The organism is Blautia glucerasea (assembly GCF_013304385.1).
Lineage (GTDB): Bacteria > Bacillota > Clostridia > Lachnospirales > Lachnospiraceae > Blautia_A > Blautia_A ammoniilytica.
In genome coordinates, this window is the sequence record NZ_JAAITU010000002.1 from 1 (window position 1) to 115,343 (window position 115,343).

100 protein-coding genes, 1 tRNA gene, 1 riboswitch and 2 other annotated features (1 of these 104 running past the window's edge) are annotated in these 115,343 nt (G+C 44.0%); of the genes, 11 read left to right on the forward strand and 90 right to left on the reverse strand.

From position 1 onward, the window contains the following. Positions 1 to 170: 170 nt before the first annotated feature. From G5B11_RS19380 to G5B11_RS01220, 22 genes are all read right to left on the reverse strand, one after another. The gene (locus tag G5B11_RS19380) at positions 171 to 3,290 is read right to left on the reverse strand and encodes an Ig-like domain-containing protein (RefSeq protein WP_173726573.1); all 3,120 of its coding nucleotides are present in this window, start codon (positions 3,288 to 3,290) and stop codon (positions 171 to 173) included. Between the two features lie 6 nt (positions 3,291 to 3,296). Next, on the reverse strand, positions 3,297 to 4,706 hold the full coding sequence (locus G5B11_RS01120; protein ID WP_173726574.1) for a hypothetical protein: 1,410 nt from the start codon (positions 4,704 to 4,706) through the stop codon (positions 3,297 to 3,299). Positions 4,707 to 5,025: 319 nt separating this feature from the next. Next, on the reverse strand, positions 5,026 to 8,880 hold the full coding sequence (locus G5B11_RS01125; RefSeq protein ID WP_173726575.1) for an Ig-like domain-containing protein: 3,855 nt from the start codon (positions 8,878 to 8,880) through the stop codon (positions 5,026 to 5,028). Between the two features lie 23 nt (positions 8,881 to 8,903). After that, complete coding sequence (locus G5B11_RS01130) at positions 8,904 to 10,523, reverse strand: hypothetical protein (RefSeq protein ID WP_173726576.1); 1,620 nt, start codon at positions 10,521 to 10,523, stop codon at positions 8,904 to 8,906. After that, positions 10,523 to 11,875, reverse strand: a complete 1,353-nt coding sequence (locus tag G5B11_RS01135) for a DUF4430 domain-containing protein (protein ID WP_173726577.1) — start codon at positions 11,873 to 11,875, stop codon at positions 10,523 to 10,525. Before G5B11_RS01135 ends, G5B11_RS01130 begins: the two co-directional genes overlap by 1 nt. An 8-nt stretch (positions 11,876 to 11,883) precedes the next feature. After that, positions 11,884 to 14,187, reverse strand: coding sequence for a DUF3488 and transglutaminase-like domain-containing protein (locus G5B11_RS01140; protein WP_173726578.1), 2,304 nt, complete (start codon positions 14,185 to 14,187; stop codon positions 11,884 to 11,886). After that, a complete protein-coding gene (locus G5B11_RS01145; RefSeq protein WP_173726579.1) occupies positions 14,100 to 15,287 on the reverse strand; it encodes a DUF58 domain-containing protein in 1,188 nt (395 codons plus the stop codon). Before G5B11_RS01145 ends, G5B11_RS01140 begins: the two co-directional genes overlap by 88 nt. Next, positions 15,284 to 16,219, reverse strand: coding sequence for an AAA family ATPase (locus G5B11_RS01150; RefSeq protein ID WP_173726580.1), 936 nt, complete (start codon positions 16,217 to 16,219; stop codon positions 15,284 to 15,286). Before G5B11_RS01150 ends, G5B11_RS01145 begins: the two co-directional genes overlap by 4 nt. A gap of 15 nt (positions 16,220 to 16,234) precedes the next feature. Further along, complete coding sequence (locus tag G5B11_RS01155; protein WP_158422774.1) at positions 16,235 to 17,197, reverse strand: prenyltransferase/squalene oxidase repeat-containing protein; 963 nt, start codon at positions 17,195 to 17,197, stop codon at positions 16,235 to 16,237. Next, positions 17,197 to 17,955 (reverse strand): sugar phosphate isomerase/epimerase family protein, encoded by a 759-nt coding sequence (locus G5B11_RS01160; protein ID WP_158422775.1) that lies wholly within the window; start codon positions 17,953 to 17,955, stop codon positions 17,197 to 17,199. Before G5B11_RS01160 ends, G5B11_RS01155 begins: the two co-directional genes overlap by 1 nt. A 19-nt stretch (positions 17,956 to 17,974) precedes the next feature. Beyond that, a complete protein-coding gene (locus G5B11_RS01165) occupies positions 17,975 to 18,838 on the reverse strand; it encodes an ECF transporter S component (protein WP_173726581.1) in 864 nt (287 codons plus the stop codon). Beyond that, complete coding sequence (locus G5B11_RS01170) at positions 18,817 to 20,511, reverse strand: ABC transporter ATP-binding protein (RefSeq protein WP_173726582.1); 1,695 nt, start codon at positions 20,509 to 20,511, stop codon at positions 18,817 to 18,819. The genes G5B11_RS01165 and G5B11_RS01170 overlap by 22 nt, the downstream gene beginning before the upstream one ends. A gap of 5 nt (positions 20,512 to 20,516) precedes the next feature. Continuing rightward, positions 20,517 to 21,542, reverse strand: a complete 1,026-nt coding sequence (locus G5B11_RS01175; protein WP_330603023.1) for an energy-coupling factor transporter transmembrane component T — start codon at positions 21,540 to 21,542, stop codon at positions 20,517 to 20,519. Continuing rightward, a complete protein-coding gene (locus G5B11_RS01180; protein ID WP_173726583.1) occupies positions 21,517 to 22,392 on the reverse strand; it encodes a leucine-rich repeat domain-containing protein in 876 nt (291 codons plus the stop codon). The genes G5B11_RS01175 and G5B11_RS01180 overlap by 26 nt, the downstream gene beginning before the upstream one ends. Before the next feature lie 150 nt (positions 22,393 to 22,542). Beyond that, a riboswitch (cobalamin riboswitch) is annotated at positions 22,543 to 22,678 on the reverse strand. Positions 22,679 to 22,709: 31 nt separating this feature from the next. After that, positions 22,710 to 23,234 (reverse strand): EutP/PduV family microcompartment system protein, encoded by a 525-nt coding sequence (locus G5B11_RS01185; RefSeq protein WP_173726584.1) that lies wholly within the window; start codon positions 23,232 to 23,234, stop codon positions 22,710 to 22,712. Positions 23,235 to 23,243: 9 nt separating this feature from the next. Next, the gene (locus G5B11_RS01190) at positions 23,244 to 23,672 is read right to left on the reverse strand and encodes a BMC domain-containing protein (RefSeq protein ID WP_173726585.1); all 429 of its coding nucleotides are present in this window, start codon (positions 23,670 to 23,672) and stop codon (positions 23,244 to 23,246) included. 11 nt (positions 23,673 to 23,683) lie between these two features. After that, positions 23,684 to 24,049 carry a BMC domain-containing protein gene (locus tag G5B11_RS01195; protein WP_173726586.1) on the reverse strand — a complete coding sequence of 122 codons (366 nt, stop codon included), beginning with the start codon at positions 24,047 to 24,049 and terminating at the stop codon, positions 23,684 to 23,686. A gap of 183 nt (positions 24,050 to 24,232) precedes the next feature. Continuing rightward, positions 24,233 to 24,985 (reverse strand): tRNA threonylcarbamoyladenosine dehydratase, encoded by a 753-nt coding sequence (locus G5B11_RS01200; RefSeq protein WP_173726587.1) that lies wholly within the window; start codon positions 24,983 to 24,985, stop codon positions 24,233 to 24,235. A 163-nt stretch (positions 24,986 to 25,148) separates the two neighbouring features. After that, a complete protein-coding gene (locus G5B11_RS01205) occupies positions 25,149 to 25,643 on the reverse strand; it encodes a DUF6465 family protein (protein WP_158420368.1) in 495 nt (164 codons plus the stop codon). Between the two features lie 367 nt (positions 25,644 to 26,010). Next, positions 26,011 to 28,065 carry an ATP-dependent DNA helicase RecG gene (gene recG, locus G5B11_RS01210; RefSeq protein WP_158420367.1) on the reverse strand — a complete coding sequence of 685 codons (2,055 nt, stop codon included), beginning with the start codon at positions 28,063 to 28,065 and terminating at the stop codon, positions 26,011 to 26,013. Positions 28,066 to 28,089: 24 nt separating this feature from the next. Beyond that, positions 28,090 to 29,763, reverse strand: a complete 1,674-nt coding sequence (locus tag G5B11_RS01215) for a DAK2 domain-containing protein (protein ID WP_173726588.1) — start codon at positions 29,761 to 29,763, stop codon at positions 28,090 to 28,092. Positions 29,764 to 29,784: 21 nt separating this feature from the next. Continuing rightward, the gene (locus G5B11_RS01220) at positions 29,785 to 30,144 is read right to left on the reverse strand and encodes an Asp23/Gls24 family envelope stress response protein (RefSeq protein ID WP_158420365.1); all 360 of its coding nucleotides are present in this window, start codon (positions 30,142 to 30,144) and stop codon (positions 29,785 to 29,787) included. A 268-nt stretch (positions 30,145 to 30,412) separates the two neighbouring features. Here G5B11_RS01220 and rpmB point away from each other — a divergent pair, with 268 nt between their 5' ends. Further along, positions 30,413 to 30,598: a 50S ribosomal protein L28 gene (gene rpmB, locus G5B11_RS01225; protein ID WP_158420364.1), complete on the forward strand. Its 186-nt coding sequence runs from the start codon at positions 30,413 to 30,415 to the stop codon at positions 30,596 to 30,598. A 108-nt stretch (positions 30,599 to 30,706) separates the two neighbouring features. On the opposite strand, the gene G5B11_RS01230 is transcribed toward rpmB, so the two are convergent. The 18 genes from G5B11_RS01230 to G5B11_RS01315 form a co-directional block, all read right to left on the reverse strand. After that, the gene (locus G5B11_RS01230; protein ID WP_173726589.1) at positions 30,707 to 30,844 is read right to left on the reverse strand and encodes a hypothetical protein; all 138 of its coding nucleotides are present in this window, start codon (positions 30,842 to 30,844) and stop codon (positions 30,707 to 30,709) included. 95 nt (positions 30,845 to 30,939) lie between these two features. Continuing rightward, entirely contained in the window at positions 30,940 to 31,308 is a 369-nt protein-coding gene (locus tag G5B11_RS01235) for a GerW family sporulation protein (protein WP_158420363.1), read from the reverse strand. Then, positions 31,298 to 32,293 carry a DUF2953 domain-containing protein gene (locus G5B11_RS01240; protein ID WP_173726590.1) on the reverse strand — a complete coding sequence of 332 codons (996 nt, stop codon included), beginning with the start codon at positions 32,291 to 32,293 and terminating at the stop codon, positions 31,298 to 31,300. The genes G5B11_RS01235 and G5B11_RS01240 overlap by 11 nt, the downstream gene beginning before the upstream one ends. A 4-nt stretch (positions 32,294 to 32,297) precedes the next feature. Beyond that, positions 32,298 to 32,609, reverse strand: coding sequence for a hypothetical protein (locus G5B11_RS01245; RefSeq protein ID WP_158420361.1), 312 nt, complete (start codon positions 32,607 to 32,609; stop codon positions 32,298 to 32,300). Between the two features lie 103 nt (positions 32,610 to 32,712). Further along, positions 32,713 to 33,168 (reverse strand): NUDIX hydrolase, encoded by a 456-nt coding sequence (locus G5B11_RS01250; RefSeq protein WP_158420360.1) that lies wholly within the window; start codon positions 33,166 to 33,168, stop codon positions 32,713 to 32,715. A gap of 80 nt (positions 33,169 to 33,248) precedes the next feature. Next, positions 33,249 to 34,736, reverse strand: a complete 1,488-nt coding sequence (locus tag G5B11_RS01255; protein WP_173726591.1) for a peptidoglycan D,D-transpeptidase FtsI family protein — start codon at positions 34,734 to 34,736, stop codon at positions 33,249 to 33,251. Then, positions 34,654 to 36,024 (reverse strand): FtsW/RodA/SpoVE family cell cycle protein, encoded by a 1,371-nt coding sequence (locus G5B11_RS01260; RefSeq protein ID WP_173726592.1) that lies wholly within the window; start codon positions 36,022 to 36,024, stop codon positions 34,654 to 34,656. The genes G5B11_RS01255 and G5B11_RS01260 overlap by 83 nt, the downstream gene beginning before the upstream one ends. Before the next feature lie 6 nt (positions 36,025 to 36,030). Beyond that, positions 36,031 to 38,232, reverse strand: coding sequence for a peptidase U32 family protein (locus G5B11_RS01265; RefSeq protein WP_173726593.1), 2,202 nt, complete (start codon positions 38,230 to 38,232; stop codon positions 36,031 to 36,033). A gap of 52 nt (positions 38,233 to 38,284) precedes the next feature. Further along, positions 38,285 to 38,692 (reverse strand): cell division protein ZapA, encoded by a 408-nt coding sequence (gene zapA / locus G5B11_RS01270; RefSeq protein ID WP_158420356.1) that lies wholly within the window; start codon positions 38,690 to 38,692, stop codon positions 38,285 to 38,287. A gap of 120 nt (positions 38,693 to 38,812) precedes the next feature. Further along, positions 38,813 to 39,817: a Holliday junction branch migration DNA helicase RuvB gene (gene ruvB / locus G5B11_RS01275; RefSeq protein WP_158420355.1), complete on the reverse strand. Its 1,005-nt coding sequence runs from the start codon at positions 39,815 to 39,817 to the stop codon at positions 38,813 to 38,815. A gap of 24 nt (positions 39,818 to 39,841) precedes the next feature. Further along, complete coding sequence (ruvA, locus tag G5B11_RS01280; protein WP_158420354.1) at positions 39,842 to 40,450, reverse strand: Holliday junction branch migration protein RuvA; 609 nt, start codon at positions 40,448 to 40,450, stop codon at positions 39,842 to 39,844. Positions 40,451 to 40,633: 183 nt separating this feature from the next. Continuing rightward, on the reverse strand, positions 40,634 to 41,425 hold the full coding sequence (locus tag G5B11_RS01285; RefSeq protein WP_173726594.1) for an RnfABCDGE type electron transport complex subunit B: 792 nt from the start codon (positions 41,423 to 41,425) through the stop codon (positions 40,634 to 40,636). 12 nt (positions 41,426 to 41,437) lie between these two features. After that, positions 41,438 to 42,013 carry an electron transport complex subunit RsxA gene (rsxA, locus tag G5B11_RS01290; protein WP_158420352.1) on the reverse strand — a complete coding sequence of 192 codons (576 nt, stop codon included), beginning with the start codon at positions 42,011 to 42,013 and terminating at the stop codon, positions 41,438 to 41,440. After that, positions 42,010 to 42,732: an electron transport complex subunit RsxE gene (gene rsxE / locus G5B11_RS01295; protein ID WP_158420351.1), complete on the reverse strand. Its 723-nt coding sequence runs from the start codon at positions 42,730 to 42,732 to the stop codon at positions 42,010 to 42,012. Before rsxE ends, rsxA begins: the two co-directional genes overlap by 4 nt. Beyond that, positions 42,732 to 43,358, reverse strand: a complete 627-nt coding sequence (locus G5B11_RS01300; RefSeq protein WP_173726595.1) for an RnfABCDGE type electron transport complex subunit G — start codon at positions 43,356 to 43,358, stop codon at positions 42,732 to 42,734. Before G5B11_RS01300 ends, rsxE begins: the two co-directional genes overlap by 1 nt. Then, positions 43,351 to 44,331 carry an RnfABCDGE type electron transport complex subunit D gene (locus G5B11_RS01305; RefSeq protein ID WP_158420349.1) on the reverse strand — a complete coding sequence of 327 codons (981 nt, stop codon included), beginning with the start codon at positions 44,329 to 44,331 and terminating at the stop codon, positions 43,351 to 43,353. The genes G5B11_RS01300 and G5B11_RS01305 overlap by 8 nt, the downstream gene beginning before the upstream one ends. Positions 44,332 to 44,345: 14 nt before the next feature. Next, entirely contained in the window at positions 44,346 to 45,662 is a 1,317-nt protein-coding gene (gene rsxC, locus G5B11_RS01310; protein WP_173726596.1) for an electron transport complex subunit RsxC, read from the reverse strand. Between the two features lie 27 nt (positions 45,663 to 45,689). After that, positions 45,690 to 46,562 (reverse strand): putative ABC transporter permease, encoded by an 873-nt coding sequence (locus G5B11_RS01315; RefSeq protein WP_330603024.1) that lies wholly within the window; start codon positions 46,560 to 46,562, stop codon positions 45,690 to 45,692. Between the two features lie 121 nt (positions 46,563 to 46,683). Here G5B11_RS01315 and G5B11_RS01320 point away from each other — a divergent pair, with 121 nt between their 5' ends. After that, positions 46,684 to 47,703 (forward strand): ribonuclease H-like domain-containing protein, encoded by a 1,020-nt coding sequence (locus tag G5B11_RS01320; protein WP_158420346.1) that lies wholly within the window; start codon positions 46,684 to 46,686, stop codon positions 47,701 to 47,703. A 202-nt stretch (positions 47,704 to 47,905) separates the two neighbouring features. Here G5B11_RS01320 and rpsA read toward each other — a convergent pair whose 3' ends face one another. The 25 genes from rpsA to G5B11_RS01440 all read right to left on the reverse strand — a co-directional run bounded on the left by rpsA (position 47,906) and on the right by G5B11_RS01440 (position 81,790). Further along, positions 47,906 to 48,994: a 30S ribosomal protein S1 gene (gene rpsA / locus G5B11_RS01325; RefSeq protein ID WP_158420345.1), complete on the reverse strand. Its 1,089-nt coding sequence runs from the start codon at positions 48,992 to 48,994 to the stop codon at positions 47,906 to 47,908. Next, positions 48,975 to 49,841, reverse strand: coding sequence for a 4-hydroxy-3-methylbut-2-enyl diphosphate reductase (ispH, locus tag G5B11_RS01330; RefSeq protein WP_173726598.1), 867 nt, complete (start codon positions 49,839 to 49,841; stop codon positions 48,975 to 48,977). The genes rpsA and ispH overlap by 20 nt, the downstream gene beginning before the upstream one ends. Then, the gene (gene cmk, locus G5B11_RS01335; RefSeq protein ID WP_158420343.1) at positions 49,841 to 50,512 is read right to left on the reverse strand and encodes a (d)CMP kinase; all 672 of its coding nucleotides are present in this window, start codon (positions 50,510 to 50,512) and stop codon (positions 49,841 to 49,843) included. Before cmk ends, ispH begins: the two co-directional genes overlap by 1 nt. A gap of 40 nt (positions 50,513 to 50,552) precedes the next feature. Beyond that, complete coding sequence (locus G5B11_RS01340; RefSeq protein WP_173726599.1) at positions 50,553 to 51,785, reverse strand: NAD(P)/FAD-dependent oxidoreductase; 1,233 nt, start codon at positions 51,783 to 51,785, stop codon at positions 50,553 to 50,555. A gap of 184 nt (positions 51,786 to 51,969) precedes the next feature. Next, entirely contained in the window at positions 51,970 to 53,382 is a 1,413-nt protein-coding gene (locus G5B11_RS01345) for an oxaloacetate decarboxylase subunit alpha (RefSeq protein ID WP_158420341.1), read from the reverse strand. Positions 53,383 to 53,411: 29 nt separating this feature from the next. Beyond that, a complete protein-coding gene (locus G5B11_RS01350; protein WP_158420340.1) occupies positions 53,412 to 54,560 on the reverse strand; it encodes a sodium ion-translocating decarboxylase subunit beta in 1,149 nt (382 codons plus the stop codon). Between the two features lie 16 nt (positions 54,561 to 54,576). Continuing rightward, positions 54,577 to 54,957: a biotin/lipoyl-binding carrier protein gene (locus tag G5B11_RS01355; RefSeq protein ID WP_173726600.1), complete on the reverse strand. Its 381-nt coding sequence runs from the start codon at positions 54,955 to 54,957 to the stop codon at positions 54,577 to 54,579. Between the two features lie 19 nt (positions 54,958 to 54,976). Continuing rightward, positions 54,977 to 55,711, reverse strand: a complete 735-nt coding sequence (locus G5B11_RS01360; RefSeq protein ID WP_173726601.1) for an OadG family protein — start codon at positions 55,709 to 55,711, stop codon at positions 54,977 to 54,979. A gap of 14 nt (positions 55,712 to 55,725) precedes the next feature. Next, a complete protein-coding gene (locus tag G5B11_RS01365) occupies positions 55,726 to 57,162 on the reverse strand; it encodes an acyl-CoA carboxylase subunit beta (RefSeq protein ID WP_173726602.1) in 1,437 nt (478 codons plus the stop codon). A gap of 196 nt (positions 57,163 to 57,358) precedes the next feature. After that, the gene (locus G5B11_RS01370) at positions 57,359 to 58,681 is read right to left on the reverse strand and encodes a D-alanyl-D-alanine carboxypeptidase family protein (protein ID WP_244092880.1); all 1,323 of its coding nucleotides are present in this window, start codon (positions 58,679 to 58,681) and stop codon (positions 57,359 to 57,361) included. 24 nt (positions 58,682 to 58,705) lie between these two features. After that, complete coding sequence (locus G5B11_RS01375; protein WP_173726603.1) at positions 58,706 to 59,503, reverse strand: zinc dependent phospholipase C family protein; 798 nt, start codon at positions 59,501 to 59,503, stop codon at positions 58,706 to 58,708. A gap of 14 nt (positions 59,504 to 59,517) precedes the next feature. Further along, complete coding sequence (scpB, locus tag G5B11_RS01380) at positions 59,518 to 60,087, reverse strand: SMC-Scp complex subunit ScpB (RefSeq protein WP_158420335.1); 570 nt, start codon at positions 60,085 to 60,087, stop codon at positions 59,518 to 59,520. 39 nt (positions 60,088 to 60,126) lie between these two features. Beyond that, positions 60,127 to 60,915 carry a segregation and condensation protein A gene (locus G5B11_RS01385; RefSeq protein WP_173726604.1) on the reverse strand — a complete coding sequence of 263 codons (789 nt, stop codon included), beginning with the start codon at positions 60,913 to 60,915 and terminating at the stop codon, positions 60,127 to 60,129. A gap of 78 nt (positions 60,916 to 60,993) precedes the next feature. Then, complete coding sequence (locus G5B11_RS01390) at positions 60,994 to 61,794, reverse strand: metallophosphoesterase (RefSeq protein ID WP_173726605.1); 801 nt, start codon at positions 61,792 to 61,794, stop codon at positions 60,994 to 60,996. Continuing rightward, entirely contained in the window at positions 61,791 to 62,819 is a 1,029-nt protein-coding gene (locus G5B11_RS01395; protein WP_173726606.1) for a molybdopterin-binding protein, read from the reverse strand. Before G5B11_RS01395 ends, G5B11_RS01390 begins: the two co-directional genes overlap by 4 nt. 14 nt (positions 62,820 to 62,833) lie before the next feature. Next, positions 62,834 to 64,582 (reverse strand): ABC transporter ATP-binding protein, encoded by a 1,749-nt coding sequence (locus tag G5B11_RS01400; RefSeq protein ID WP_173726607.1) that lies wholly within the window; start codon positions 64,580 to 64,582, stop codon positions 62,834 to 62,836. Between the two features lie 146 nt (positions 64,583 to 64,728). Then, positions 64,729 to 65,883 carry a D-alanyl-D-alanine carboxypeptidase family protein gene (locus G5B11_RS01405; RefSeq protein WP_173726670.1) on the reverse strand — a complete coding sequence of 385 codons (1,155 nt, stop codon included), beginning with the start codon at positions 65,881 to 65,883 and terminating at the stop codon, positions 64,729 to 64,731. Positions 65,884 to 65,990: 107 nt separating this feature from the next. Further along, on the reverse strand, positions 65,991 to 66,113 hold the full coding sequence (locus G5B11_RS19275) for a hypothetical protein (protein WP_274603224.1): 123 nt from the start codon (positions 66,111 to 66,113) through the stop codon (positions 65,991 to 65,993). A gap of 103 nt (positions 66,114 to 66,216) precedes the next feature. Next, the gene (locus G5B11_RS01410; protein WP_173726608.1) at positions 66,217 to 72,030 is read right to left on the reverse strand and encodes a DUF7601 domain-containing protein; all 5,814 of its coding nucleotides are present in this window, start codon (positions 72,028 to 72,030) and stop codon (positions 66,217 to 66,219) included. A 220-nt stretch (positions 72,031 to 72,250) separates the two neighbouring features. Continuing rightward, on the reverse strand, positions 72,251 to 73,852 hold the full coding sequence (gene cls / locus G5B11_RS01415; RefSeq protein ID WP_330603025.1) for a cardiolipin synthase: 1,602 nt from the start codon (positions 73,850 to 73,852) through the stop codon (positions 72,251 to 72,253). A gap of 94 nt (positions 73,853 to 73,946) precedes the next feature. Beyond that, on the reverse strand, positions 73,947 to 74,123 hold the full coding sequence (gene rpsU / locus G5B11_RS01420) for a 30S ribosomal protein S21 (RefSeq protein WP_004222305.1): 177 nt from the start codon (positions 74,121 to 74,123) through the stop codon (positions 73,947 to 73,949). Between the two features lie 180 nt (positions 74,124 to 74,303). After that, positions 74,304 to 76,943: an alanine--tRNA ligase gene (alaS, locus tag G5B11_RS01425; protein WP_173726609.1), complete on the reverse strand. Its 2,640-nt coding sequence runs from the start codon at positions 76,941 to 76,943 to the stop codon at positions 74,304 to 74,306. A gap of 86 nt (positions 76,944 to 77,029) precedes the next feature. Beyond that, positions 77,030 to 78,259 (reverse strand): tyrosine--tRNA ligase, encoded by a 1,230-nt coding sequence (gene tyrS / locus G5B11_RS01430; protein ID WP_173726610.1) that lies wholly within the window; start codon positions 78,257 to 78,259, stop codon positions 77,030 to 77,032. 43 nt (positions 78,260 to 78,302) lie between these two features. Beyond that, positions 78,303 to 78,565, reverse strand: a binding site (T-box leader). Between the two features lie 127 nt (positions 78,566 to 78,692). Beyond that, positions 78,693 to 80,396, reverse strand: coding sequence for a MutS-related protein (locus G5B11_RS01435; RefSeq protein WP_173726611.1), 1,704 nt, complete (start codon positions 80,394 to 80,396; stop codon positions 78,693 to 78,695). A gap of 11 nt (positions 80,397 to 80,407) precedes the next feature. Next, complete coding sequence (locus G5B11_RS01440; RefSeq protein WP_244092882.1) at positions 80,408 to 81,790, reverse strand: N-acetylmuramoyl-L-alanine amidase family protein; 1,383 nt, start codon at positions 81,788 to 81,790, stop codon at positions 80,408 to 80,410. A 199-nt stretch (positions 81,791 to 81,989) separates the two neighbouring features. Here G5B11_RS01440 and G5B11_RS01445 point away from each other — a divergent pair, with 199 nt between their 5' ends. Further along, complete coding sequence (locus G5B11_RS01445) at positions 81,990 to 82,316, forward strand: hypothetical protein (RefSeq protein ID WP_173726612.1); 327 nt, start codon at positions 81,990 to 81,992, stop codon at positions 82,314 to 82,316. A gap of 21 nt (positions 82,317 to 82,337) precedes the next feature. On the opposite strand, the gene G5B11_RS01450 is transcribed toward G5B11_RS01445, so the two are convergent. Next, positions 82,338 to 82,484: a hypothetical protein gene (locus G5B11_RS01450; protein ID WP_173726613.1), complete on the reverse strand. Its 147-nt coding sequence runs from the start codon at positions 82,482 to 82,484 to the stop codon at positions 82,338 to 82,340. Positions 82,485 to 82,613: 129 nt separating this feature from the next. Here G5B11_RS01450 and G5B11_RS01455 point away from each other — a divergent pair, with 129 nt between their 5' ends. Next, positions 82,614 to 82,886 carry a hypothetical protein gene (locus G5B11_RS01455; protein WP_173726614.1) on the forward strand — a complete coding sequence of 91 codons (273 nt, stop codon included), beginning with the start codon at positions 82,614 to 82,616 and terminating at the stop codon, positions 82,884 to 82,886. A gap of 49 nt (positions 82,887 to 82,935) precedes the next feature. On the opposite strand, the gene G5B11_RS01460 is transcribed toward G5B11_RS01455, so the two are convergent. The 7 genes from G5B11_RS01460 to G5B11_RS01490 all read right to left on the reverse strand — a co-directional run bounded on the left by G5B11_RS01460 (position 82,936) and on the right by G5B11_RS01490 (position 88,351). Beyond that, entirely contained in the window at positions 82,936 to 84,204 is a 1,269-nt protein-coding gene (locus tag G5B11_RS01460) for a competence/damage-inducible protein A (RefSeq protein ID WP_173726615.1), read from the reverse strand. Positions 84,205 to 84,224: 20 nt separating this feature from the next. Continuing rightward, positions 84,225 to 84,764, reverse strand: a complete 540-nt coding sequence (pgsA, locus tag G5B11_RS01465; RefSeq protein WP_158420322.1) for a CDP-diacylglycerol--glycerol-3-phosphate 3-phosphatidyltransferase — start codon at positions 84,762 to 84,764, stop codon at positions 84,225 to 84,227. Continuing rightward, on the reverse strand, positions 84,748 to 86,085 hold the full coding sequence (rimO, locus tag G5B11_RS01470; RefSeq protein WP_173726616.1) for a 30S ribosomal protein S12 methylthiotransferase RimO: 1,338 nt from the start codon (positions 86,083 to 86,085) through the stop codon (positions 84,748 to 84,750). Before rimO ends, pgsA begins: the two co-directional genes overlap by 17 nt. A gap of 4 nt (positions 86,086 to 86,089) precedes the next feature. After that, positions 86,090 to 86,428: a DNA-directed RNA polymerase subunit omega gene (rpoZ, locus tag G5B11_RS01475; RefSeq protein WP_158420320.1), complete on the reverse strand. Its 339-nt coding sequence runs from the start codon at positions 86,426 to 86,428 to the stop codon at positions 86,090 to 86,092. A gap of 138 nt (positions 86,429 to 86,566) precedes the next feature. Then, positions 86,567 to 87,187, reverse strand: a complete 621-nt coding sequence (gmk, locus tag G5B11_RS01480) for a guanylate kinase (RefSeq protein WP_173726617.1) — start codon at positions 87,185 to 87,187, stop codon at positions 86,567 to 86,569. Further along, positions 87,180 to 87,452, reverse strand: a complete 273-nt coding sequence (locus tag G5B11_RS01485) for a DUF370 domain-containing protein (RefSeq protein WP_158420318.1) — start codon at positions 87,450 to 87,452, stop codon at positions 87,180 to 87,182. The genes gmk and G5B11_RS01485 overlap by 8 nt, the downstream gene beginning before the upstream one ends. 20 nt (positions 87,453 to 87,472) lie before the next feature. Beyond that, positions 87,473 to 88,351 carry a YicC/YloC family endoribonuclease gene (locus G5B11_RS01490; protein WP_173726618.1) on the reverse strand — a complete coding sequence of 293 codons (879 nt, stop codon included), beginning with the start codon at positions 88,349 to 88,351 and terminating at the stop codon, positions 87,473 to 87,475. 251 nt (positions 88,352 to 88,602) lie between these two features. Here G5B11_RS01490 and G5B11_RS01495 point away from each other — a divergent pair, with 251 nt between their 5' ends. Both G5B11_RS01495 and G5B11_RS01500 read left to right on the forward strand, forming a co-directional pair. Beyond that, positions 88,603 to 90,348 (forward strand): Rqc2 family fibronectin-binding protein, encoded by a 1,746-nt coding sequence (locus tag G5B11_RS01495; protein WP_173726619.1) that lies wholly within the window; start codon positions 88,603 to 88,605, stop codon positions 90,346 to 90,348. Between the two features lie 48 nt (positions 90,349 to 90,396). Further along, on the forward strand, positions 90,397 to 91,953 hold the full coding sequence (locus G5B11_RS01500; RefSeq protein WP_158420315.1) for an ABC-F family ATP-binding cassette domain-containing protein: 1,557 nt from the start codon (positions 90,397 to 90,399) through the stop codon (positions 91,951 to 91,953). A 94-nt stretch (positions 91,954 to 92,047) separates the two neighbouring features. Here the strand turns inward: G5B11_RS01500 and G5B11_RS01505 are convergent, their stop codons facing one another. From G5B11_RS01505 to G5B11_RS01545, 9 genes are all read right to left on the reverse strand, one after another. Beyond that, a complete protein-coding gene (locus G5B11_RS01505; RefSeq protein ID WP_158420314.1) occupies positions 92,048 to 92,764 on the reverse strand; it encodes an ABC transporter ATP-binding protein in 717 nt (238 codons plus the stop codon). After that, a complete protein-coding gene (locus tag G5B11_RS01510; protein WP_158420313.1) occupies positions 92,757 to 93,599 on the reverse strand; it encodes an ABC transporter ATP-binding protein in 843 nt (280 codons plus the stop codon). Before G5B11_RS01510 ends, G5B11_RS01505 begins: the two co-directional genes overlap by 8 nt. Further along, a complete protein-coding gene (locus tag G5B11_RS01515) occupies positions 93,596 to 94,669 on the reverse strand; it encodes a branched-chain amino acid ABC transporter permease (protein WP_173726620.1) in 1,074 nt (357 codons plus the stop codon). Before G5B11_RS01515 ends, G5B11_RS01510 begins: the two co-directional genes overlap by 4 nt. Positions 94,670 to 94,684: 15 nt before the next feature. Continuing rightward, positions 94,685 to 95,569: a branched-chain amino acid ABC transporter permease gene (locus tag G5B11_RS01520; RefSeq protein WP_158420311.1), complete on the reverse strand. Its 885-nt coding sequence runs from the start codon at positions 95,567 to 95,569 to the stop codon at positions 94,685 to 94,687. Between the two features lie 106 nt (positions 95,570 to 95,675). Continuing rightward, positions 95,676 to 96,851 carry an ABC transporter substrate-binding protein gene (locus G5B11_RS01525; RefSeq protein WP_173726621.1) on the reverse strand — a complete coding sequence of 392 codons (1,176 nt, stop codon included), beginning with the start codon at positions 96,849 to 96,851 and terminating at the stop codon, positions 95,676 to 95,678. A 323-nt stretch (positions 96,852 to 97,174) separates the two neighbouring features. Beyond that, positions 97,175 to 99,592, reverse strand: a complete 2,418-nt coding sequence (gene leuS / locus G5B11_RS01530; protein ID WP_158420309.1) for a leucine--tRNA ligase — start codon at positions 99,590 to 99,592, stop codon at positions 97,175 to 97,177. A 131-nt stretch (positions 99,593 to 99,723) separates the two neighbouring features. Beyond that, on the reverse strand, positions 99,724 to 101,379 hold the full coding sequence (locus G5B11_RS01535; protein ID WP_173726622.1) for a 2-isopropylmalate synthase: 1,656 nt from the start codon (positions 101,377 to 101,379) through the stop codon (positions 99,724 to 99,726). A 76-nt stretch (positions 101,380 to 101,455) separates the two neighbouring features. Beyond that, positions 101,456 to 101,743: a binding site (T-box leader), on the reverse strand. Positions 101,744 to 101,912: 169 nt separating this feature from the next. Beyond that, positions 101,913 to 103,088, reverse strand: coding sequence for a sensor histidine kinase (locus G5B11_RS01540; protein WP_173726623.1), 1,176 nt, complete (start codon positions 103,086 to 103,088; stop codon positions 101,913 to 101,915). Further along, positions 103,085 to 103,822, reverse strand: coding sequence for a response regulator transcription factor (locus G5B11_RS01545; protein WP_173726624.1), 738 nt, complete (start codon positions 103,820 to 103,822; stop codon positions 103,085 to 103,087). Before G5B11_RS01545 ends, G5B11_RS01540 begins: the two co-directional genes overlap by 4 nt. Positions 103,823 to 103,960: 138 nt before the next feature. On the opposite strand from G5B11_RS01545, the gene G5B11_RS19000 reads away from it, so the two are divergent. The 3 genes from G5B11_RS19000 to G5B11_RS01555 all read left to right on the forward strand — a co-directional run bounded on the left by G5B11_RS19000 (position 103,961) and on the right by G5B11_RS01555 (position 106,099). Continuing rightward, positions 103,961 to 104,086, forward strand: a complete 126-nt coding sequence (locus tag G5B11_RS19000; protein WP_244092886.1) for a CD1871A family CXXC motif-containing protein — start codon at positions 103,961 to 103,963, stop codon at positions 104,084 to 104,086. After that, positions 104,079 to 104,978 carry a 4Fe-4S binding protein gene (locus G5B11_RS01550; protein ID WP_173726625.1) on the forward strand — a complete coding sequence of 300 codons (900 nt, stop codon included), beginning with the start codon at positions 104,079 to 104,081 and terminating at the stop codon, positions 104,976 to 104,978. The genes G5B11_RS19000 and G5B11_RS01550 overlap by 8 nt, the downstream gene beginning before the upstream one ends. A gap of 77 nt (positions 104,979 to 105,055) precedes the next feature. After that, positions 105,056 to 106,099 (forward strand): redoxin domain-containing protein, encoded by a 1,044-nt coding sequence (locus G5B11_RS01555; RefSeq protein WP_244092883.1) that lies wholly within the window; start codon positions 105,056 to 105,058, stop codon positions 106,097 to 106,099. Positions 106,100 to 106,306: 207 nt separating this feature from the next. On the opposite strand, the gene G5B11_RS01560 is transcribed toward G5B11_RS01555, so the two are convergent. From G5B11_RS01560 to leuC, 3 genes are all read right to left on the reverse strand, one after another. Beyond that, positions 106,307 to 106,380, reverse strand: a tRNA-Pro gene (locus G5B11_RS01560). A 294-nt stretch (positions 106,381 to 106,674) separates the two neighbouring features. Continuing rightward, on the reverse strand, positions 106,675 to 107,166 hold the full coding sequence (gene leuD / locus G5B11_RS01565; RefSeq protein WP_158420306.1) for a 3-isopropylmalate dehydratase small subunit: 492 nt from the start codon (positions 107,164 to 107,166) through the stop codon (positions 106,675 to 106,677). 13 nt (positions 107,167 to 107,179) lie between these two features. Next, positions 107,180 to 108,448 (reverse strand): 3-isopropylmalate dehydratase large subunit, encoded by a 1,269-nt coding sequence (leuC, locus tag G5B11_RS01570; RefSeq protein ID WP_158420305.1) that lies wholly within the window; start codon positions 108,446 to 108,448, stop codon positions 107,180 to 107,182. Between the two features lie 154 nt (positions 108,449 to 108,602). Between leuC and G5B11_RS01575 the strand changes: the two genes are divergently transcribed. After that, complete coding sequence (locus tag G5B11_RS01575; RefSeq protein WP_173726626.1) at positions 108,603 to 109,475, forward strand: LysR family transcriptional regulator; 873 nt, start codon at positions 108,603 to 108,605, stop codon at positions 109,473 to 109,475. Between the two features lie 41 nt (positions 109,476 to 109,516). On the opposite strand, the gene ilvC is transcribed toward G5B11_RS01575, so the two are convergent. From ilvC to G5B11_RS01590, 3 genes are all read right to left on the reverse strand, one after another. After that, entirely contained in the window at positions 109,517 to 110,536 is a 1,020-nt protein-coding gene (gene ilvC, locus G5B11_RS01580; protein WP_158420303.1) for a ketol-acid reductoisomerase, read from the reverse strand. Between the two features lie 102 nt (positions 110,537 to 110,638). Then, on the reverse strand, positions 110,639 to 111,136 hold the full coding sequence (gene ilvN, locus G5B11_RS01585) for an acetolactate synthase small subunit (RefSeq protein WP_158420302.1): 498 nt from the start codon (positions 111,134 to 111,136) through the stop codon (positions 110,639 to 110,641). Between the two features lie 131 nt (positions 111,137 to 111,267). Next, positions 111,268 to 112,326, reverse strand: a complete 1,059-nt coding sequence (locus tag G5B11_RS01590; RefSeq protein ID WP_173726627.1) for a tyrosine-protein phosphatase — start codon at positions 112,324 to 112,326, stop codon at positions 111,268 to 111,270. Between the two features lie 128 nt (positions 112,327 to 112,454). Here G5B11_RS01590 and G5B11_RS01595 point away from each other — a divergent pair, with 128 nt between their 5' ends. Next, positions 112,455 to 113,399 carry an AEC family transporter gene (locus G5B11_RS01595; RefSeq protein ID WP_158420300.1) on the forward strand — a complete coding sequence of 315 codons (945 nt, stop codon included), beginning with the start codon at positions 112,455 to 112,457 and terminating at the stop codon, positions 113,397 to 113,399. 18 nt (positions 113,400 to 113,417) lie between these two features. On the opposite strand, the gene G5B11_RS01600 is transcribed toward G5B11_RS01595, so the two are convergent. Together G5B11_RS01600 and G5B11_RS01605 are read right to left on the reverse strand one after the other, a co-directional pair. Then, on the reverse strand, positions 113,418 to 114,584 hold the full coding sequence (locus G5B11_RS01600; RefSeq protein ID WP_173726628.1) for a M20 metallopeptidase family protein: 1,167 nt from the start codon (positions 114,582 to 114,584) through the stop codon (positions 113,418 to 113,420). Next, positions 114,581 to 115,343, reverse strand: the 3' portion of a protein-coding gene (locus tag G5B11_RS01605; RefSeq protein ID WP_173726629.1) for a M18 family aminopeptidase. It continues 506 nt past the right edge of the window; 763 of the gene's 1,269 nt are visible here — the last part of the coding sequence; its start codon lies beyond the right edge, outside the window — the gene reads right to left on this strand; the stop codon is at positions 114,581 to 114,583. The genes G5B11_RS01600 and G5B11_RS01605 overlap by 4 nt, the downstream gene beginning before the upstream one ends.

Consider the following 115,343-nt stretch of genomic DNA (forward strand, 5'->3'; position numbering starts at 1 on the left):
TTTGGAGAAAATAAAAAGAAAAAAAGTTTTAAAAGAAAAATGGTGCTGGGCATAACACCCAACACCAAGTTTGTCTACAGTCTGACGCCACTTCCTTCCCGGGAAGTGACGTTTTTGTTTTTATAACGCTACAGCTTCTGGCATGGTTCTGATACTTTTATCAGAATAGCTTATTTTACTGTAACTTTTACTTTCTTATAAAGTCCGTTCTGTGCATAACAGTAAACGTAGCATTTACCTTTTGCTTTCGCTTTGATCACACCCTTTTTGCTTACTGTTGCAATAGAAGTGTTGGTAGAAACATAGCGAATATTGCTGGTATACTTTTTGAATGTACCCTTGGAAGCAATGGCTTTTGCCTTGATAGTGGCTGTTTTGCCTTTCTTTAATGTAAAGGCCTTCTTGTTTACAGTCACTTTCTTAATGTCTGCTTTCTTTCCGCCGGTTGTGTTTGTATAGATCACTGCTGACTTGGTGATTCTTCCATAGCTGCCAAAAGCTGCCACATAATACTTATAAGTTGTTCCTTTTTTCAGCTTCTTCTGTGTCCAGGATCTGGTTGTTCCGGATACAGCTTTCAGAAGTTTTACTTTACCGTTATTCTTTGCGCCATAAATCTTGTAATTCTCAGCGCCATTTACCTTCGTCCAGCTAAGTGCCACAGATGTTTTGGCTGCTTTTGCTCTGGCAACAAGTACCTGTCCACGTTTCGCAGGTGCCTTTGTAGGCTGAGGTGCCACTGTTGGATTCGGTGCAGGTGTTACCGTTGGCTTAGGTGCCTCTGTGGGTGTTGCAGGTACTTCTGCTGCTTTTACCTCAATGTCTTTCATAGCCACTGCATAATAGGTATATGGTGCATTGGATACGTATAATCTGTAGGAACCGGCCTTCTCTGCTTTAATTACTGCAGATCCGTTTTCATCTGTTACAGCCTGTGTCTTTTCACCGGTTGCTTTGTTTTCCAGAGTAAGTGTACTTCCTGCCACTAACAGTTCCACAGTATTCCAGTTGGAATCATATCCGTAGGTCTTCAGTGTTACAGCAAATTCTTTTCCAGCCTCAACAGAAGATGGAACATCCTGGAAGAAAAGGTATTTATCGGTCCATCCGGTTGTATCCGCATATACAAAGAGGCTGAACTGATCGCCGGTGTTTACCACACTGTTATGTGCAGCAGTCATATTTCCACTTGCATCCATAGGATACTTATCATTGATCAGGTAAGAAACATTTGGATTCTGAGCCTTGAAGATGGTATTGATCTTACCTGTATTGTCTACAGCCAGATATCTTCCCGGATCGTTCTCAAAATCTGTTCCATATAATTCTTTATGGATTGCATAAAGGACATCCACAACAGCCACTTTATTCTTCATTTCCTCCGGCTTTTCATAACCATAGGATTTGGCTGTATCTGCAGCTACTGTCATGGAAAGAAGCTGTCCCGGCTGGTTTGCTATCTGATTAAGTCTTACAGTGATTGCTGCTGTCACCACATTCTGAGCATCCTGTGCCTCTGCTGCAGCGGCTTTCAATTCACGGATTGCCTGACGGAGTTCTTCCTCTGTTACATTTTCCTTTACCTGAGCTGCTTTTGCAGCATCCAGAACCTGCTGAAGCTTTGCCTTTGTTCCAGCCGGATACTGTCCAGGCTCCTGCCCTTCTATCATAGCGTCCAGCATTTCCTGCGTGCTCTGGATCAGATCAGCCAGACCTTCTGCTGCTGATTTGGTACCTACAACAGTAACGGTAACTGAAACAGGCTGTCTGTAAAGCTTCTGCAATGCCTCATTATCCGGATGTTTCTTTGCAAATACACCATACCTCTCACTGCTGAGCAGAGAAGAAATGGTGATCTCTGTATCTGTCTCTCCTGGATAAACATTCAATGTATCGTGATTGATATATCTCTGGTTGGATGATTTAAATCGATTATAGCCTGCCCCTTCCATGATCCAAGAATCATCAAAGAAATCATCTGCAATAATGCCTTTTCCTGTTCTATCAGTAAAACTGTAGATCCATTTTGGATTTCCATTTTCATCCAGAACCATTTCCTGGAACGGATGCAGATTTCCAGTAATAGAATCCTTATCCGCATACCGGCCGTCATTAATACCGTCAAAGTAATGCAGCTTTGCCTGCTCCATCATTGCAAGCTCATCAGCAAGAACGCTTGCATCAAGAGGCTTCACAGTCATCGGGAATCTCTTTACTGCGGTTACATTTTCCCTGGTAAATGTAACTACAAGATCTCCTGTAATATCCTTGGTATAGAAACCGTCTACATATGTGCGATAACCATTAACTGTAACTGCTTCATTTTCGGAGGTTACAGTGATTTCACCATTGTTAAATACTGAATGATCGTTTTCATCCTTGATTCTGGTGTACCTTGGCAAACTAAAATCAGCCTGGCAATTGTTAAGATCTACAACTTCGTTTTTATTTACAAAATCTGTAAACTGATCTGCTGTATAGTACTTATCAAGGATTGCCAGAAGCTCTTCCTCTGTAGGAGGTGCAATGTTTGTCCCTTTTACGGTAACGGTAAAATCCTTGGTGCAGCTTGTAAAAGCATTTACTGTTTCTCCACAATAAGAATTAAGAATCGTATCATTTGCATTAAAAGTAGCTGTAAGTGTAACCTCCGTATCCTTTGCAGGAGCATGGATCACACCTTTTACTGGCTCTGTTACTTTAATGCTGGTTGCATCTTCCACACTGATCACGGTAGGATCAGAAGATGTCCAGGTAATTTGTGACCATGCATAAAATGCACCATCTGTCATGATCTGCGGAAGAGAAAGATCAGATTCAACTTCTGTCTGAGAAGTATTATTGCCCTTGATCATATCCCAGGTAAGGCTGTCTTTTTCCTCTGCCATCTTACGGCTGAAGTGATCTCTGTCCCATCCAACAGTTACCCTTGTAGAATCAGTATCTGCCTGTGCTCCATTCAATTCAAATGTAAACACAACATCCAGACTCACACTATTAATATTATTAGATGCCGGTTTCTGAGATGCAATATAATGAATCACACCATCCACTCCAATGACATCTGTATTATCTGATGATTTTACAGCAACCTTGATGCCAGCTGTATCAATGGTGTAAGAAGCAAGCTTGGCTTCTACAAAAGCATTAATATTTTTGTATTTATCGTAGCCAGGTCTTAAAGCGCCAAGTTCTTTATTAAACTGGGCAACTGTTGCGTCAACCTTAGCCTGATCTGCAGGATCAATAACCACATCCTTCTGCATTGCAACCGGATATGCGATCTCCACCTGATTTCAGGAAGGTGTATATGTACCTGTTGCATCCTTATAGCCATCTGCCTTAACAGTATAGGTATACTCAACACCCTTCCTCAGACTATAGACGCCATTAGCAGGCTTGTCTTCTACAGTATAAGTTTCATACTCATCGTAATCATCTTCTTCCTCATGTGTCACCTTAACTGTGGCATTGTCAACTGCCTGTCCCAGATAGGTTGGCTTAAAGGTAACTTTATATGTAGAAATCTCCTTAGTCAGCTGAATAAGGATCTCTTCATCCTTTGTTACAGTAAATTCGTCAGAAGCATTCTTATAGTTTTCTACACCACTTACACTCCAGGTATATTTATACCCCTCAACAAGGCTGTAGCTTCCGTTCTTTCCATTTATAGGCTGCCAGTCGCCTGATTTCTTAACCGTTACTTCTACGTCTGGAATTACATCTCCGGTATCTTTATCTGTTACCTTAAATGTAATGGCATGTATAACCGTTTTTGATAAGGTAACGGTTTTCTCAAGCTTCTCCGGATTACCTGAAAAAGTAAACTTTTCCGCATAAGAATTGTATCCATCACGTGTTACAGTCAGCTTATACTGCATATCCTTTATCATCTTGTAAGTTCCATCAGACTCATGTGAAACAGTGTCAAAAGGATAAGACATCTCTTCCAGTTTTACATCAGCATCGGTAATCTCTTTCTGATCAGAATCCTGCACCTTTAAAGTCAGACGATAATCATATACTTTTTCAGCTGCCACTAATGTGATCGTAAAATCCTGTGAAGCCAAAGCCGCTGCTTCTGCCCGTGTCGCATCATCGATCACATCTGTACTGGTATCTGCTGCAAATAAACGAAGAGTCGCTGTAAAACTCTGGTTTCCTTCTTCTGCGGTTGGACGAGTAATACCTAGACTCCTTGGCGCTGAAGGCTTTTTACTTCCCCAATTAACATATTTACTGTTAATATACCAGCCACTTCTATATGAGCTGGTACTTCCTTCAGTTTTTAATCGCAGAGATGAAATACTCGATCCAGAGGGAGTTGTCAGTCCAACAGTATAGCTTAATCCATCATCACTTTTTACTACATTTGCACCACCTGTGCTAGTGATTTTATTTGTACCATCAATATAATTAGTTTTCAAATACGCTGCCGCTGCTGTTTTGGCATCCTCTGCCTCATCATAAGCAGCATCCGGCTGGGCCAGCTGGAAATCATCTGAATCTTCCAGGATTTCCTCCGGTTCATCCGCAATTACATCTCCGTCAGAAAATGCATCTTCTGCAGATACTTCTTCCCAAGTCTTTTGACCATCTGAAAAAGCGCTGTCAGATGCAAATGCATAGGACGGCATCATTGTGAGTGTCATCATTGCAGCCATGGATATAGCTGTCAACCTTTTAAACAGTTCTTTTTTTCTCACGTTTCCTTCTCCTTTTCTTTTTCAAGGTTTATTGTTTGAACAGCCAGAAATACACCCATTGTCCCTCTCTCATAAGCATAAATGGCAACAAAAAACAGAGCCCCATTGTCCACATGAGTCTCTGTCCTATACAACGTGTTGGAGGCTGACTTAAGGTACCCGCCATACCTTACACAGCATTGGTTCCGGATTCTCACCGGATTTCGTCAAATCAGCCAAAAGGCTGAACCACGCCTGGTTATTCATTGTTTAAAAAGTATAACATTTTGCCCAATAACTGTCAACCTCCAGAACACATTATCAAGATTGCAAAATTCATTTACCGAACCGTCACCCGTACCACCTTCCTCTTCTTTCCTGACTTAACCGTTATCCTTGCGCTCCCCTTTTTCTTCCCGGTAATCACCCCTCTCTTATTCACGGCCACTATCTTTAAATTGGATGACATATAACTAACCTTTTCCTGGGAAGTAATGGGTGAAAGCACAGGCTTCAACGCCAGCTTTCCTTTTCTTTTCAAAGTCAGCTTTCCTTTCAGCCCGGTAATACTTTTGGTTTTCACAGTCTTAGCTTGCACAGTTACAGTAAGACTTAATTTCTTTCCGCTTGCCAGAACAGCTGTTACAGTGGCTTTTCCCTTACGTAAGCCCTTGATCACACCTTTTTTCGATACAGACACAATTTTCCTGTTAGAACTGGTCCAGGTTTTCACCAAGTCCCCGTTAGCCAGGCCTGACACTGACACCTTAGATGTAGTCTGCCGGATCTTAAGGGGAATGCGCTTTACATTCAGCTTCCCTGTAGGAGACAGCTTCTCACCCACTGTACGGGTCTGTACAGTACCCTTGCTGCCTGTCCGCTGCTGTACCTCCGGTTCAAACACCGTAGCAGGTGAAAGAGTTGACCAGGTGCCAAAAACCTCTGGTTCATCCGGTACCGGCGTAGGTGTTGGCGTAACAATGATCTCTTTTCTTTGGATCGTCAATATATAATCACCTGTTTTTCCGGTACGGGTACGTACTGTGATCCGTACCTTTGCCTCCTGGATCTCAGGACTTTTATCCAGATAAATGGCGATCCTGCTGGCATTACCGCTTCCTGTGGTTTTGCCAAAAATACTTACCTTCAAGGTTCCCTGGATCCCTGCTGCCGTTACTTCTGCATCTGATTCTTCTGTTTCTGCAAAAATATTGATAAAATCACGGTTTCCGGTATAAAGCACCCGGTATTCCGCTGTATTTCTGTCAAATGCCGGAGAGATCGCCAACCGTGCCGGAACATTACTGTAAGTATTGCTGGTGCTTACTGTCAGATTCTCAAGCGACGGAACAGACTGATCCCTTGTAATATAAAATACGTATTTTCTGCTTTTTCCAAGACACTGCGCCAGCACCTGCACCTCTGCCTGTCCTGAAGATACATCAACCGTATAAGCGCTGGTAATATTTTGTCCATTCACGGACAAGGTACAGCCATCCAAAGCCTTAAACTGCAAAGTTACAGTTTTTGTTTCCTCCCCGATCAGCAGAGTATGCTCTGTTTTACTTTTCCGGAACATATCCTTCCACTTGATCGTACCTGCATCTGATTGTGCGGTTACACTGTCAATATATGCTCCGTTACATTCCACTGCCATCAGATAATTGGAATCATTCTTGAAATAAAGAGTTCCATCACGGTCAGCACAGATGGTACTGATACAGTATTCTGCCTGATCTTTCTCAGGTCTGAAAATCTCTGCAGCTGTGCCGGAGGTCTGTCCTGGTGCATCTGTCAGCATATAAATACCGCCAGGCTTTGCATTATAAGTAAAATACAGATACACCCGGCCGTCCGGAAGCCCGTCTCCGTTATAATCCCGGTTCTCGTAAGCGGTAGACATCAAGGGGGCAGCCTGAGGGTATCCTGGAATGGAAACATTATAAGCAAGGGACAGACCGGAAGATGTTTCTGTAAGGACCGCAAAATGGTGTCCTCCATCCGGATTAAACTGGCCGCCTGTACCGCATACACCCACATAAATCCTGCCCTTGTATACTACAGGAGATGCAGTTGCCATCCCCCCAAGACTGATGCTGTCCGTCTGACCGAAGGTTCCGTTCTGATTCATGGCGATCCTGTAAAGATAACCGCCTTTGGTGGTAAAATACACATACCCATTCTGGTAAACAATGGTAGACCGGATATCTCCTTTCAGCCCTGTTTTCTGATCTATCAAAAGCCCTGTATGGGTATTGACAGAATACAGAATTGCTGTATTGGTGTAGTCGTTTTCGGCCCCGTCATCTGACCCAAACACAAGATAATCCTTGGATGCATAGGCTCCTGCCCAGTAAAAACCACCTTTATGATTATATTTCCAGGTACAGTATTTCACCTCATCTCCCCTTGTGGGGTCCTCATCTGTAACAGACAGGCAGAAATAAGTTCCTGCTGTTGTTTCATTATCCCAGGTACCTGTATAAATATATCCGTCTTTATATGTAACAGGTGAAATCGTCTGTCCACCTATAGATTCACTGATCCACAGGGACTTAAGGGTAGTGGCACTGATTGCCTGGATTTTTCCGCCTCCAATCTGTGCAAACAGCATCCCCTCTGCATAAGTCAGTGGAATCATAGCATAGACCATGCTTCCTGATAGCGGGTCACTGGTTTCCTGGATCTCCCCTGTGTTCCTGTCCAGTCTGTAAATATATTTTCCGGAAGCTACATACAGCTGGCCTCCAAGGATCAGCGGCGGAGTTACAGAAGCTTCCCAGCTGCCTCCCAGTTTTTTGGACCATTTTTCCAGTGCAGTTGAAGAGTTTTCCGGAGTTTCCCAGTTCACAACACCATTATTCGTATCACTGTTTCTGAAATTAACCCAGTCATTGTCTTGGATCTCTGTATGGCGTGCAGCAGCTTCCTGAAGGTCTGCCTGGATCAGGGCTGTTTCCCCTCCTGTAAATGTGCCATGGGCACCTACATAACCATAGCAGGAGACTGTCCATGTATAAGCTTCTCCATTTAATATATTATGAAATAAATGCAGATTATCCGAATCTGGTATCTGTCGGCTTCCTGCTGCATCATATACACTGACTACAGCCTGGGAAGGCGTGATCTGAAAGGCAAGATCTGTGCCTGCTTTTCTGGACACTGTCACACAATAATTTCCCTGTGATGTATATGTACTGCCCTGGTAAGCCGGATCCTCATAAGTATCCTGCACTTCCATGGAAAGCTGGATCCTTGTTTCCTCAGTGCCAAGGGGAACATCTACTGGATCGGATGTGGATACCGTGATTCCATTCACCTTCAGCTGGTACCAGTTCTCACCATATGCATTTGCCAGAAGCTTTACGCTTGTATCAACGGCAGGAACAATTGCCTCATATTCTCTGGTTTTTCCTGTAGTATCAAAATTCCGGACCAAATTTTCTGTAAGATCTGTATCAGAAGATCTGTAGCATCTGATATTCTTAAGATCCAGGCGGCGAAGCACCAGGATTTTATATACCTGGCTGTCTCCTTCAGTTCCTGCTGTAATGGTATAAACTGCCCTTTTTCCACCCTGTATACCGGATGTAAAGATCCTGCTGCCAAGACTATAGCGAAGTCCTTTTGAAGAAGCTGCAGCATCCATTTCTATTGTTTCCTGGGTATGATCCAGGGTCCATGCTGACAATCTTGCTTTAGCTCCTTCCGGTGCAGCAGCTGACAGATCTCCGGTCACATAAAAGGAACCTGAATCATAATTGGAGCTGTATTCTACTGTATAAACCTTTCCCTGAAGTTCCTCATCCAGATCCTCCCTGCGGTTCATTTCCAAAGGTGTTTTTACAGAATCGCTGACATATACATTCAGATCTGTCAGGTATTCCTCTGACTGGGCATTGGTATCCTGTACATCTTCAAACAAGAATTCCTCTTCTGTTACATCATAAACCTCTTCCGGCTCTGTCGCTTCATCTGCAAACTCTGAAGAATCTTTCCCGAAAGCTTCGCTTTCATCTGAAGTAAAATCTTCGGTAGAAAATACATCCTCCGGCTCTATTGTATCCTGCCGGGATTCCTCTTGTATATCCTCTGCCACATCAACAAACTGTTCTTCCCCATACACCTGTACACTTCCGGTTATAAGTGTTAATGCCAGCAAAGCAGCCATCCATTTTCTCATTTTTCTAGCCATACACCCTCCTTGCTCCTTTTTGGTCATGCCCTTATCCTTCTATCCGTTCTTTTGTACATCCTTTTGTAATGCCTTTTAGCAGCGGTAAAAAGCAGGATATATGCCAGGCCTGCCACTGCGCCTGCCAGCATCAGCTTTGTGGAAAGCCGCAGCCCCTTAAAAGCAGAAAAAATACTTTTTTTACCGGATGAACTGTTTTTCTGCAGATCTTTCGTATCAGGTGCCTGACTTTTGTCACCGGTATCCTGGGAAAAAGAAGATTTTATATTTTCCGCTTTGTCTTTTTCACTGCTTTTGGTTTGTTCCTTTGCAGTTTCTTTCTTCTTATCCTTGTTTTTCTTCTTAGCTGTTTCTTTATCTTTAATCTGACTTTTCTTTTTTCCAATAGCCAACTGAGCAGATCCCATTGCCCCGGCACTGCCTGCTGCCCCGGATGGATTTTTCAGAGATCCTGCAGTTCCCTGTACGTTTTTCAGCTTGTCAATAGATCCATCCCCGCCAGAACCAGGCTTTGTGGCCTGGGATTTATTCCCTCCGTATCCTGGTCTTGATGCCAGGCTGCCTGATGTGGCAGCTTTTATATCCGGGATCCGGATCACAAGCTGTTCACTGATATTGCCTGCCAGATCCTTCACTGCTATGACCAGATCCTTTTCCCCTGCAGTCAGGCCGGTAAGGGCGATGGTATCTGTTCCTTCACCTACCTGGGTTCCTTTTTGGGAAGTATCCAGCTTTGGCAGGGCTGCACCAGCCTGTGTCACCTGATAATACCGGTAACCTTTTTCACTGGTCTTATATACCACAGAAGCCGTATCCGTAGAAATTCGGCTTGCACTTATTTTCTTTAATACAGGAGGGGTTGTATCCATTGTAGACAGAGTCAGGTAGTAATCCTTTTTCATACCGTCAGAAGCTGTTACCTGGATCCTCACCTCCAGTTTTCTTTCGTTATCTGCAAACACAAGCTTCCAGTATCTATGCCCCATTCTATCATCATGATCTTTGATAGATTCATCCTTTTCCACAGTAGAAGCTTTCACACCGCTTAATGCATATACATGGATCTCACATTCTCCTGCTGCCTCAGGCCACAGATTCAGGCTCTTTCGTTCCCCCTCATAAACTGCTTTATACTTATTGTGCTCTACAGACAGCTGCGGATCCAGCTTCAGGATCCCTTTACCGTAAGTATCAGAACTGGACACGTATAAAGCCTGAAGTACAGGTGTTTCTGTTGGCTGTGGTTCTTCTGTTGGTAATGGTATTTCCGTTGGCAGCGGTGCTTCTGTTGGCAATGGTGCTTCCGTTGGCAATGGTATTTCTGTTGGCAGTGGCGCTTCCGTTGGCAATGGTATTTCTGTTGGCAGTGGTGCTTCCGTTGGAAGTGGCACTTCTGTTGGTACCGGCGCTTCCGTTGGTAATGGCACTTCTGTGGGCAGAGGTACTTTTGTTGGCACTGGTGCTTCTGTTGGTACCGGCACTTCTGTTGGCAATGGCACTTCTGTTGGTGCCGGAATCTCTGTAAGCACAGGTCCTGCTGTAGGCAATGGATTTTCGGTTGGTATCGTTTCTCCTCCTGTTTCGGTTTGCAATGACCCAAGAAGAAGAACGACAAGAAGCATTCCTGTTAATAATCGTTTCATTACCAGTCCCCCCATGTTTCTCCTGTTTGACCGGCCCCTACATCAGCACCGGAATACAAGGAAAAGCGAAGCCGTATCTCATCTCCGTCTGCCGGAAAATAAGCAGACATTCCCACATTCATATATTCTCCGTTTACAAAGTACAGCCATCCGGATTCCATTGTAAAATCAAATTCCCCGATCCAGTTGGCATCATGCTCTGACAGCTGGCAGTTGGCAGCGATCAGATGATCCATCAGATCCTGCGGAATAGCAGCGCTGGCAGCAATCCCGCCTCTCCCAATGGCTTTCAGGTAAAAGCCTCCGGAAACATCGCCATCATTTCTCCAATCAAAGCCCTGGGTCTGCAAAAATCTTAAAAGTACGGAAGACAGCTGTTCTCCTTGATAAAACCCTATGGAGGTAGATGGAAGAATAGTTCCAAGACCAATGGTACCAGCTTCAATACTGATGGTCACAGATCCTGCAGGCTGCTGCTCCTCCTCTGAGCCTTTATAAATGGTAAACACAGGAAGAGTGGTACATCTGCCTTCCTCATCTGTGGCACGGATCTCTATGGTATTGGCTCCTTCTGCCAGATCCAGCCGGTAGGCAAAGATTCCATCAGAAGGCTCTCCTCTGGAAGAAAGCCGCTGTCCATTTCCTGTGATCTGAAGTGCCGAAGCCGAAAGGCTGTTGCCATACCAGTCCTTTGCCTGTACGTAGAAAGTTCGGTAAGAAGCATTGACAGTTTCTCCATCTGTCAGATCTGTGGCAACCGTAGGATACTGATTTACCGGTTCCTCAGGCACCGGTGAAGGAGTAGGTGCTTCTGTAGGAGCAGGCGTTACCGGTACCTGTGCGCCATCTTGATTACGGTCGTCATTCTGATCAGGAGCACTTTCCTCATGCTCCGTGTTGTTTTCTTCACCTGAAGGTTCATATACAATGGTATTGGTCTGGGAATCCGGATCCGGCACTGTGGGTGCGTCTGTCACCTGAACAGGGGTTGGATCCGTCTTATCCTGTATTTCTTCTGGATCTGCAGGCGTTACAACAGGCACAGGGGAAGGTGTTATTTTTTCTTCTTGGGGTGTTACCGTAGGTTCAGGCAAAGTCTGAGCCTGCTGGATAAAATCCTGTTCTCCCTGACTGTTTCCTTTGTCCTGTCCGCCATATGCATATCCCTTGCCAAGATACCCCTTTAAGGAACTTTGGGCATTGATCCCCTGAATAGGATCTGTCTGGATCTCCTGCTTTTCCTGACGAAATCCGCTGTACAACACAGCCAAAAAAAACATCAGAAATGCCAGTAGAAGAACACTTGTCCATATTTTGTTTTTCCTGTTTTTTCCCTTGCTCCTTTTTTTCATTGCTTTCTTTAATATAGCCTTTCAATATATTTCATAACCCAGTTGTCAAACCAGCTTTTCTGTTTCTTTAATTCCTTTTTCAGGATCCGGATACATTCCCTGCAGGTATCCTTTTCCTGAAGCTGTATTTTGTGCGGGCTGAAAGCCGCCTTCTGCCCAGCCTGATAAACCTGCTGATACAGCTCCTCTGCCCTTTTTGAATACCCATTCTCTCCTCTGCTATAAAGATCCTCTGCGTATCCGGCCATTGCGCAAAGGGCTTTCTTATCATCTCTGCTTAAAAACCGCTTCCTGCGCCTGTATGAAGCACGTATCCGAAGCATAACCACAGTAAAAATAAAAAGCACACAGAAGCCATCAAAAACAGCCAGGAAAAGAAGGAAAAACTTTTCTATGCCAAACAAGGCAAGCTTCAGACTCCAGTGAGTCTGTATATTTTCCTCTTCCTGCATAGTCTGTGTTTCTTCTGGCACTGCCTTTGCCTGTCTGCCCTTTGCCTCCAGGCCTGTTTTCAGGTCAGCCTCTTCCATAACCCCATAATATTCGGGAGTCATTTCCACGGGTATCCATCCAAGTCCATCAATATAGATTTCTGTCCAGGCATGGCCGTTTTTACCCGGGATATTAATAGTATCTTCTGATGTCTTATCCTGAATGTCAGAAGGAGTGACCAGATATCCTTCCACATACCTGGAAGGAATGCCATAATATCGGAACATTAAGGCAGCTGCTGTTGCAAAATGTACACTATGACCAATCTTCTTATCTTCCAGAAATTCACGGACAAAATCACCACTTTTGCTGTAAGGATCTGCAGCACTGCTGTATGTCATATGCTTTTCCAGATAAGCTCGGATCCTGGTAATGGCTGTATAGTAATCCGTATGTCCCTGATTTCTGTCTCCTGCCTCTCCCAGTTCCTGCTTAAATAAACTTTCAAGAGCTGCTGGCAGCTGCAGGTCATTGGCGTAAACAAAAGCATTATAATAGCTTTCCGCCTGTCTGTATCCCGGATCTTTCCCTGTAGCAAGAAGCTGGTATATCTGCGCCCCCAGGTCTGTAAACTGGCTGGTAAGAGGCTGAACAGTGGTAAAAGAATAGTTACGCTGGCCCCAAAATCCTTTTGCGCCAACTGTACTGTCTGCCAATCCATCCTCTCCCTGACACCCTTCCGGAAGCTGCTGCATTTCATATGATGTATAAAGATATCGGCTGTCCGCAGCCAGATTTTTTACGCTGATCTTCTGGCTGCTGATGCTGGTATCTGTAAGCCTGGCGCCACTGGCAAGCTGTGTTTCCCCATAAAAGCCTTTCTGATGCAGCCAGTAAAAAAGATTACGTTCCTGATAAGCACTGGAAGGATCTATGCTTTTCCAGCTGCTGCCATCATACCTGGAGCCCACGAAGCCACGCAGGTACATGGGCTGAGGCTTTTCCATGGAGATCCTGAGAGCCGTTTCATCAGAACCCGTCCAATTTCCTGTATTTTTCAGATTTCCCCCGGTAAGACCATTTAACTTACCCTTTTTAAAACGAAGATCATACAAGGCTTCTCCTGCTTTTTCCTTTGCATCAGACACAACTTGCAGATCCTGATATTCTTCCTGGGGAAGCATTCTTGCAAGAATCAGGCCTGCAGCCAGAATCACAGCTGTCAAAAAAAGTATCCCTTCCCCAAAAGCCAGATCCTGTGCAAAGGCATCCTTGCCTGTGAGCATCCGGATCAAGCCAAGCACCAGGGAAAAATAAAAAATAACAAAAAGATCAGGATCCGGGAAACTGCCGGTAAGCACCATAAGCACCACAGGCACCACACCATACAAAACCAGTATCAAACTGATCCGCCAGCGAAAAAAAAGATACCCTGCTGCTCCGGCAGCTATCCCAAGGCAGACCAGAAAAACCGTTGCTGCCAATTCCGTATCCACATCTGTGACAGTCTGATACCGTACAAGATAGATCCCGGCACTGCTCCCAAGCAGGTCTGCCCCTTTATTCCAGAATACCACAGCTCCTGCCAGTAAAAGCCTGCGAAAGAAAAAAATAATGATTCCTGTAATCAGAACAATCAGGGTTCCTGTAATCTGTCTGCCTTTTTTCATAGTTTCGGTAAATAAACAGAACAGTGCCGTAAAAAACACACTGCTTAAAAAAGGCAGTCTGTCTTCGGCCCCTGTAAGCATTTCAAGAAGCAAGAATATCCCTGCCCCGCAAATCCCCAGGATCAGTCCAGCTTCCAGCAAAATACCGGGCAGCTGCTGTCTGTATTTTGTTTTTTGTTTTTGTCCTGGCATTGTAAGCCAAACTTCCATGTAATCTGAACTCCTTCGCTGTCTGAGCCTTTGCCTCCGCACTTCAGGACAGTAACCTGTCCCCTGTTTTTCAGAAACTGTGCAGAGATATCCTCCGGTTCCCCTGTAAGATAAATATACTCTGCAAATCTTACTGTACCTGGATTTTCCAGATATTTCCGTACAACTACAGGTTCATCTTTAGTTCCTGTGCTTTGCAGGAAAAGATAAAGAACTCTTTCCAGATCTTCCCTGGTACCGATCTTCTGTATATGTATCCTTCCTGCAGACCTGTCATAAACCCCGACCTGGCAGGAGATCTTACGTTCCATAAAGTCTTCCAGAATTACAGCAAATACTTCAGCTGCTGCTTCTGCTCTTAATGGTTTTCTATCCTTCTGGAAGCTTTCTGCCAGAAGCAATACTGTGTCATCTACAGGATAGCTTTTTTCCCGGATCATCACGTCATCCAACTTGCCTGTAAGCTTCCAGTGAATCTGACGGATATTGTCCCCTGGCCTGTATGACCGGATATCATATGTTTCTCCAGGATCATCCCCAGGGCGCACCCCTGAATAGCGGAAGCTTTCCATGTCAAAGCTCTCTCCCAAAAGAAAAGAAAAGCTTTTTTTCTGCCTGTCAGGCATGATTACCACTTCCCTGCTTTCTTTTGTCTGCCTTTTTCCTGAAAAAATATGGAAAAGATCCTGGCAGTACCATTTTCCAAAAGTAAAGGCAACACATCCGCACCATCTGCTTTCCCCCTGAAACTCAATGATCTGTTTGCCTTTACTTTGTAAGGAAAAGCTTATGGGAAGCCATCCTTTTTCTCCAGTCAGTGTATTTTCCCACCACAGCTTTCCTTTTCCTGCAAAAACAGGAATGGCCGAAAGATTCCGAACCTGCAGCTCCCCTGTAAATTCCCTGCCTCTTTCTGCTGCTCTTGGCAGTTTGATTTGAACCTGCAGCTTACGTCCTGTACAGATCAGAAGAATTCCGGACATTACAAACGCCACACAGGAAATCAGAAGCAAAGCCATATACAGATATTCCCCTGTAAATACTGATGCAGCCGCCATGCCCGCCAGCCACAGAAGCCAGATCAGCCTGCTTTTCATCATCCGTCTACCCTTGGCACAGGCACCTGTAAAAGGATCTGCTCCAGGATCTGTCTTGGACCTTTGTCCTCATACCTGGCTTTGGTATCCAGCACCATCCTGTGACCTGCCACATCTGCGAATACTGCCTGTACATCCTTTGGCACCACATAATCCCGTTTCTCCATAAAGGCATGAGCCTTGGCCATACGCATCAAAGCCAAAGTACCTCTGGGGCTTAAGCCTAAGGTGATCAACTCATCCGCCCTGGTAGCCTCTGCAAGAGAAACGGCATAGTCCAGCACTGCATCGGATACATATACCTTTTGTACCTGCTCCTGAAGGGAAAGCAGTTCTTCTCTTGTGAGCACAGGTGCTGTATGTTCCAGCGGGTTTTCTTTTTGTCTGTCACGGAGCAGTTCCACCAGGCTGTCATGATCCGGGTACCCCATACTCAGGCTGACCATAAAGCGGTCCAGCTGGGATTCCGGCAGAAGCTGTGTACCAAGGGAGCCTACCGGGTTTTCGGTAGCGATCACCACAAAGGGCTGCGGTACAGGATGGGCTTCCTGATCAACTGTTACCCTTCCTTCTTCCATAACCTCCAGAAGCGCAGACTGGGTCTTGCTGGAGGTACGGTTGATCTCATCTGCAAGAAGCATATTGCACATCACTGCCCCAGGTCTGTAAAGGAACTGGCCAGAGGCTTTGTCATACATTGTAAATCCGGTTACATCTGACGGCACCACATCCGGTGTAAACTGGATCCTGTTAAAATCCATACCCATCAGCCTGCTTAAAGCCAGAGCTGTGGTAGTCTTTCCTACACCAGGTACATCCTCCAGCAGGATATGTCCTTTTGCCAGCACTGCCATCAGCATTTTATCTGTGATCTGTTTTTTACCTTTTATGATTTTCCCAAGCTGTTCCTGCAGCAGGGTAATCTTATCAACCAATATCCTTTCCTCCCTCTATTTGTTATCGGTCATATTATATAAGCTGTTTTGCTTTTCCTGTAATCTGTGATAGGCTGCCAGTGCACAGAAAGCCTGGTCAGTTGCCAAAGGATCCGCCTCTCCCTTGGGAATATGGGCAAAGCCTCCATCACCCGTTGAAAATTCCATCAGTCTGTCGTAAAGACCCTTCCCGTCTTTTTTAAACCGGCTGTCTTCATTACAGTCCACCCCGTAAGTAGAAAGGGCGATCACTGTCTGGGAAATGGATTCTGAGCTTTTTGTACCATATGCAGTGTATCCTCCATCTTTATCCTGGGCATCCGCCAGGAAGGTGATCCCTTTTTCTATGGTTTCTTTTACATCCTTATCCTGCTGATAAGGCTCCAGGCAGGTCAGTGCCATTGCTGTGATATCCACATCTGCTGTATCTGCCTGATCACTCAAAGAAAAACCGCCTTCCGGTTTTTCTTTTTCAAGGATAAAATCCAGATATTGTTTCTCAAGTGGCCCATCCACATCCAAGCGGTCTGCATTCAAGGCAAGAAGTGCAAAAACAGCGCCGTTCAGTCCTTGGGAAACCACGGTGTCATAATCCTCCAAAGCCTTTGTCAGATCATAGCCTGCAACATCTTTCGAATCATCCCCGATGGCTGTCAGGGCAAGGATCGCCCTGGAATATTCCGTATAACGGTTATCGCTTAATACGCCTTCCTGTTCCTTTACTCTTTTTTCCAGGTTGGCTCTGTATTTTTCATAATAATTATCCTCCACCTTAGCACCTGATCTGGCAAGTGCCAGCACCGTCCACTCTCCTCCAAGAGTATTAGATTCAGGAGAAGTAACCGTTTCCATTTCATAAGCAGCTGTTTTCTTAATAGCATCCTGTGGTGTTTTGCTGCTGTTCCCACATCCTGTAAGCATTACTGCCCACAGCCCGCCTAGCAGAAGCCATTTTCTTATTTTATATTCTCTCACCATTATAAGGCTCCTCCTTCCAGTGCTCTGATCTTTTCCCAGCATAGCTGTGCATCCTCTTTTTTCATACATTCAATAGTCCATGTCCGTTCTTCTGTAAGGGGAAGGTTTTCCAGAACCTGCTGATAAGGCAGATTTCCCCGTCCAAGACCTGTATGGGCATCTCTGTCCCCAAGGTTGTCATGTACATGCACATGGGTCACATAAGGTGCAAGGGCTTTCGCCCACTCCCGCACATCCACAGACGAATAGCAGTGTGCATGTCCAATGTCCAGGCAAAGCTTAAAATTAGGGTGATCTACTTTCTTGTATACATCTAACAGTAATTCCCAGTCATCATCAAAAACATTCTCAAGCACAATTTCCAGTTCCTGCCTGCCGTCCATAAATTCACTGAAAAACCGTGACACCTGATCTGCCCAGCCCTGTTTATAATATACATAAGGATTCATTCCGGAATGAAAAACGATCTTTCTGGCTCCAAGAAGCAAACCTGCCTGATAGCACTGGTCAAACCGCTTCATAGTTACTTCCCGTACCAGTCTGTCATAGGCCGCCGGATTCACATCCAGGAAAGGACCATGGAGAATCAGTTCCCTGGTTCCCATCTTTTTTAATTTTTCCCTGTATACATCTATGGATTCAGAAAAATGATCCAGGTTATCTGCAATTGAAAAGTCAATGCTTTCTACTCCCATCCCGGACTGACGGATCAACTCCTCCATCTGGTCATCCGGAAATAAATGGCTGATATATATCATATATTAGTTTTACCTCATTTCACCGCTGTATAAGCCCGTATTTTGCCTTGATCCTTTCCAGCTTTGTAAGCAGGGGCCGGCTCATGATACACAAAAAGACCACTGTAGATGCTGCATGTACCAGATCTACCGGAAGCCCCGAAATATAAAAAGCCAGCAGGCTTTCCTTTGTAATATGCCCATAGGCCATAAGGATGCTGGCCGGATTCATGATCCCGCCATAGATCAGCACTACGCTTAGAAAACCATAAATACAAAGATCTGCCTTTCTGGCCTTCAGGATTCCTTTTTTATACAGGATCCCTGCAAAAAATCCAATGATTCCAAAGGAAAACATCTGCCATGGTGTCCATGGTCCCTGTCCCATAAACATATTGGAGATCAGCATGATCAGACAGCCTACCAGAAAACCTGCCTCGCCTCCAAAAGAAATCCCGGTAAGGATCACAAAGGCAGCCACAGGCTTAAAGCTTGGCACCATGAAAAAAGCAGCCCTGCCTGCAACTCCAAGTGCAGCCAGTACAGCGATCACCATGATTTCCCTTGCCTTTGGCTTCCTGCCTTCAAACACCATAAAAAAGGGCAGCATAGCCGCAAATACAACGATCAGGCTGCTGATCATATATTTCTTCCCATGGAAGATCCTCACGGACAGATATAACAAAGCAGGCACGATCAACAGCATCAGCACAAGGGCAAACCAGGTGCGGCGCCCTACCTTACCATCTTTTTCTATCTGTCTGATGATCAGTCCGTCTGTTGGCAGCTGATATTCCTCCAAGTTCTCTTCGGCTTCACTGCTAATCTCTCTTGAAGCCGGTTCTTCCCCAGGTATTGCAAGAAAGCTGTCCAGGAAATGGTCTAATTCCCGTTCTGTAAGCATGCAACCACATCCTTTCCAGTTATTGCATATGGAAAATATTGTCTTGCCATCCGGTTAGCTGCTGTTGTATAGAAATTGTTCCCTGCAAAAAAGCTATTTACATCATTCTCAGTTACAATATTTCCTTCAAAAAATAATCCTACACGATCTGCATACTCTGCCACAAATTCTATATCATGTGAAATCATAAATATAGTCATTCCATGAGATTGAAGCTTTTTCAATATTTTTCCCAGTTCTTCCTTATATTCTCCGTCCATTCCCTTTGTTGGCTCATCCATCAGAAGTATCTTTGGCCGCAGAAGAAGCACCTTGGCAAGGGCAAGTCTTTGCTGTTCTCCGCCGCTTAAATCATAGGGATGACGTTCCAGAAGACCTTCCAGCTTTGTCAGGCTTACCATCCCTTCAATTGCTTTTTCTTTTTTCATTTGGGACTGGTATTCCAGAGACATACGCTCCTTCTTTCCTCCAATCACAGAATACAGATCCTCCAGTACCGTCTTCTTCAGGAATATACTTTGAGGATTCTGGGGAAGCACTCCCAGACAGCCAAAGTACAGTTCTTTATCCTTATAAGAACGAAGATCTCTGCCATAAAGGCGAATCCTTCCTCTGTATGGCTGATTCACCCTTGACAGCAACGATAAAGTGGTACTTTTCCCTGTACCATTTCCTCCTACAAGTGCATAGAATTCCCCTTTATTGATCTGCAAGGAAAGATCCCTGACCACATCCTGGCTATCCTTTTCATACCGGAACCACAGATCTTTTGCCTGGATGGCAGGTTCTGTCAAACCTGAAGCTGCCTTCGTTTTCTTTATATCTGTAGGGATCTGGGGATGATCTTTTACATACTCACCCAGCCATTTTCTTCCCTGGCTTACGGTAAGAGGGCATTCTCCTGTTCCTTCCACTGCACTGAAGATCTGTACAGGCACAGGCATGGAAAGAAACATTCCCTTATCAGCATCATGAAGACCAGCTCCAACCTCTCCTGGTGTTCCCTGCATCTGGATCCGCCCATCCGCCATTACATACACCTGATCTGCATATGGAAGGATCTCCTGCAGCCTGTGCTCCGTCAATATCACAGTAGTGCCGATATCCCGGTTGATTTTTTTTACTGTTTCCAGAAAGTCAGAGGCTGCAATCGGATCCAGCTGGGAGGTTGGCTCATCCAGGATCAAAAGAGAAGGATGCATTGCCATAACAGCAGCCAGATTCAGAAGCTGCTTCTGTCCCCCTGACAATTCTGATACATTTTTATAGAACCACTGGTGGATGCCAAAATAGCTGGCCATCTCTGCCACACGAAGCCGGATGGTTTCGCTGTCATAGCCAAGACTTTCCAGACCAAAGGCCAGCTCATGCCATACTTTATCGGTAACGATCTGATTATCCGGATCCTGCATCACAAACCCGATCTCCTGGCTTTGTGTCCTGTGATCTGTTTCAGCCAGACTTTTCCCCTTATAGAGGATCTCCCCTTGGGTTTTCCCATAAGGAGCAAGTGCTGATTTCAGGTGACGTAAAAGGGTACTTTTCCCACATCCGCTTCTGCCGCAGATAATGTTTAAAGTGCCCTCTTTGATCTTCAGCTTTGTATGATCCAGTACCCTTTTGGAACTGTCAGGATAGGCAAAGCAAAAGTCACATATCTCCACAATATTCATAAATCTTATCCTTCCTGTTCCAGTTCTTCATAGATCCGCCGGTAGGTCATACCAATATCCGCACCTGCATGCTTTCGGCTGTTTTTCAGATGTATCTGTTCTGTAAGCTCCAGGATCACAGGTAAAAAACAAAAAAGTCCATAACACAAATAGGTGGCAGCAGTTAACAAGCTGCCCGCCGATACCGGAGACGTCCTGCCCTGGATCGTAAATCCAGCCAGCAGGATCCGTGGGTTATATGAGGCATAAGCTGCCCCTTTAGCAATGCCCACAGTAAAAATCATGGACAAAAAGGCCATGACTGTCCCAAGGATCTTATCTCTGTTTGTAAACCTGTATATGGAAAAAGCAGTCCGTTCTGGAAGGCCATACCCTCGGCTTTTCATGGAATCTGAGGTTTCAATGGCATTCTCCAATGCCCAGGTGATCAAAATAGACAAAATATTCAGCCCATACCGGATACGCCGGAATAAATTGCCTTCAGATACATCTCTGCCCATCCCTTTCTGTCCATTACGGATCACCTTTAGCTGGTGCAAAAACTCCGGCACAAAGCGAAGAGCCATGGATAACACCAAGGACAGAGCAGGAATGATCCTGCCAAACAAATAAACAAACTTGTCGCTGGTCATTACCTGATTGTAACAGGAAAACCATTGTATCACCACAAACATCACCGTTCCAAGTACCACTCCATATATCAATGCTTCAAGAGTCACCCAATTCCCGCTGCTCTCTATATAATAAAGCATGGTAACGCCATAATGATTAAACATAGGATTCAAAAGGGCAACGATCAAAAGGGCAGGTAATGTAAAAAAACAGCTTTGCCTCAAGGTCTTTCCTGCTCCATTCAGCAGTATCCCATAGCTTACAGCCCCGGCATAGGAAACTGCAAGAATCAGCGGATGCTGGCTGAACATGGTAAATATGAGCACAACAGCAAAATAAAAGAAATTCAGCATCGGATGACACCTGGAAAAGGTATCCGATGCCTCAAAGGTTTCAGCTTTCCTTTCGGTCTTCTTCACAGATATACTCCCTTTTTAATTCGTATTCATCGCAATAAGCGTCTATTTTACTGCCCTTTCTGCATCGGATGGTACAGCTTTTATTCACGATCCAGGGACCAATATACTCAGGATCATGGAAAATATCCAGATATTCCAGCCTGCTGCTGCCATGAAATACCCAGCGTCCCAGCGTTCGCACACTTTGGGGGATCCTTACATGACGCAAGTTCTTGCATCTAAAAAATGCGCTATCCCCAATCTCAACCAGTCCTGGCGGCAGAACCAATTCTTCAAGCCCACAAAAATAAAATGCCTGCTCTCCAATAAAACGCAAAGAGGAAGGAAGCTGAATCTTTTTAAGCTCCTTACATCTGTAAAAAGCCATCTTATCAATCACACGCACACTTTTAGGCAAAATAATTTCATTCAGCCGTACACAGGAATCAAAAGCACCCTCTGGTATAGCTGTACATCTGGAAGACGGTGAAAAAACAACTTTCTTCAGATTATTACATTCTCTGTATGCCTGTGCTCCAAGAATTTCCAAGGATGAAGGAAATACTGTCTGCCGCAGATTATGGTTCTCTGCAAAAGCACGCTTTTTGATCTCTTTTAATGTATTCGGGAATTGTACGGATTTGCGGAACTGGCATCCTTCAAATGCCTGCCTTCCAATGATCCTGCATTTAGGCGGAAGTATTACCTCTTTGATCTTTCCATTACCCATAAAACACTTGTCATCAACAAAGACATATTCAGGCGGGATCACCCCACACTGTTCTTTTTCCTTTTTGGTATCCTGAAATGTATAGGTACGGGAGTCGAATCTTAATGTATTCCATCCCGGTTCATTCTGATCTATGTACATATATAAGCTGGTTTCTCCTGGAATTTTATCGTTACTTTGCACTCTGTTAAAATGTATTCCCAGTACCTCCAGTGACGGCAACTGGGATATTACCTGTGAATAGTACAAATAAGTAACAAAAACAGAGCCCCACGATCTGCTGTGAGCCTCTGTCCTCTTAACAACGTGTTGGATATGCTGACTTAAAATGTCTCTGTGGCATTTCACACAGCGAAACGGTTCCGGAATCTCACCGGATTTCCTTTAACAGATCACGCCTGACCTGACCACGCCTGGTAATTTATAATTTTATATTATATCATTTCGTATTTTTAGTGTCAATAATCAGACTGCTTCTCTTCCATTGGAATGGGATCCCACTCATTAAGTCCCAGACTTTGTCTGTACCTGGCCTCTTCCATGGTAAGCTTCGGTGTATCCTGAGAAAGATAATCAAGGAGCTCATCTATTCCTTCCCGGGTCACATTGTTCACAAGAAAAACCCGTTCACAGCCGGCATTCTCCAGCCACTGACGTACCATAGGGATATTGGCATAAGGAGAATCGATCTTCGTGATGATCCCAATAAGAGGGCGCAGAATAAAGGACTGGCATCCCTCCCCGAAAAGATTAAATGGCTCGTCTGCGGCCTGTACGATCCCTACTACATCTGCTTCAAAGGAAAAGCATGCCAGACCTACGCTAAATCTCTTGGACTCCGCATATTCTCCCGGGGAGTCAATGGTATCCTCATCTGACTTTGTATACTGGGTCTTTTTGTAATGAAGCTCTTCCCCTTTCAATGCCTGGGTAAGGGAAGTTTTCCCGGCTTCACTTCTGCCCATCAAAAATAATTTTCTCATACTGTCTCCCTAGCTTCTGTGAATGGAACAGGTTTTAAAATCCAGAACTTCATCAAAAAATTTAACTACTGATTCTACAGCTGTCTGCACCTGGCTTAACCCTCCGGTAATGATCAGAGAGCCACAGAACCTGTCCATAAAACTGATCTGTATATCTGCACTTTTCACTGCCACATCAGCAGCTACCACAACTGCCTCCCAAGGGGTAAAACGGATCATGCCAATGGATTCCCCTGTATGATCTTCCCCTTCATGAACGCCGATATGAAGCCCCAGATTCTGATAAATACTGGTCTGGGAAGAGCTGATAATGTGTGCCAGACATACTTCCTTGCCCGGTACCCTTACCCGTGTCATACGCAGCTTTTTCCCTTTCAGGCTTTTGTAGTCTTCATGGAAGATCCGCTCCAAAAGCTCTTCTTTCGTCATTGAACACATGGAACCACTTCCTATCTTTTTGTAATATTGCAGACAACATATCCCAGGGAATCCCTGAAATAATCCACGATCTCTGTCAATGCGGAGATCACATCTGAGATCTCTCCTGTAATGATCAGCGTACCTGTAAAACGATCTGCAAAGCCCAGGTATACATTACCGCTTTTCACTGCAATGTCAGATGCGATCACTGCTGACTCCGGCGGTGTCATATTCATAATCCCAATAGCAGAAGACCGGTAGTCCAGCTGAGGATTCAATCCCAGCTTCTGGTAGATCACAGGTGCCGGGCCGCCCATTACATGGGCAAAGGTAATCTCCTTACCTGCCACAGTCTCCTGTACAATTCTGATCTGCTCTTCATGTTCTTTTCCCATTTGTATAAACCCTCTCTTTCAATGCATGTACTGCCTGCCGATCTGTGCTGACAGCATCTCTTATACAAATCGTACTATCCCCTATATCTTATGTCAAGTCGATTTTTTACGATAAAATGTAACTTGATTATTGATTATTTACGGTTGCTGCTCACAGTTCACCCCATTTATGATAATCTTTACTTATTTCACCAGATCCTTAATAACCTCTCCTGCAATGATCAGTCCTGCCACAGAAGGCACAAATGCCACAGATCCGGGGATATCTCTCCGCTCTGTACATTTATGTGCCGCCCCTGGCGGACAGATACAGTGGCTCTTGCAGCTGATGGACATATCTTCCAAAGGACGGGTTGGCTTTTCCTGTGAATAAACCACTTTTAATTTTTTAATGCCACGTTTTTTTAATTCCCTGCGCATTACCTTTGCCAGAGGACACACAGATGTTTTATAAATATCTGCCACCTGAAAAGCGGCTGGGTCCAGCTTGTTCCCTGCTCCCATACTGCTGATGATAGGGACTCCTGCTTCTTTTGCATCCATAACCAGCTGGATCTTGGCTGTTACTGTATCCACTGCATCAACCACATAGGAATACTGTGAAAAATCAAATTCATCTTTGTTCTCCGGAAGATAAAAGCACTTATGAACATTTACCACTGCCTTTGGATTAATATCCAGGATCCTGTCTTTCATCACATCTACTTTATATTTCCCAACCGTACTTCTGGTGGCTATGATCTGACGGTTCAGATTGGTAAGACATACCTTGTCATCATCGATCAGGTCAATGGCTCCCACGCCGCTTCGTACCAGTGCCTCCACTGTATAACCTCCAACGCCGCCGATCCCGAATACGGCTACTCTGGACTGTTGTAATTTATCCATAGCTGTTTTTCCCAAAAGAAGCTGGGTTCTGGAAAATTGATTCAGCATAATATTGTCTCTCCCTTTATTCTGTCTTACTTTCTATCATAAACCCTGATTAAAATTCTCTTAAGGCTTTCCGTAAAATATTAACATACTTTCTCATTTTTAGCAAAAAAAATCCCGGAAAATCATAAGATTTCCCGGGGATATGTGTGTAAAACAAACAGGATCAAAGATCGATGTAATTACCGTCAGCCTCTCCATTAACAACATAGTAAGCTTTGTTCTCTTCAGGCTTAACATAAACCTGCAGCTCTTTGATGTCTTCTTCTTTTTTTCCTGTCATGCCTGCCCATGCTTTCTTAACATTGGCAACGATTTCTTTTGTCAGTAGTTCCCTTCCCATAAACTGAACATAAACATCTGCAGAAACTTCCTTCTTGGCAACCACTTTCTTTGCCGGAGCTTTCCTTGCAGTGGTTTTCTTTGCAGCAGGTTTCTCAGTCTCTTTTGCTGCAGTAGTCACCTTGGCAGCCTCTTTTACAACCGGTTCTTTTGCAGGCTCTGCTTTTACTGTCTCAGCTTTTGTCTCTGCAGCTTTTACAGTTACCTCTTTTGCTGCTTCCTTAACAACAGGTTTTACAGCAGCCTCTTTTACGGTAGCCTTTGCAGCAGCCTTGGCAGCCATTGTCTCTGCTTTCTTTACGGTTCTTTTTGTAGCCATATAATAGCCTCCTTAAAAGGTGAAGATTAATTTTTACTAATCTAGGATACTACTGTTTTTTTCTTTTTTCAAGTTAGAGTTTTTTCATGTAAAAGCTGATTATCTGTTCCAAATTCAGTAATTTTGTATTTAATTTATGGATTTTCCGGTCATTATCTATAGAAATAACCATTACTTTCCAATAAATATGTGGGTGGGTTGCACATTTTTTTCTGTTTTTCAATAATTTTTCATTTATTTTGTACAGACAGTTTTTCACTTTTTGTGAATACAGAGCCTTAGAATCCGTAAAATTCAAGAATGCCGAGGCATTCTTGCTGCGAGGTGCGCGTCATGCAATTGCATGACATACTTCTCCTGCGCACCTCTACAATCCCAGATTCTCCAGATGGTCTTTCAGGTAGCTGCTCATATGCTTTTTCAGACCTGCATGCTGTGGCAGATCCAGCTCCGGATCCAGTTCCAGGATCTGCCCTCCTGCCTCACTGGCCATCTTCAGTACATCTGCATCATTATAAATATCGCCGATCTTAAATTCCATTAAGCCACTTTGACGGATCCCGAAAAGATCCCCTGGGCCACGAAGTTTTAAATCTTCTCCGGCAATAAAAAATCCATCATTGGATTTGTTCAAGATATCAAGACGCTTAGAGGTTTCTTTTTCCTCATTGCCTTGGATGAAGATGCAGTAAGACTGATACTCACCTCTTCCTACCCGACCGCGAAGCTGATGCAGCTGAGCAAGCCCGAAGCGTTCTGCATTTTCCACCATCATCACGGTAGCATTAGGCACATTCACCCCCACCTCCACTACAGTGGTAGATACAAGTACCTGGATCTGCCCTGCTGCAAAAGCCTCCATAACAGCATTCTTTTCTTTAGGCTTCATCTTGCCGTGAAGGGCAGCTACTGTAATGTGAGAAGGCAGGATTGCTTTCAGAGATGCAGTATAGTCCGTAACATTTGCTCCATCCATCCCTTCACTTTCTTCCACCATAGGACAGATGATATACGCCTGTCTGCCTTCCTGTATCTGCCGCTCAATAAAAGAATAGGCTTTTGGCCGATATGAGGTGTCCACCACACAGTTCTTAATAGGACGACGTGCTGCAGGCAGTTCATCGATCACGGAAATATCCAAATCTCCATACAAAATAATCGCCAATGTCCTTGGAATCGGTGTGGCACTCATAACCAGTACATGAGGCGACTCACCTCTTGTTGTCAGCGCCTCTCTTTGTTTAACCCCGAATCGGTGCTGCTCATCTGTAATCACAAGCCCCAGATTCTGATAGGTTACTTTTTCCTGGATCAGGGCATGGGTGCCAATGATCACATTGGCCTCCCCTGAATCTATGGCCTGATAGATCTTGCGCTTGGATGCAGCAGTTACAGATCCAGTAAGAAGAACCGGTCTGCAAGAAATGATCTGCTGCTGGTCAAGCAGCTTCTGAAATGCTTCAAAATGCTGATTGGCAAGTACCTCCGTGGGTACCATCAGTGCTGCCTGATATCCATTTTCCACTGTAAGGATCATTGCCAGAAAAGCAAGGATCGTCTTGCCGCTTCCCACATCTCCCTGAATCAGCCTGGACATCAGGGAATGGCTGCACAGATCTCTTTCCACTTCATGCCATACATTCATCTGAGCCCTGGTAAGAGAATAGGGCAGATTATCAATAATATTCTCCGTGGTCCACACAGGCTTCATAGGAAAGGCATTCCTGGCTGTTTCTGTCTTTTCTTTCAGCTGCTGTACAGCCAGGATAAACATAAGGAACTCATCAAATACCAGCCTCTTTCTGGCAGTAAGAAGCTCTGTCATGTTCTTTGGAAAATGAATGGTCTGCAAGGCATAATTACGATCTGCCAGATGAAGCCTTTCCCTCAGGTCTTCAGGAAGAAATTCTTCTTGCAGACTTTCTTCATTCAAAGCCTGATGTACCAGCTTTATAATTGTTTTGTTGGAAAGCCCTGCAGTCAGTCCGTAGATTGGCTGAAGGCTGTGCAGGATCTCTTCATAAGCGCCATGGGTAAAAATCTCCGGGTGCTCCATCAAAAGCCTGCCCTGCTTCCAGACTGCACGACCACGAAATACAAAGCTGCTGCCTCTTTTTAAGGTAGAGCGAAGATAGGGCGTATTAAACCAGGTCACAGGAAGCTTTCCTGTGGCATCTGCAATGGTAACTGTCACTATCTGCAGATTTCGCACTTTATTTACATATACGCTGGAAATAACCGTACCAGAAACAGCGGCAGTCTCTCCCTTGGAAAGACTGCCGATGGTAACAGGTTCTTCATATGCATCATAATTTCTCGGAAAATATTCCAGAAGATCCTCAGTTGTGATCACACCGATCTTCTGAAAAAGCTTTTCTGTTTTATCCCCGACTCCCTTCAGACTGCGGAGTGGTTTCATCATTGTCCTGTCCTCCTGTCTGCCGGATCACTCTACAGAAATAATGTAATAGTAAATAGGCTGTCCACCCATATTTACTTCTACTTCACAGTCCGGATATGCCGCTTCCAGCTCTTCTCCAAGCTTCTCGGCTTCTTCTTCAGGCACATCCTCGCCAAAGTAAATACTGATCACTTCTGCATCCTCTGTATCCATTGCAGCAACCGTATCTTTTGCTACATTGGTACGTCCTTTGCCTACTGCCAGGATACCATGATCTCCAATACCCATTATATCCCCTTCATGGATCTCTTTCTCATCCAGTCTGGTATCACGCACTGCATAAGTGATCTGGCCTGTCTGTACCATAGAGATCGCTTCTGTCATTGCTTCCAGATTCTCTTCCTGGCTCTTCTCAGGCACAAAGCTGATCAAAGCTGAAATACCCTGTGGAATAGTCTTTGTAGGCACAACAATAATGGTCTTGTCCTCTGTCAGATCCCTTGCCTGATTGGCAGCCAGAACAATATTCTTGTTATTAGGTAAAATATAAATGGTTTTTGCATTTACCTGATCAATGGCATTCAGCATATCTTCTGTGCTTGGATTCATGGTCTGTCCGCCTTCGATCAGATAGTCAACTCCAAGATCCTTGAAGATAGCAGAAAGTCCGCTTCCTACGGATACGGAAATAAATCCTACTTCCTTGGCCGGCTTTGTTTCTTTTGCTGCTTCTGCTTCTTCCTGCTCCCTGGCAAGCTTCTCTGCATCCTTGATCAGCTTCTCCTGATGCTCTTCGCGCATGTTATCGATCTTCATACGGGAAAGCGCACCATAGGTAAGTGCACGCTCAAATGCCTGACCCGGATGATTGGTGTGTACATGCACCTTTACGATCTCATCATCTGCTACCAATACAATGGAATCACCAATGGAATTCAGGAATTTCTTGAAGCTGTGAAGTTCCACATCTGGAAGCGGCTTATCCAGAAGAATGATAAACTCTGTACAGTAGCCAAACTTAATGTCCGCTTCTGCCTGGGGAGAAATCTTTGTAACAGCCGAACCTGCAGATGTTCCTGCAAACTCTGTATAATCAATCTCTTTTCCAAGGAATCCGTCAATAGCACCTCTGAACACCTCAAGAAGTCCCTGTCCGCCGGAATCCACAACGCCTGCCTCTTTCAGCACAGGCAGCATATCCGGTGTCCTGGCAAGAGTCTTCTCTGCATGATCAAAGATCTCAAGGAAAAACGGCTCCAGATCCTCTGCTGACTCTGCAATCTCAGCTGCCTTGATGGCTGCTTCCTTTGCCACTGTCAGGATGGTGCCCTCCTTAGGCTTCATAACTGCCTTGTATGCTGTCTCAACGCCCTTCTCCATGGCTGCGGCGATCGCTACTGCGTCCAGCTCCTCCAGCATACGTACACCTCTTGTAAAACCACGAAGCAGCTGAGAAAGGATCACACCGGAATTACCTCTTGCGCCTCTTAAGGAACCGGAAGAAATGGCCTTTGCCAGTACCTCCATATTCATCTGGGAAATATTTCCTACTTCAGATGCAGCAGACATGATCGTCAGTGTCATATTGGTACCGGTATCTCCGTCAGGCACAGGAAATACGTTTAATTCGTTGATCCATTCTTTCTTCGCTTCCAGGTTCTTGGCACCAGCCAGAAACATCCTGGAAAGTACATTGGCATCTATGGTCTGTTTACTCACCACAAGTTCCTCCTCTTAATCCTAATCTATGGCACGCACGCCTTCTACGAAAATGTTGATCTTCTCAATCTCAAGTCCAGTGAAAGCTTCTACTTTATATTTTACATTGCTGACAAGATTATCTGCAATCGTACTGATATTCACACCGTATGCCACGATAACATGGAAATCCAGGCGAATCTTATTGTCCTCAGTAATCCGTACATTAATTCCATGCTTCAGGGAATCCCTGCGAAGCAGCTTAACAAGACCATCCTTCATGCTTACTGCTGCCATACCAATAATACCGAAGCACTCCACTGCTACACTTCCGGCATATGTGGCTATTACATCTGTATCAATGACAATCTGACCCAATCCGGAATCTATGCGTCCATTCATATGGTTTACCTCCATAAAATTCATATTCGTGTATCTGTATTATACCCTTTTTCATATCATTTCGCAATGATAGAGTTTTAACTCGTACCATCATATATCAAAAAACTTTTATTTTCAAGGCATTTTAGCGGAGAAATAGATCTATCTTTTAGCGGATAAATAAATTTGTCAAGAAATTATTTTATATTTTTCCTTTTTTCACTTGCAAAAGACCATTTCATCTGTTAAAATAAAACCTGTTGAAAAAAAGCGTCAAGGAGGTGCTATCATGGCTAAATGCGCTATTTGTGAAAAAAGTGCTCATTTCGGAAACAATGTGAGTCATTCCCATAGAAGATCCAATAAGATGTGGAAATCTAACGTGAAATCCGTCAGAGTTAAAACAGAAGGCGGCTCAAAGAAGATGTACGTATGTACTTCCTGCTTAAGATCCGGAAATGTAGAGAGAGCCTAATTGACACCTTACCCTCGCAGAGATGCGAGGGTATTTTTTTGCCATTTTATGTGAAAGGACCGCACTCCCCTTTTAAGATATGCGGTCCTGATATACAACGTATGAAGCTTAATGACAAAACATATGATAACCGCAAAGCATACAGGCGGCTGCCACCATAAAAACTAACAGGCTTTCTGTTACAAGAATCCCAATGACCATCCCGATCCCTATAAAGAACAGGATGAGTCCTAACAGTCTGTTCATCTCTATCCTTTCTTTCTGTGGGATTATTATATCTTATGCAGTTCCTTTGATTTTAGTATCTATTACCCCTGTTCTTCCTTTGGTTTTAGTATCTATTACTCCTGTTCTTCCTGATCTTTGGAAGCAGCTGTATCCGGTGCAAAGCGGTTTACAAAATCCGGAACCATATCAAGCACCTTGGTCAGTCCGTCCTGATTCTTAACATTTACAAGCTTGGTAGTACCATTCTGGATCACCAGTACTGCGCATGGACTCATCTTGCCAGCCAGACCGCCGCCGCCATTATTCTTCTTATCTCCTGCAAATGCTCCGGCACCTACGCCAAAGGAAACATCTACCAGTGGAAGGATAATGGTATCCCCAACATGGATCGCATCACCTACAACGGTTTTAGCTGCTACAAAGCCATCCATTCCTTTAAACAGGGAATTGACAGTTTCTTTAAAATTGTTTTCATTTTCCATAATTCAGATCCTCCTTATGTTTCCACTGGTTAATGATATGCTTTATATTTTTGTTAAAATAAATACGGATTCCTGTTCGCAGCAGGACAAATCCGTAGATCCGTCCTTTCATATTTATTTCCCCTTCCAGAAAACTCTCTTCATTTTCAAAAGCAGGAGAAACCTGGATACAGTTCTTATGAAGGGGAATGCTCATGCCAAGCACTGCAAGAATCATTCCTGTTACTGCCGGATCTTCGCACCCAAATGCTGCGTTTCCACTAATCTTGGTGGGAAAAATGTGTTTCAGAAGGCCTGTACACTGTTCCTTAATAAGGCCAAATGCTTCTTTCATTTCTTCTGACCTTAAAAAGCCCATCCACCATTTTGCCTTTTTCATGATGTGTGCAAATGTTTGCCTGATATTTTTAAGCTTTTTAAAAAATGTCCTAATCCTTTGAAGCACTGTTTTTAGTTTTGCCCTGATTCCAAGGAAAAATCCTTTTCTTTGTGAAGATTGAGATTTCTCAGGCTTTGGAGCAGGTGATTCTTTGACCTTTCTGTTACCTGATGCTGTATCTGTCTGTTCTGAGTCTGTATGCATTGATACTGTCAGCTTTTCTTCTGTTTGCGTTGGCATGGATGGCATTTCATCTGTCTGCTTAGAAACAGGCTTCTTTGAGGCGGTTACTGATTGTACCTGATCAGTTTCAGGCTTCTTTTTTCTTCTTTTTTTCTTTTTTCCAAACAGCGAGATACCAGCAAGCTTCAGACTGTGTTTTTCTTTTCCATCCTGATAACAGATCCGCAAGGATACCAGTCCTAAAAGCCAGCTGACCCTGGCTGTGCACCTAGCATGTTCCCAGTTTCCCCGATCTTTGCTGCCCCACATCCGATAACGTACCGGACAGAACAGTATAAGAAGTATGACTGCCAAGGCAAGTCCGATCAACACGCCTGCCAGAATCAGTATGAACTTTATGATCGCCCATAATATATGTAACATACGCTCACCTGTTCTTAAAATAATCTTTTACCTGAAAATGACCGGTTGTCTCATAAATCTCTTTTATGATCCCTGCTGCCATATCAATAGCCGCATCCTTGCCTTTCTCCATCCCTACAATCGTAGGGCAGATCCTGGCATATGACTTCTGCACCAGCATAGATGCAGGGATGATCTCCAGAAGATTGCCTGGATTCTCTGACAAAGTGATCAGGTATACATCTACTGTAAGGTGCCCTGCATCAATCTTCTTACGGGTCTTCTTGGGATGCTTGATCCCTGCTCCTATATAATAGTCTGTGATCCATTTTGGCATAAGCCTGTCACCCCTTTATCTGTAATCTGAGCATACCCATATTATCCATGATCTAAACAGGGACTGCTGCACGGATCTGATCACGGATGCAGCAGTCCCTCCTTTAAAAATATTTCTGTCCTCTTGCCCACAGACCTGCACTTCGCATCTCCAGATACTCCTGGTATGCCTTTTCTACGATCTGCTTCTCATTGGAAAAACGCAGCAAATGGTAAATCTCATGAAACTTGTAATAGCCGGAATCCACGAAGAACTCTTCTCTTTGAGGCTTGCTATGATAATTATCAGCCGTCATAAGATACCAGTGTACTTCTTTACTTACCATATCTTCCGGAACTGTAAAATTATACTGGCTTTTCCCGATATATTTTACAATGGAAGCCTTAACATCTGCTTCTTCTTTTACTTCCCGCAGAGCAGTCTGCTCATGGCTTTCTCCCAGCTCCACTGTTCCCTTTGGTAATACCCATCCTTCATAACGGTTTTTGTAGGATTTGTAAAGTGCCAGAATCTTACCTCGATGAATTACCACACCGCCACAGCTCGTTGCTTCTATCATCTTGCAATCCCTCCTGTAATGCGTGTGTTTTACTGCTGTATAGTATACCTCTTTTTTAGAATACTGGCAACCATAAGTTATCAGGAAGCATAATATGCATCGAAAACCTGTCCCGCGATAGGCACTGCAGCTTCACTTCCTGCTCCGCCATTCTCAACGATCACCGCGATCACAAGTTCCGGATTATCTACATTCGTATAACCAACAAACCAGGAATGGCTGTCTCCCTGCTCATTAAACTCTGCAGACCCTGTCTTGCCGGCAACAGTATAGGACCTGCCATTCAACGCAGAAGCTGTACCTGAAGTCACTACCTGGCGCATCATTTTCCCAAGAAGATTGGCCTCATTGGAAGACATCAGCCTTTTGTAGGTACTGCTCTGTGTTCTTTTCACCAGATCACCGGAATCATTCTCGATCCGGTCGATCAGATAAGGCTTCATCAGCACACCATTATTAGCCACTGCAGCTGTGATCAGTGCCATATGCATAGGGGAAACCAGTGTTTCGCCCTGGCCGATGGCGGTCTGCATCACTGTAGAAGTGCCAGACTTTCCATCCAGGGTAAAGCTGCTCTTCCTGTAGGAATTAAGAGGAAGTGCCTTATTAAACAAAAGATCCTCGGCAGTATTTCTGATGGATGAACCTCCCAGACTGATCCCTATATCTGCAAAAGCACAATTACAGGAATTTGCAAATGCACTGTAAAAATCTTCCTGTCCATGTACATGGCCATGATAACACTGAATGGTATGGTCTCCTACTGTAATACTTCCCTGACACAGATAAGAATATCCTTCAAAGGTGCCTTTTGAGCGGAAATAATCAAGAGCAGTTACAATCTTGAAGGTTGACCCTGGAGGATAGGCTCCATTGGTAGCCCTGTTCAAAAGACTGCTGTCATTCTCATCATTTACAAGTATATCCCAGTTCTGTGACAATGTGTTGGGATCGAAATCAGGTCTGCTTACCTCTGCCAGGATCTTACCTGTAGAAGCCTCCAAAACGACCACTGCCCCTCTCCTGTCACCAAGGGCATTGTAGGCAGTCTGCTGTAATCTGGAATCTAACGTGGATACTACAGTATCTCCCATATTCTTCTGGTTCAGGAACTGATTCTTCATCTGATCCAGAAAAAAGGCATGGGAACTTAAAAGCGAGAAATTAGCCTCAGACTCCAGCCCGCTCTTGCCATTGGTATCATACCCGATCACATGGGCAAACATATTGGAAAAAGGATAATACCGTTCTTCTGTACCGTCCTCAGCCACATTGGTCTGTGCAAGTACCTGTCCGTCTGCGGACAAGATCTTTCCTCTTACCACACGGTCTGAAAAAGTGTCCTGTCTGGTATTGTACGGACTATTAATAAAATCGTCACTTTTCACAGAATTAAAATAGATCAGATATGCGATCATACTGAAAAAAACAGCTGCAAAGAAATAAGAAACAAAGGCATATTCCCGATTTCTTTTCTTCTTTTTCTTAGTAATCTCCTTCTCTTTGCGCCTGTATTCTTTCTCTAGCTCTCTTTGCCGCTTCTTTTCGGAATCTCTCAATTTCTTCATCCTCGTCTTCTCTGTAAATATATATTCCCTGGATAATGGCAATCATAAGGAGGGTACTTACTACAGAACTTCCTCCATAAGCCACCAAAGGCAGGGTAACTCCGGTCATAGGGATAAATTTGGTAACACCGCCAATGGTCAGGAATACCTGGCAGGCATATTCCGTACCAAGTCCAAGTGCGATCAGCTTATAAAAAGGATTTTTGATCTGCAGTGCAATATTCAGGATCATCAGGAAAAAGCTCATGCATACAAGAATCAGGCAGATTGCAAATATACCGCCCAGTTCCTCACATATGGCGCTGAAAATAAAGTCATTCTTTACTACCGGAATCTTTTCAGGGGAACCCTGGCACAGCCCCATCCCAAACCATCCGCCTGTCCCAATGGCAAACAAAGACTGAACGATTTGGTATCCTTCATTCTTGTAAACAGCCATAGGATCCTTCCATGCGCTCACTCTCTGGCGCACATGGCCGAACAGGAAATAAGCAACCACTGCCGCCCCGCTTCCTCCTGCAACTCCGATTCCCAGAAGTGCCGGGCTTTTGGTAGCTACATAGATCATCACCAGATAGGCAGTAAAGAAGATCATTGCACTTCCAAGGTCCTTGGACAGTACAAGGATCCCTACGTGAAGGCCTGCGATCACAGTGGCCTGGATCACCTTTTTCAGGTTCACATCCCTCCATAAAAGAGATGCCATGAAAAATACAAAAGAAAGCTTAATGGCCTCTGAGGGCTGGATCCCCATCAGGGATAGCTTGGCCCCGTAGCTGGTCTTTGCCAGAAGAAAAACAGCTGCCAGAAGCACAACACCAATCCCTGCATATACCCAGGTCAGATTCTTAAGAAATTTCATCTTGCGGATCATAACCGGTATCAGAAGAGATACCACACTGCCTGCTGCTACGATCAGCAGCTGCTTATTGGCAGACTTGATATCCAGCCGGCAAAGCATAACAAATCCAATGCTTAACAGCATACACATATTATTCAGTAGAAGCAGCGACGCATTCTTGTAGATGATCCGGTACAGAATCTGGATCAGTGCAAAATAAACCATCATCTCCACATAAAACAGGATCACGCTGAAATCAAAGGTCTTCAGATAGATCACAAGAAATGCTGTAAAATCAATAAAGAAAATAAGCATCAGCTGCCTGGTAAGCATCTCCCGCCGCTCTTCCTGATCCTGTCTTCTTACCATATAAAAGCAATGAAAGGTATATACGATCATCAAAGTCAGGATCACATATTTTGACAGTTCAACAATAATATTAATCATAGGCCTTTACTGGGCTCCTCTTTTAAAATGTCCTTTTGTAAACTTCCGGTCCGGCACATCCTGTCCATCCCTGTAAGCAGCTGTAAAATCCTTCAGAATATGGACAGCTTCACCAGGAGACTCCATGGTAAAGGAAAGCCGCACTGAATCTATCCCCAGATTCTTTACCTGCCTGCTTTCTTTCAGAAGTCCAAAAGGAAGTGTATTGTAAATGATATTATAACAGGGCAGAATTTTTTCTGTATTTCCTGTTTTCCAGGGATCACATTCACATACAACAGGAAACAGATTCTCATATCGATCCTTCAGATATACATCTGCCCTGTCTTTCTTTATTTTCTGCTGTGTACAGTCAGTTTTCTTACAGCTATATACATTCCTGCGGACACACTGTGCAGAATACATCAGTGGCAGATATCCATAAACCAGCATCTCACTGCCTTGATTATCCCTGTGTCCCAATTCTCCCTGATTTAATTCCAAGGGGACCGTATTGCCAAGCACCTTCTGCGCTCTCCAGAAATCCACAGCCTGATTGTTCCAGGTATAAAGAGTATGGTCGATCCTGCATTTTTCTCCATATCCCATTTCGGAAAGCATGGCATAGGATTCCAGATTACGTACCAGGAATCCTTTCATCCCCTTTGCAAGCCAGCCTGGTATCTTCTCCTGCACTATATCTGGCATCTGGCCTCTGGTAATATAAGGCAGGGCAAGATACATGGAAATCCCTGCTCTGACTCCTTTATCAAGGAAAAGTTCCATCAGATCAAAAGGCAGGTACATGCCTTGAAAACCACCAGTCTTCAAAAGTGCCTGTGCAGTATCCCTGTCTTCACAAGATACACTGATCCCCGGAGAGCGAAGTATGCTCTTCTGACTGTCTGTCAAAGCAGAGGGAAGCTTTCCTGTAAGGCTGCGGCGGTAGGGCTTAAGCAATTCTTCCTGAAGCTTGGTAAGCGCATCCCTGCGAATCTGGTTCAATGCACTCATAGGCACAAAAATACTGTCCTCCATCTGGATCTTAAGATCTCCCCAGACAAACGGTGTATTTCCCAGCTTCTCCATCTGCTGCCGGATCCGCTCCTGTGCCATAGGATTATTTCTCGCATACTGAACCTCTCCGCCTAAGACTGTTACCTTCTTACCCTGGCAGGTTATTTCCAGTATAACAGGACTTCCGGGAAAAAGTATTAAATTCCCATAAATTTTTTCTTTACTTTTTCTTAGATTCAGGGAAACCTCCCCTGTTTTCTTCTCATTGGAAAAGGCCATCATGGAAGGTCCGCCCTGCATTTTATAATAGCCTGTACAAGATCCGCCCCTATTAAACAGATCCAGCAGATATTTCCTGTCTTTTTCTTCCACATGATAGGATTCTTTTCCATTCTTTTCCAGAAGATCCAGATATTTCCTGTATACAGCCGTCACTCCGGCTGTATACTCCGGCTGTTTCATCCGTCCTTCTATCTTAAGAGAAGTCACTCCTGCTTCCAGGATCTCCGGTAATATCTCAATGGTACAGATATCTTTCAGGCTTAACGGGCACATCTGGCCTTTACCTTTATAATTCTTTCTTCCGTCCAGGGAGGTATCATAAGGAAGGCGGCAGGGCTGTGCACACCTGCCTCTGTTACCGCTTCTGCCGCCAAGAATACTGCTCATCAGACACTGGCCGGAATAGCTGTAGCACAAAGCCCCATGTACAAATGCTTCGATCTCCAGGCTGCTTTCCTGATGCATTCTTTCCAGTTCTTTAAGGGTCAGCTCCCTGGCTGCCACCACTCTGACCGCTCCCTGCTGTTCAAGAAATCTCATCCCCTTAGGTCCTGTTACTGCCATCTGGGTGCTGGCATGAAGATGAAGCAGGGGAAAAGCTTCTTTTAGTGCTGTAAAAACTCCAAAATCCTGTATGATTACTCCGTCCAGCCCAGCCTGGTAAAAAGGCTGAAGATACGGGATCAATTCCTCATAAAGTTCTTTATTCTTTAAAAGGGTATTCACTGTAAGATACAGCTTTTTCCCATAAATATGTGCTGTATCAATTGCCTGAAGCAGTTCTTCATCTGAAAAATTTCTGGCATAGGCTCTGGCTCCAAACCTGGTGCCTCCCACATATACTGCATCTGCACCTGCGCCCAAAGCCGCTTCAAAGCCCTGATACGAGCCTGCCGGTGCCAGCAGTTCTATCTTTCTGTCCTGACCCAATATGCTCCCTCCTATAAAAAAGAGGATTACCTGTAAGCAATCCCCCTCGTTCTTATTTCAGCATTTCATCCAGTTCTTTTTCCAGTTCCTTTACTTTGCCTTCCAGACGGTTCTTCTGGTCAATCGCATCCTGCTCTGTCTTTCTGGCTTCCTCCATCTGCATTTTCAGCGAAATCAGTTCATGCTTCAGATCATACATCTCCTGATCCTTCTGCTGCAGATCCTGTTCATAAGTCTCTACCTGCTTTCTTGCCTTAAAATAATCATCTGTAATATTCAGGCTGAGAAGGGTATGCTTCGTCTCCATGGGCTGTCTGCTATAACCTGGCATCTCGCTAAGCTCTGACAGCTTTCTGTTCATATAATTCGCAACCTGCTGAAAATACTCAGAAGATTCGTAACCTCCCAATGTAATGATTTTCCCGCCGATAATAACCTGCGCCGTATTTTTGACCGCCATCCGTACAAGCCTCCTGCTTTTCTTCTATCTGTAATCATTTAACCAATATAAATGGAATAATTTCTCTTTTTGGCACTTCTGCCGTTCTATTATAATCGAAATGTGTAAAAATGTATAGCATTATTTTTCGGATGGTATGGGATACCCCAGATGTTCATAAGCTGCGGCAGTTGCAATACGCCCTCTTGGGGTTCTTCCAAGAAATCCATTCTGCAGAAGATAAGGCTCATATACATCCTCCAGTGTACCTGCATCTTCTCCTATGGCTGCTGCCAGTGTTTCCAGACCCACAGGACCTCCCTGAAAATTACGGATCATAGTCTGAAGGATCCGTCGATCCAGCTTATCCAGTCCATAGGAATCCACTTCTAACAAGTCCAGTGCAAAATTCGCCACTTCCAGTGTGATCCTTCCGTCATATTTTACCTGAGCAAAATCCCTGACCCTTTTCAAAAGGCGGTTAGCAAGACGGGGAGTACCTCTGGATCGCTTGGCAATCTCAGCAGCTCCCTTTGGATCAATTTCTACTCCAAGTACCTGTGCAGAACGAATTACAATAGTTGTCAGCTCCTGCTGGCTGTAAAACTCCAGATGATGCACCACCCCAAAACGATCCCGTAAAGGTGCCGATAAAAGGCCTGCCCTTGTGGTGGCTCCTACCAGTGTAAACCTGGGAAGATCCAGACGGATGGATCTGGCCGACGCCCCCTTACCGATCATAATATCAATGGCAAAGTCCTCCATAGCAGGATAAAGAACCTCCTCCACCTGCCGGTTCAGCCTGTGGATTTCATCTACAAACAATACATCCCCTTCCTGAAGATTATTCAGTATAGCCGCCATCTCACCCGGCTTCTCAATAGCCGGCCCTGACGTCACCTTCAGGTGGGTGCCCATTTCATTGGCAATAATACCGGAAAGTGTAGTCTTTCCAAGTCCCGGAGGACCGTAAAACAATACGTGATCCAAAGCATCATGTCTTTGCTTTGCTGCTTCTATGTATATCCGCAGGGTATTTTTGGTTTTTTCCTGTCCGATGTACTCCTCCAGGGTCCTTGGACGAAGGCTTCCTTCTAGCGTATAATCTTCTTCTGTTACATCTGTGGTAATGATCCTGTTCTCCATTTCTTATATTCCCCTTATCTGACGTCAGAAATTCTTAAGAGCTGCTTTCAGAATCTCTTCCACATTCTCCAGATCCACCCCTGCAACAGATCGCACTGCCGCATAAGCCTCTGTGCTGCTGTATCCCAAGGCTGTCAATGCTTCTACCGCTTCTCTTTTGGCATCCGTCATGCCGTCTGAGGATACCACTATCCCTGCGGTCTCATGGGACAGCTTCTGTTCAAAGGCTTCTTCAAGGCTTAACTTATCACGAAGTTCCAGGATCAGTTTCTGGGCAGTCTTTTTCCCGATGCCAGGAGCCTTAGAAACAGTCTTGGCATCATCTGCCAGAATGGCGAATCTTAGTTCATCTGCAGACAGGCCGGACAGAACTCCCAAAGCTCCCTTGGGGCCAATGCCATTCACCCCAAGCAAAAGCCTGAACATAGAAAGATCATCTTTCTGAAGAAATCCAAAAAGAACCATAGCATCTTCCCTCACCTGGAAATACGTATGTATTTTATATTCTTCACCCATATGGATCCTGGAAAGGTCATTTCCTGTCATAAAGATCTCATAGCCAATGCCATGATTCTCAAGGATCACAGATGTTTCTGTCATATCTGCTGCTTTTCCCTTAACAAATGAAATCATGAAGTACTCCTTAAATCCATAAATTTGTTTTATCATACCACAGGTCAGGAAAAAGTGCAAACATCCATTCGATAAAACAAAGCAGACAAATCTGCCTCAAGTTCCTCAATCCCTGAATTCATATGAAAGACCGCCCCACAGCTTAGCAGGACGGTCTTTCATGTTACAGCTATTTTGTTAGGATTACCGGATGATCCCTCTTGGACAGACTTCTTTACATTGACCGCATCCCGTACATTTGTCAGGATCGATCTGTGCGCAGAAATCTGTTACAGTGATAGCTCCATTCGGGCAGGTCTTCTCGCATTTCTTACAGCCAATACAGCCTACATCACAAGCAGAAGTTACTGCTTTACCCTTTGCATGGGAACTGCATCCCACAAAGATCTGCTGTTCGTATGGAATCAGCTGGATCAGATGTCTTGGACACTTTGCCACACACTTCCCACAGGCTTTACAGGCTTCCCGATCCACCACTGCCACACCATCGATCACATGGATAGCATCAAAAGGACAGACCTTTACGCAGCTTCCAAAGCCAAGGCAGCCATAAGTGCACATCTTAGCGCCACCATTTGGCACAAAAGCCATCATCTCGCAGTCTTCCACGCCGGTATACTGATAATAATCCTTTGTTTTATCACAGGTACCTTTGCACTTTACATATGCAGTCTGGCGGATACTTTCTCCCGCTTCCTGTCCCATAATACCGGCAATGATCTTGCCTACCGGTTCGCCGCCTACCGGACAACGGTTCACTGGTGCCTCTCCTTTTGCAATGGCAGCTGCAAGACCGTCACAGCCCGGATATCCGCATCCACCACAGTTATTCCCAGGAAGGGCCTCCCGGATCGCAACTTCTTTTTCATCTACTTCCACAGCAAACTTCTTCCCTGCAGCCCCAAGGAAAATACCAATAAAAAGGCCAACAAGGGCAACGAGTACAGTTGCTGTTACAATCGCCCCAATATTCATCTTACACCCTCCTTAAATCAGTCCGGAAAATCCAAAGAATGCAATGGCCATAAGACCGGCTGTGATCAGCACGATAGGAAAGCCCTGGAATGACTTTGGAATGTTGTTATATGCAATTTTCTCACGGATACCGGCCATAAGTACAATGGAGATCGTAAATCCCACTGCAGTGGCAAATCCGTTTACAGTTCCCTGAAGGATCCCGTAATCCTTCTGTACATTGATCAGGGCCACACCAAGAACTGCACAGTTGGTAGTAATCAGCGGAAGATACACACCTAGTGCCTTATAGAGGGCCGTCATGTTTTTTTTCAGAAACATCTCCACAAACTGTACCAGTGCTGCAATGATCAGGATAAATACGATGGTCTGCAGATAGGTCAGATCCAGCGGTACAAGAATGAACTTGTAGATCAGGCTTGTAACAAAGGAAGACAATGTGATAACAAAAATAACAGCGCCGCCCATTCCTGCAGCTGTATTTGTAGTCTTGGACACACCAAGGAATGCACAAAGCCCAAGGAATTGGCTAAGTACCACATTATTAACAAGCGCTGCACTTACAATGATCAAAAGCATTTCTTTCATGATTCTTTGCCTCCCTTCCCACTGCACATGGTATTGCCGCAGGCAGCACATCCGCCGCCGCATCCAGAACCGGAATTACTTGGATCGATTCCCCGCTTTGCAGCACCAATCTTAAATTTATTCTGGATGGCCGAAAGGGCTGCAAGTACAAAAAATGCACCTGGTGCAAGAACAAAGATGGTAACCGGCTGATAGCCGCCTTTACCTGCCGCATCTGCCAGTGGGATGATCTGATGTCCGAAAAGAGCACCTGCGCCGATCAGCTCCCTCACTGCGCCGATGCAGGTAATACTTACCGTGAAACCAAGTCCCATACCAATGCCGTCAAAAAGGGATGCAACCGGCGGATTCTTGGACGCATAGGCCTCTGCCCTTCCAAGGATGATACAGTTTACCACGATCAGCGGAATGTAAATACCAAGGGAAGAATAAAGGGTTGGTATAAAGCCCTGGAGAAGCATCTGAACAATTGTAACAAAAGAAGCAACTACAACAATATATGCGGGCATCCTGACTCTGTCTGGAATGAAATTACGCAGAAGGGAGATCATCAGATTGGAGGCCGCCAGGATCACTGTGGTGGTAAGCCCCATACCAATACCATTTACAGCTGAGGTGGTGATTGCCAGTGTTGGACACATGCCCAGCAGCAGCACAAATGTAGGGTTTTCTTTTATGATTCCGTTATAAAGCCGTTCTGAAGGCGAATTCTGTTTCATCACTGATTGTCCCCCTCTCCTGCCAGCTGCATCTCATAACGATAAGCACACAGTCCGGCATTTACGCCGTTTGTCATGGCATTTGTAGTAATAGTAGCACCGCTTAATGCATCGATCTGATCAGACCCGGCTGCTCCGGTCTTGGTATATGTGATCTTCTCTGTCTTTCTGTCCTTGAACTGGTCTTTAAAGTTGTCCGTATCTGCACGCATACCCATGCCGGCAGTCTCGCTGATAGAAAGGAAGGAAATACCAGTCATAGTACCATCGTCCTTTACTCCCATAGCAAATTTAATATCTCCGCCATATCCTTCAGATGTGGTAATGGTAAACGCATAACCAAGGACATTACCTGAATCATCCTTTGCAAGCATCACTTCGTTGATGCTTTCACCTGGATATCCCTGATCATCCAGATAAGCTTCCAGATCCGGATTCTCTGTATCGGTTAAAGTTTCAAAAGAAGCTGCATCTGCAAAAACAGCTTTATAGGCCTCTGACTTTTCTTTGGCTTCCTGCTTTGCAATAGGATCCGCAGTAATATCATGAACCAATCCCAGGAGAAGACCTGAGATCAGTGTGATCACAGTCAGGGCAATGGCATCTTTTACGATTCTGTTACTCATGTTTTTTCCCTCCTTTTCCAAAGGCGGTAGGACAGGTAAAACGTTCGATCTGCGGCACAAGAAGATTGCAGAAAATGATCGCATAGGAAACACCCTCTGCTGAAGCGCCAAACAGGCGGAACACACCAGTAACAATACCCAGACAGATACCGTATACATACTGCCCCTTTTGCGTGATCGGTGATGTTACATAATCAGTTGCCATGAACCATGCACCTAGCATCAAACCGCCGGAAAACAGTTCACTAAGCAGATAATTCATATCAAAGCCCTTTCCTGAAAAGCAAAGGTACAGGACTACAAAAACAGAAAATGTACCCAGATATGTAAGCGGGATCTTCAGATCGATCACCTTAAAGGTAAGAAGGATCACTGCGCCCAAAAGGATCGCCAGTGCAGAAGTCTCGCCAATGGTTCCCTGGATATTTCCCACAAAAAGATTCCTGATAGGAACAGACCCAGAAACAAACCCATGATCCTTTAATGCTGCCAGTGGTGTAGCACCTGTCACAGTATCTACCACTCCCTTAAAACTGTCTGAAACAGAAAAGTCTGTCATCCTTGCAGAAAAAGAAATCAACAGGAAACATCTGGCAGCCAGAGCAGGATTCATAAAGTTCTGTCCTAATCCTCCAAACAGCTGCTTTACAACAATAATTGCAAAAACACTTCCAAGCACCGGTATCCATAAAGGAATGGAAACCGGCATATTCATGCCAAGCAAAAGTCCTGTAACAGCTGCACTCCAATCCTTTACTGTGTTAGGTTTATGCATGAAATGATCGTAAACCCACTCTGAACAGACTGCTGATAAAACAGACACACACAGCACAAGGAGAGCCCTAAGTCCAAAATTCCATACACCTACTGCAGCTGCCGGAAGCAGTGCCACAAATACCATCTGCATTATTTTTGCTGTTGTCATCCTGTCTCTTACATGAGGATTGGATGACACATGTAACATTTCTCCCATAATGTATGCCCCCTCTATTTCTTTCTACGGTTTGCAAGAACAATCTTACGCATGGACTTAATGCTTTGGGTCAGCGGACGTTTTGCAGGACAAATGTAACTGCAGCATCCACATTCACAGCATTCCATACCATCCATCTTCTGGAAGCCTTCCAGATCCCCATGTTCTGCAAGTGTTGCCAGCCTTGAAGGCATTACATGCCCGGGACAGACTTTTACGCAGCGTCCGCAGTTAATACATGCAGTAGCTTCTGATTCGAAAGCAGGATCCTCTGCCATACAAAGAAGTGCGGAGCTTGTCTTTGTACAGGGTACATGCAAATCAAACATGGCAAATCCCATCATTGGACCACCACTGATCACTTTTTTAACATTGTCTTTTAAACCTCCGGCTGCCTGCACCAGCTCCTCCACATTGGTACCGGTAAGCACTTCATAATGTGCAGGATGGCTGATACCGTCACCGGTAATGGTAATGATCCTGCTCATAACCGGGCGTCCCAGCAGTACAGCATTAGAGATAGCTACCATGGTCTCTACGTTATCAACCACACACCCCACATCTGCCGGGAGCATGGAAGAATTGATCTCTCTGCCAGTCACTGCATAGATCAAAGTACGCTCACCGCCCTGAGGATATTTTGTCATCAGCTCTTTTACTTCGATCCGGGGAATATCCTGTACCAACTCCTTCATCTTCCGGATGCAGTCTGGCTTATTATCCTCAATACAGATGCAGCCCTTGGCATGTTCAAAAAGGGTAAGCACGATCCTCAGCCCGTCCACCACCTTCTGCGGCTCGTCCATCATCCTGCGGTAATCGCTGGTAATGTAAGGCTCACATTCTGCCCCGTTCACCAGGATATATTCGATCTTATCAGGATCCTTAGGAGACAGCTTGACCTGGGTGGGAAAGCCTGCACCGCCCATACCCACAACACCGCCTTCACGGATCCTGTCCAGGATCTCTTCTCTGGACAGATCTTCCAGTCTGGCTGGCACGAATTCTGCTTCTTTATATTCTCCGTCATTCTCAATGATAATGGAACTGACCATAGAACCAGTCGAGGTCAACCGTGGCTCAATCCCCTTTACTGTACCGGATACGGATGCATGCACAGGGGCAGATACAAAACCGCCTGCTTCAGCAATGACCTGACCTGCCAGCACATGATCTCCCTTAGTTACCAGCGGCTTGGCCGGTGCACCGATATGCTGGGAAACCGGATATACCAGTTCTCCTTTAGGCAGATACTTTTCTGTAGGACATTCTTTTGACATGTCTTTTCCGTCAAAAGGATGCACGCCGCCTTTAAAGGTTAAAAATCCCATACTCTTTATTGCCTCCTCCAGTTTATTTTATTTAGCTTCGTGTTCCTGCCGTTCTTTTCTGTGCAGCTTGTAACCTCTGTTCAGATTCGGATATGACTTCACGAAACGTTTTATATTATGACCAAATTTACCGGCCATACTTTCTTTGTATTTCCGAAGCTCTTTGTTGACGTCAGCCATGATGGCAGCCCTTTTCTTCTCAAGCTCCACAAGTACTGCCGGATAATCCGGCTTTAAGGATATTTTCTCTTTCAGTGCCTGTCTTGTAACCCCCATAGACTCTTCCAAGGCATCCATCTTCTGCCTGCCTTTCAGCAAAAGTTCTCCCTGCATCTGCTCCAGAGCCTGCTCCCATGCCGGAATGCGATCTCGCAAATGGAAGGCTGCTGCTGCAGAAAAGCAAAAATCCACTGCGTATACAACTACGATCACATAAATCACAATCTCTCCCACCCTCTGAGGATAAAGAGCAACGATCTTCTCTACTGCCGGATGAAGGATCTTAAATAACCCCACTGTAAAAAATCCCCACCCGACGGAAGCTCCCAAGCAGATCCGACCCTGGAAATTAAACTTCTTATCGCTATAATCCCACCAAGAAGTATGGAAAATGTTCTCCATCAGCACAGCAGTTACATACTCCAGGGCAGTAGCCACGATAACGCCTCCAAAGTACAGAATCAGCAGATTCTCCTGAAACGGATACAGCACCAGATAAACAGCCAGGGCACCACATCCGTAAATCGTACAAAAAGGGCCATTAATAAAACCACGGTTCACCCATTCCCCTTCCTTTGCAGACACATAGCAGGTCTCCCAAAGCCAGCCCAAAAAGCTGTATATAAAAAACCAGCTGACAAGATGATACATGTCTATGCCTCTAATTGTCAAACTCCACATATGCTCCCCTTTCACAACTTTATCTTTTTATTACTATAACTCATTTTATGAAAAAATTCACTACCATTTTCAAAAAAATTTGTATATAATAAATAAAAATACATAAAAAGGAACGAGATCAATGATTGTTAAAAAAATGCCGATTTTACAAGGTTTTCCAGACTTTGAGTGTGTCAGAAAATTATCAATTTCAACCAGTCAAACCTCTGATTTCAACCCTGTTTTTTATGATATCGAAACCACCGGACTATCACGAAATTCCACTTTTTTATATTTGATCGGAGTTATCTATTATACTGGTGAAACCTGGCAGATGTGTCAGTGGATGGGCGAATCTCCACAGCAGGAAGAAGAAATTCTCACTGCTTTTTCATCCTTCCTTAAGCCTTTTACCTGCTCCATCCAGTATAATGGGGATCAATTTGACCAGCCTTATCTTGAAGCACGGCTGGCAGCCCATCAGATGGAAAATCCTTTTACAGAACTTTCTTCTGTTGATCTATATAAGAAATTAAAGCCTGTGAAAGCCCTTCTGAAGCTTCCTGGCATGAAGCAGGAGCAGATGGAAAATTTCCTTGGTATTTCCGCCAGACAGTACTGTAACGGAGGAGAATGTATCCATTTATACAAAGATTACATCAAAAACCAGGATCCGGCACTTCTTTCCTCTTTGCTTGGACACAACCAGGAAGACCTTCTCGGACTTGGCCGCGTCTATGAAATGATGGCCTATCTCTGTCTTCTTGATGGCAGATACACATGCACGGATCTTACCTGTACATCGGACAATCTTATCCTTTCGCTTGAGCTTCCTTATCCCCTTCCTGTTGCCTTTTCCAACAGGATTCAGGATTTTTATATAACAGGAGAAGGGAAAAAAGTTCGTATCCTGATAAATACTTATCAGGGCAAAGCCAGACAATATTATATGAATTACAAGGAATATGATTATATTCCAGGAGAAGATACCATAATGCCTAAAAGCCTGACCCGCTTTATGGACAAAAGCTTGCGAAAGCCAGCCACCAAAAACAACTGTTATACCTGGTTTGACTGCACAGGCGCTTTTCTTACAGATCCGGCCATTCAGAAAAAATACCTGGAGCACACTTTGCCCTGGATCATTCAAACCATTCATTAATGCAGAATAACGCTTACAAATTCTCTTTGATCATGCAAAAAGCCATACAAAAACCGCAGTCAAACCAGATGAACACTCAATTGATTTAACTGCGGTTAATTATTTCTTTGTATTAATCTCTTTGTATGAGCAAAGCATCAGTGTCAAATGATCGATACTGTTTGCTTCGTCCCAAGCAACTTGCCTGGCAGCAGCAGATAGATTATTCTTCTACCGGCTCTTCCTCCTCTGCAGGAGCAGCGCTCTCAAGTGCTTTCATGCTAAGGCTGATCTTCTTGTCCTCGCCATTAAAATCAACAACCTTTGCTGTGATCTCCTGACCGATGGATAATACATCAGATGGCTTTGCAACATGCTCACGGGAAATCTGTGATACATGAAGAAGAGCGTCAACACCAGGTGCCAGTTCAACAAATGCACCAAAGTCTGTCATACGTGCAACCTTGCCAGTTACTACATTACCTACTGCAAATTTCTCATCTGCTGTAAGCCATGGATTCTCCTCAGGGAACTTCAGAGAAAGGGCAATCTTGTCACCATTGATATCTTTGATCAGAACAGTCAGCTTCTCTCCAACTGTGAATACTTTCTTAGGATTCTCAACTCTGCCCCAGGACATCTCAGAGATGTGAAGAAGTCCGTCAGCTCCGCCAAGATCAATAAATGCACCGAAATCTGTAACATTCTTAACAACGCCTTCTACCTTATCGCCAACATGGATCTTCTCCATAAGCTCTTTCTGTTTCTGAGCCTTCTCAGCAACCAGAAGCTGCTTGCGATTACCAATAATACGACGTCTTCTAGGATTAAACTCAGTGATCACAAACTCGATCTCCTGTCCTGCATATTTGGACAGATCCTTCTCATATGTGTCAGATACCAGGCTGGCAGGAATAAATACTCTTGTCTCCTCAACATTCACGCATAAACCGCCATCAAGTACCTGTGTTACAGGTGCTTTGAGAACTTCCTGGCTCTCAAATGCCTCTTCAAGGCGCTTGTTGCCTTTCTCTGCTGCAAGTCTCTTGTATGTGAGGATAACCTGACCTTCACCATCATTAACTTTCAGTACCTTTGCTTCCATTGTATCACCTGGATGAACAACTTCTGTTAATACAACATTTGCATCATTAGAGTACTCGCTCTTTGTAATGATACCGTCTGCTTTATAGCCGATATTCAGAATGATCTCGTCCTCTTTCACATCAATGACAGTACCCTGTACAATCTCTCCATTCCTAATAGTTTTTACGGAATCTTCCAGCATTTGTTCAAAACTTAATTCTGACATGTTCTTGAACCTCCTCAATAATTTTCTTTGGGGTGGAAGCCCCTGCTGTAATACCTACATAACTACTGCATTGGAACATTTCAGAATCCAAGTCTACAGGTGTTTGTATATAGTAAGTATTTTCACATTCCTTTTTACATATTTCAAACAGCTTTTGAGTATTGGAACTATGTCGGCCGCCAACAACCAGCATAGTGTCTACCTCTCCGGCTATGTGTTTTGCTTCTTTCTGCCGTTCTTCGGTAGCATTACAAATAGTGTTTAAAATATTGAGAATATTTAAAACAGTATTATCATACCTCTTTTTCCTAAGAATTTCAACTAAATCTTTAAATTTGTTGTAATTAAATGTCGTCTGAGACACAACACAGATCTTTTTACCCATAACTGGTACAAATTGATCTGCATCTTCCTTGTTGCGGATCACGGTGAAAGGTCCTGTGCACCAGCCGCAGATCCCCTGCACTTCCGGATGCTCACGATCACCAATGATCACGATCTGTGATCCTGCCAGGCTTTCTCTCTCTACGATCCGATGGATCTTCAGTACAAAAGGACAGGTGGCATCTACATAATCCAGCCCCTGTGCTTTGATCCTGTCGTATACATTCTTCCCCACACCATGGGATCGGATCACCACAGTTCCTTCCTGAATCGTCTCCAGCTGGTCTTCCTGGATCACCTGGACTCCTTTTTTCTCCAGGTCTTCCACCACACCCTCATTATGGATGATCGGTCCCAGAGTATAAATCGGTGCCACATTCTGGCTGATCAGCTCATATACCTTATCAACAGCCCTTTGCACGCCAAAACAAAAGCCTGCTGTCTTTGCAGTTACTACTTTCATTAGTCTTCCGCCTTTTCCCGGTAAATATCCAGGATCCGCTGTACCACCTGAGAAATGGTCATATCTGAGGAATCCACAAGCACTCCGTCCTCAGCCTGACGAAGGGGTGAGATTTCCCGCGTCATATCCCTGTGATCCCTGTCGCGGATATCCTGGCAGATTTCTTCAATACTGTGTTTTTCTCCCTTGGCTTCCAACTCCAGGGCACGTCTTTTCCCTCGTGTTTCTACGCTGGCAGTAAGGAAGATTTTTACCTGTGCATCCGGAAGTATGGTAGTACCAATATCCCTTCCATCCATAACCACATTATTCTCTGCTGCCAGAGAACGCTGAAGCTGGAACAGATGCTGGCGTACTGCCGGGACTGCGGAAACCACAGAAGCCATATTACCCACTTCTTCTTTACGGATCTGGCTGCTCACATCCCTGTCATTCAGCCATACCTGCTGTTCCCCATCCACATAACGGATAGAAACATGGGCATCCTGGCATTTTTCACTGATCTGGTCTTTCTGCTCAGCAGTGATACCAAGCTCCATAAGATATAATGCTACAGCCCGGTACATAGCTCCTGTATCTACGTAGATAAAAGAAAGCTCTTTTGCCACAGCCCTGGCAATTGTACTTTTTCCGGCACCTGCCGGGCCGTCAATGGCTATATTAAAACCCATTTTCAAGTTCCCTCCTTGTAACCATCTAATTCATTCAATTTTACGGGATGGCCTGTGCTGCCAGATAAGCGGTAGACCAGGCGATCTGCAGATTGTAGCCGCCGGTTATGCCATCAAGATCCAGTACCTCTCCTGCAAAATATAAGCCTTTCATTTTCTTTGATTCCATTGTCTGTGGGACTATCTCCTTTACAGAAACGCCGCCTCTGGTGATGATTGCCTCCTTAAACTCACCCATACCGGTTATGGTAAAAGGAAATGCTTTCACTACCTCTTCAAAATGCATCCTTTCCTCCCTGGATATATCATGGATCACTTTATCTCCCGGAATCCCGCCAAGAAGCAGCATAACAGGGGTAAGGGAAGAAGGAAACATATGCCCGATCACATTTTTAAACTGTCGGTTCTGTCCACCTTCAAATTCCCGGAGAACTCTGGCATCCAGCTGCTCATTTGAAAGGGCAGGCTTCAGATCCAGATATCCTTTCAGTTCTTCTCCCTTGTCCAGATATCTGCCCAGATGCGCACTGGCGGAAAGAATCATAGGGCCGGTTACGCCAAAATGAGTAAACATCATCTCCCCAAAGTCCTGGTAAACCACCTTTTTCCCTGATTTCACAGTAAGCTGTGTGTTCTTCAAGGAAAGCCCCTGCATCATGGGAATATAATCTTCCTTGGTCTTCAGTGGAACAAGTGATGGGGAAAGTCTGGCAATGGTATGTCCTGCATCTTTCGCGAAGCGATACCCATCACCTGTGGAACCGGTAGCCGGGTAAGATAGGCCTCCTGTAGCAATAATCACTGCGTCTGCTTCCAATACTTTCCCATGATCAAGGATCACGCCTTTCACATGGTCATCCTGAAACTGCAGTTCTTTTACCTTCGTATTCAAATGGATCTGTACGCCTGCTTTTTTCAGTTCTTTTTCCAGGGCTCGGATAATATCTGAAGAATGGTCGGACACAGGAAAAACCCTGCCTCCCCGTTCTACCTTTAAAGGCACCCCAGCTTCTTCAAAGAAGGTATATACATCCTGATTGGTGTAAGTATAAAATGCGCTATACAGAAACTTTCCATTACTCATCATTGCAGGAAAAAGCTCTTCCACATCACAGTTATTTGTAACATTACACCTGCCTTTTCCTGTAATATATAATTTTTTCCCTAGTTTTTCATTTTTTTCCAGGATATGAACCTGATGCCCCAGTCTTCCGGCATGAACGCCTGCCATCATCCCTGCAGCACCGCCGCCTATGATCAAAACTCTGCTCATAAATTCCCAACTTTCTGTTTTCTGTGTCTCAGTATGATGATATTGCCTGTTGGAACCATCACTACCTATAAAAATAAGGGGTTGTTGTATAAGCCTGCAAACTTATGCCTGCTTATACCCCACCCCCTTATCAATCTGCAAAGCTGCGAAATGTATTCTGTAACTGAAGCGTTACATCATTTCATTATACCGGATATGCTCCGTTCTTTGTATCTGCTTTTGTTTCATCAACCTTTGTCTCCTGAGCCTGACGATATTTGAAGAACTCAGTTGCAACCTGCGGGAACAGTGCATAGGACAGAACATCCTCATCCTGCTCCTTATACTGTGCCATCTCGCTTTCAAGCTTATCCAGCTCATTGTCAAGAAGGTCAGCCGGACGGCATGTGATCGGTGTTGTATCGCCGATGCACTTCTTCTGTACTTCTTCGTTAAACGGTTTTGCTGTAGCACCATATTTACCGGAGAGTACATCCTTTGTCTCTTTTGTTACCATCTTGTATCTCTCGCCAAGGATCACGTTGAATACAGCCTGGGTACCAACGATCTGGGATGACGGAGTAACAAGCGGCGGCTCACCAAGATCTTTACGAACACGTGGAACCTCTTCCAGAACATCATAGAATTTGTCTTCTGCATGCTGCTCCTTCAGCTGGGAGGTCAGGTTAGAAAGCATACCGCCTGGTACCTGATACAGAAGAGTCTTGATATTTACACCAAGGTTCTTAGGATTGAGAAGGCCGCTGTCAAGAGCTTCATCGCGCATTGGGCGGAAGTAATCAGCGATCTCAGCCAGAAGCTTCTGGTCAAATCCTGTGTCGTATGGTGTGCCCTTAAATGTTTCAACCATAACCTCTGTTGCTGGCTGGGAAGTACCCAGTGCAAACGGAGACATAGCTGTATCAATAATATCTACACCAGCCTCAACAGCCTTCAGATATGTCATGGAAGCAACACCTGAAGTGTAATGTGTATGAAGATCGATGGGGATCTTTACAGTCTCTTTCAGGGCTGTTACAAGCTCTGTAGCCTTGTATGGAAGAAGAAGACCAGCCATATCCTTGATGCAGATGGAATCAGCGCCCATCTCCTCGATACGTTTTGCCATGGTTGTCCAGTATTCCATTGTATAAGCATCACCCAGTGTATAGGAAAGAGCTACCTGTGCATGGCCTTTTTCTTTGTTAGCAGCCTTAACTGCTGTCTGAAGATTACGAAGGTCATTCATACAGTCAAAAATACGGATGATATCAATACCATTTGCAAGGGATTTCTGCACAAAATACTCTACCACATCATCTGCATATGGACGGTATCCAAGGATATTCTGTCCACGGAAAAGCATCTGCAGTTTTGTATTTTTGAATCCGTCACGTAATTTACGAAGTCTGTCCCACGGATCCTCTTTCAGGAAACGAAGGCAGGCATCATAGGTAGCACCACCCCAGCACTCTACTGCGTGATAGCCAACCTGATCCAGTTTATCAACAATGGGAAGCATCTGTTCTGTGGTCATACGTGTTGCGATCAGGGACTGATGTGCATCACGGAGAATGGTTTCCACAATTTTAACAGGTTTTTTTTCAATTTCTGCCATGATTGTACTCCTTATATTATTCTAAAATATTAAACTCCATAAATAGCCATAAATGTACCGGCTGCTACTGCTGTACCGATAACACCTGCCACATTGGGTCCCATAGCATGCATGAGAAGGAAGTTGGTAGGATCTGCCTCTGCACCAACCTTCTGGGATACACGGGCAGCCATAGGCACAGCGGATACACCTGCAGAACCGATCAACGGATTGATCTTGCCGCCGGAAAGTTTGCACATAAGCTTACCAAGCATAACACCGCCAAATGTACCAAATGCAAATGCCACAAGACCAAGAACTACGATCTTCAGTGTAGCAACATTAAGGAATGCTTCAGCACTTGTAGATGCACCTACAGAAGTACCCAGAAGGATAACTACGATGTACATCAAAGCATTGGATGCTGTCTCTGTCAGCTGTTTTACAACGCCAGACTCTCTGAACAGGTTACCAAGCATCAGCATACCTACAAGAGGAGCTGTGGTAGGAAGAATCATACATACTACGATGGTGATCACGATTGGGAAGAGGATCTTCTCAAGCTTGGATACAGGACGAAGCTGATCCATTCTGATCTTACGCTCTTCTTCTGTTGTAAACAACTTCATGATCGGAGGCTGGATGATAGGCACAAGGGACATATAGGAATATGCCGCCACAGCGATAGGTCCCATCAATGAGGACTGTCCCAGCTTACCTGCAAGGAAAATAGATGTAGGACCATCTGCACCGCCGATAATGGAAATAGCTGCTGCTGCCTTTCCGTTGAAGCCAAGGAAGATGGCAAGGAAGTAAGCAACATAAATACCAAGCTGTGCAGCTGCACCCATGATAAAGCTCTTAGGATTGGCGATCAACGGGCCAAAATCTGTCATCGCACCTACACCCATAAAAATAAGGGATGGTAAAATACTCCACTCATCCAAAATGTAAAAATAGTGAAGAAGTCCACCTACACCATTGGACATATCTTCCGGATTAGCCATAATATCCGGATAAATATTAACCAAAAGCATACCAAATGCGATGGGAACCAGAAGAAGCGGCTCAAATCCCTTTGCAATAGCCAGATAAAGGAATACGCATGCAACCACGATCATCAGGTAATTGCCCCATGTCAGATTAAAAAATGCTGTCTGGTGAAGCAGGTTGGACAAAGTATCTGTTACATAAGACATCTGAATACCTCCCGACTTAGTTTAATGTTGCAAGGGTATCTCCATTTTCAACAGAGGCACCTTCTGCCACATCAATACTTGCAACTGTTCCGTCCTGTGGAGCTACTACCGGAATCTCCATCTTCATGGACTCAACGATTACAATGCTGTCACCGGATTTAACAGCCTGTCCTACAGATGCAACGATCTTTAATACTTTTCCAGGCACCTGTGCTGCTACCTTTACGGAACCTGCACCAGCAGCTGCTGCTTTCGGTGCCGGTGCTACCTTTGGTGCCGGTGCTGCCTTCGGTGCCGGTGCTGCTGCTCTTGGAGCTGCTGCCGGTGCTGCACTTCCATTCTCTTCTACGGTTACATCATATGCAGTTCCATTAACTGTGATTGTATAATTTTTCATTTTGAAATCCTCCTGTTATTTACCATTTCTTACGATTCACTTTGCGGATAGAACGTACAACAAAACTATCTGTGCTGGTGCCCTCTGCTGCTGCAATAGCAGCTGCGATCACTGCAACCAGTTCACCATCATCTGCTGTTTCTTCAACAACAGGTGCTGCTACTGGTGCCGGTGCAGGAGCCTGAGCCGGTGTTTCTGTTTTCTTCTTGCTGCCATTGGGAATAAAACGGAACAGCCAGATCACAAACATCAGGAAAAACAGAACACAGAATACGGTGGCAAGACCCATCACTGTATTCATTGCAGCTCTTTTCAGTGTATCACTCATTGAATACTGGATGTCCACATTTACAGATGTAGGAGCACCAGACTCATCAAACACATATACAAACTTTGCATCTGATTTCTCAAATGCTACAGGAACAGTAATGGTATACTCACCATTTGCCTCAGAGAAGTCTGTCTCTCCGGCATCCTTCTGATCCTCTTTCATGGTTCCAAGCTCGTCCTTTGCACCAGCCCATGCTGTCATAGCACTGGTAGTAAAGCTGTCACTGGACTTGGAATAAGCCTCTACCTGATCATCAGTCAGCTGGACAATGGTCTGGGTCAGGCCTTCTGCAGTTGTGATCATCTGCTGCTTCAGCGTATCATCCACATCTGCCCATACAGCTCCGGCTGTACCCAGTACAAGGGCTGCCGCACATAAGATCGAAGCGCAGAAGCAGGATACTTTCTTAAAAATACCTTTCATATGCTCCACCTCACTTAGACCGTTGTGTGTTTCTTGGACGGACGTGCTTCTCTTTTTGTGAAAAGCATCTCAAATGCACCAATCACATATTTTCTTGTGTCTGCAGGGCTGATAATGGTATCTACATATCCTCTCTGTGCAGCAGACTCAACGCTGGACTGAAGTTCTTTGTACTGAGCTGCCTTCTCATTCAATGTAGCTGCATCTGCACCTGCATACATGATCTTGGCTGCCAGGGATGCATCCATCATACCGATCTGTGCATCTTCCCATGCATAAACCATATCTGCACCAAGGGCTTTACTGTTCATCACTGTATAAGCGCTTCCGAATGCTTTACCGATGATCACGTTAACCTTCGGTACAGTTGCATCTGCAAAAGCATGTACCAGCTGTCCAAGAGAAGCTGCAAGAGTTCTCTCGTTGCATTTGTCTGCTTTAAAGCCTGTTACATTGGTAAGAGTAAGTACAGGAATCTGGAAAGCATCGCAGAATTTCACAAAATCTGCTGCTTTTCTTGCGCCTCTTGCAGAAAGGCTTCCGTCTAACTCTTCGGACTTGTTGTCCTGTGCATCATAGATCTCGCTTCTGTTAGCAACAGCACCTACAGTAGCTCCGTTCAGACGGATAAATCCTGCTGCAATATCTTTACCGAAGTCTGGTTTGATTTCAAAGAATTGCTCATTGTCAGCAATCCTTGAAAGTGCAATAGCAGTATCTCCTGTGCAGTTTGCAATATCCTCACATACACGGTTCAGGTCATCTGTGCACTCCATATATGCATCAGAATCCTCATTATTAGACGGCAGGTAGGAAATCAGCTCACGGATCTTCTCAAGGATCTCATCTTCGGTGCCAACTCCGTCGATCAGTCCTGTCTCACTGCTCTGGAATGCAGCATCAGATGTATCACATTTGTCAATGTGATTGCCTTCCAGTGCATTTGGGGAATTCACAAACATTTTTCCTTTTTTGCTCTCTATAAAAGTAAAATCAGTAAGCGCCGGAACAACAGCCATACCTCCACCGCAGGTACCGAAAATACCTGTAACCTGAGGAATCACTCCGGATGCCAGAGTCTGTTTGAAGTAGATCTCTCCAAAAGCCTCCAGTGCATCGGTAGCTTCCTGAAGACGAAGTCCTGCACAATCGATCAGGCCGATCACCGGTGCGCCTGTCTTAATGGCAAGGTCATAAAGTCTGGTGATCTTCTTGGCATGCATCTCGCCAACTGTACCGTTTAATACGGATACATCCTGGCTGTATACATAAACCAGATTCCCGTCAATGACACCATATCCGGTAATAACTCCGTCAGAAGGTGCTTTTTTTTCAGCTAAGTTGAAATCAGTGCTTCTGGCTGTCACACTTTGGCCGATCTCAACAAAACTGTTTGCATCAAGCAAAGAAGTAATTCTTTTGCCTGCTAAGCTTTGTGTTGCATTACTCATTCTTATTTGCCCTCCGTTTTATAAAAATTTAAAAGTATAACCAAAAAATCTGCCGATTGTAATTGTACAATTTTTCAACCTTTTTTTCAAGTCTTTTTATACTGAAACAGCAAAAAAGAGCCTTGCAAAAGGTTCCCTTTCGGGAATCTTTCGGCAAAAGCTCCTTTCCATACTTTTTCTTCTTTCTTTTTTTGTTTCAGCTATGAAAAAATAAGTGAAACACCTGATCCACACACCAGAAATAACTGATCCGTTCCACATTCTTATCTGCAACAACCGGATAAGCAGCCAGCAGTTCATCTCTAAGCATGTATCGCACTTCTCCGATCTTCTGTCCCTTTTGCACAGGAGCCTGAAGTTCCTTTTCCAGCTTCAGGCTGCAGCTTACCTTTTCATCGGTACGAACCAGTACTTTTTTCTTTTTATCTGTTTCTTTTGCCCTTAATTTTCCCTGGATCCATACTTTTTGTCCCGGCCTGCTGCCTCCTGTGGTTCCATTTTCAACAGAAATCCTTGGGATCTTAAGCTCTTTCCAGTAATTTTCATATCTGAAACAGGTTTCCCCGTATTTCAGAAGCTTTTTTGCATCCTGCCATTTGTAATTTTTATTACCAGGCCATCCACATCCAAGAAGGGCAATGATAAATGTCCTTTCCTGGTTCTCACAAGCACACACGTAACAGTATCCTGCATTGCCGGTAAATCCTGTTTTTCCTGAAAGCACCCCTTCTTCCATATCAAGGAATGCATTTGCATTATGCAGGGAAAAATGTCTTTTGCCACTTAAATCTGAAAAAGAATAATCCCTTGTCTGAGTGATTTTAAGAAATACCGGATTGGAAATAGCATAATTCATGATCCTTGCCAGATCCTCAGCCGTGGTATGATGTACACCGCCTGCATCGGAAGCATCCAGACCATTTGGTGTAATAAAATAAGTATCCTTGCATCCGATCTCTTTTGCCTTTGCATTCATCATGTCAGCAAAGCCTTCCACGCTGCCGCCGATATGCTCTGCAACTGCCACTGCTGTATCATTATGGCTTTTCAGCATCAGAGAATATAAAAGGTCTTCCAGGTAATACTGTTCTCCTTCATGCAGGTTCAGCCTCACCTCCGGCTGGGAAGCGGCATTTTTTGAAATACTCACATAGTCATCTCCGGATCCGTTTTCCAATGCCAGAATACAGGTAAGCACTTTTGTTGTACTTGCATTTGGTCTTGGTACTTCTCCGTCCTTCTGATAAAGGATCCTGCCGGAATCTCCATCCATCAGCACTGCTGACAGGGAATAGAGACTCCCCGGCTCTTCTGGCTCACTGTTTTCTACCAGATCCACCAGATTGGGGATCATCTGTACCTCCGTAACTTGGCTTTTTCCATATGCCGGAATATAAATAGTTGCAAGAAGCAGCAGACACCAGCACACTGCTGTCTTTTTCAGTATTCCTTTCATCTGACACCCCGCAGCCTGATATCCGGATACACGGATCCAGATACCTGATTTTATAATAATCATATGCAGGCATGTCCTGAATATACCTTAACCGTTATATGTTTTATCCCATCGTTCAGACAGACTGCCCGGCATAAGGGCCAGGCTGTATAATTCCATCAGATCTTTGGGAGCTGCAAGCAAAGCCTTACGGAAGTATTCTTCCAGCTGCCTCACAGGTATCTGACTTTCCTTTACAGGTGCAGGAGTCATAAAGTGCCCCAGCATATCCTCCTGGAAATTCTTTCCGCCCAGTCTTAAAATGCGCCCGATCCATTTTCTTCGCATGCCTCCGTCATCACAGACCATAAGATTTGTAAAATATTTCATCATTTTCATGGAAATGCAAATATTACTGCTGCTTACCTGAGGAATCGCCTGATGGATCACCTTTGCATAACGGATATCAGGTACAATCCCGCAAGAAGGGTAATATGCATAGGGGTTTTTACCTGTTTTTTCCATCAGATATCTGTCAAACTCTGTTTCCAGGGTGCTGTGACGCAAAGCTCCGGAGTCATCCACCTGATTTACATAGGGATGACAAACAGAATCCAGAAGATAATGGCACCCAAACCCCATCATATATGCAAACAGCGCATGACTGTCTGTCTCTCTTACTTGTTTCATCCCTGCCTCAAAAAAACCGGCAGCCTTCTGCCGGTGCATGGAAACACCTTTCGCTGTTACCGGATTCGGCGTAACCATAAAATAAAACAGGATATCTGGCCCATGAACACCGATCCTGTATAATTCTCCGTTTTCCCGGATCAGCTGCTGCAAAGGTGCAGGCAGCTGCCTGTAAACCATTTTTCCAAACAGATCATGTGCATATGTGGTTGGCATTTGTTCATCTCCCTTTACACATCCAGCCGAAGCTGTACTTCCTCTTCTGCTTCTGCCTTAAAATCTTCCAGCTTTACAGGGTCAAGAGCAGGCAGTTCTTCCAGTCCCTGAACACCAAAGGTACGCAAAAATTCCTCTGTTGTACCAAACAAAATCGGTCTTCCCGGCGCATCCAGGCGCCCAAGTTCCTTTACAAGGGAATATTCCACCAGCTTATTCACTGCATGGTCGCTTTTCACCCCGCGGATCTTCTCGATCTCTGCCTTTGTGATAGGCTGCTTATATGCAATAATAGAAAGGGTTTCCAGCATTACATCTGTAAGGGATGGTTTCTTAGGCTGCATGGCGATCCGGATCAAATTCCCGTAATATTCTTTTTTGGTGCACATCTGAAAGGAGTCTCCCAGTTCAATGATCTGAATCCCCCTGTCTTCTTCCTGGTATCGGTCCATCATATGATGGATCACTTTTCTTGTTGTCTCTTTATCCTGCTCTACTGCTTTTGCGATCTGTGTTAACTCTACAGAATCTCCCATTGTGAAAAGTATGGCCTCGATCGCTGCTTCCATTGTCTTGATCTCCACTTACTAACCTCTTCTATGTTCCATTTATACGGAAGCTGCTTATGCATCCTCCGCAAATTCAGTCAAATTCTTCCATGTGTCAGGATCTGTTACAACATCGATCTGAATATCGTCAAATAATTCTTCCTGCACCGCATGGATATGCCCCATCTTCATAAGCTCCAGTACAGAAAGGAAAGTAACGATCACTTGAACTTTGGAACACTGCCTTTCCAATAGCTGTCTGAAGCTGAACTTCCTGTGGCTTTTTGCAAAATCCTTCATCTGAAGCATTTTGTCGGAAAGACTGACTTCTTCCTTCTCAATAGTTCCAAACTTGCTTCGGATAGGATCGATCCTGTCATCCTGTTTTCGTATGATGGATTTGTAGATCTCATTCAACTTTTCCAAGGTCAATCCTTCAAGAAGAGCAGACGGATCCACTGGCTCTCTGTACTGCAGCACTTCCTTTGGGACCGTAGGTTTTTTGTAATAAATCCCTTCTGCATCGTCCATCTTATCACGAAGTTCATAGGACATATATTTATACATTTTGTATTCAAGAAGCTTCTGCACTAGTTCTGCTCTTGGATCCTCTTCCTCTCCATCTTCATTGACTTCCTTAGGAAGAAGCATCCTGCATTTAATATCCAGAAGTGTGGCTGCCATGACCATAAACTCGCTCATAACACCCAGATCTTCTTTTTCCATAGCATGGATATATTCCATGTACTGATCTGTGATCTCCACAATAGGAATATCATAGATGTCTATTTTATTTTTATCGATCAGGTGAAGGAGCAGATCTAGTGGTCCTTCAAACACATTTAACTTTACAGATATAGCCATTCGTATCGTTCTCCCGGTGTTTCATTTTACATGTTCTGCATGGGATTGTAAAGGGTGGCTTTGCATATTATAAATGTTTCAAGATCCTGTGCCTTCCAGTTCAATGATCAGAAGTTCCCTTGGATTATGGATCCGCACAGGAATGGTATGCTCCCCCAGCCCTGCACTTACCAGAATATATTTTCCTTCTTTTTCAAAATCCCCGCAGCAAAATGGCGGAAACAGCAGATACTGAGGACTGGTCAGGCCACGATGCCTGGACAGCCGTAAAATCCCCCCATGATAATGACCGCAAAGAGTCAGATCTGCATTCCAGGAGAAATAAGCTTTTCCGTATTTGGGATTGTGGGCCAGAAGAATATTCAGTCTGGATGGATCACCTGAGCCCAGTAAATTCTTGATTTGTCCACAGGTCAGCGTTGGCGAATCCGGCTTATGATAATACTCCATAGGGAGTTCCAGTCCGTAAATAGTCAACGGGATATCCCCTATCTTAAGATCCTTCTTTTCATTGTGAAAGATCTTTATGCCGCCTTTTACCAGTTCCTCTTCATAATCCGTATAGATTCGGGCAGTCTCCGGCTGAAGCTTCATCCTGCATTCATGATTGCCAAGAGCCATATAAACCGGAAAATCTTCTGAAAGCTTCAAAAGAAGCTCCCTTGCCACCGGAATGGAATGGGGTAATGTACGCACGATCATATCTCCTGCACACAAAACAAGATCCGGCTGCTGCCTGCATATTTCTTCCAACAGCACCTGATTTCCCGGACCGAATTCTCTGCCATGCAGATCTGTAAGAAAAGCTGCTTTCAGTTTTTTCCCTTCAGGGATTTTGGACGATGTAAGCCTGTACACCTGTGTGCGAAAACGGATCATTTGCCAAACCCACAGGTCGGAAAAGTACAGACCTTACAATTCAGGCAAAGTCCGCCCTCGCCATATGCAGCCACTTCCTCTTCGTGGATTTTATCTCCAGCTGCCAGTCTTGGAAGAACAAGGTCAAAAACCGTTCGTTTTGCATACATCACACAGCCTGGCAGTCCGATCACAGGAATACATTTTCCGTCTTTCTCATAATAGGAAATCAGAAGCATAGCTCCAGGAAGCACAGGTGCACCATAAGTTACGATCCTGGCTCCTGTATCTTGGATCCCGCCTGGCGTACGGTCATCCGGATCTACGCTCATCCCACCGCTACAAAGCACCATATCTGCTCCGTTTTTTATGAACTGAAGGATATCCTCTGTGATCTGAGTTTTATCATCTCCTGGCATAGTCTGGCCTATAACTTCCATGGAGTATTCCTTTAATTTTTCTACCAGCACCGGTGTAAAGGTATCCTTTATCAACCCCTTTTTCACTTCACTTCCTGTAGTTACAACCCCTACTTTCATAGTTCTGTAAGGAAGAATAGAAAAAATCGGATCTGCTCCTGCCGCTTTACAGGCTTTGTCCATCTTTTCCTGTTGGATCACAAGAGGGATGATCCTGGTCCCTGCAATCTTGTCGCCTTTCTTCACAGGAAAATCTCCATGTCTTGATGCGATCATCATTTCCCCCTGGCTGTTTACTGCCAGAAGTGCATCCCTTCGGATCTTCAGCACTCCGTCTATATCTGCGATCAGCTCGATCTTTCCCTCACTTACTTCCGTTCCGTGCATATGCTCTCCTGCACATATCTGATATAGGATCTTTGCAGCCTCATTTTCGTGAAGAATCCCTTCTTTTTTCTCCCAGACAAATAAATGCTCTTTTCCCACTGAAAGAAGAAGGGGAATATCCTCTTCCCGGATCACATGGCCTTTTTTAAACAGAACTCCTTTTTTTTCATCTTTAATGATCTGCGTAATATCGTGACACAACACACTACCCACTGCATCCTTGGTACAAATCTCTTTCATATGCCAAACCTCCTTTATAAACCGGCTCTGCAAAGTTTTGCATAAACACCGTTCTTTTCCATCAGTTCCTTATGGGTGCCTTCTTCCGCGATCCCATCCTCAGTGAGCACAAGGATCCTTCTTGCATTCCGGATCGTTGACAGCCTGTGTGCAATCACAAATGTGGTCCTGTCTTTTGCCAGCCGTTCCAGCGAATCCTGTACTACCTTCTCACTTTCATTATCCAAAGCAGAAGTTGCTTCATCAAAAATAAGAATTGGCGGATTTTTCAGAAATGCCCTGGCAATTGATAGTCTTTGCTTTTGCCCCCCGGAAAGCTTCACTCCTCTCTGCCCTATGTCTGTATAATAATTATTGTCCATTTCCATAATAAAATCATGTGCATTGGCAGCCTTAGCAGCACGGATCACTTCTTCATCTGACGCATCTGGTCTTCCATAACGGATATTATCCAGGACTGTTCCTGCAAAAAGATAAACATCCTGCTGTACAATACCAATATTATTTCTCAGATCTTTCAGGCGGATGTTGCGGATATCCTTTCCATCCAGGTAAATAGCACCACCTGAAACATCATAAAATCTGGGGATCAGACTGCACAAAGTGGTTTTCCCTGCTCCAGAAGAACCCACTAATGCTACATACTCTCCTGGCTTCACTTCCAAGTTCACGTGAGAAAGAACACTCTCCTTATGATCCTCATAGTGAAAGGATACATCCTCAAACCTTATATCCCCTTTCGCATGTTCAAGGGGCTGTGCATCCGGTGTGTCTTCGATATCCGGAGCAATGGACATCATTTCAAGGAAACGGTCATATCCACTGTATCCATTCTGGAATTGTTCTGTAAAATTCACAAGCTTTGTAACCGGCTCCGTAAAATTATTGATATAAAGCAGGAAGGTAACAAGGTCTGCTGCCAAAATGCTTCCTCCTGCCAAAAACATAGATCCGGAAACCAGTGCTACAACTGTGATCAAAGTAGTAAATGCATCCATTCCGGCATGATATCCTGCCATATAACGATATGATACACTTTTTGCCTCTACAAATCTTTCATTTCCTTTTTTGAATTTCTCAATCTCCCGTTTCTCATTTCCAAAAGACTTTACCACCCTGATCCCTGCCAGGCTGTCTTCGATCTGGCTGTTAATATCCCCAATACGTACACGGTTTTCTTTAAAAGCGGTTTTCATTTTACGGTTATATATAAGAGCATAAATAAGCATTACCAAAACAACCAGGAAACAAAGAAGTGCCATTTTCCAGTTCACATTCATCAAAATGATCAATGCGCCAAACAATTTGATCACGGAAATAATAATATCCTCCGGTCCATGATGCAGCAGCTCACTGATATCAAAAAGATCGCTGGTGATTCTTGAAAGAAGATGGCCTACTTTCTGATTATCATAAAATGCAAAGGAAAGCTTCTGATAGTGACTGAAGATCTCATTACGCATATCATGTTCTATATAAGCTCCCATCATATGACCATAATAGGTGATAAAATATCTGCTTCCCAGCTGCACAAGAATTAGAGCCAGCATACCAATGCCAATATATAAGATGGTCTTCTGTGCCTGTGCAATCGACATAGAACCTATGGAGGTCATAATGTACCTTACCAGCAAAGGGATTACAAGCGTTACGGCTGCGCCCAGGATCGCAAAAAACAAATCGGCAAAAAACAGGCCTTTATAAGGCTTATAATATGCTGCAAGCAATTTTAATTTGTGGTCTTTTCCTTTACCCTTGTTCATAATTCATTTCCTCTTTCCGATTTTAGTACTCCCTATTATAAGCCTATCTGCCTGTTTTTGTCAAAATCAGCCCTTCCTTTTTCCAAAGACTTTTTAACCAGCATTTGCCCTTCACAACTGTGAATGTAGTGGACAATTACGAATATTTAATGAAATACAAGTTTTCGCACAAGTTTTCCAAGGCTCCAAATCCATGTAGACCTGGGTACGCTTTGATCATACAAGATGTTTACACTGCCAATCTGTTCTTTACCAGCATAATATTCCATTTTTCCTGCCAGCTTTCCTCTTTTTACCGGAGCTGTTACCTGTTCCGGAAGGGAAAGCTTTCGTGTCACTTCTCCAATGTTTTTTCCATCTGTTCCGATCCAGACAAGTGTTTTCTCATATTTCAGAGCCACATATTCTTCTTTTCCATTTCGCACCTTTAACCTGGGAAGTTTCATAGGATGATCATCTATGTACCGACTGCACTTTGAAAACCCGTAATTAAATAAAGCAGCTCCATCCCTGAAACGCACCTTATAATCCGGTGCTCCCATCACAACAGCGATCAAGGTGATGTCATTTTTCTGGGCAACAGCAGAAACGCAGTACTTTGCCTTTCCAGTGCTTCCTGTTTTCAGCCCTGTACAGCCCTCATAGCTTCGCAGCAGCTTATTGGTATTTGTTAATGTAAACTCTTTGGAGCCCTGCTTTGTTACGTGCAGGATATTTTCCATCCATATAGAAGAGTATGTGAGAATTTTAGGATACCTGGTGATCAGTTCTCTGCTCATAATGGCAACATCCTTAGCCGTAGTATAATGATTCTCTGAATCGGTCAGTCCACAGCAATCTTCAAAATGAGTATCCTGCATTCCCAGCTGCTCTGCCCGCTGATTCATTCTTTTTACAAACTCCTGCTCACTTCCTGCAATATGCTCTGCCATTGCCACGCTTGCATCATTCCCGGAGGCAATTACAATGCATTTGATCATTGTTTCCACATCCTGGGTCTCTCCTTCTTCCAGGAACACCTGGGAGCCGCCCATGGATTTGGCATATGCACTGGTAGTCACTGTGTCTGTAAGTTTCAGATTCCCATCTGCCAGACTGTCAAAGATCAGCAGAAGAGTCATGATCTTTGTAATGCTGGCAGGGCTTCTTTTCTCTTCCTCGCTTTTTTTATACAGCACTGTTCCTGTATCTGCCTCTATCAGGATCCCTGCCGGAGCCTGGATCAGTATATCTTCCTGTACACCATCAGCCTCCTTGTTTTCCTCACCGTAGGCTGTAAGCACTCCATTTCCACAAACCATCAGAATTATGGTCAGAAATAATGCCAGGACTCTTTTCCATTTTCTTTGATTCAAATCATCTTCCCCCTGTATTCCCTTTACTCTATTGTAAAAAAGAACAGGGCTTTTTATGCCTTGATATTGAAAAAGGACGGAGGAATCACCATTTTTCCAGTGATTTCTCCGCCCATTTGCTTTACTTCAAGAATGCTCGGCATTCTTGCTGCGAGGTGCGCGTCATGCAATTGCATGACATACTTCTCCTGCGCACCTCTGCAATCCTGCCGGAGGCTATATCAGCTGGGGGATTGACTCCCAGCTGATATACTTTACTTCTTGCTCTGCCTATCCGTTTCATTTATTTATTTTTCTTTTTTGCAGCTTCCAGCCTGTTGCAAGAATCGCAGCAGTTGCCATCAGCAGCAGACACTGCCATAATGCCATATCACTGGTATCCCCTGTTTTTGGAGAAGAAGTTCCTGTGCTGCTGCCGCCTGAGGATCCACCATAACCGCCGCCTCTATATGAGCTTCCACCTTGTCCAGGAGCCGGTGTATCCGTTGGCTCTTTTTCTTCGGAAACAGGTGTAGCTGTTGGTGTCTTTTCCGGCTTTGGAGTCACTGTCTGAGCCGGAGTTGTTACCTGAGGTGCAGGCTCTGGTGTAGCAGAGATCTGCGGTGTTTCCGTAATGTCCGGTGTTGGCTGCGGCTTGTCTGTAGGCCTTGGTTTCTCAGTCGGAACAGGCGTAGCCGTTGGTGCCACATACTGGTTAATGATCTCTGTATTTGCCGTGGAGGATACCTTATCTGTAGCGTTTCCCTCGCCTGATAAGCCATCTGAGGACTTCCAGCTTACTGAACACCCTTCCGGATTCTTTTCAGTCACAGAGTAACTCATGCACTCCTGAGGAACGCAGAAATTAATGGTCTGCTTGTCCCTCAATGAAAAACTGTATGTACCTTCCTCTGTCTGAATACTGGTCTTTGTTCCATCTGTAACCTGGTACAGGCTTCCTTTATATGGATCCCCATTTGCCTCAAACAGTTCCAGCACCATATCAAATTTCTGATCTGTTTCTTTACCTTTTACTGTTTTGGTAACAGAGAATTCCTTAAATACAGGAAGGTTAAATTTGATCGCACAGTCTGACAGGGTGCCGCCTCTTTCCAGGTAATAGAATGCAAAGGTATGCTTTGTCCCTGCTGCCCACTCTGAATCGTCAAATGCCCCAATCGCCTTTGGATATCCTGCGAAAATATCAGACAGGGAACCGGTCTGTACATCACCGGTCACACTGCTGGTAACAGTATAGATTCCCTTTGTAAAATTAATACTTCCGGAAACTGCCTCATGGATACCACCCATATCAAGCACAAGCTGTCCGTCAATGAAAAGCCATGCATCATCATCCCCGCTGAAGGAGAATACCAGGTCTTTCCTGTCATTAACAGTTCCCTGTGCATCTGTAACTGCAACAGTTCCATTTTCCGGGATCAGGAAATCCTTTTCCATGCTCATTCCAAAATGATAATCCACGGTTTTCATCTGATCCAGCAGATAGATCCCTTCCGTGCCTTTATCTGCTGTTCCCCATACGCCTTCATCCTGAAAACTGTTAAATGGCAGGAAACCAGCTCCTTTATTGCCCCATCCGTCAATACCAAGAGCCTTGTCATACTGGTAGATCTTATTTGTGCCAGCATCATAGCCTGCATGGTTCAGACTGCTTTGATAACTGTATTCATTGGAAGCCGGATCATATACAAAATCAAATCCAACATTTGAGTAAACTGTTTTTGTACCCCCATTTACCGGAGTTGCCACCTGAGTCTGGTCAAACAGTGAAAACGGTGTGGTGTAATTAAGCACCGGAAGCCCATCCTCTCCCAGCTGATTCTTCACAATCCCCGGGAAAACTGTATTGTAAAAAGAATTCACAGGTGTATTTTTTACATTTACCGGATCGTACCGGAACCTGTACTGTGCACTCTGCTTTGCCAATTCAAAGCCATCCCAGTTTCCGAAATCATAATCAAACAATGTAACAGGCAAAGATCTTACATCTGTCAGTCTGGAAGCTGTATCGCTTTCACCGGAAGCTGTATTCTTAGGTGAAGTTGCCAATACCAGATGGGTAGCCGGATTACTCTGATTCGGCCACTGGAAAACTGTGCCTTTATAGGTCTGTCTGCCGGACAACTGTACATCTGCAGGTAGCTGGCATTTCTCCGTGATTATATCAAATTCTTTACTGTTATTCAAAGACACAGTATATGAAAAATCACACAGACGATGCTGAGGCAGGATCACAATGGCTTCATTATCTTTCAAATGAGCGTGTACTGTATAACCATAGTCAGCATCCAGATCCCCTGATTCCCAATAACCCCAGCCTTTGCCAGGAACTCCCAGGTTGATCCAGTCGCCATAGTCATGTTTATTATCAGCCTTATGCCATACTCCATTTTCGTCCTTCTGATACAGCCAGGCCCAGAAATACATACGGCCAAGGGATGGTTCGCCTCCGGTTCCCAGTTCTGACATATCCAGACGAACATTGATCTCTGCCATCTCATCAGAGGTTCCGCCTACATTTTTATTCTGGATCACAAGACCTTCATCAGGAAGGCCGTTTTCACTTAAATCTGTGCAGTAAAGGTATGATGATCCCCAATCAGTTGCCTGAAGCACATGATTTCTTTCTTTCTGATCCCTAAGATCAAGAGTTCCTGAAATGCCATAAGGAGTACGGCTTGTACTGTATGTAACAGGCTCTGTGCTCTCCCAGTTCTGATCCTTCCATCTTTTTATAGATCCAAGATAATAATAACTGTATGCATAACCGGAATCCCAATCCATTTTATATTTCCAGAACCGGTATTTTACCGTACCATTCTGAGGATACAGGATTTTACCACTGCTGTCTGTTTTTTCAAATGGTCCATCAGATTTCTGAAACTCCCGATAAGATGCAACATCGTAATAATCCGATGGAAACGATTTGTTTTTTAAAGCAGCCGATGGAAGGATTGGTCTTATAACCGCCACGATAGAAGGATCTGTTTCTTCATTAACCTTCTTGATCCTGTCCCCTGATTTTTTCGCCCGATATACAGTTACTGTATCAGAATAAGGAGTATAAATCCCATCCTCTCCCTTTTTATAATACTCTTTTATATAATAATCATATTCTCCTGATCCAGGCTGATCTGAAGAAAGCAGCAATTCCTCTTCTCTAACCCCAGGCAGGACAATGATCCCATAATTAGGAAGTCCGTTTTCTCCGATCCCGCACTTATCCTCCCTCGTATCTTCCTTTACAGACAATTCTGCTTTCTGAAGACTCAGCCCATCATCACTGACTGACTTGATGCCATAAAAAGCCTGGCCTTCCTTCTGGATCTGTGTATCATCCTGCCCTGTAAGCATAAGGTTCTCTTCATTTCCAGACAATTCTACATTATAATCAAAATTAAAATATCTGATCTTCTGACTGCTTCCATACTGTGCACTCGAAAGAACCGGGGCACCCACTCCATGATATCCGTTAGAATAAACATTTCTTCTATCATAGCTTGAGTTTTCTTTTACAACATAACTTCCCGTATACTCCGGGCTGTAAGGCAGGATACAGATAATATCTCCTTTTTGAAGATCCAAATCTGAAAGATCAAAACCGGTTTTCTTTTCAGAGAAAACATTCAGAATCTGATATTCTTTCTCTTCATAGATTCCCTCATCTCCCAGCCTGTATTGTGCTGCCAGCATCCTGGTTCCGCCCCTGCCGGTGATCTGGTATCGCCATTCATACGTATCAGAACCCCTGTACTGTTCATTTGTACTGTATCCCATCCCGGCTTCGCCATTTTTGTATGCTTCAGGCACTGAGATATTTACCTTCAACAGTCCGTCCAAACCGGTGTCCGGAATATCGCCCACCTCTAATCGAAGTCCGATATTTGGAAGACCATCTGCCCCATACTCCAAAACAGTACCATCTGTCTGCTCTTCTACGGAAACCATAAGATCTGCCCCTGCAGTACCTTTATGATCTGCCGGATCATGTCCATAGGTCAGCCAGCTTCCTTTTACCATGTCTTCACTGTAATATGGGGTACTTTCTCCGTCCAGGGATGTTACTCCTGTTATCTTCCAATCCTGAGTACTGTTCAGGAATACCTGATACTGAAAACAGTAATTACGGCTGCATTTCTTTAAATAATCTGCTAGCTTATTGGAAGAATATCTAAATTCAACAGGCACTGTACAATCCAAAGGAATTACTGCCACTACTTCATCAGGCTCCGGATCTACATAAAAACAATGAACATAATCGGAAGTATCTGTATATATTTCTATTGCATCAGTAGTATAAGATCCATGTTCGCCTGGTCTCTTATATTCTTCTTCCAGTTCATACTTTCCGGTTTCCTGATTCAGTTTATAATAAATACACACAGCTCGAAGTGCAGAGTTCTGGTAATTATTTGGCTGATTGTTATGATTTTTGTCCCAGCAGGGATTCACCCTTATAAAATACCCTGGATATCTTTCAACTCCATCGTATCCGGTAACTGTTCCGGTATTTGGATCGCCACGTACAAGAAGCGCATAGTTAGGCAGCCCATTCTCTTTATATGTAGGAAGCGAAGCTTCTTCTGCTTGAATACCAAGTATTGGTGATTCTTCCAGTTCATTATCTGAGGACAGTACAGCGGTCCACTTTTCTCCTGACTGTTTCCACACATTCCCTTCTGTCAGTTCTTTATACTCTATAGACAGTTCCTCTTCCTGAACCTGAGGTTTTATCCATACCTGATAATTATAGAGAGCTGAAACCGGCGCATACACAACATAAGCGTCACCAGGTCTTAATGTTCTTTTATCTCCACAGTATGTACCATTACTTCCCAAAGAAATAGAAGACCTGCTGTTCTCTATTTCTTTCCAGTTCCCCTGTTCATTTTTCTCATATAATGCGCCTTTCAAACCACAAGAACGTACCTGCGATGATTTATCGAATATTTTACAGTCCCCATTATTGTCAACAAATTCAGTTTTCCCTGTAAGTTCTGCTTCCGCCTTAATTGTCACATCCTTTTCACCGGTATTTGTAATCATTACGCTTCCATCTGGAAGTCCGCTTTCTTTATAAGAAACCGCCTTACGTGATTGAATATTCTGAATTTGTGTAACAACACGTAAAACAGAACCGGTTAATCTCACAGAATCTTCAGGCGCAGAATAATTTGTCTCCCAAGTGTCTGGCATCGTTGGCATGGGGCTGCCATTGCCTGCATCTGATACTTGTTTCTTTTTATAAAAAACCGTATTATCAGTTACCGAATAATTCATATTATCTATCCATTTGGCTTTATATTTTATAAGTATGCTTGCAGGAATATATTTCTTCGGATAGACGTGGTAATAAAATGGCATTATTATCATACGATACTTGCTGTATTTATCTGCATCTCCATATTGTTCCAGTTGCTTCAAAAGTCTGATTGTACTCTGACTAATTTCTTTTGCAACTAAAAATTCATACTTCTTTTCTATATCATTCCAGCCATATAAAAGATACCCATGATTTTCTTGATACCATGTGCCATTGTAATACATAGAAGACATATATCTATAGCTTTCATCTAAGAAAATGTCATTGTATGTTTCACCCAATGTCATACCTGTTGTATCAATATCATAAATAATCCCGCACTCCGGGTTATTCACATCAATTATATCCTCTATCCCATCTACAGGCTGATTGGAGGTTTCAAGCAGGTCCGGATCATCCAGAAATTCCTCTGCTTCTGTATATTCCTGTTCATCCTGGTCTGTGCTCTGTTCCTCCTGAGGCACATCCGTGATTTCCTGTACGTCCTCAGGTGCATCTTCTGCCTCCTGAATCTGGCTGGAAAGATCAGCTTCTTCAGGCTCATTTATGTCTTCAGGTCCTTCTTCATCAGATATATCAATTTCTTCAGGTTCTTCTGCCGGTGATGGATCCGCTTCCTCTGATCCTTTCTGGTTCTGTTCTTCTCCATCAGAAAATTCAGATCCATATGCCATGCTTTCTGTCAAAAAGCCTGCTGCATTTCCGCCCACTGCCATGGAGATGCAAAGCCCTAAGGCTATCATTTTGTTCCATAATTTTCTTCTCAACATGTTTGCCTCCCTCATTGTGTGCCTTATAAAAATCCTGCAATTGCACTATAAACGATATTATACTTTTCTTCCTTTATCTGCTCTATATAACTTTTCATGGATTCATAACAATTTTCACATTCCTTATTTAGATTTGGCATCATTTATTGCACAAAAAATCCCTGTAGATCCTTATTGGCAAATCTTACCAACAGGAATCCACAGGGATTTCATTCGCATATTACAACATGGGTGCAAAAAGCCTTAAGATATTCTGCATGATCCGCACAAAAATATTTCGGTTTTTGCAAAATTCCAAAGTCACAGGTGAACAATAATGCAATGTCTCCACAAAATCCTCTTTAATATCCATAACTACCTTATTACGGCAGATCCATACTCCATCTTCAAAATGAAGATACAGGCTGCGGTAATCCAGGTTGATGGTACCCACAACTCCCAGTTCATCATCACACACAAAGGACTTGGCGTGAAGAAAGCCTGGCTGGTACTCATAAATCTTCACCCCTGCCTCCAGCAGCTGCTTATAGTAGGACTGTGTCAGCAGGAAAACCATCTTCTTATCTGGGATACCCGGTGTCATAATCCTTACATCAATACCACTTTTGGCAGCAAGACAAAGAGCAGTCATCATCTCATTATCAATGATCAGATAGGGAGTGCAGATGTATACATAACGTTTGGCTCTGTTAATGATATTCAGATATACATTCTCACCAACCGTCTCTCCATCCAGCGGCGTATCACAGAACGGTTGAATAAAGCCGTCACTTTCAAACTGATCCTTGTGCCATGTATGAGGCAGGTAATGGTCAAATTCGGCATAATCTCTGGATCTTGTCACTACCTTCCACATATGAAGGAACATGGCCGTCATATTCCAGACAGCCTCGCCTTTCAGCATAACTGCAGTGTCCTTCCAATGTCCGAACCTTTCCTTCTGGTTAATATACTCATCGGCAAGATTAATCCCGCCTGTAAATCCCACATATCCGTCAATGATACAGAATTTTCTGTGGTCACGATTATTCAGAATAATATTCAAAATGGGGCGGAAGGTATTGAATACCTCACACTTGATCCCTTTTTCACGGAGCTGAAGATAATATTTGTGAGGAAGCGTTGTAAGGCAGCCCATATCATCATAGATCAGCCGTACATCTACCCCTTCCTTAACCTTTTTCTCCAGGATATCCAGAATGGTCCGCCACATTACTCCATCATGGATAATAAAGTATTCAATAAAAATATAGTGCTTTGCCTGATTCAGTTCTTTGATAAGTACAGGAAACATATCGTCACCCACCTGAAAATACTCAGCTGTAGTATTCTCATGTACCGGATATCCGGAAGAACGAAAAATGTAATCCGATTGTATACAGGCTGAACGATCTGCCACCTCCAGCTTCTTTCTGGTTTCTGAATCATCCTTCAAATAATCGCTGGTCTGTACAAGCATTTCATTAAACTGCATCTGCATGGTCCTGGCGATCCTGGACTGTCCAAATACAAGATAAAGTACCAGCCCGAAAATAGGTAGACTAAGAATCAGCATTGCCCAGGCCAGCTTGTAAGAAGGATTGATCTCTCTATTCACGATCCACAGCACAACAAGAATGCTTAAAATGGTAAGCCCTACTGAAATATATCTGGAATAGCTGGCAGCTTTTAAGAACAGAAGCAGGAGCCACCCCAGCTGTACAGCCATGGCAAGCACCACATAAAACAATCGATTAAAAATAAGTTTTGCAATTTTCTTCAGTATGATCATAATCTCCTGTCCTTTCCCTGCCAGCTTTCCAACTGTTTCCCTATCATACATAGTGATGCCACCGTCAGAAAGTATATCCGTTTAAAAGTATATCCGTTTAGATAAAAATCCCTGACCGTATCAGTCAGGGATTTCTTGCGCACAATTAATTATATTTACGTTTTCTTGCGGCTTCAGATTTTTTCTTACGACGAACGCTTGGCTTCTCGTAATGCTCTCTCTTACGGATTTCCTGCTGGATACCCGCTTTCGCACAACTTCTCTTAAATCTGCGAAGAGCGCTATCTAAAGTCTCGTTCTCTTTGACGATTACGTTTGACATAGACCCACACCTAACCTCCCTCCAGTTGTAGATTGTGCTGAAATACAACTGTATGGGTATTTTTCTTGCACGAACATTATTATATATCATACCCTGCTGGTTCGTCAACAACTTTTGGCTTTTTTTGCAAAATCTTTTTGCATATTCCTGCCGGGTCTGAATCTTTTTCCAAAAGACGGATTATTTCAGCTGTCCTTCCAGAATACCAGCAGCTGCTGCAATAGCCTCATCTGCTTTTTCAGGATTACGTCCGCCGGCCTGGGCCATATTCGGACGTCCGCCACCGCCGCCGCCAACAATAGCAGCCACAGCTTTTACAAGATTACCTGCATGTGCTCCTGCCTTCTGGGCAGCATCTGTAACCATGGCAAGTACATTTACCTTACCATCATTCACTGCAGCAAGGACAACTACGCCTTCGCCCAGTTTTTCCTTCAGCTGATCGCCCAGGTCACGAAGTCCGTTCATATCAACGCCCTCTACCTTTGCAGCAAGAAGACGAATGCCCTTCACTTCCACAACCTGATCCATAACGTCCCCAAGTGCTCCCTGTGCCAGCTTACTCTTAAGGGATTCGTTCTCGGAAGATACTGCCTTTAATTCACTTTGCAGATGCTGGATCTTCTCCACTACCTGAGATGGATTTGCCTTTAATGCTTTGGCAGCTTCCTGAAGCATTTCTTCCTGTTTCTTGTAATATTCGATAACACCTTTGCCTGTAAGAGCCTCAATACGGCGTACACCAGCTGCAATACCTGCTTCGGAAACAATCTTGAACAGCATGATCTCCCCTGTATTTGCTACATGGGTACCACCGCAAAGTTCCTTGGAGAAATCTCCCATGGAAACCACACGTACCTTCTGGGCATATTTCTCTCCGAACAATGCCATAGCTCCAGATTTCTTTGCTTCCTCGATGTCCATCACATTTATATTAACAGGAAGGGATGCCTGGATCTTTTCATTTACAAGATCCTCTACCTTTGACAGCTCTTCACTGGTCATTGCCTGGAAATGAGCAAAGTCAAAACGCAGTCTGTCTGGTGTTACAAGGGAACCCTTCTGCTCCACATATGCACCAAGTACAACCTTTAACGCCTTCTGAAGCAGATGAGTAGCACTGTGGTTCTTCTCTGTATCTTTTCTTGCCTGGCTGTCCACGATCAAAGAAACGGTCTCGCCCTCTGTGATCATGCCAGACTCCATATAACCAACATGGCCAAACTTGCCGCCGCGAAGCTTAATGGTATCTTCTACAACAAATCTGCCATTTGCAGTCTGGATCACACCAGTATCGCCAACCTGACCGCCCATAGTTGCATAAAATGGTGTCTGCTCTACAAATACAGTACCCTTCTGCCCTTCCATAAGGGAAGATACTACTTCTGTCTCTGTAGTAAGAACGGTCACCTTGGAATCAAAAGTCAGATGATCATAGCCTACAAACTCAGTAGTAACAGAGGTATCGATCTGGTCATATACTGTAGCATCTGCGCCCATGTAGTTTGATACTTCATGGGCATCATGGGCTTTTTTCCTCTGCTCATCCATAGCAGCCTTAAAGCCATCCTCGTCTACCTGGTATCCCTTTTCCTCCAGGATCTCTTTTGTAAGATCAAGAGGGAATCCATAAGTATCATACAGCTTGAATGCATTGGCACCGGAAAGTGTCTTCTCCCCTGCCTGGTTCATATCCTCTTCCATGTCGCCAAGGATACGCAGACCCTGGTCAATGGTCTTATTGAACTGATTCTCTTCATTGGTAAGTACCCTGAAGATGAAATCCTTCTTTTCTTCCAGCTCCGGATATCCGTCCTTGGAACCATTGATCACTTCCTCACTAAGCTTGGAAAGGAATGCTCCCTCAATACCAAGAAGGCGTCCATGACGGGCTGCACGGCGGATCAGACGGCGAAGTACATAGCCTCTTCCTTCATTGGTAGGCATAATACCATCAGAGATCATAAATGTAGCAGAACGGATATGGTCTGTGATCAGACGGATAGAAACATCATACTCATGCTTCACGCCGTACTCTTTGCCTGAAATCTTGCTTACAAGATTACGCAGGGAGCAGATGGTATCCACATCAAAAATGGAATCCACATCCTGTACAACTACAGCCAGACGCTCAAGCCCCATACCTGTATCAATATTCTTCTGTTTCAGTTCTGTATAATTGCCGTTTCCGTCATTCTCAAACTGTGTAAAAACATCGTTCCAGACTTCCATATAGCGGTCACAGTCACAGCCAACTGTACAGCCTGGCTTACCGCAGCCATACTTCTCACCACGGTCATAATAAATCTCTGAACATGGACCGCAAGGACCTGCTCCATGCTCCCAGAAGTTGTCTTCTTTGCCAAATTTGAAAATACGCTCTGCCGGGATGCCGATCTCTTTATTCCAGATCTGGAAAGCTTCATCATCATCCACATATACAGAAGGGTACAGCCTGTCCGGATCCAGTCCTACTACCTTTGTAAGGAACTCCCAGGACCAGTTCAGTGCCTCTCTCTTAAAATAATCGCCAAAGGAAAAATTGCCAAGCATCTCAAAAAATGTACCATGACGGGCAGTCTTTCCTACATTCTCAATATCACCTGTACGAATACACTTCTGACAGGTACTTACCCTTGTGCGAGGCGGCTTCTCAGCTCCTGTAAAGTATGGTTTTAAAGGTGTCATACCTGCATTGATCAGAAGAACACTTTTGTCTCCCTGAGGAACCAGGGGAAAGCTTTTCATTACAAGGTGTCCCTTGCTTTCCATGAAATCCAGAAACATCTTTCGAAGTTCGTTCACTCCGTATTTCTTCATTTCTATTTCCTCCTACATCGTTCAGAATGTCCACAGCCGCTTGTTTGCAGCTGCGGAAGCACTGTTTTTTATCTTAACATATCTTATTATTTTAAGCAAACTCTATTGAATTTTTTCTTTCCACGCTTCAGGATCACACCTTCACCCTGGAAGTCTTCTTTTTTCATGGCATGTCGGATGTCTGTATTCTTCTCTCCGTCAATGGAAACCCCGCCCTGCTCAATGGCTCTTCTGCCTTCAGAACGGGTAGGAACAAGACTTGTCTTTACAAGAAGCGTGATCAGATCAATGGTTCCATCCTCTGCAAAATCACTGTCCTCAAGCTCTGTGCATGGCATATGGGCTGTATCTGCACTGCCGCCGAACAGTGCCTGTGCACCGGCCTGGGCCTTCTTTGCCTCTTCTTCTCCGTGAACAAGTTCTGTCAGCTGATATGCCAGGATATCTTTGGCTTTGTTCAGCTGGCTTCCTTCCCATTTCTCCATCTCCTGGATCTCCTCCAAAGGAAGGAAGGTAAGAAGCTTCATGCATTTGATCACATCTGCATCATCTACATTACGCCAGTACTGGTAGAAATCAAATGGAGAGGTTTTATTAGGATCCAGCCATACAGCTCCGGACTGGGTTTTGCCCATCTTCTTGCCCTCTGAATTAAGCAGAAGAGTGATGGTCATTGCATAAGCATCTTTGCCCAGCTTTCTGCGGATCAGCTCTGTACCGCCCAGCATGTTGCTCCACTGGTCATCGCCGCCGAACTGCATATTGCAGCCGTATTTCTGGAACAGCATGTAGAAGTCATAGCTCTGCATGATCATGTAGTTAAATTCAAGGAAGCTTAAGCCTCTTTCCATACGCTGCTTGTAACACTCAGCTGTCAGCATTCTGTTGACTGAAAAATGAGGGCCAACCTCTCTTAAAAGCTCTACGTAATTCAGGTTCATCAGCCAGTCTGCATTATTCACCATCATAGCCTTGCCATCTGAAAAATCAATAAAGCGTTCCATCTGCTTCTTGAAACAGTCAATGTTATGCTGAATGGTTTCCTTAGTCATCATTTGACGCATATCTGTTCTGCCGGAAGGATCTCCGATCATACCTGTACCGCCGCCTAACAGTGCGATAGGACGGTTGCCTGCCATCTGAAGACGTTTCATCAGGCAAAGTGCCATAAAGTGTCCTACATGAAGACTGTCTGCTGTGGGGTCAAAGCCAATATAAAATGTAGCCTTACCATTATTTACCAATTCCTTGATCTCGTCCTCGTCTGTCACCTGCGCGATCAGACCTCTCGCTTTCAGTTCTTCCCAAACTGTCATCTTTCTTTCCTCCTGTTAATAAAAAAATCCCGGCTCCTTGTCCTTTTAGGACGAGAACCGGGATCCCGTGATACCACCTAAATTTGCTGAGAACTCACATTCTCTGCCTCCGCAAGTGACTGGCTCTTATAGCAAATCACTTCAGCCTTGTAACGGACGCCACACCGCCGCAGCCTACTAAGACAGATCATCTGTTGGGTGCGGAACTCCGGGAGGTATTCACATAATTTCCACCTGCGCCTCTCACCCTCCGGCTGCTCTCTGTAGGCTTATCCTTATGCTACTCTTTCCCATCCAAGTCTTTTTCTGATATATTTGCAAGTATACAAAGATGCCCCCAAAAAGTCAAGGCTTTTCCAGGGTGCTTTTACAACTTAATGCAATGCAGTCACCGTTTTAAAAGAAATCTGCACCATACCAAAATTATAAAAAATCAGTTTATTGTTCTCCATACACCGGTTCTTTCAAAATTCTCTGCCACCATTCCTGCTGCTTTTACGATCTTCGGATCGTATCCCAGCATATCCAGAAGACGTATCGCATTTCTGGTGGTTGCCCTTCCTTTTCTCAGGATATAATCAAACACCACTTCATGCTCACGTACCTCTTCCTGAAAATGGTAATTCTCATAAACACCATTCAGGATATAAGAAAGCTCAATATCATGAGTGGCTGCAAAAGGCAGGATCCATTTTTTGTCAAGAGCATTCAGGATCTGAGAGGATGCAGCTATTCTTTCAATCGTATTGGTTCCTCGAAGGACCTCATCAATGATGCACAATAGAGGAACTTCTTTTTTACCTTCATCCAGAATCCTTTTCAGGGATTTGATCTCTACAATAAAATAACTTTCGCCGCCGGACAAATCATCCCTAAGAGCCATGGAAGTCATAACCTTCAAAAAAGGAGCCTTGTAACAGCTGCAGGTACAGGTAAGTAAGGTCTGCGCCAGAATACTGTTTAAAGCCACATTTTTAAGGAATGTAGACTTTCCGGAAGCATTGGAGCCTGTCACAAGTGTGCCGCCCTTAGCCTGGATACTGTTGGCAACTGCTTCTGTAAGAAGGGGATGATACAGATCAGCCGCTTCCAGGGAAACAGGCTGTGCTGTAGTATAAGGCAGAAATTCCGGCCTGCACCAGTAAGACAGCATTTCACGAAAGGATGCTATAGAAATAGCAGCATCCAGTTCCCCGATGCATTGGATCATCTGCAGGATCTGCCCGGTCTTTCCCTGAACCTGATCCAGCAGGCTGTTATATACAAGAATATCTACATGGGTCAGCATACGCACATAGTCCATCACTACCTGAAGGCCATCCCCAGCCCCATTACTGCCAGTGATAAAAACAGATCTTTTCCGAATTTTGTGAAAGACCTTCCTGCCCTCCCTGATACCATCCATCTGCTCCTTGATTTCCGGCCAATCCACTGGTTCCAATTCATCTGCAGCTGAAAGCATACGTATCAGCTGAGAAAAACAGATAAGGTAGGCTTCGATCAGCTTCCTGTCCCTGCCGACATAATACACCACCACATTGGTGATCATGATGATCAGCAAAAAGAAAAATCCATAAACCGGCGAAAAAGGAAGGAGCACCAGACTGGCCAGAAGGACCAGAAGAAGGACCGCATGAATCCCTGTATGCACTCTCGGCGCATCCTTTAAGGCCAGTACTGTATCCGAGAGAGAGCCTGCGCCATTTTTGCTGATTTTGGCCAAAGACTGTAAAAGCCTTTCTCTTTTTTGCTGGGAAGCAGCAAAAAACTGAATCAGATCTTCTCTTTTATCTGCTTCTTCTTTTGAAAACACTGGAAGCCTCATCATGGAATAAAGCACATCCTCTCCTGGTGAGGAAATGGTCTGATTCACCATCATATACATACTGTCCAGATCCAGGTCATTCCAGGTAATGTCATCAATATAAAATCTATCTTCTTTTATCCGTTTGTAGTAATGAGAGATCTTATCCAGATCCCCTGGCTCATATCTACGCTGCGACGGCTTTCCGTACGCGTTTCTGATCTTTTGAAGAAGCTGTTTTTGGTTTTTCCTGTTTTCATGCAGCATCCATATGACAAACAGCAGGATAAATCCTGCTGCCATCAAAATCGCTGTAAGGTATGAATGATTCATCCCAGCCTCCTTTATACCCAGTCAACAAAAAACATATGATCCTTATATTGACAGGATTTCACTTTACTGAAATTAAGGGGCTGTTTCCAGTATGCACTGATCGTCATAAAATACATGTAATTGAAGTCTTTTGTATCAATGCCTTTCAGCGTCCTCTTAGTCCCATTTGTCACATATTCATTAAAAATCTTCATCGCTTCACTGGCTGCCTGATAAGCAAGCTCCCTGTTATCAAACTGCCCATTCAGACGTTTCAAAAGTACTCCATTTGTCACAACTGAATACTGTGGGAATGTGGTGCCATGGTACAGCACATAACGTACACTGGATGGAAACTCCCTGTCTGCCTTAATGGTGCGGTTCAGCACGGTAAGTACTACAGCTTCCATACCTACCAGCCCCTGATTGCCAGCCTCAGACTCACAGAAAGCTGCCAACAGATCCAGATCAGACTTTTCTCCGTTAGCAACACCCGGATGGCTTAAGTATTCCTTCATTACTGTATAATTTCTGGCATTTTTCTCATCATAGACAATCATGGTCTTATCATTGGCAACCACATTTGGAGCAGCAACCTGAGAAGCAACGCCGCTGGAACTGAACTTATAAGATATACCGTCGATCACTGCTGTTGTATTGGTATACATAACCCCTTTGGAATTAAAATAATATGTTTTGCCATTTAATGTAAGCCAACCGGTCTGTGCACGTCCATCCGTTGGATTAAAATAATATTTCTTCTTTGAAATGGTGTAAAAGCCCTTCTGGTAACGGAAGCCTGTTGATTTTACAAAATAGTAATATGCTCCATCTACCTTCTGAAGACCGGTATACATAAAACCGCTCTTTGGGCTGAAATACCGGGCATGCTGTTTGGAATTCACTACCCAGCCTGTAGCCATACGGCCGGAACCGGAAAAGTACCGCTTCCTGCCGGAAACAGTTACCCATCCCTTCAGCATGGCACCTGTGTTCTTTTTAAAATAATACCGGTATCCATTGGCATCTTTCATCCATCCAGTAACCATACGTCCGTTTGCAGGGGAAAAATAACGTGTGATCCCAGACTTGTCCTTTACAAAGCCGGTGGCCATGATCCCTTTGCCCATGGAAAAGTACCGTACTCTCCGGCCCTTACTGTCTAACTGCCAGCCCTTTACCTGTACCCCTGTTTTCTTATTGAAATAATATTTCTTTCCGTTCAGGTTCAGCCAGCCTTTATGCTTCTTGCCGCTGTCATCTATGTAGTATGTTTTCCCTTTTACTGTACGAAATCCCTTGGCAGCAGCCTTTACTTCCCCTGCTCCCATTTGTAATGTGAGTACTGCAGCAAATACCGCTAACAGCACCAGTAAAAAATGATTCCTGGAAGATTTTTTTGCTTTTTCACTCATATCCGTCTCTCCGTTTGTCAAATTATGTCGATTTCATTTCAAAGATTACAAAGTTGTTAAATTTCTTTCATTATATCCTAATATAATAAATCTGTCAATTCATTGTAATTATGTTGCTGTGCACAGGTGTAATTATGATTCACACAAATCTTGTCCTGTTCATAAGATGAAGTGTAAACAATTTCTGGAGGATTTTAACATGAGTGATTTAGCAGCTACCAACTGTGGATGTTCTGAGGAAAGATCCGGATGCGGATGTGGATGTGACAACGGATGCGGATGCAACAACAACGGATGCGGATGTGGCAACAATGGATGCGGATGCGGCAACAATGGATGCCTGGGCTTCAACAACCTGAACAACGGAAACTGTAATTGCATACTCTGGCTCATCATCATACTTTGCCTTAGCGGATGCAATGGTTATGGAAACAACTGCAATGGATGCGGCAGTAATGACTGCAGCTGGCTGATCATTGTACTTTTGCTCCTGTCAGGCTATGGCGGATGCGGATGTGGATGCTGATCATTCCTGTCCTTGGGGCGCTTAATGCGCCCCTTTTGTCTGCCGGTTTCTCTCTTTTTCCCGTTCCTCCTGATCCTTTCTTTTTTGTTCCACACATTCCAGATCTATTTCATAAAAGGCAGTTCCATCAAAAATAATTCGCTGCCTGCCATTCTCTTTCTTTTCCATATCGATCTCCTGCTTTCATTCTTTCTATCAGTTTATGTCACAGGCCGCTGTCCTGTCATATTTTAATAATAAAATCATAAATTAGTAAAGATCACGGGGCAGATCTGCCCCTATTTAAGGAGGTTTTAAATGGATCAAAACTGGAAAGACAACCCTAAACTGTCACAATTAGACCGTGGGAAATTAGATATGCTTTCCCAACTGGCCATGCAGGGAGCAGGGAAAAGCCCTTCCCAGATGCTGCCTTACATCATGAGTGCAGCTGCCCGGGGAAAGCAGGCAGGTATGAATTTTTCAGATAATGAGATTGATACCATCATACAGGTACTAAAAATTGGAAAAAGCCCGGAAGAAATCCGGAAACTGGATCAGGTAATACAACTTATGAAAATGATAAAATGAATATAAAAACAGCCATGAACCAATTCCTGATGTTCATGGCTGAATCATTTTACTCAGATTTTGAAATACCTTCCATCATGCATTCACGTAAAAAAGCAAGAGCATGTGCAGTTGCCTGCTGTCGGATCTTGGTGCGGTTCCCTGTGAAATGGAACTCCCGTGTAACAACCTTGCCATTATAACAACAGCCCATAAATACAGTGCCCACAGGTGTTTCCTTTGTGCCTCCGTCAGGGCCTGCCAGCCCTGTAATAGAAAGGCAGATGTCAGCCTCTGCCGCATTACATCCTCCCTTTGCCATTTCCTTTGCGCATTTGGCTGAAACAGCACCTTCCAGCTTCAGTGTGGCTTTCTTTACGCCAAGGCATTTTCTCTTGGCACGATTACTGTATGTGACAAAACCATGGGTAAATACCTGGGATGCACCTGGCACATTCACGATCCTGGCTGCAATCTCTCCACCTGTGCAGGACTCAGCCAATGCAAGTGTGAGCTGCTGGTCACGAAGCATATCTACCACCGCTTCTTCCAGTGTTTTCTCTGCCTCAGTTGCAAATATATTCCTACCAAACCTGCGTTTCAGTTCCCTTACCACAGGCTTGATCAGCTTTTTGCCTTCCTTCTCGTCAGACGCCTTTGCAGTGATCCGCAAATGTACTTCACCTATTTTTGCATAAGGTGCAATGGTAGGATTGGTCTGTGCCTGGATCATATCCTGAATATCCTCTGCCACCTGGCTCTCGCCAATCCCGCAGATCTTCACTACCTGGGAGTAAATGATTTCCGGCTGTTTTTTGCGGAGATAAGGATAAACCTCCTCTGTAAACATAGGCTTTAATTCTACCGGAGGTCCGGGAAGCAAAATGGCAATCTTACCATCCTTCTCAAGGATCAGCCCCGGAGCTGTCCCATTGTGATTATCCAGTACAAGTGCCCCCTCTGGAATGAGTGCCTGCTTATAGTTATTCGATGTGATGCGGCGCTGGGAATTATTTTTCTTATATTCTTTCATATAGCGCTCGATGCGCTCCCTGGAATGTGCATCCTCAACAAGAGGCATCCCCATCACTTCAGCTGTTACCTCTTTGGTAAGGTCATCCTCTGTAGGTCCAAGACCACCGGTAAGGATCACAACATCAGACCGGTCCAGTGCCGTACGGATCACTGCCTTCATCCGTTCTTCATTGTCTCCTACCACACTCTGATAATATACAGTCAGACCAAGGTTTGCACATTCCACTGCCAGATATGCACTGTTGGTATTCACAATATTACCAAGCAATATCTCGGTTCCTACCGTTACAATCTCTGCAATCATATTTTTTCCTTTCGCAGTTATTATTCCTGCATGGATAATACGTTCTTATTCTCCATAATGTAAGTCAACAGTGAGATAATCGTCAATGCCAGTGATATCCATACAAAACCACGGGCAAGAATGTGAAAGATGCCATCAAAGTTCAGGATCAGCAAAATGATCATGATCATCTGAGCGGTTGTCTTGAATTTGCCCCAATAATTGGCTGCGATCACTACTCCGTTCTCAGCTGCGATCAGGCGGAACCCACTGATAATAAATTCTCTGGCGATGATGATGATCACAATCCAGGCCTCCAGACGGTTCAATTCCACCATACAGATCAGGGAAGAGCATACCAGAAGCTTATCAGCCAGAGGATCCATAAACTTTCCAAAATTCGTAACAAGATTATTCTTTCTTGCAAGATGACCGTCCATCCAGTCCGTAATGCTGGCTCCTACAAAAATAACAAGACAGATATAGCGGTTCGCAGCACCTCCCCAGCCTGTAAGGCTGAACAGGACAAAAAACGGCACCATGATCATTCTTGCAACCGTAAGTTTATTCGGTATATTCATCTTCCAATTCTCCTATCAAGTCATATTCCAATGCACCGGTGATCCGTACATTCACAAAATCTCCTGTTACCAGAAGCTCTCCTGTCTGCACAAAAATATAGCCATCTACCTTTGGCGCATCTCCATAAGTCCTGCCTATATAAGCACTTTCTCCTGAAATCTGACCTTCGATCATCACAGATACTACCTGCCCGACCCTCTGCTGGCCCTTTTCCAGGGATATTTCCTGCTGAAGCTCCATCAGCTGATCTTTTCTTTCTTCCTTTAATTCTTCGGGGATCTGTCCCTCCATGGAAGCAGCTGGTGTATCTTCTTCCTGAGAGTAAGTGAAAACTCCCAGACGGTCAAATTCCATCTGATCCACAAAATCCATCAGTTCCTGATGGTCTTCTTCTGTTTCTCCCGGAAATCCGGTGATCAGCGTAGTGCGAAGGATAATATCAGGAATCTCACTGCGAAGCTTCTCTATGATCTCCACCAATTCTGCTTTTGTTGTCCTGCGGCCCATTCTTTTCAGAACAGGATCGCTGGCATGCTGGATTGGAAGATCTAGATAATTACATATCTTTTCTTCTTCCTTCATTACCTGGATCAACTCATCATAAATCTCTTCCGGATAGCAATACAGAATACGTATCCATCTGATTCCCTGAATCTTACAAAGCTCTTTCAGAAGGATATGAAGAGATTTCTTACCATAAAGATCTTTGCCATATACTGTAGTCTCCTGGGCTACAAGAATCAGTTCCTTCACACCCTGTTCTGCCATATCCATAGCCTGCTTAAGAAGGCGTTCCATAGGAACACTACGGTACCTGCCACGCAATTTGGGGATAATGCAGTAAGTGCAGTGCTTATCACAGCCTTCTGCAATCTTCAGATATCCATAATGACCACCTGTAGTAAGCACACGCCTGCCCAGATCTTCCGGCAGATAGTCAATGTCTTTAAATTCCTGGAAATGTTTTCCGGCTTTTGCGGCTTCCATTGCCTTCAGGATCTCCCCATAAGAAGTAGTACCAAGAACGGCGTCTACCTCTGGAATCTCCTGAATAATTTCTTCTTTATAGCGCTGTGCCATACATCCTGTAACGATCAAAACTTTACAGGAACCGGCTTTCTTATATTCTGCCATTTCAAGGATCGTATTCACACTTTCCTCTTTGGCGTCTCCGATAAAGCAGCAGGTATTTACAATAATAGCATCTGCCATTGTCTCATCGTCAACAATCTCATGACCATTCCTGGTAAGAAGCCCCAGCATTTCTTCTGAGTCCACCAGATTCTTGTCACATCCCAGGGAAACAAATAATAATTTCATATAATCATGCCTCTTCTGACAAAGACTCCTCTGCAGAAGCAGTATTCTCCTCTTTTGATGTCTCTGTTGCTGTCTCTTCTGCTGCAGCTGCTTCTTCCTCATCCTCATGCTTGCCAGGAAGGATCTTTACTTTTCCTTTGTAAAGTTCATCAATAGCAATGGCCAGAGGTTTCTTTCCGGCTGCTCCTTCTACAAGTGGTTTGGATCCGGCGATCAGCTGGCGTGCACGCTTACTGGTAGCAAGTACCAGAGAATAACGGCTGTTCAGAACCATGCTCTCGTCGTCGTCTTCGTTATTTGTATTGATTGCCTCGATTAATTCTGAATAAGATGGATGAATCATATCTATCCTGCTCCTTTTTATAATTTTATATTGTAAAGTCATTCTCCTGTCCTGACATAGTCCGGACAGGTTCAAACCTTTCACACCTGTAATACGTAAATGTCTGTGATCTTATCTTATCTTATCATATTGCACTTTTCAGCCCAGCTGACTGGCCTCCTTACGAAGTTCCTGGATAAAACCAAGATTCCGGCTGATCCGGCTGTGTTCGCTTTGGATGATCCTGTGAAGCTCATCCACACAGATTTCCAACTCATCATTTAAAAGAAGATAATCATATTCCTCCACACCCTGGGATTCTTCTGCTGCCCTGTGAAGACGGCTCTCGATCACCTGAGGTGTTTCTGTACCTCTGCCAACAAGACGGTTTTTCAGCTCTGCCATAGATGGAGGTGCAATAAAGATCAGCAATGCTTCCGGATTCTTTGCTTTGATTTTGCGGGCTCCCTGAATCTCGATCTCAAGGATTACATCCTTACCTGCATTTAGCTGTTCTTCTACATAGGCACGGGGCGTCCCGTAATAATTCTTTACATACTGGGCATATTCAATGAGGGCATCCTTTTGGATCAGCTCCTCAAATTCTTCCCTTGTACGGAAGAAATATTCTTTTCCATCTTGCTCTCCCGGTCTGGGGGACCTGGTGGTAACAGAAACAGACAATGCATAATTGTCATATTTTTCCATCAGACGTTTCATTACAGTGCCTTTTCCAGCACCAGAAAATCCAGATACTACAACAAGTATCCCTTTACTCATGGTTCTCTCCCCTGCTTTCATATTCATATACTTCTGCAAATCTTCTGGCAATGGTATCTGGCTGTAATGCCGACAATACAAGGTAATCATCCGATGTGATGATCACTGCTTTTGTCTTTCGTCCCTGTGTGGCATCGATCAGTGAACGGGTGCCTTTGATACTTTGCACCATCCGCTTCACAGGTGCTGCATCCGGGCTTACAACTGCAACAATCTTCTGGGAATTTACCACATTACCAAAACCAATATTAATTAATTTTGCCATAAAACAAATCTCCAGGTTCTTTACTCAATGTTCTGAATCTGCTCACGGATCTTTTCGATCTCTGTTTTCAAATCAATGGCAATATCTGATATCACAAGATCACTGGACTTGGAAAGAATGGTATTGGCTTCCCGGTTCATCTCCTGTGCCATAAAATCCAGCTTACGTCCAATACCTTCGGACTCCTCCAGCATTTTCCTCATCCCGGCAATATGGCTGTGAAGCCGTACTGTCTCTTCATCATTACAGATCTTATCAGAAAACATCACAACCTCAGCTGCGATCCTGGCATCATCAAACTGGGTATCTGCCAGAAGTTCATGAACCTTAGCCTCCAGTTTCTCTTTGTAAGCATCTACTACAAGGGGAGAGCGCTGCTCTACTATCGTCACCTTCTCATCCAGCCCCTGCAGCTTCAAAACCAGATCATTCTTCAGGTGCTCGCCTTCACGTTCCCTGGCTGCAACAAACTTCTCACATGCCTCCATAAGAGGCTGTTCAAGACAGTTCCATAACTCCTCTTCATCCAGTGACTGCTCCTCCATAGTAAAAACATCCGGATATCTGGAAAGTGCAGACACCTTCATGTCGTAGTCCAGACCAAAATCCTGTGCCATTTCTTTCAGATAGCCAAGATATTCCGCTGCCAGTTCTCTGTTATACTTCAGTGATCCCTGGCTCAAGGTATAATCTTCATAGGAAATAAATACATCTACCTTGCCTCTCTGAATATATTTCTTCAGAAGATTTCGCACAGTACTCTCCAGAAAGCTAAGCTTTCTGGGCATCTTTATACTCAGGTCAAGATATCTGTGGTTTACAGATTTTAACTCAACTGTTATTTTTCTTTCTTTCGTGATAACTTCGGCTCGTCCGAAGCCAGTCATGCTTTTTATCATTGTCTTTCTTTTCTTCCTCCGAACATATAGATTTATTATAATTCATTCAATAACCCTAGTCAAACCCTTTTTTTACGTGTATACTAAAGTAAGTGCACAAACAAAGCATTAAGGCTGTTGGAAGCTTGCTTCCATAAAGACTTAAGGATTTGTTTGTATATGCGACGCAGTCGCGACCGAGCAAATCTCTGATTTGCGAGGTACACTTACTTTTGTTTTTGATTTTATTCCCTCTGAAAGGAGTTTTTCATATGGCATTTGACGGCATCACCATTGCAGCAATGGTAAAAGAACTGAACACCAGCCTGAAAGGCGGCAGGATCAACAAAATCGCCCAGCCTGAAAGCGACGAGCTGCTGATCACAGTCAGAGGCCAGGATGGCCAGAAGCGGCTGCTGCTCTCCGCTTCCCCATCCCTGCCTCTGCTTTACTTTACATCTAAGAACCGTATCAGCCCCCTTACTGCTCCCAATTTCTGCATGCTTTTACGGAAGCATATCGGCAGTGCGCGGATCACAGATATTACACAGCCTGGCATGGAACGTGTAGTACAGTTCCACCTGGAACATTTAAATGAATTAGGAGATGTATGCCATAAAATACTGATCATGGAGCTTATGGGCAAACACAGCAACCTGATCTTCTGCGATGACAAGGGTATGATCCTGGACAGCATCAAACATGTTTCTTCCAATATGAGTTCTGTCCGCGAAGTCCTTCCAGGCCGTGAATACTTTATTCCCAAAACCCAGAACAAGCTGGATCCGCTTACCATCACAGAAGAAGAATTTATAGCCGGCATCTGCCCAAAGCCACTTCCGGCGGCCAAAGCCATTTATTCATCCCTTACAGGGATCAGTCCTGTTATGGCTCAGGAAGTCTGCTTCCGTGCATCTATTGACGGAAATGATTCCATGCAGTCTCTTAATGAAGCTGCACGCACTCATCTTTACCATACCTTTGCAAGGATCATGGATCAGGTAAAAGAAGGCAGTTTTACCCCTAATATTATTTTCCGGGGGGATGAACCTGTGGAATACGGAGTGCTGGATTTCCAGCAATATGGGCCGGAATACCATAGCGTATCCTTTGACAGCGTTTCCCAGATGCTGGAAACCTACTATGCCTCCAGGGATCTGATCACAAGGATCCGTCAAAAATCTGCTGATCTTCGCAGGATCGTCCAGACAGCCTTGGAACGCAACCGCAAAAAGCTGATGCTTCAGCAAAAACAGATGAAGGATACTGAGAAAAAAGACAAATACAAGATATATGGTGAATTGATCAACACCTATGGTTATGGTCTGGAAGAAGGTGTAAAATCATTTAAAGCTTTGAATTACTATACCAATGAGGAAATTACCATTCCTTTGGATCCTCAACTTACCCCTCAGGAAAATTCCAAAAAGTATTTTGACCGGTACCAGAAGCTGAAACGCACCCAGGAGGCACTTGAAGAACAGATCAAGGAAACCACGGAAGAGATACAGCATCTGGAATCTATTTCCAATGCATTAGATATTGCCCGCGAGGAAAGTGATCTATCCCAGATCAAAGAGGAACTGACAGAATTTGGTTATATCAAAAAGCATTATACCTCCAAAAAAGGTGCCAAAATGCAGACAAAATCCAAACCTTTCCATTACATATCCAGTGACGGGTATGACATCTATGTGGGAAAGAACAATTATCAGAATGATGAACTGACTTTCAAATTCGCATCCGGAAACGACTGGTGGTTCCATGCAAAGAAAATGCCAGGTTCCCACGTAGTAGTCAAAACAAAGGATGGTACTCTTCCGGACCGCACCTTTGAAGAAGCCGGCAGTCTGGCCGCCTATTATTCTCAGGGCCGTACTGCCCCTAAAGTAGAAATCGATTACCTGCAAAAGAAAAATGTAAAAAAACCAGCTGGCGCAAAGCCAGGATTTGTGGTATATTACACCAACTATTCTCTGATGGCTGTTCCGGATATTTCTTCTTTTTCCGAAGCATAATTCTTTTAGAACAAGCACATTGGTTCAAATACAAAGGAGTTTCATTTTATGAGTATACTAAACGTAGAACATTTGACCCATGGTTTTGGAGACAGAGCCATCTTTCATGATGTGTCCTTCCGCCTTTTAAAAGGGGAGCACATTGGCCTTGTAGGTGCTAACGGCGAGGGCAAATCTACTTTTTTCAATATTGTTACAGGAAAACTGATGCCTGATGAAGGTAAGATAGAATGGTCCAAAAATGTACGGATCGGTTATCTGGACCAGCACTCTGTACTTTTGGCAGGAATGACCATTGAAGATGTATTAAAATCTGCATTTTCCTGGCTTTTCCAGATGGAAGAACGAATGAACAGTATCTGTGATCAGCTAGGGGATGCGTCTCCGGAAGAAATGGAAAATCTGATGGAAGAGCTTGGTACTATCCAGGATACCCTGACTCTTCATGATTTTTACGTAATAGATGCAAAGGTTGAGGAAGTTGCCCGGGCACTGGGGCTTCTGGAGCTTGGCCTTGACCGGGATGTAACGGATCTTAGCGGTGGTCAGCGTACAAAGGTTCTGCTTGCCAAGCTTCTTCTGGAAAAGCCGGATATCCTGCTTCTTGACGAGCCTACCAACTATCTGGATGTAGAGCATATTGCCTGGCTGAAGCGCTACCTTCAGGATTATGAAAATGCTTTTATCCTGATTTCCCATGACATTCCTTTCCTGAATGATGTGATCAATCTGGTTTATCATATGGAAAATCAGGAGCTGAACCGTTATGTTGGAGATTATACCCATTTCCAGGAAGTATATGAAGTAAAAAAAGCCCAGCTGGAAGCTGCTTACCGAAAACAGCAGCAGGAAATCAGCGAGCTTAAGGATTTTGTTGCCAGAAATAAAGCAAGAGTGGCCACCAGAAATATGGCCATGTCCAGGCAGAAAAAGTTAGATAAAATGGATCTTATCCAGCTTGCCGCAGAGAAACCCAAGCCGGAATTTCACTTTAAAGCAGGGCGCACACCAGGTAAATATATTTTTGAAACTAAAGACCTTGTGATCGGATACGACGAGCCCTTATCCAAGCCCCTTACCATTTCTATGGAAAGAGGGCATAAAATCGCTCTTACCGGTGCGAACGGAATCGGTAAAACTACACTTTTAAAAAGCATCCTGGGTCTGATCCCGCCCCTTTCCGGTTCCTGCGAATTAGGGGACAACCTGCAGATCGGATACTTTGAACAGGAAGTAAAGGGCGACAATAAGACTACCTGCATTGATGAGATCTGGGCAGAATTCCCATCCTATACCCAGTATGAAGTGCGTTCTGCACTGGCCAAATGCGGACTTACCACCAAACACATTGAAAGCCAGGTTCGTGTACTCAGTGGTGGAGAACAGGCAAAAGTCCGCCTGTGCAAGCTTGTCAATAAAGAAACCAATGTGCTGCTTCTTGACGAGCCTACCAATCATCTGGATGTGGACGCAAAAGAGGCCCTGAAACAGAGCCTTCTTGAATATCGGGGAAGTATCCTGCTTATCTGTCATGAACCGGAATTCTACCAGGATATTGTTTCTCAGGTATGGGACTGCAGCAAGTGGACCACAAAGATCTTGTGATCCGCTCCTGTGTATCTGCTGCATCCTTAATATTTCTTATACACTTCATAACGATTAATGCCGGGATTATTTTCCCGGCATTCTTATCGTAACATTATTTTCTTGCTTTTCCAAGATAAGCAGCCTTTACGGAATCATTCTCAGACAGTTCCTTACCGGTTCCTGACAACGTGATCCGTCCTGTTTCCATAACATACCCATGATGTGCTGCATTTAATGCCATGTTCGCATTCTGCTCCACCAAAAGGATTGTCTTACCCTGACGGTTGATCTCACGGATAATATCAAACACTCCACGTACAACAATAGGCGCCAGTCCAAGGGAAGGCTCATCCATCATGATCACATCCGGGCGGCTCATCAATGCCCTTGCAATAGCAAGCATCTGCTGCTCTCCTCCGGAAAGAGTACCTGCCAGCTGCCAGCTTCTTTCTTTCAGTCTTGGGAACAGGTCATAACACCAGCGGATATCTTCATCCAGGCTATCCTTTCTTAGGTAAGCTCCAACCTTCAGGTTCTCAAGCACCGTCAAGTCGGCAAAAACCCTTCTTCCTTCCGGCACAAGGGTAATCCCCTGGGATACAATACTTTCCGGTGTTTTTCCGGCGATTTCCTTTCCATTAAGAAGAACACTGCCAAGGGTAGGTTTCACAAGACCTACAATGGAACGAAGTGTAGAGCTTTTCCCTGCACCGTTGGCTCCGATCAGTGTAACTACTTCACCTTTCGGAACTACAAAGCTGATATCTTTTACTGCCTGGATGCCTCCATAGGAAACACACAGTCCTTTTACTTCCAGTACATTACTCATCTGCTGCACCTCCCAGGTAAGCATCAATTACCCGCTGATTATTCTGAATCTCTTCCGGAACACCTTCAGCAATAGGCTTTCCAAAATCAAGCACATAAATTCTGTCGGAAATCTCCATAACCAGATCCATGTGATGCTCGATCATAAAAATAGTAAGTCCAAAATTATCACGGATTTCTCCAATAAAAGCCGTCAATTCATCGGTTTCCTGTGGGTTCATACCTGCTGCAGGCTCATCCAGAAGAAGCAGGCTTGGATTAGTGGCCAGCGCCCTGGCAATTTCCAGTCTTCTCTGTTTTCCATAGGGAAGAGAGGTAGCCATCTCATTCCTCTCATCTTTTAAACCTACAATTTCCAACAGATGAGTTGCATCCTCCCGCATCTTTTGCTCTTCTTTTCCGTTCAGGTGGAAAGTGGCAGTAAAAAGATTACTGGTTCTTCTCAAATGTTTTGCAATGAGAATGTTCTCAAATACTGTCTGGCTTTTAAAAAGGCGGATGTTCTGGAAGGTCCTTGCAATTCCAAGCTGTGTGATCTTATCCGGGGTAGGTGCAAGCACATGAGTATATTTGCCTGCATTCTGTCCCTGGTATAATTTCTTCATTTTACCCTGTGGATGATTTTCAATGATCTTCTTTCCATTAAAATATACAGCCCCATTGGTTGGTGCGTAAACACCGGTGATCACATTAAAAGCCGTTGTTTTCCCTGCACCATTAGGACCGATCAGGGAAACGATCTCACCTTTATCTACAACAATATTCATATTATCAACTGCAACCACACCGCCAAACTGCATCGTTGCATTTTCTACTTTCAGCACATGTTCACTCATTGGAGTTTCCTCCCTTTTTCCTTATTGGATTTTCGCACAAAAAAGTTCCGGATCCCTGCCACTGAAAACTCTTTTGTTCCCATGATACCCTGTCGGAAGAATAGTACAATGATCATAATGATAATAGAAAATACAACCTTTCGGAAACCAGACCGAAGAAGGGGTACATGGAAATCCCCGATATAAGTATCATTATCCAAAAATCTAAGGATCCACTCAGAGCAGGTAATAAACAGGAAGGAACTGATACAGCTTCCTGTCACAGAGCCAATACCTCCGATTACAACGATCAGCAGGATCTCATAAGTCATTGCAGACTTGAACATGGAAGCCTGGATGGTTGTCTGGTACATAGCAAGAAGGGCACCTGAGATCCCTGCAAAAAAGGAACTGACTGTAAAAGCGATCCTTTTATGATGGGCCAGATTGATTCCCATAGCCTCTGCTGCTATCTCATCATCACGAATGGCCTTAAATGCTCTTCCGTAAGTAGAATTGATCAGCATCACGATCACAGCAATACAGATCCCTGATACAATAAACGGGAACAGCACACTTTTGAACGTAGGATAGCTTCTCAAAAGGTTGGAACCATTGGTAAGTGGTCCCAGCTTATCCCACTGGAACACTGCGCGGATGATCTCGGCAAAACCAAGTGTGGCAATTGCCAGATAATCACTTTTCAGACGAAGTACAGGAAGACCGATCAGGTATGCAAAAATAGCAGCTACCACACCGGCAGCCAGGATGCCTATAGCCACAGGAACTGCAAACTGTACGATGCCGCCATCAAAATACTGGTAAACGCTTTCTCTTTGTTCTGTCGGAATGGTAAGGATCCCGTATGTATATGCACCCAGAAGCATGAAGCCTGCCTGCCCAAGGGAAAACAGACCTGTAAAACCGTTTAACAGGTTCATGGAAACAGCAACCAGTGCGTAAATAGCACCTTTTTTAAGGACTGTAAAAATCATGTCTGTAGGATTCATCAGCTGTTCCATAATGTATAAAATCACAAGAAGTCCTGCAATCAGGGCAACATTTATGATCGTTTCTTTTTTCTTTGTCATAATATCCCCTCCTTTTCAGACTTTATCTGTGACTTTCTCACCAAACAAACCTGTTGGCTTGGCAATCAGAATAACGATCAGCAGTGCAAAGGTAAATGCATCCGAAAAGGTGGTCATACCCATTCCTTTAATGATATTCTCGCAGATACCAATGATAAAAGCTCCGATCACGGCTCCCGGGATAGAGCCAATCCCACCAAATACAGCGGCAACAAAGGCCTTCAGCCCAGGCATAGCACCAGATGTAGGAACAACTCCTGTATAATTAGAAAAATACAGAAGACTGGCAACTGCTGCAAGAAATGATCCAATAATAAAAGTCATGCTGATCACGGAATTAATCTTAATTCCCATAAGCTGGGAGGTTTCAAAATCCTTGGATGCTGCACGCATTGCCATACCGATCTTTGTTTTCTTGATTAGAAATACCAGTGCAAAAACAAGAACAATGGTAAGGATCGGTGTGATCACAGTAACTCTTTTTGTAACAGATCCGAAAATCTCAATCGTGTCACTGATCCACGGAATTGCCGGATACTGCTGTGCCAAGCCTCCTGTAATATAAAGGGCCAGGTTCTGGAGAAGATAAGAAACTCCGATAGCAGAAATCATGATCGACATCCTGGGCGCCTGGCGAAGAGGTTTGTAAGCAACACGTTCAATAAGAAAACCAATAATAACAGTGGCTACGATCATAATGGGGATCGATATGTAAATAGGCAGTGAAGCTGATAAGTAAACCATGATCAGACCTGCTACCATAAAAATATCACCATGTGCAAAGTTGATCAGACGCAGAATACCATAAACCATTGTATATCCAATGGCAATCAGGGCATACTGTCCGCCTACAGAAATACCTGCCAGAAAATATGGCAGATTCTGATTGAACCATTCCATAGAGGAATCCTCCTTTTTCGTTACAGTATTTTTCCATTTAGCACAGGAAAGGCGGGAACTTGTACCCCGCCTCCTGTGCTATCAAATTCATCAAGTCCTGAAGTTATTATTCTACACCCTGCTCACCAACAAAGTCCCATGCTCCAGTCTCAGTGTTAGCAGTTTTTACATATGCGGTATCTCTCTGCGCATCTCCGTTTTCAGAATCAAACTGTACATTTCCACATACACCTTCATAAGTCACATCCCACAGTGCCTCATTTACTTTAGCCGGATCAGCGGAGCCTGCAGCCTTCAGTGCTTCCAGTGCCACGTAATATGCATCATAACCCATTGCAGATACAGCTGCGATCGTATCATCACCACCGTTGTTTGCCAGGTTCTTGGAATCAGAATTGATAAATTCTTTCATGCCATTATCAAAATCTTCGTTACCGCCCTCCTGATAGAAGGTTGTTACATATACCTGTACATCCTTGCCTTCTGCAGCTTTCAGGATAACATTAGAATCCCAGGTATCACCTGCAAGAAGAGGAAGATCCAGTCCCTGTGCTGCTGCCTGCTCAATGATCAGTGCTGCTGCCTCTGTAGAGGTAGGTGCAAAGAATACGTCTGCGCCTGCATTCTTAGCAGATGTGATATAAGATGTGAAATCACTATTTCCATCTGGGAAGGTTTCCTCAACGACTTCACCGCCAAGATCTTCAAAAGCTTTTGTAAAGTAATGTCCAAGCCCTGCGGAATAATCATCTCCCAACTTCGTAAGAACATATGCTTTCTTTGCCTCAAATTTGTCTTTTGCAAAGTTAGCAAGAACAGTGCCCTGGAATGGATCCAGGAAACAGATACGGAAATAATGAGTATTTCCCTGAGTTACCTGTGGATTGGTGCAGGTAACTCCCAATGCAGGAACACCGCCATCTTTGAAAATATCAGATGCTGCAATGGATACGCCTGAACCATAAGATCCAAGAACGATGGATACTCCGTCACTTACCAGGGTGGAAGCTGCGGAAGGACCTTTATCTGTAGAGGATTCATTGTCAACAATATCAAGTTCCACATTATATTCTTTGCCGTCGATCTCAACGGTAGGTGTTTCACTGTTGGCATACTGGATACCAAGTGTTTCCTGCTTGCCACCTGCTCCATTGTCTCCGGATGCCGGCTCATAAACACCGATCTTTACTGTGTCTGCTGCAAATGCAGGTACGGCTGCGCTAAATACAGTTGCTGCAGCTACTACAGCTGTCATCATTACGGATACTATTTTTTTCTTCATAATTCATTCTCCTCCTTTTTTGTCCCTATAGCAAAGACGTTTGTCTTTACTTCTCGTACATTTTCTGAAATTATACCACGCTTTTATGCTTTAATCAAGTAAAACTTTATCAGCATGGCATATTTTTTTAAATGTAATATAATCGCATTCAAGTGATGCCCATACAGATCATTCATACCTTCTGAATACGAAAAAAGGCGCAGGAGAGATCTCTCCGGCGCCTTTGCCTTTTGATGTATTATACAGCCTGCGTTTTTAAAATGCAAGTATTTTTTTTTCTATTGATTGCAATTTACATATTGCATTTTTTCACAGCAGTAATTTTATTTCATTACAAAATTGATGATCTTCTTGGGAACGTAGATTTCCTTGATCACATTACCTGTAAGCTTGCCTTCCAGTGCTTCACGGCCTTTTGCCAGTGCATCCTCCTTGGAGCTGTCTGCAGAAATACTGATAACAACACGGGTCTTTCCATTGATCTGAACCGGTACCTCTACCTCGTCATCTTTCATTGCTTCCTCATCATGCTCCGGCCACTGTGCATGGAAAACAGAATCCTCATGTCCAAGCTTTTCCCAGATTTCTTCGGCCACATGGGGCACAAAAGGAGCCAGAAGGATGGTCATTGTTTCAATCGTCTCTTTATCCACTGCTCCATCAGCATTCTTGGACAGTTCGATCAGCTTGTTGTTATACTCCATGAATTTGGAAATAACTGTATTCAGGCTGAAGCTTTCCAGACGCTGCGTGATGTCATAAACCAGTTTATGGCGTACTTTTATCATCTCTTTGGTTGCAGGAACATCTTTCTCAATACTGTCAAGGGCAAGATTCCAGAATCTCTTCAGGAATTTGGATACACCATCAATACCTCTGTCATCCCACTCAGCATCCAGTTCCGGCGGTCCTACGAACAGCTCATACATTCTCAGAGAATCACAGCCATAATCTCTTACAAGATCATCCGGCGATACAACATTACCCTTAGATTTACTCATCTTGATCCCATTCTTGCCAGTGATCATACCCTGGTTGAACAGTTTCTTAAATGGCTCATCAAAGTCAATTGCCCCGATATCATACAGGAACTTGGTGTAGAATCTGGAATACAAAAGGTGAAGGACTGCATGCTCCACACCACCGATATACATATCAACTGGCAGGTACTTGTCTGCCTTTTCTTTGGATACCAGCTCTTTATCATTCTTATTATCTACATAACGAAGGAAATACCAGGAAGAACCGGCCCACTGCGGCATGGTATTTGTTTCTCTCTTTGCAGGTGCGCCGCAGCATGGGCAAGTAGTATTTACCCACTCGTCAATTGCAGCCAGTGGAGACTCTCCTGTGCCAGTAGGCTGATAGCTTTCTACCTCCGGCAGGCGCAGGGGCAGCTGATCTTCCGGAACCGGCACTGCTCCGCACTTCGGGCAATGAACGATAGGGATCGGCTCACCCCAGTAACGCTGACGGGAGAATACCCAGTCACGCAGCTTATAATTCACAGTCTTACGGCCAAAGCCTTTCTTCTCGATCATCTCCGGAGCTTCTTTTTTCAGTACAGAAGACTCCATGCCATTCCAGTCACCGGAATTGATCATTGTGCCTACCGCATCTGTGTAGGCTTCTGTCATATTTTCGATCTCTTTACCGTCTTTTGCAATAACCTGGACAATAGGCAGACCGAACTTCTTAGCAAACTCAAAATCACGGTCATCATGGGCAGGTACACACATAATGGCACCTGTACCATAATCTGCAAGTACATAATCAGACAACCAGATGGGTACCTTCTTCCCATTTAACGGATTGATGGCATAGCTTCCTGTAAATACGCCAGTCTTCTCTTTGTCCTGCATACGGTCAACATTGGATCTCATGGAAGAATCAAAGATATACTTCTCCACTGCCTCTCTTGTCTCATCCGTTGCAAGGGATTTGGCAAGGGCGTGTTCAGGTGCAAGAACCATAAATGTAGCGCCATGAAGAGTATCCGGTCTTGTTGTATAAACAGTGATCTTCTCATCTCTTCCATCGATGGGGAATTCCACCTCTGCGCCATAAGACTTGCCGATCCAGTCTGTCTGCATCTTCTTAACCTTTTCCGGCCAGTCAAGCTTATCCAGGTCATTTAACAGACGGTCCGCATATTTGGTGATCCGCAGCATCCACTGACGAAGATTCTTCTTGGTAACAGGAGCACCACATCTTTCACAGCAGCCATTTACTACCTCTTCATTTGCAAGTCCTGTCTTACAGGAAGGGCACCAGTTAATTGGGAATTCCTTCTCATAAGCAAGGCCTTTCTTAAACATCTGGACAAAGATCCACTGAGTCCATTTGTAGAAATTAGGATCTGTGGTATTTACTTCCATATCCCAATCGTAAATTGCTGCGATATCATTGATCTGACGCTTAATGTTCTTAACATTGGAAGCTGTGGAAATTGCCGGATGAACCCCCATCTTGATCGCATAGTTCTCAGCCGGAAGACCAAATGCATCCCATCCCATAGGATGGATCAGATAATATCCCTGGAGCATTTTGTAACGGCTCCATACATCAGAAATAACATATCCTCTCCAATGGCCTACATGAAGACCATTTCCGGATGGATATGGAAACATATCCAGACAATAGTATTTGGGCTTTTTGCCATCGTTCACATTAATGGGCTTTTCTTCCCATTTGGTGCGCCATTTAGCTTCAATGGCTCTGTGATTATAAGGTGCAGCCATAATTTATTCCTCCTGAATCATTTAAACTAATAGAAAAACTTATAAAACTAGATTTTAGTCTATCATATGAAACAACAATGTCAAGTAAAATTCCCCTGACTGCTGTTCTTTTGTGTATGCAATCTGCGGAATCAGCGGTTATTGATTGCTGTAACAAGGGCATCAATGGATGCATGGATAATATCCGGATCCACACCTGCACCCCATGCCATGGTTCCATCCGGCTTCTTGATTCCCACATAGGCAATTGCCTTGGAGCTTGAACTTTTTTCCAATGCATGCTCCTGATATACTTCCAGAGAATACTTCAGTTCGTATGCTTTCTTTAATGCATTGCTGACAGCATCCAGACGTCCGTTACCAATTGCTTCTGTGATAATCGTCTTTCCTTTGAAGGTTGATGTAACTCTGGTGGAAATTCCATTTTCTGTCTGCTGGAAATGAACCTCATGAATACTATATGGCTCAACTACATTTTCATAGGTTCTCTTAAACAGTCCGAAGATTTCATCCGGATGGAGCTCTTTATGCAGATGGTCGGATACAGCTTTGGCTGTATAACCCATAGCCTCACGCATTTTCGGTGGAAGATTCAGACCGTACTTGGTTTCCAGGATATAACCTACGCCGCCTTTTCCGGACTGGCTGTTAATACGGATAACATCTGCATCATAATTACGTCCCACATCTGTAGGATCAATAGGCAGATAAGGCACTGTCCAATGGTTAGGATCTTTTTCCTCGATCCAGTGCATTCCTTTTGCAATGGCATCCTGATGGGATCCGGAGAATGCAGCAAATACAAGTGCTCCGCTGTATGGGCTTCTTTCATTGATGTGCATTCCTGTACATGCCTCATAGACCTCACATACGTGTGGCATGTCAGAGAAATCAAGCCCCGGATCCACACCCTGGGAATACATATTCATGGCCAATGTAACAATATCCACGTTACCGGTACGCTCTCCATTTCCAAAAAGAGTACCCTCGATTCTGTCTGCCCCTGCCAGAATACCCATCTCTGTATCCGCCACACCACAGCCTCTGTCATTATGAGGATGAAGGGATACTATCACATTATCTCTGTACTTCATATGTTTACACATATACTCTACCTGACTTGCATATACATGAGGCATTGCCAGTTCTACTGTTACAGGCAGATTGATAATGCATTTATTATCTGGTGTAGGCTGCCATACATCCAGAACTGCATTGCAGACTTCAAGGGCATATTCCGGCTCTGTGCCGGTAAAGCTTTCCGGGCTGTACTCAAACTGGAAATTGCCTTCTGTTTCATCAGCAAGTTCTTTTAACAGTCTGGCACCATCTACAGCAATTTTCAGTACCTCTTCTTTTGACTTTTTAAATACCTGTTCCCTCTGTGCAACAGATGTGGAATTGTAAACATGTACAATGGCCTTTGGTGCACCTTTCACTGCTTCAAAGGTCTTTCGGATAATATGCTCTCTTGCCTGTGTCAGTACCTGGATGGTTACATCTTCAGGAATCAGATTCTGATCGATCAGTGTGCGCAGGAAAGTATATTCTGTTTCAGATGCAGCAGGAAATCCTACTTCGATCTCTTTAAAACCAATCTGTACAAGCAACTTGAAAAACTCCACCTTCTGATCAAGACTCATAGGGATCACCAGCGCCTGGTTGCCATCACGAAGATCTACAGAACACCATGCAGGAGCCTTATCAACATACTCCTTTTTCGTCCAATCCAGACATACTTCCGGTGGCATATAATACTGTTTCTGATATTTACCTGGGTTCATCATCTTATTATTTCCTCCATTTCTTTTTCTCTTTGTCATTATTAATGAAACAAAAAAATCTTCCATCTTCTGCATTTCTGCAAGAGACGAAAGATCTGATCATCTACGCGGTACCACTCTTATTTCATGAATAAAATTCATACACTCACTGGATACGGAACGAAAATTCATCCTTATATCCATTCCATGTAACGGTGGATACCGTCTGCTCCTACTCTCCATAACACTCTGATATGTATAATAAATGTCAGGCTTTGGGATCAGCTGCTCCGAGGCGAGTTCCATAAATTCCATCCGCTGCTTTCCACCAGCCAGCAGCTCTCTGTGCTTCGGTTCCTTATGTACTATTCCTCATCTGTGCATTTAAACTATGAAATTATGATCAAGAGTCAAAATATCTCTAACTCTTGAAGTCTTTATCACTATACACCAGAAAAGTGTAAAAATCAAGCATTTTATTTTTTTATAGATAGATGATACATTGTTTCGTATTTTTATTGTATAGTGCTATATTTTTTATGTGTAGACCCATCCCATTATTTGCCGGAAAAAGGCTGAAGATGCTGAGGGAGCACCACTTCAAAAATCGTTCCGCCTGACGGATTGTCTTTAACCGTAATGCTTCCATCATGAGCACGCACGATTTCATGTACCAGTGCAAGGCCAAGCCCTACACCACCCAGTTCACGGCTTCTGGATTTGTCTACGCGGAAAAATGGTTCGAACACCCGCTCCTTAAGTTCCCTGGGAATACCACTTCCTGTATCCTCTACCGAAAGATAAACGTTTTTGTCTTTTTGATAAGAGGTGACTGTAACCTGACCTCCTGAATGGTTATATTTTATTGCATTCTCAACCAGATTATATACCACCCTGTAAATCAGAATATCACTTCCCTGCATATTTGCATTCCTGCAATTTCCAATAAGCCGAATATTCTTTTCTATTGCAAGCGGTTCCAGATCTGCGATCACTTCTTCAACAAGTGCATCCACCATGATAATATCATCACGTTCCACACTCTGAAGCTCACTCATATCCAAAAGGGTCTTGATCATTTTACTTAGTTTTTCATTCTGTTCCATGACCATAGTGATTGTCTGTTCTGTACATTCATCATTATGTTTATGCTGAGTGGAATGATATAAATCCAGCTGTACCTGCATCAATGATAAAGGTGTGCGAAGCTCATGAGCTGCATTGGCAGTAAATTGTCTCTGCACATCAAATGCTTCTGAAAGGCGTTCCAGCATCTTGTTATACGACACACTGATCTGGTTTAACTCCTTAACCTCATTTTCTTCCAGCCTGGAGTCTGACAGATTTTGTGCCTGCACTTCTTCCATTTTATCTGCAATTTTTCTTAGTGGTTTTAATGCATGTCCAACTATAAAATATGTAACAACACCGCCAAGAAGTGCCAGCAGCGTTGAAAACATCAGACTGCTTTTCTTGTAATCAGCTTTGTTATTGTATACCTGAATAGAAAAATCATCAGCAAAATCATTCCATTTATCATCAGGAATATTAATATATATTTCATCTGGTTCCTTACCATTACCCTGCTCGCTTTTAGCATCAACTGTATCCTGCAGCAAATCAATATAATATACACCATTCTTATAAACAAACAGGGTGAGACATCCGCATATAATTGCAATAAACAGCGTAGTGAGGATCGTAATCCTCCACTGAAGTGACATTTTTCTCATCGCTCTGATTCCTCTCGTATCTTATAGCCTTCACCTACCTTGTTCAGGATCGGATCATAACCAAGCACTGCCTTAAGCTTTTTTCTAAGAGAAGACATGTGCACCCGGATAGACCCGCTAAAGCTGTCCACAGACGCATCCCATACATGTTCCATAAGTTCTTCCTGACTGATCGGCCGGCCCTGATTAAGAAGCAGATATTCCAAAATCCCATTTTCTTTTCTGGTTAAATGTACTTTTTCTTCTTTTACATAAGCCTCACGCTTCCTGGTATCAAACCGTATATCTCCTGCTTTCAGGCAAATATCTCTTTGTACAAATCTGCGCCGTGTAAGACTTCTGATACGTGCTTCAAGCTCCTGCAGATGAAAAGGCTTTTCCATATAATCATTGGCCCCTGCATCCAGCCCTTCCACCTTATCTGCGATCTGGCTCCTTGCAGACAATATAAGAACCTTTGTATCCTCATTTTTCTTTCTGAGTTCTTTTAAAATATCCATGCCATCCATACCGGGAAGATTCAGATCCAAAACGATCAGATCATAATTCTCTGCCAGAATATAATCAAGCGCCTCTTCCCCATCGTAACAGGTATCCACCTCATATCCTGCATCATATAAACTTTTTGCAACAGTGTCGCATAATTTTTTCTCGTCTTCAACAATTAATAATCTCAAATTTTCCACCTGCTTCTTAACAGAAATTTTACAACAGTTATTGTATAATACAAACATCAGCTGGTCAATATATGCAGGAAATGAAAATAGCAACGATTATGCAAGAAAAGAAAAGTATGGCATATATGCCATAAATTAAAAAAGTATCATGTCTGCCAAAACGAAAGGAGTAATAAGATTTTGAAGTGTAAAAAAATGTCTCAACTTGTTTTACTTATTACAGGCATAGCTATGATTAGCTATGGTGCGATCAGAGGCGAAGCCGCCACCGTACTGGGAAAAGCAATAAAATTATGTTTGGAGTGTGTTGGAATTGGATAAAAAAACGAATTTACGATCAAAGAAAATTGCACAGATCCGTGGGTGGATACAGGCAGCGGCCACACTTCTTACCAACATTCACATTCCCAATGTGTTCAAGGGTCAAATATATCAAGGCAAGGCGAAAACTGTATGCGTTCCAGGATTAAACTGCTATTCCTGTCCTGCTGCCACAGGTGCATGCCCAATTGGTGCATTTCAGGCAGTGGTTGGCTCATCCAAGTTTAAATTCTCATATTACATAACCGGTTTTTTTATTTTGCTTGGTGTGCTGCTGGGGCGATTTATCTGTGGATTTTTGTGTCCGTTTGGATGGTTTCAGGATTTACTTCATAAAATCCCCGGAAAGAAATTATCCACAGCCAGGCTGAAGCCTTTAAGATACCTGAAATATATCATTCTTATTGTTTTCGTCATACTTCTGCCAATGCTTGTAACGAACTCGATAGGAATGGGAGATCCATTCTTCTGCAAATATATTTGTCCGCAAGGTGTGCTGGAAGGTGCAATACCATTGTCATTGGGAAATGCAGCTATACGTTCTGCATTGGGAAATTTATTTACATTCAAGTGTCTTATTTTGATTACCGTAGTTATTTTAAGCATCCTGTTTTACAGGCCTTTCTGCAAATGGATATGTCCTCTTGGTGCAGTTTATTCACTGTTTAATAAGGTATCCCTTCTTGGCATTCAGGTGGAAAGCAGCAAATGCGTGGGATGTAACAAATGTGCAAAAGCATGTAAAATGGACGTGGATGTACGCAAAACACCAAACCATATGGAATGTATCCGGTGCGGAGCCTGCATAAAGGCCTGTCCCACAGATGCGATCCATTACCAGTTTATGGGGAAAACATGTCCCAAAAAGGACAGCTGCAATAGCCAGCAATAAGAAACAGTTACCTGATTAATACATTAATACAGTTATCCAATTAATCTTATTATAATTATTTAAAGGAGTTTATTATCATGAAAGCAAAAAAAGTACTTATCACACTCTTAGCACTTGGCACCGCATTATCATTTACCGCATGTAACGGAGGAACTACGGAAAAGGAAACTGCAAAAACCGAATCCGCTAAAACTGAATCTTCCAAAACTGAAACCACTAATACAGAAACCACGGAAGCAGATAAAACAGAAACTGTAAAAGCAGACACAGAAAATACTGAAACAGAAAATACAGGATCAGATACCGCCCAAATTACTTATGAAGAGACTGACACTGATCCATCTGACAATACTTCAGATTCAGAGCTTGACAATTTGTATCAGCAGGAAAACCAGCTTTTTGCAGACCACAAAGATGCATGGGACAAAGCTTTTGGTCTGATGAGTAAAAGCTCTGCCGATTCAAGTGGAAATTACGCAGATTTTCTTTCTGATACAGTTGAATCAAACAAGGATTCTTTTACAGATGAGCAGTATCAAACCCTTACAGATGATATTGAAACCATACGAAAAATTGAAGAACAGATTGCAGAACTTGAAAAGAAAAATGCAGAAACAGACACTTCAGAAACAAAAACTGCGTCAGATGATTCCTCTCCTTTTAATAACTTTTCCGGAAAAGATTTCGATGGAAATTCAGTTGATGAAAGTCTGTTTTCCAAGAATGCAGTAACAGTTGTTAATTTCTGGTTTACCGGGTGCAAACCTTGCGTAGCTGAATTATCCAAGCTTAACGAATTAAATGATGCCATCAAATCCATGGGGGGAGAAGTAGTAGGCATCAACACAGAGACTTTTGATGGGAATGAAGATGCGATCAAAGAAGCAGCTTCGATTCTTGAAAGTCAGGGTGCAAAATACCGCAATCTTTCCATAGACTCTGATTCTGATGCAGGAAAATACGCCTCAAATATTATGGCATTTCCCACAACAATTTTAGTAGATCGAAATGGGAATATTGTAGGAGATCCTATGCTGGGCGGAATTGACAACCAGGACAATTACGATGCTCTGATGAAACAGATTCAATCTGTAATTGATGCTGATAGCACAGAGAAATAAATTTCACAAAAACGTTTACAGTCTGAAAGCCACCCACGAACGGGTGGCTTTCAGACTGTAAACAAACTTGAATTGCAAAACGGAAATCATTGAAAACACTGAAAAATCGTAAATACAATAGACTGGAGCAATGAGGTAATCAAAGGCAATCAAAAAGAGTTCAGTGCAGACGCTCCAAACTCTTGATTTTACTGAATTTAATTTTAATCGGGGCAACAGGATTTGAACCTGCGACCTCACGGCCCCCAGCCGTGCGCGCTACCAAGCTACGCCATACCCCGCAACAGAAAATATTATATCAGCATTCACCTGAAAAAGCAACTATTTTTTTACTTTTATGTATTTTCTTATGAACCTCTCTGTATTTTCTCTCTGTATTTTCTTATTTGACAAAGCTCATAATATTCTTTACATTTATCAAAAACAAAGAAAATCCTGAGAGAACGGATGCAGAATGACTGAAGCAGGATTATTGCAATTGCAGTTTATTGCAAATGCAGATCCTGTACTTTGCCAGATCTATTCTGCTTACGTACTCTCAGGATGTATAAGTATGATGAAAAGTTAGCTGAATCTTATGCCTTCTTGCTGTTAATATAGTTTACAAGGCCTTCTGCTTTGATGATCTTCTGCATGAACTCCGGGAAAGCCTGCCCTTTAAACTCTGTACCTTTTGTGCGGTTGTAGATCATACCGGAATCAAAATCAACCTCTACCTGATCTCCATCCTCAATCCCCTTGCTCGCTTCCGGACATTCAATGATCGGAAGTCCGATATTGATGGCATTTCTGTAAAAAATACGTGCAAAGGTCTCAGCGATCACACAGCTTACTCCTGCTGCCTTAATAGCGATAGGTGCATGCTCACGGGAAGAACCGCAGCCAAAGTTCTTATCTGCTACGATAATATCTCCCTTTTTCACCCTTTTCACAAATGTATTATCAATATCTTCCATGCAGTGGGTAGCCAGTTCTGCCGGATCTGAAGAATTCAGATAACGTGCAGGAATGATTACATCTGTATCTACATTATCTCCATATTTAAAAACAGTTCCTTTTGCCTGCATCTTTTATTCCTCCTTATAATCCCAGTTCTTCCGGTGCAGAAATCTTACCTGTAACAGCACTGGCTGCTGCTACAGCCGGGCTTGCCAGATATACCTCTGAATCCACATGACCCATACGGCCTACAAAGTTACGGTTGGTAGTGGAAATACATCTCTCTCCTGCTGCCAGGATACCCATGTAACCGCCAAGGCAAGGTCCGCAGGTAGGTGTACTTACAACTGCACCTGCTTCAATAAAGATCTTCAAAAGGCCTTCATCCATAGCCTGAAGATAAATGGCCTGAGTTGCCGGGATCACGATGCAGCGCACGCCCTTTTTTACTTTACGTCCTTTCAGGATCTGAGCTGCCACACGCAGATCATCAATACGGCCGTTTGTACAGGAACCGATCACAGACTGATCGATCACAACAGGCTCTGTGATCTGTGAAATAGTCTTCGTATTCTCCGGAAGATGCGGGAATGCAATGGTAGGCTCCAGTTCACCAAGATCGATGGTATACTCAGCTTCATAAACTGCATCCTCATCTGCCTCATAAATCTTATACGTTCTTACGGAATGCTCCTTCATGTACTGCTTGGTCAGCTCATCTACAGGGAAGATACCGTTCTTTCCTCCTGCCTCGATCGCCATATTTGCAATTGTAAAACGATCATCCATGGAAAGGTTCTTAATCCCCTCACCGGTAAACTCCATAGACTTGTAAAGTGCTCCGTCCACACCGATCATGCCGATGATATGTAAGATCACATCTTTTCCGCTGACCCATTTCTTTGGTTTGCCCACAATATTAAATTTAATAGCTGCCGGAACTTTAAACCATGCTTTTCCGGTAGCCATACCAGCTGCCATATCCGTACTTCCCACACCAGTAGAAAATGCACCCAGTGCACCGTAGGTACAAGTATGTGAATCCGCACCGATCACTACGTCACCTGCAACCGTAAGACCTTTCTCAGGAAGCAGCGCATGCTCAATTCCCATCTGTCCCACATCAAAATAATTGGTGATATCATGACGACAGGCAAACTCTCTGACACATTTGCAGTGTTCTGCAGATTTGATATCTTTGTTTGGGATAAAATGATCCATTACCAGTGCAATCTTATCTTTATTAAAAACTGTATCAACAGTCATTTTGTCCATCTCATGAATAGCCACTGGTGAAGTAATATCATTTCCCAGCACCAGATCCAGATCTGCTTCAATCAGCTGTCCTGCTTCCACATGATCCAGTCCTGCATGAGCTGCCAAAATTTTCTGTGTCATTGTCATTCCCATTCTCATATTCCTCCTGTAACATTTCTGTGCAGCTGTCCACTTTCTCCCGGCTGCTCGACTTGAATTTATATTGGTATTCTATCACAGCTTCTGCTATAATGAAAATACATATTTATCATACTTGCTATAAATATTATTTATGGAAGGAGCTTTTATGCAGGAAAATCTTTCACTATACCACATTTTTTATGCTACCGGCCGTACCGGAAATATTTCACAGGCAGCCAGGGAATTGTACATCAGCCAGCCAGCCATCAGCCATGCCATCAAAAAGCTGGAACAGAATCTGGATACCGTTCTTTTCAAACGTAATTCAAGAGGAGTGGAACTGACTGCAGACGGACAACTTCTTTACGAAAAAGTAAAAGAAGCTTTCTCTTTACTTGGAGAAGGAGAAGAATCCATCCTTCATAATCATTCCAGAGAGATCCCAAGGCTGCGGCTTGGAGCCAGCTCCACCTTGTGTAAATACGTACTTATGTCCTATCTTCAAAACTACATCTCTGTGAACCCTCAGGTACGTATTAATATTTCCTGTCAGTCCACTTATCAGACTCTGAAACTTCTGGATGACAACAAGATCGATCTTGGACTGATCGGCAGACCCCATAAGCTTACCGGTTATCATTTCCGTCCACTGCTTGGTATCCAGGACACCTTTGTGGCAACCAGACAATATCTGAAAAACCAGCAGCAACTTTTCCCTTCTGAACCTTTGATCCATACGGCAACGTTTATGATGCTGGATGAAGATAATATCACCCGCCAGTCAGTAAATTCCCTTTTAAAAGAAAACCGTATAGAATTAAGCCATATTCTGGAGGTAACATCTATGGATCTTCTGATCCAATTTGCAAAGATCGGGCTTGGGATTGCCTGTGTAATCCGGGAATTTGTAGAAGATGACCTGGCAGGCGGTGCTCTTGTGGAAGTACCTATGGGCTTTGTCTTTCCAGTACGGCAGATAGGATTTGTATGCAGAAAAAAAGAAGAAGAACTGCCTCTCCTTAGACAGTTCTTCCGGTAATTGAAATATAAGACAGGTAAAACCTGTTTTGTAAATAACGATTAGTTATTGATCAGCTTGTCCTCGCCATTCCAGCTGTAGAGTTTACGGATCTCCTCGCCAACCTTCTCTGACGGATGCTCTGCAGCTTTCTTTCTCATAGCTTTGAAGTGAACCTGACGGCCTGCCGGGCTCATATCAAGCAGGAATTCTTTTGCAAAAGTACCATCCTGGATATCGGAAAGGATCTTCTTCATAGCTTTCTTTGTATCTTCTGTGATCAGTTTTGGTCCTGTAATATAATCGCCATACTCTGCAGTATTGGAGATAGAATATCTCATACCTGCAAATCCGGACTGATAGATCAGATCAACGATCAGTTTCATCTCATGGATACACTCAAAGTAAGCATTTCTCGGATCATATCCAGCCTCACAAAGAGTCTCAAATCCAGCCTGCATCAGGGCACATACACCGCCGCAAAGTACAGCCTGCTCACCAAACAGGTCTGTCTCTGTCTCTGTTCTGAAAGTAGTTTCAAGAACTCCGGCTCTTGCTCCACCGATACCAAGTGCATATGCAAGTGCCATATCAAGAGCTTTGCCTGTGTAATCCTGCTCTACAGCTACCAGACACGGAACACCTTTACCAGCCTGATACTCACTTCTTACTGTATGGCCAGGTCCCTTAGGAGCGATCATAGTAACATCTACAAATTTCGGAGGCACGATACATCCAAAATGAATATTGAAGCCATGAGCAAACATCAGCATATTGCCTTCTTCCAGGTTCGGCTCAATGTCTCTCTTATACATATCTGCCTGCTTCTCATCATTGATCAGAATCATAATGATATCAGCCTGCTTTGCAGCCTCTGCTGCTGTGTATACTTTAAAGCCCTGCTCCTCTGCTTTCTTCCAGGAACGGCTTCCTTCATAAAGTCCGATGATCACGTCACATCCTGAATCCTTTAAGTTCAGTGCATGTGCATGACCCTGGCTGCCGTAACCAATGATTGCAATTTTTTTACCCTCAAGCAAAGAAAGGTTACAGTCTTCCTGATAAAAAATTCTTGCTGCCATTATTATTTCCTCCTACTGTTTGTCTATATATTGTTAAGAGTATGCCCAATACCCTGGGATACAGACATCTCCTAGCGAACTGCTTCTGTGGGCTTTCTCTGTTTAGAAGTAGCAAACTCCTCCGCTGCCTCTGGAAAGTCCTGTCACACCGGCTCTTGCCAGCTCCAGTATCTCATAGTCTCCCATAAGATCGATAAAGGCCTCCAGCTTACTCTTGCTTCCTGTCATTTCAACGACCAGAGAATCTCTGCTAACATCAACAATGCTTGCCCTGAAAATATTGGCCACTGAAATGATCCCATCACGCTGCTCCGGCTTCGCTGCAACTTTTACCAGCACTGTCTCACGAACAACGCTCTGCTGTGGATCCAGAACTTTAATATCCCTTACATCCACAAGCTTGGAAAGCTGATTCGTAATCTGACCCAGAATGGCATCATCACCACTGCATACTACTGTAATGCGTGTAAAATTCTCATCTGCTGTCACTCCTGCAGTAATGCTGTCTATATTATAGCCGCGGCGGCTGAACAGACCGGCGATCCGGCTCAGCACACCGGAAGTGTTGTCTACCAGCAAAGATAAAATTCTTTTCTGCAAAATCGACTCCCTCCCGCCACCTATAGGCTTTTTACTTTTTTATCATTATAGCAACAAAATTCTGTTTGTCAATGCGAAATACCACTTTATTGCATTAATTCATTAAAAATTTTTAATTCCTGGCTCAAAAGTCAAATCAGGTACTTATCTCTAAGCTCTTCCACCGCTCTTGGAGTAAGATACAAGCCTCTTCTAAGGAAACGTTCCACAGTACCGTATTCCTGGCGGATGATCTGAAATACACGATCAATATAGGATTCCTTTACTCTGAAAAAAATGCTCATATTCTCGGCAACCCTGGGGCTGTCCATGCCCATTGCTTCCAAATATAAAAGCATATACTGAAGCTCTGCTTCCAGATAGGCATTGGAACGCATGAAATCTTCTCTTATAGTGTCCTCCGGAATATCAAGGGCACAAAGCAAAAGAGCCGTGGCCACTCCTGCCCTGCCCGTGCCGTCCCAGCTGTGCCAGAGCACTGCTCCTTCTTTATGACGGATCAATACATCTAAAAATCTGGCATACTGATTCACAGAGTAACGGTCACGGATCAGATTCTCATACATCTGATCCATGTACTTTTCACCGTCTCCTTGGTAGGTCAAAAGCCGATTACAAACCCTGCCTTCTCCAAACAGCCCCAGATTCTCTTCATCCAAAATGGGAATGTGGTAATATTCCACACCTCGCAGGATCACATCCGGTTTTTCCTTTCGCTCAGTATTGGAGCGGAAATCCACCACGGTTTTTACCCGATACTCTTCTGTAAGCAGCTGCTTATCAGCCTGTGAAGCATGATACAGTTCTCCGCTGCGCAGAAGCTTTCTTGGCAGGATATGCCGGCCATCCCTGGCAGTCAATGCCCCCAGATCCCTGGTATTGGGAAGGGACTGCAACGGAAGCCTGCCACCTCTTGGAAAGCCAACTGCCATCTCCGGGTTCAGAGCTTTCAGAAGGCGGAGACATTCCTGTACCTCTTTCTCTGTCATGTCAAACATATAACGTTTTTTACGCTTGGTAACAACAACCAGATAGTTGGAAATGATCTGTTTCACACTTCCTCCGGGGGAATCGTCTCCCTCCCGACGCATATAAGCCCACACAATGTCCTTACAGGGAAGGCTGTTCAGCATCATGTGGCGGCTGTATGCCAGATAACCATCTTCTATACGTATCTTACCGTATCTCATATATACAATCTTCCTCCATTTTGCTATACTCCGAAAGAATAACACATTCCGGAAAATTTGACAATTCCCACTGTAAGGCTATAATAAAACCACCACACATCTTACTACAGAAAGGAACAAATACTAAAATGGAAAATCTGATCTTTTGTCTTAATGCAACGATTCCTATCTTTCTTACTTTAATGTTGGGACTTTTTTTCAGAAAAGCCGGACTTTTTGATGAGTCTTTTGTAAGCAAAATGAACAAATTTGTTTTTAAAGCGGCCCTTCCTGCTCTTCTTTTCCAGGACATTGCAGATATGGACATCTACAGCGTATGGGACGGCAAGATGGTGCTTTTCTGTTTTTTTGCCACACTGATCAGCATCCTGATCTCAATAGGCTTTTCCTTTCTATTAAAACCCAGGGATATTCAGGGGGAATTTGTCCAGGCATCCTATCGGAGCAGTGCTGCTGTGCTTGGTATTGCCATTATCCAGAATATGTATGGAGATGCAGGAATGGCTCCCCTTATGATCGTTGCCAGCGTACCTCTTTATAACATTATGGCAGTCACTGTACTGTGTCTGTTCCGTCCTGGCAATTCAGGAATTTCCATGCCAGTGATCAAACGCACTCTGAAAGGGATTGCCACCAATCCCATAATCCTTGGGATCGTTGCCGGCTCCATCTGGTCCCTGCTCCGCCTTCCCATGCCTAAAATTCTCTCTACTACCGTTGGAAATCTGGCCAAAACTGCCACACCTCTGGGACTGATGGCAATGGGCGGCGCACTTGAATTCAGAAAAGCATTTTCCAGGATCCGTGCAGTACTTGCCTGCACATTTTTGAAGCTGGTTGGATATACAGCACTTTTCCTGCCGGCAGCCATGCATTTCGGTTTTACTAAAGACAAACTGGCGGCCATTCTGATCATGCTTGGATCTGCAACTACTATTAGCTGTTATATTATGGCGAAAAATACGGATTATGAAGGTTCCTTTACCTCAGGTGTAGTTATGCTTACCACCTTGCTAAGTTCCTTTACCCTTACCGGCTGGCTGTTCCTGTGCCGTTCCCTGGGTATGCTTTAAGTCTTTCCCGAATGCCTGTTATGCATATTTTCTTATAATCTCATAAAGGGTCTGCACACTAGGAAGAAGGATCCTTTCATCGATCTGAAACTTCGGATGATGAAATGGATGCTCCTCTCCGGGAACTGCTGCAAGAAAAACGCAGAATAGTCCCTTTGTCTGTTGATAATACCGATATGCATTATCTCCTGTAAGAAAAAGTTCATCTTCTCCCTCCAGCAGAAAATGGGATCCGAATATTGTTCTTCCTGTGTCTGCTGCTATGGCAGTAAAAGTAGGGTCATTGGCAAAGGGCAGCACCGGATCTTTTGGGAAGCTTAAACATACCTGTGCCCCGGTTACTTCTTCCACCTTATGGAAGGCCTGCTCCAGGGCCTTTTTTAATTGTTCAAAATCCTCTCTATAGCAGGCTCTGATATTTCCCACCAGCTTCACCTGATCTGAAATAATATTAGGATATTCCCCGCCATGTATGGTGCCGATCCCGGCAACATGAGGTCCTTTTCCCACATAATCGCGGCTGATCTCATGAACCTTCTGGACGACAAGACCAGCTGCATAAATACTGTCAATCCCTTTTTCCGCCTGACACCAGTGACTGGACTTTCCTTTTATCAGAATTTCCATTTTGCCGATCATAGCGGAGGCCTGCCCTTTGTGGACTGCCATACCAAGGGGCTGGTCACAGGCATAATGGAACATTAAAAATCCGTCAGCTTTCCTGCCCTTATCCTTGTCAAGAGCTCCCCCATCCAGCATCCGTACCGTACCCTCTCCAATCTCTTCTGCCGGCTCAAACAAAAAGCGGACAGCCACAGGAAAATCCTTTTCCCTGGAAAGGATCTTTGCCAGAATCAAAGCCACTGCCAGTATCCCATCATGACCACAGGCGTGCATGCAGCCTTCATTCCTGGATGCATAGTCCAGACCTGTACACTCCTGCACAGGAAGTGCATCCATTTCTGCCCGCAGAACCACCATTTTTTCTCTGTTTTTCATACAGGGATGCTCTGCGATCAAACCTGTAGGCGGCACATGCCTGACCTGATACCCCAGTTCTTCCAGATATTTCTGTATAAATGCAGAAGTTTGGAACTCCTGCAAAGCAAGCTCCGGATACTGATGGAAGTGCCGCCGAAGACGGATCACTTCCTCCTCATATTGTGAAAACTCTGTTTTTTTCAACTGAAAAACTCCTCCGCTGCCTGGATCAGATAAGTAGTATCTTTCACCCCTGCTGTCTCAAAGCAGGAATGCATGGCAAGCTGCGGCAGCCCGATATCTACCGTATTGAGTGCTGCTTGATTATTGGAAATATTGCCTAATGTGGAACCTCCTGCAATATCAGAACGATTCACAAAGATCTGATAAGGCACCTGTGCCTGCTGGCAAAGATTCTTAAACACAGCGCCTGTAAGACCATCTGTGCAGTATTTCTGGTTTGCATTATATTTCACCACAATACCTCCATTGATCACTGGACGATTCACAGGATCTGCTTTTTCAGCATAATTTGGATGAAGCGCATGGGCATTATCAGCAGAGATCATAAAGCTTCCAGCCATTGCAGCCAAATATTCTTCATAGCTTTTTCCAAGGCCCAGATAAATGCGAAGGAGACAATCCTTCAAAAAGGTAGAAGCTGCCCCCTGCTTGGTACTGCTGCCAACTTCCTCATTGTCCAGCACACAGTGGACACAGATGGAATTTTCTTTTTTGCCCTTCAGAAAGCCCTCCAGGGAGGCAAAAGCACACTGCAGATCATCCAGCCTTGGAGCGGAAACAAATTCCTCTTCAGATCCCCAGATACTGCCCTCAGTTCTTGGGTATAGAAACAGATCATGACCAAGAATGTCTTTTTCTTTTACACCTGCTGCCTGCGCGATCCGCTTCATAAAGCTGCCCTTTGCATCTCCAAGTCCGTATAAGGGCAAAAGATCCTTC

Bases quoted from the DNA above. Each gene is read 5' to 3' on its own strand.
- rsxC (WP_173726596.1), bottom strand. From the start codon at position 45,662: ATGGGATTTTTAACCTTTAAAGGCGGCGTGCATCCTTTTGACGGAAAA.
- ispH (WP_173726598.1), bottom strand. From the start codon at position 49,841: ATGAAAGTAGTAACTGCAAAGACAGCAGGCTTTTGTTTTGGCGTGCAA.
- G5B11_RS01300 (WP_173726595.1), bottom strand. From the start codon at position 43,358: ATGAGTAACAGAATCGTAAAAGATGCCATTGCCCTGACTGTGATCACA.
- rpsA (WP_158420345.1), bottom strand. From the start codon at position 48,994: ATGTCAGAATTAAGTTTTGAACAAATGCTGGAAGATTCCGTAAAAACT.
- G5B11_RS01400 (WP_173726607.1), bottom strand. From the start codon at position 64,582: ATGAACAAGGGTAAAGGAAAAGACCACAAATTAAAATTGCTTGCAGCA.
- tyrS (WP_173726610.1), bottom strand. From the start codon at position 78,259: ATGACAGTTTGGGAAGAACTGAAAGCGAGAGGTCTGATCGCGCAGGTG.
- recG (WP_158420367.1), bottom strand. From the start codon at position 28,065: ATGATGAAACCACTCCGCAGTCTGAAGGGAGTCGGGGATAAAACAGAA.
- G5B11_RS01135 (WP_173726577.1), bottom strand. From the start codon at position 11,875: ATGAAAAAAAGGAGCAAGGGAAAAAACAGGAAAAACAAAATATGGACA.
- G5B11_RS01360 (WP_173726601.1), bottom strand. From the start codon at position 55,711: ATGAAAGGTATTTTTAAGAAAGTATCCTGCTTCTGCGCTTCGATCTTA.
- G5B11_RS01520 (WP_158420311.1), bottom strand. From the start codon at position 95,569: ATGGAATGGTTCAATCAGAATCTGCCATATTTTCTGGCAGGTATTTCT.
- G5B11_RS01460 (WP_173726615.1), bottom strand. From the start codon at position 84,204: ATGATTGCAGAGATTGTAACGGTAGGAACCGAGATATTGCTTGGTAAT.
- G5B11_RS01250 (WP_158420360.1), bottom strand. From the start codon at position 33,168: ATGATAGAAGCAACGAGCTGTGGCGGTGTGGTAATTCATCGAGGTAAG.
- G5B11_RS01450 (WP_173726613.1), bottom strand. From the start codon at position 82,484: ATGGAAAAGAAAGAGAATGGCAGGCAGCGAATTATTTTTGATGGAACT.
- ruvB (WP_158420355.1), bottom strand. From the start codon at position 39,817: ATGGAGAACAGGATCATTACCACAGATGTAACAGAAGAAGATTATACG.
- G5B11_RS01155 (WP_158422774.1), bottom strand. From the start codon at position 17,197: ATGGTGAGAGAATATAAAATAAGAAAATGGCTTCTGCTAGGCGGGCTG.
- G5B11_RS01185 (WP_173726584.1), bottom strand. From the start codon at position 23,234: ATGAGAAAATTATTTTTGATGGGCAGAAGTGAAGCCGGGAAAACTTCC.
- G5B11_RS01395 (WP_173726606.1), bottom strand. From the start codon at position 62,819: ATGAAAGAGATTTGTACCAAGGATGCAGTGGGTAGTGTGTTGTGTCAC.
- rpsU (WP_004222305.1), bottom strand. From the start codon at position 74,123: ATGTCAAACGTAATCGTCAAAGAGAACGAGACTTTAGATAGCGCTCTT.
- G5B11_RS01445 (WP_173726612.1), top strand. From the start codon at position 81,990: ATGAGTGATTTAGCAGCTACCAACTGTGGATGTTCTGAGGAAAGATCC.
- G5B11_RS01515 (WP_173726620.1), bottom strand. From the start codon at position 94,669: ATGACAAAGAAAAAAGAAACGATCATAAATGTTGCCCTGATTGCAGGA.
- G5B11_RS01340 (WP_173726599.1), bottom strand. From the start codon at position 51,785: ATGAGCAGAGTTTTGATCATAGGCGGCGGTGCTGCAGGGATGATGGCA.
- G5B11_RS01350 (WP_158420340.1), bottom strand. From the start codon at position 54,560: ATGTCTTATGTAACAGATACTTTGTCCAACCTGCTTCACCAGACAGCA.
- rsxA (WP_158420352.1), bottom strand. From the start codon at position 42,013: ATGAAAGAAATGCTTTTGATCATTGTAAGTGCAGCGCTTGTTAATAAT.
- G5B11_RS01190 (WP_173726585.1), bottom strand. From the start codon at position 23,672: ATGTGTTCAATGACGAAAGAAGAGCTTTTGGAGCGGATCTTCCATGAA.
- cmk (WP_158420343.1), bottom strand. From the start codon at position 50,512: ATGGGTTTTAATATAGCCATTGACGGCCCGGCAGGTGCCGGAAAAAGT.
- G5B11_RS01260 (WP_173726592.1), bottom strand. From the start codon at position 36,024: ATGATTAATATTATTGTTGAACTGTCAAAATATGTGATCCTGACTTTG.
- G5B11_RS01435 (WP_173726611.1), bottom strand. From the start codon at position 80,396: ATGAATCATTCATACCTTACAGCGATTTTGATGGCAGCAGGATTTATC.
- G5B11_RS01375 (WP_173726603.1), bottom strand. From the start codon at position 59,503: ATGCCAACCACATATGCACATGATCTGTTTGGAAAAATGGTTTACAGG.
- G5B11_RS01255 (WP_173726591.1), bottom strand. From the start codon at position 34,736: ATGAAGAAATTGAGAGATTCCGAAAAGAAGCGGCAAAGAGAGCTAGAG.
- alaS (WP_173726609.1), bottom strand. From the start codon at position 76,943: ATGAAGAAATACGGAGTGAACGAACTTCGAAAGATGTTTCTGGATTTC.
- ruvA (WP_158420354.1), bottom strand. From the start codon at position 40,450: ATGATTTCATTTGTTAAGGGAAAAGCAGCAGATATGACAGAAACATCT.
- rimO (WP_173726616.1), bottom strand. From the start codon at position 86,085: ATGAAATTATTATTTGTTTCCCTGGGATGTGACAAGAATCTGGTGGAC.
- G5B11_RS01510 (WP_158420313.1), bottom strand. From the start codon at position 93,599: ATGAGTGAACATGTGCTGAAAGTAGAAAATGCAACGATGCAGTTTGGC.
- cls (WP_330603025.1), bottom strand. From the start codon at position 73,852: ATGTATGATAGGGAAACAGTTGGAAAGCTGGCAGGGAAAGGACAGGAG.
- G5B11_RS01240 (WP_173726590.1), bottom strand. From the start codon at position 32,293: ATGTTACATATATTATGGGCGATCATAAAGTTCATACTGATTCTGGCA.
- G5B11_RS01220 (WP_158420365.1), bottom strand. From the start codon at position 30,144: ATGAATGGACGCATAGATTCCGGATTGGGTCAGATTGTCATTGATACA.
- G5B11_RS01195 (WP_173726586.1), bottom strand. From the start codon at position 24,049: ATGGGAAAAGAACATGAAGAGCAGATCAGAATTGTACAGGAGACTGTG.
- G5B11_RS01500 (WP_158420315.1), top strand. From the start codon at position 90,397: ATGAGTATACTAAACGTAGAACATTTGACCCATGGTTTTGGAGACAGA.
- G5B11_RS01245 (WP_158420361.1), bottom strand. From the start codon at position 32,609: ATGCCAAAATGGATCACAGACTATTATATAGGAGCAGGGATCAAGCAT.
- G5B11_RS01200 (WP_173726587.1), bottom strand. From the start codon at position 24,985: ATGCTGAATCAATTTTCCAGAACCCAGCTTCTTTTGGGAAAAACAGCT.
- G5B11_RS01590 (WP_173726627.1), bottom strand. From the start codon at position 112,326: ATGAGATACGGTAAGATACGTATAGAAGATGGTTATCTGGCATACAGC.
- G5B11_RS01440 (WP_244092882.1), bottom strand. From the start codon at position 81,790: ATGAGTGAAAAAGCAAAAAAATCTTCCAGGAATCATTTTTTACTGGTG.
- G5B11_RS19000 (WP_244092886.1), top strand. From the start codon at position 103,961: ATGTCTCAACTTGTTTTACTTATTACAGGCATAGCTATGATTAGCTAT.
- G5B11_RS01405 (WP_173726670.1), bottom strand. From the start codon at position 65,883: ATGGTTTGTGGAAATGGAGTGCTTACAGCCTACGGTGAGGAAAACAAG.
- G5B11_RS01230 (WP_173726589.1), bottom strand. From the start codon at position 30,844: ATGAACAGACTGTTAGGACTCATCCTGTTCTTTATAGGGATCGGGATG.
- G5B11_RS01320 (WP_158420346.1), top strand. From the start codon at position 46,684: ATGATTGTTAAAAAAATGCCGATTTTACAAGGTTTTCCAGACTTTGAG.
- G5B11_RS01170 (WP_173726582.1), bottom strand. From the start codon at position 20,511: ATGAATATTGTGGAGATATGTGACTTTTGCTTTGCCTATCCTGACAGT.
- G5B11_RS01140 (WP_173726578.1), bottom strand. From the start codon at position 14,187: ATGGAAGTTTGGCTTACAATGCCAGGACAAAAACAAAAAACAAAATAC.
- G5B11_RS01315 (WP_330603024.1), bottom strand. From the start codon at position 46,562: ATGTGGAGTTTGACAATTAGAGGCATAGACATGTATCATCTTGTCAGC.
- leuC (WP_158420305.1), bottom strand. From the start codon at position 108,448: ATGGGAATGACAATGACACAGAAAATTTTGGCAGCTCATGCAGGACTG.
- G5B11_RS01385 (WP_173726604.1), bottom strand. From the start codon at position 60,915: ATGGCTATATCTGTAAAGTTAAATGTGTTTGAAGGACCACTAGATCTG.
- zapA (WP_158420356.1), bottom strand. From the start codon at position 38,692: ATGGCGGTCAAAAATACGGCGCAGGTTATTATCGGCGGGAAAATCATT.
- ilvC (WP_158420303.1), bottom strand. From the start codon at position 110,536: ATGGCAGCAAGAATTTTTTATCAGGAAGACTGTAACCTTTCTTTGCTT.
- G5B11_RS01490 (WP_173726618.1), bottom strand. From the start codon at position 88,351: ATGATAAAAAGCATGACTGGCTTCGGACGAGCCGAAGTTATCACGAAA.
- G5B11_RS01160 (WP_158422775.1), bottom strand. From the start codon at position 17,955: ATGATATATATCAGCCATTTATTTCCGGATGACCAGATGGAGGAGTTG.
- pgsA (WP_158420322.1), bottom strand. From the start codon at position 84,764: ATGAATATACCGAATAAACTTACGGTTGCAAGAATGATCATGGTGCCG.
- G5B11_RS01125 (WP_173726575.1), bottom strand. From the start codon at position 8,880: ATGGCTAGAAAAATGAGAAAATGGATGGCTGCTTTGCTGGCATTAACA.
- rsxE (WP_158420351.1), bottom strand. From the start codon at position 42,732: ATGAAACAGAATTCGCCTTCAGAACGGCTTTATAACGGAATCATAAAA.
- G5B11_RS01545 (WP_173726624.1), bottom strand. From the start codon at position 103,822: ATGTTTGTATTATACAATAACTGTTGTAAAATTTCTGTTAAGAAGCAG.
- G5B11_RS01455 (WP_173726614.1), top strand. From the start codon at position 82,614: ATGGATCAAAACTGGAAAGACAACCCTAAACTGTCACAATTAGACCGT.
- G5B11_RS01410 (WP_173726608.1), bottom strand. From the start codon at position 72,030: ATGTTGAGAAGAAAATTATGGAACAAAATGATAGCCTTAGGGCTTTGC.
- leuS (WP_158420309.1), bottom strand. From the start codon at position 99,592: ATGGCTGCACCTTATAATCACAGAGCCATTGAAGCTAAATGGCGCACC.
- G5B11_RS01540 (WP_173726623.1), bottom strand. From the start codon at position 103,088: ATGAGAAAAATGTCACTTCAGTGGAGGATTACGATCCTCACTACGCTG.
- gmk (WP_173726617.1), bottom strand. From the start codon at position 87,187: ATGAGTAAAGGGATACTTGTTGTAGTATCTGGATTTTCTGGTGCTGGA.
- G5B11_RS01355 (WP_173726600.1), bottom strand. From the start codon at position 54,957: ATGAAAAATTATACAATCACAGTTAATGGAACTGCATATGATGTAACC.
- G5B11_RS01205 (WP_158420368.1), bottom strand. From the start codon at position 25,643: ATGGCTACAAAAAGAACCGTAAAGAAAGCAGAGACAATGGCTGCCAAG.
- G5B11_RS01285 (WP_173726594.1), bottom strand. From the start codon at position 41,425: ATGAATATTGGGGCGATTGTAACAGCAACTGTACTCGTTGCCCTTGTT.
- G5B11_RS01495 (WP_173726619.1), top strand. From the start codon at position 88,603: ATGGCATTTGACGGCATCACCATTGCAGCAATGGTAAAAGAACTGAAC.
- G5B11_RS01305 (WP_158420349.1), bottom strand. From the start codon at position 44,331: ATGGGAGAAATGTTACATGTGTCATCCAATCCTCATGTAAGAGACAGG.
- leuD (WP_158420306.1), bottom strand. From the start codon at position 107,166: ATGCAGGCAAAAGGAACTGTTTTTAAATATGGAGATAATGTAGATACA.
- G5B11_RS01145 (WP_173726579.1), bottom strand. From the start codon at position 15,287: ATGATGAAAAGCAGGCTGATCTGGCTTCTGTGGCTGGCGGGCATGGCG.
- G5B11_RS01505 (WP_158420314.1), bottom strand. From the start codon at position 92,764: ATGAGTAATGTACTGGAAGTAAAAGGACTGTGTGTTTCCTATGGAGGC.
- G5B11_RS01575 (WP_173726626.1), top strand. From the start codon at position 108,603: ATGCAGGAAAATCTTTCACTATACCACATTTTTTATGCTACCGGCCGT.
- G5B11_RS01370 (WP_244092880.1), bottom strand. From the start codon at position 58,681: ATGATTATTATAAAATCAGGTATCTGGATCCGTGTATCCGGATATCAG.
- G5B11_RS01180 (WP_173726583.1), bottom strand. From the start codon at position 22,392: ATGTACATAGATCAGAATGAACCGGGATGGAATACATTAAGATTCGAC.
- G5B11_RS01130 (WP_173726576.1), bottom strand. From the start codon at position 10,523: ATGAAACGATTATTAACAGGAATGCTTCTTGTCGTTCTTCTTCTTGGG.
- G5B11_RS01485 (WP_158420318.1), bottom strand. From the start codon at position 87,452: ATGGCAAAATTAATTAATATTGGTTTTGGTAATGTGGTAAATTCCCAG.
- rpoZ (WP_158420320.1), bottom strand. From the start codon at position 86,428: ATGATTCATCCATCTTATTCAGAATTAATCGAGGCAATCAATACAAAT.
- G5B11_RS01525 (WP_173726621.1), bottom strand. From the start codon at position 96,851: ATGAAGAAAAAAATAGTATCCGTAATGATGACAGCTGTAGTAGCTGCA.
- G5B11_RS19275 (WP_274603224.1), bottom strand. From the start codon at position 66,113: ATGCAATTGCATGACGCGCACCTCGCAGCAAGAATGCCGAGCATTCTT.
- G5B11_RS01595 (WP_158420300.1), top strand. From the start codon at position 112,455: ATGGAAAATCTGATCTTTTGTCTTAATGCAACGATTCCTATCTTTCTT.
- G5B11_RS01235 (WP_158420363.1), bottom strand. From the start codon at position 31,308: ATGGAAAATGAAAACAATTTTAAAGAAACTGTCAATTCCCTGTTTAAA.
- G5B11_RS01555 (WP_244092883.1), top strand. From the start codon at position 105,056: ATGAAAGCAAAAAAAGTACTTATCACACTCTTAGCACTTGGCACCGCA.
- G5B11_RS01390 (WP_173726605.1), bottom strand. From the start codon at position 61,794: ATGATCCGTTTTCGCACACAGGTGTACAGGCTTACATCGTCCAAAATC.
- G5B11_RS01345 (WP_158420341.1), bottom strand. From the start codon at position 53,382: ATGGCAGAAATTGAAAAAAAACCTGTTAAAATTGTGGAAACCATTCTC.
- G5B11_RS01365 (WP_173726602.1), bottom strand. From the start codon at position 57,162: ATGAGTAATGCAACACAAAGCTTAGCAGGCAAAAGAATTACTTCTTTG.
- rpmB (WP_158420364.1), top strand. From the start codon at position 30,413: ATGGCTAAATGCGCTATTTGTGAAAAAAGTGCTCATTTCGGAAACAAT.
- G5B11_RS01535 (WP_173726622.1), bottom strand. From the start codon at position 101,379: ATGATGAACCCAGGTAAATATCAGAAACAGTATTATATGCCACCGGAA.
- G5B11_RS01165 (WP_173726581.1), bottom strand. From the start codon at position 18,838: ATGCTTACAGAACGGGAATTAGACCATTTCCTGGACAGCTTTCTTGCA.